Raw genomic sequence first — 114,499 nt, 5'->3', positions numbered from 1 at the left:
AGGACGACAATAAGTCCCCAGAAGACCATATAGGCGCGAGTCCATTTTTGAATTTTTGGATGAAACAGGGCTGCCGCCAAAACCGCAGGATAGGCGATGATCGGCCAGTTGGCCTCAACCAGCGCGCGGAAGGAGGTCAGGAAAAAGAAGATCAAGGGCCCCCATCCGAAGTAATGAAGCCAGCGCAAGTCTTTGGGAACTTTGGCACGCAGAGCAGCCCAGAACACCAATGGGAACAAGATTAAGATCTGCCCCAGAATATAAGAAAGTGTCCACTCCGGGTTGTAAGAGGTTTTCTCCAGACCGTGTTTGATTTGAAATTCAAACGAAGCAAAACCGTTGAGCGCATTCCAAACAATGACGGGTGACGAGAACAGCAAGCCCGTCACAATGGTCAGAAGGACACCGGACGGGCGGACCTCTTTCCAGCGTTTTTCAAAGGTCAGATAAGCAAGCAGGCAGGGAACGAAAAGGACAATATGGTATTTCGCGCAAAAGCCCAGTCCCAGCGCAATCCCCAGTCCCAAATAACTGCCCAGGTTTTTCTTTTCAAGAGAGTGAACTGTCAAAAGCAAAGCCAGTGACCAGAAGGTCATCACCGGCAGATCCGGAGTCACAATCAAAGAACCGAATCCCAACAAAGGAGAGAATAAAACCAGGTAGACCCAGATTTTGATCTTATCCCAAGGCAGCTTGTCCTTTAAGAGCACAATCCAAATGCCAATCAGGAGATGACCAAAAAGGACCGCCGGCCAGCGCACAGCGTGCAGGAAGGGCTCTAGAAAGTGCCCCAAGTAGAACAGCCATGAGACCAGAGGCGGGTGATCGAAATAGCTGAGTTGTGGCCTTTGAGACCATACCCAGTAATAAGCTTCGTCAGCACTGAGTGGAATCAATGCTGACAAAACAAGTTTCACGGCAAGACTGATCCACCAGATACGCAGAAGTTCTTTCAAGGCTTAGTAACTCAACTTAATGGGTTTACCCAGGTCTCCGGGGATGCCGATTTCTTTTCCATTCAGGATCAGATTCACGGCGCCACCGTTGGAGAAATTGATCTTCAGGCCGCTTTTGCTTTTGAACGTGTGAACCTGTTCAGCGGATAGGCGGATCTTCTGAGGTTTGCCGTTGGGTGCGGAGTATTCAATTTCAACTGAATCCAAAGCTTCCACAATCAACTCCACAGGTTTGCCAGCTTCCGGTTTCGGAGTCGGAGTCGGAGTTGGTGTCGGTGTGGGCGTGGGTGACGCTACCGGAGTTGGAGACGGTGTTACCGTCGGGGTCGGTGTTGGAGTGGGACTTGGTTTCGCTGGGGTCGTCACAGCCGGTGTCGCCGACGGTGTTGGGGTTGGTACGGACGCCGGAATAGTCGCCTGCGGTGCTGCCGTCAGATTGGACAGCGGACTTGGTGCGGCAGTCGGTTCGACCTGAGTCAAAGTGCCTTCAACGGGATTTTCGACCACCACGGGAGTGGCACCTTCCATTGTTTGTGCAACTTCAGAGCTTGGAACTTCAGCTTCTTTGGAATACTTGTCGATCATCTTTTTGGTAAAGATGATCAGACCCACCAGGACAATGCCCAGACCGATAATGATGTAGGTCTTGGTGTTTTTGTTTTCACGCAAAGACTGCATGCCGTGAGAAGAGCTGGTTTCCGGGGGAGGTGTCGCTCTGCGAATAGGAGTGACCGTGGCTTCGACAGCAGGGGCGGATTCTCGCGTTTCAGATTCAGCCGTGGCAGTTTCGGAAACAGCTGTTGGGGCTCCTTTGGCGTCTTCAGTCGGTCGGATGTAAGGTTTCGGCTTGGTGGAACCCATTTCCTCGTAGAAAACCTCCAGCACTTTATCAGTATCCAGGTGCAGGAAGTTTGCATAACTCTGAACAAAGCCGCGCAGGAAGGTCTTGGCTGGAAGTTGGCGGTCGTCACCCTCTTCGATGGCCTTTAAAACTTTACTGCTGATTTTCAAAGAAAGACCGATTTCGTGAAGAGAGAGGCCTTTTTCCTCGCGGGCTTTCTTTAGAAGTTCGCCGGTTTTTTTCATTAGTGTCCCTTTCGAATCAAGCTGAGCATTCCCTTGGCCTTATCGCGATATGTACCGGTGGGATAATATTTTATCAATTCCTCAAAGCGCGCGATGGACTTGGATTTGTCCCCCAGGCGATAGTACGCCAGAGCGCTGTAGTAATGAGGTTCGTCATACAAACTTTTCTGACAGAAGCCGATCGCGCGATCCAGCGCCTCAGCAGCACGACCATAGTCCTTCTCTTCAAACAAAGTGCGCCCGTAGTAAGTATTGGCAACACAATCATCGGTCTGTGTTTGCAGGACCTTGGAGAACGCATCGCGGGAGGCTTTGAACTCTTTTTGATTGAACTTCAACAACCCCAGATTGATGTACGCCTTCTCGGGGCTTCCATAGGTCAGATCGTTGATAACCGCACGAATCTCTTTTTCCGCGTCCGCATATTTTCCGGCTTCGATCAGAACGCGCCCCAGATTGTTTCGCGCATCGGAATAGCGCGGCTCCATTCTCAGGGCTTCGCGCAGATGCTTTTCTGCCAGATCATAGCGTTCGCGATAGAAGTAGACCTGTCCCAGGTTGTTCTGAATGGCCGGATTTTGGGGATCAAGTTCTTCGGCCTTCAGAAGCTCCTGCAGGGCGAAAGGATAGTTGCCACTTTCGATGTGGGCAGCCCCTAAACGGAGATGAAGTTCAGCCTTTTGTTTATCCTGTGATCTGCTGCTGGCGCAACCGAGCAGTGAAAGAGCACATAGAGCGAGAATCCATTTACGCATGTTAAAAAGGTATCACTCAAGGCTTAAGAGTCAACCCTGAGTTCCGCAATAGTTTCGACGTGATCCGTCTGCGGGAACATCTCAAAGGCCTGCACTCGGTCAAGCTTATAGGAAAGCCCCAGCTTCTGCGCATGCGCAAAGAACCAGTTAAGATCACGCGCCAGGGACACCGGATGACAACTGATGTAGATAATTTTTCGGGGCTGTGCTGCCGCAAGAGTCTGCATCGTATATTCACTGGCTCCGGCCCGGGGAGGATCGAGCAGGACCAGGTCCTCTTTGCCGATGGCAGCCCGGCGCATGTAGGTTTCCACGTCGGACATGAAATAGGTCATGCGCTTGTCTTGAATTCTGGAGCGGGCTCTTTCCACCAGCTTGGGATTAAGCTCCACACCGATAATCTCGGCGTCAGCGTATTTTTGTGCCAATGGGAAGGTGAAGTTCCCGGCACCCGCATAGAGGTCGAACACTTTTTTATAGGCATGATCCCCAGCCCAGTCCAAAGCCGTGCGTAGCAGATCCTCGTTCTGAAAACGATTCACCTGAGAAAAACCAATGCCGTCGTCCTCGTCCGTGATCAGGCCATAGCGAACCTCGCCATCTTCGGCAATGTACATCTCCAGACGCAGAAGATCCTTCGCGTTTTTGGCGGCGGCCCAGTTCTTGACCTCGGCAAAGCGACTGGTCAAGGTCTCTTCGGTGATCAGGCAATCCATGGTTTCCACGATCTGGTGCGAGTTGCGCGCAAAAAAACCAAAGCGGTTGTTTTTGAACTTGGGCTGAATGCGATTGCGATAGCGCAAAACACGCGGACTTGGCTGAAGGGGCAGATAATTGAATTCCAGTTCGCGGTTGAACTTTTTTAAAGTCTCAAAAACGATGGCTTCCTTCTGCCGGCGCTGTTCATCCTCGTGGAGATGCTGCCAGTTGCAACCGCCGCAGGTGTGTGCCACGGGACAAGGTGGTTCGCGGCGGGAAGGGCCCGGGGTCAGGACTTCCACAATACGGGCTTCCATAAAGTTCTTTTTGGCCAAAGTGACTTCAGCCAGAACCTCTTCATTGGGCGCTGCTTGAGGAACGAAGACGACCATGCCCTCGTGTCGAGCGACTCCAGCACCACCCATGGCAAGCTTTTCAATTTTCAATTTGATCTTGGAACCGAGAAGGGGAGCTTTCGCTCCCCTTTGGTTTGATTTTGCAGACATTAGATAAACCGCAATTTCAAATATGGAATCTGTGAACGATTAAACGTTGCAGATTTCGTGTTTTTCGAAGAACAAAGCCAATTCGCGAGCCGCGGACTCAACAGAGTCAGAACCGTGAACTGCGTTTTCACCAACGTTGTCACCGAACTTAGCGCGAACTGTGCCTGGGTTGGCTTTTTTAGGATCAGTTGCACCCATGATTTCGCGGTTTTTCAAAACTGCGTTTTCACCTTGAAGGCACATCAACATAACCGGGCCGGAAGTCATGAAAGAAACAAGCTCGCCGAAGAAAGGACGTGCGCTGTGTTCAGCGTAGAACTCTTCTGCTTTAGCTTTAGAAAGAACAGTGATTTTCGCAGCAGCGATTTTCAAACCGTTCGCTTCAAACATGCTCACGATATCGCCGATAGCGTTTTTCTTCATGGCATTTGGTTTAATGATAGAGAATGTTTGTTCGATAGACATGGTGTCTCCTTGTTTTAATGACAAACTGTTTTAGTAATTTCGAAGAACTTAGGAGTTTTAGCGAATTGAGTGACACATGTCCACTCTTGGTTTCCTTGATCGGCATCACTGACAATCAATTTTGTTTCCACGGCCAGATCGTGACCTTCGCTGGGCTTTGTGAAGTTTTGATAGGTGATCTCGTAAGTGCGGCCCGGTGTATTCCAAAGACTCAAAGTGAACTCGACATCTTCAGTAGTCATGATCTGGATCTCATCGACTCTTCCGGCAAAAGCCGTGCTGCTGGCCAGTAAGGCAAAGACCAATAATTTCTTCATGTTAGCACTCCTGGGAGGCCCTTAAATACGGCCCCGGATCGGCCACTGTCAATGGGAAATTGCCGCCAGGGGTCACATTCTACTCTATATTCGATCTGAGATATTCGATGGCCTGAAAATTACGCTCTTTAGAAGATAATTTTAAAACTAAAACCGATTCCGGATGGCAACCACCAGACGCCGTCTTTTTCACAGCGCCCTGTGGACTTGCCGGCGGTGCATTCATCTTTTGGAATGAAAAGGTCCATTTCGAAGCGGTTTTGACTATCCGAAGAAGGCACCATGTTCAGGTTATCCAGAATATTCAGGGACGACAAAGCATCGGATTCATCTTTTTGAGCGGAAGCCGAATGGGCTCGCGAGATACGAACACGGCGAACCAAACGTTCGGTCGCTTCACGGTCATTTTCATCAATGCTGGCATCTCTGCGCATCAGCAGGAAGGGAACAGACATGTTTGAAAAGCCCATGTCTCTGAGCATGGACAGGTCGGCCAAACGAACATGCGCCACACTCAATTGCCCGCGCTTCAGAGCCACACGAGTGTAATGATCACTTTCCCTTGCCGCCGGAAGAAGGAACAAAAGACCGGCCCGTCCACCGCGGACGAAGCCGACATTGGTGTCACGGACTGAGCGGGGTGCTTTGCGGGAAAGGTCAACCTCGGCCTGGAAGTCCCACTCCGTCGTGTCGAAAGTCATGACGATAACGCTGAGGTGATTTTCACCATCGGACGCGCAAATATCTTCTTTTAGAAACGGCACCAGAAGACTGACGTATTCTTTGGTGGTTTGGCAGGCTTTGTGGTCACGGGTGTCCACCGCCACCATTACACCGCGGGCATAACCTTCTGAAGGGTTGCTGAACGAGTGTGTCTCGGCTCTTGCAGTCAGGGCCGAGAAAAGAACACATAATTTCAGAAGCGTTTTGGCGTATTCCATTTGGAGGTTTTATCACATCTCGTTAGCTAAATGGGTTCTCATTGAATTCAAAATAAAATTTTCCAGGGTGTTCAATCCGTGAACATCTTAAAGAGAGCGCATGAACTTCAGTGCAAACTGCACGTTGGCATTGATGGCTTCGATCTCTTTCATTTGAACCGAGTTGATCAGGCTTTCCACATTCTTTTCCACTTCACTGTAGATATCTGAACCTTGAGACTGCTTGCTGGAGGAAACGCTCTGGATCTGCTCCCAGTCCTGCTCGGTGGGAAGTCCATATCCAGAGGCCCCTTTCAGGAAGGCCGCCGGTTGCGAGAACATGTCACTGATTTCAGTCAGCGCGGTCACGATTTCTTTCTGTCTTGTGGTAATCCCTTTTTTGGCGGCCTTCTTTTCTTCCGCCATCACCTGTGCAGTCAATTGCGCCTTGATATCCGCCTTTAAGAAGCGATGAGCACCGTTTTCAAGCAGAACGATCGCGGCAGCGGATTTTGTGCGGGTCTTGCCTTCCAATGAGCTGATGCGAGCATAAATCTGTGCGCGCTGAGCCGCAGGTAGCTTCAGGAACTCCTGGAAGTCCTTGTGCCCCAGCCTCAAAGACTGACGTAGAACATTAAAGCTCATTTCATAGCGATCCTTGTAGGAATCAAACAGATAGCCATTGTTGATGGCCTGAACGCGGTTGGAGAGCATGCGGTTGTCGGCGATTTTCAGTCTCAGCAATTCTTTTTGCAGACCCATCGGGGTCTTGATGCTGACCTCCATCAGACCAGGACGGAAGATGGAACCTTTCATCAGGTTCAAGGATTCCACAGCGCAGTTATTCGACGTGAAGTAGTACTTTCCGTCATACGACCAGTGGGTTTCAATCGTGCGAATAATAAACTGACGAATTTCATCACGAGTCAGATTGAGCGGAACGCTGTTAAGATCCCGCAACTCTGTTTTTGTGTATTCCTCGATCACCTGATTCATGGGCACCAGGAATAACCGGGATGGATAGTCGCCCGTCAGTCCTTTGAGCGTGTTGATCTGGATGCTGTTTACGAACGCGCGATAAGAAAGAACGATATGATCGTTGAGATCTTTCAGGCACTCCGGGCCTACGACTTTTCTTTCCGGGGAGCACATGACGATGCGGAACATGGAGTGACCCCAACCACTCATCATGGCTTCGCCCTCTCCGGCCAGCAGATAGTGAATTTGATAAATGCGGCTGGGATCAATGGTGCGTAGTGGACTGTTTTTCCCTTTGAAATCCGGGATGACGTAGTTCAAGGGCACCTGGCATCGGCTGTTCGGGAAAGGTGTGTGATTGAACTTTGTGCGGAACAGATGATACAGGGATGGGCGACGACAGGCATAGTCGGGGTCCATCAGGAAGTATTCCATATTCACGGGAAAAGATTCATAGGCACTGGTCAGCTCATAGATATCCGGACTGCGATGTTTCATCCAGGACTCATCGCTGTCGACGAATCCTGCGATCATGGTGAAGTAGGGGTTTTGCGAATAGCTGCGGTACATGTTTTCGTAAGCACGACATTCCGGACTGGTGCGCTGAGCGTGATCACGCTCCTTTTCTTCTTTGCACTGCTCGATCATGCGGGCTTCTTGGGCGTCGTGGACATTCAGGCGGTCATAGGCGTGAATGGTTTCGTGAATAACGGTGGCAAGAATCTCTCGATAGAAAGTCTGGTGGGTGCGATTCGTCGGGGTGGCATTCTTTTCCCCGCGCAGGATTTCGGGCACGGCCTTCAGATCAATCCGGATCGATCCCCAGGCTAATTTACCCAAGGCATGATCGCCATGTTCCTTAAGACTCTCAAAGCGGACCTCGACGGGCTTTTTGAAGGCCATCTTGATTGAAGCAGGCAGCAGGTCTTCTGCCTGTTGCAGAAGAATCTGGGCGTTCTTGCGGAACGCTTTGTCCGAGGGTCCTTTGCTCAGCACGTACTGAAATGCTTGAGCGTGACAAGACATGGTCAGTAAGGCGGCGATTATAAAACCTGTTTTCTTCATAAGCCTCTCGTTGGCAAAATGACTCTGGTTTTTCTAAAGATTCAACAGAGCTTTTCATTGCGACAATCGGACCAGGTTCTAGGCCCCCTAATTTCGTGTTGATGGCATAAAAGTGTCTAAATCTCATAACATAGGGCCTTGGTTGTCATCAGCAAAACTGACTCATTCTGAGACACTGCAAAGTGAAATAAAAAAGGGCCACCCCAGACGGGCAGCCCTTTCTTGAAAAGAGAGGAGGTAACAAATCAAAATTAAAAATTACATTTTCAAGATGCCTTCAGCGATCTCAAGATCAGAGGCCTGAAGTTTTGGATTTTCAGCGCGAATGGCTTCAAGAGCTTTTTGCAAAGAAACACCGCGGATAGCACCGTCAGAGGCGATCATTGTTGCTGCATCTTCTTTTGCTTCCAGGACCAGCTTCAATGTCTCACCAGAGATCGAAGCGGACGTCGCCACCACACCACCTGTTGTCATCAACGGGATTGCAAGGATGGAGTCAACAGTGGAAGTGACTGAAGCAGAGTAAACTTGAGAGATCTCTGTGGCCTGGGCAACTGTGGCAGACAACAACAATGCGATAATCAGGGACTTTTTCATGGAAACTCCTTTTGGGTTTTAGGCTTTATTTGCTGAGGACCCCTAATGCAGCAAAGGTGCCAAGGTGTTTCGACATGAGATTTCAGGCGGTTAAGTCAGAAGGAATCGAGGAGGTGCAGAGGAAGGGTGTTCAGACAGTTTTCAGGGACCGCCCAGAAACGGCCCCTGATTGAAAAGCCTCTCCGTTTTTACTGGGGGTGGGGGATATGCCAATGCCATCCAGTCGTATCAATATGAGACGAGTTAAGAAGCCCACAGCGTTGCAATATTTTGAGTTCAAAAGATTCTTGGTTGCTGTATCCATACCCCATTCTCTTTAGAACTTTGATTTTATTATTGATGCCCTCTGAGATGGCAGTGGTCAGGTTAGATTTAATATATGCCTGAATATTAAGCCTGTATTTTCGAATCTTCTGAGCAAATTGTTTGAACACTTTGATACCTGATTCTCGAACCAAGTAGTACCATTGCGCCAGAGATTTTCGGAAGTTTGGAAGTGTTTTTTCATCCAGAACTTTATGGAAATAATCAACGATCAACATTCCCGCATTGATGTTTGTATTGAGCATTTTTAATTTCCCAAGAAGGTTTTGTTCTTCGATGGACAAGTTGGGATTGCGTTCCATGAGGATAAATCTGCGCCCCCCTTCGAGCATCCCGGCTTGAAAGCTGTCATTTCTTTTTTTTGCCAGTCTAAACTCGTCTTTGCGGAGAGTATTAAATGTTTCATTAAGGTTCTGAACTAAATGAAATCTATCCACAGCAATCTCTGCATTAGGACATAGCTTGGAAACAGCTCTGAAATATCCAGCATTCATATCTAAGGCAAAATATATAATTTGGTCCCGAGTTTTCTTAGATAAAGTCTTGAGGCAATTTGCTAGAGCCATAGCATCTCGTCCGCCAGCTGTTGCAATGACTTTTGAGAGCTTAGAGCAGACAAGGCTGGTTATATATTGAGTGGTCCAGCGCTCAGAAAAGGGGCTATTCCTTTGAGTATTTACTATAGTTCTAAAGTGTACTTCGTCGGCACTCATGTGACTGACGTTGAGATCATCAGGGAGTTTGTAGAATTTCTTCATGTGCCTCATTCTCCACTGATCCAGATCCCACATGGTTTTGGAATTCGTGCGGAAATAGCGACTTGTAGCTTCGCAGGTAAGCTCTTCCATGAGAAGACCAGCAACCTCAGCCATAGCCAAAGTCATGTTTGAGAATTGAGGGTGAACTCCCTTCATAGGAGACATTCGAAGTTGCCCTGAACACATGTCGCAAACAGCGCGTAATCTACGATAGTGAACTATCACTTCTTTATAAGCCCCCAGAGGGGGAGCTTTTAGTTTGCGTATTCTGTAGTCTTTGACATTTTTTAAAGAAAATCCACAGCTCTCACAAACACAAGTATCTTTTTTTTGCTGCACCCATAATTCACATGTTAGAGTTGATTTGTCAGTTTTGAAAGACTGCAGTACAACGTCTTGCAGACCTATGGAATCAATGATGAGATCAGAGCAGTCCATCCTTGGAAGCCTCCATTAGTAAAAATTTTAGGGAGATTTTATCAATGAACTTTGAACTTGAAACAACACAGCGCACCGTATGGGAGCTTGCCGATCGAGTGGAGTTTTTAAATCGTATGCGGCCATTACTGAATATTAGTGATGCCGAGGCCGAAGAAATCAAAGAATTGCTTCAGGAAAGAGATTTTGACTACTTAGAGATCGCAGCTTATTTGGGCAAGCAAGAAGATCCAGATGCGGCCCTAGTTTTTAATGGGAAAAAAGATATTTACTGGGATATTTTTAACTCAAAAAAATCAAAAGAAATTATCAATAAGATAAGTGAATTAGCGCATCCTCTTACAAAGTTGTCCCACACAAGAGGCCTCACTCAAAGAGACTGGATGAAAAGACTTGAGGCGCTTGGTAGTTTTTAAAAGATTTAAGCGTCCCGGCAATCAAGGCCGAGGATCGAATCTTCGAAAAACAAAGGTCAGAATTACTTGCTCAAATCGAAGATCTGAGTTGCTAGCCTCTCACCCCCATTTAAAACGGGGAGCCGATTGAAAACTACAGAGTCTGCAGGAACTGGATTAAATTACGTTTATCCTCGGCCGTCAGGATTTCCTTTCCGTCTTTGATAAAGATATTGATGTCGTGACCGGCGTTGCTCATGCCGACACGGCGGGTGTCATAGAGATGCTCGCGGGTCTTCCAGGACTTCGGAGTCTTCGCTCCGACCGGATAACCTGCGCAGTCAAAGTCATAATCTGTTTCTGTGTTCAGTGCTTCGCCGGAATAGTAAGTGACCGGTCTTTGTGTGGCCGGAGTTAAGAGGGCGCAAAGATTCGGGATGGAGTTGTTGTGCATATAAGGCCAACGTGCCCAGATACCCACAAGAGGAGGAGGCACATAACCTTCTTGCGCCTTGATCACGATGCCGTTCTTTTTGGATATTGCCAGATCGTTGAGCTGCTCCAGCGACTTCATGCCCAGGCGACGATGTGGATCGGTCCCGACATTCACCACGGGTGTCTTTTCCTTGTAGTGAACAGCCACTGTTTTCAGACGCTCTGCCGAGGAAAGGACCAGGGCATAAGGTAGGTTCCAGGCTTTTTCGTAACGGCCGTGGCACTTGGCGCAGTTGTTGTTGAAGATCTGCTCGCCGGCTTTGGCACGGCCCAGATCAATTTTCTCTGCCGGGTAGAAATCTGTGATATGCGGAGCTTCGGAGGAAAACACGGCGGTCGTTAGCTCTTTGATGACTTCTTCGTTTTCAGTCAGCCACTGCTCCAACTCGTGCAAGTCTGCACCACGTCCGATCTCGTTCCAGATCAAATTCGTAAAAATGGGATTTCCACTCAGGACACTTCCGTCTGACAGCCAGCGGTTTTTATATTTCAGATTCCACCACACTGCGGGCTTGGAGTCCGCTGGTTTATCGTCAAGAAAAGCGTCTTCGCGTGGGAAGCGTTCATGCCATCCGCTAAAGCTGGCATAGGGGTCTTTGGCGCGACGGTTCAGGGACAGACTGACTTGAGCCAATGATGTGTCCAGGCCCAAGGCAATCGGTTGCTTCAGGGCCACGGCTTTGAGGCGGTCTTTTGCTTGCTCTAAAAGCTTTCGCTCCGCCGTGGTGGCCCCAGAGTAGGCCTGGAATAGATGCGGGTCCATCAAGGGCACGACTTTCTTGGCTTTGATGAAGAACTCGTTGGCCTTCGGGAATCGGTTTGTCATTCCCAGGACGGTTTTGCCGAATAGATTGGATGAATGGCAGGCAGCGCAGCTGAAAGTGAATCCCCGGGCGCCGTTTCTTTCAATCAACCCAAAACCCATCAACTCTTGGGGGCGAACGCCGTTGGGATAAGGTACAGCGTAAACGCCACGCTCGGTTTCTTTTGGGTATTCATGCAGGCCCAGATCTTTCAATACATCGTTGAAAGTTCTAAAGCCACTCAGACCTTTCATCAGACTCTGAATCCAATTTCTGAACGGGTTGCGGGAGTCCTCTTCAAGCAATCGGCGCACGGGTGCGTAGGGTGGCAACAGGCCGGTCACTGTGACGGGGTACACTTGCGCGTGAATCTTTCCTTGTGTTTGATAGTGGGCAAATTCTTCGGCTGACCAGGCATAAATATTTGCGCGTCCGGTGGAAGGAACGGGAGCTCCCGCGGACCAGTCCGGTTCCAGAGCCAGTGCAGAAAAGCCAAATACAACGGATGTGATAAAGAGGAAGAATTTAAGCATGCAAAGGACTTATCGTGCCGGGCAGGTCACTGACAATAATAATCTCTGCAATGAAAAGTCAGCGCGCATAGGTCCCGGCCCCAATCGTGGGTCTGAAAATATTTCCCGCATCAGCCGCCGGAGCGAAGAATCAGAACCGGAATCGGGGATAGCAAGCAGGCCTTTCTTGCCGTGCTTCCCAGAAAAGTGGTGAGCAAACGGTTGCGACTGTGTGTGCCCATCAGCAGAAGATCATAGCCGTAGCTGATTTCCTCCAACATGACCCAGAACGGCATGTTTGCTGGCAACATAAGGGGCCATCTTTTCAAAGCCGACCAGACCGGCAATAGAGGCGCAGTTTACGATGCTGCCACCTCCGGCCTTGGCCATATGAAACAGCTGATACTTCATACACAGCCAAACGCCCCGCAAGTTGGTGTTAAGTACGCCCTCCCAGTTCTCATCTGTGATATCTTCGAAGGCGCTTTCTTCGCCTTCGAGTCCGGCGTTATTAAAGGCGTACTGAACAGATCCGAATCGCTCCACTGCCGCGAAGAAGGCGGTATTCACCTCTAAATCAATACTGACGTCACAGGTGAAATGGGCGGCAGGGACATCCAGTGTTCGTTTGATAATGTCCACGGTTTCAGCGGCGTGCTGTTCATTGTAGTCCACGACAGCCACCGGAATGCCGGCTTGAGCATAGGCAATAGCTGTGGCGCGACCGATTCCAGACCCAGCACCAGTGATGAAGGCGGCTCCGTTTTTCATTTTTTTTGCTCCTGATCGAGGGGTGGTATTGTTGGCCCTTATGACAATCACGGGGGCTGGCGACTTTAAGATGATTCGGCGAGCGACGCTCCCTAAGAAAGCCCTGAGCATCATATTGCGGCCGTGAGTTCCCATGACGACCAGATCCGCCTCATCCAGCAGACCCCGCAAAGAGTCCTCCAGATGCGCTTCGCGATTCAGCAGTTTGAAGTTGATCTTCAGTCCGTTTTTTTCCCAGCGCTGCACTGTTCGTTGGAGATCGCGATAGGCATCATCACTCATCTGGCGGAACATCCTTTCCATATCAAAGGGGATGGCACCTGTTTGGTAGAAACTTTCTTTTATCTTCAGGACTTGCTCGCCAATACTGTGCACCACTTGTACGGAGGTCGGGACTTCCTTGGAAAAATTCATCAGAAATTTCTCAGCGCTGATACTAGAAGAGCTGAAATCTGTCAGAAACAGGACATTCAGTTCCTTCTTAAAATTGATGATACGATTTTTTCCTGGGCCACTGGACCCAGAACGAAAACCGGCAGTGAGGCGTTGCGAATCACCTCTTCGGCGACACTGCCCAGTAAAAGCTTTTTAAGGCCCTTTTTCCCCTGTGTCCCCATAATCAGCATTCGACAGTCGGGTGCACTCTTGGTGGCGGCCAGAATTTCCTCCGCTGGAATGCCGTATTTCAGATCGAGCTTGGCAGTGACTTTGCTCTTTTTCATGCGCTTCAGGACTTGGGAGCGAATGCCATCAAATTCGCGCATGACGAACTTTAGATTCTCTTTCTTGAACCAAGACGGTTTAAGATCAGCGACAAAGACGATCTCTAGGTTGAGCTTTAGTTTTTGCGCAAGTTGGATGGCATTATCCTGAAGAAGACGGGAGCGTTTTCTTCCCGTGGAGGTGTCTGCGGCAAGATCGTCAGCTAATATAAGATTGGGACCAGCCACAAGCTCCTCCTGAGCGGGGTGAATAACTGTTATCGTCCTCAGGTATTCTGGCCCCGGTGAAAGGCTGCGGCAAAATGAATCAGGTGAGTTTGTAGTCTTTCAAATAGGGAACTGTCGTCAGGCACGGGTTGATGTTTGGCATAGGCCCTAGGCTTGGGAGCCTTGAGTGGAATGACAATAAAAAACCCACGACATTTCTGCCGTGGGTTTGGAAGTAGGTCTATTTAATTTAGAACTACTTTTTCAGCATGGAAGCCATTGTGGTTCCCATGTCTGCCGGAGAGCGGGAGATCTTGCAACCAGCCGCCTCAAGCGCTTTGAACTTTGCTTCAGCTGTGCCTTTGCCGCCGCTGATGATCGCGCCGGCGTGACCCATGCGCTTACCCGCTGGAGCCGCAGCACCTGCGATGAACGCCGTGACAGGCTTTTTGAAGTGAGCTTTGATGTATTCAGCAGCTTCTTCTTCAGCCGTACCACCGATTTCACCGATCATGATAACGCCGTCTGTGTCTGGATCTTCATTGAACATTTTTAGAACGTCGATGAAGTTTGTGCCGTTCACTGGGTCACCACCGATACCCACGCAAGTGGACTGGCCGATACCAAGCGCGGTCAACTGACCAACAGCTTCGTAAGTCAAAGTTCCAGAGCGGGAAAGAACGCCGATACGACCTGGTTTGTGGATGTGACCAGGCATGATACCAATCTTGCACTCGCCCGGAGTGATAACGCCAGGGCAGTTTGGACCGATCAGGCGTGTGCGCTTGCCTTTCATGTATTCTTTCACCTTCACCATATCCAAAACAGGGATGCCTTCAGTGATACAGATCACAAGATCCAAATCAGCATCAACGGCTTCCATGATGGAATCAGCCGCAAATGGAGGTGGAACGAAAACCACAGAAGCATTGCAACCCGTGGCCGCTTTCGCTTCTTTCACAGTGTTGAACACCGGCAGACCGATGTGAGTTGTGCCACCTTTACCCGGAGTCACACCGCCCACCATTTTAGTTCCGTAAGCCAATGCCTGCTCAGAGTGGAAAGTCCCTTGAGCACCAGTGAAACCCTGGCAGATTACTTTCGTGTTTTTATTAATAAGAATTGCCATGTTTGCTTATCCTTTAATCGCAGCAACGATCTTTTGAGCTGCATCAGTCAAGTTGTCGGCTGGAGTGATGTTCAAGCCAGACTCTTTCAACATTTTCTTACCAAGTTCAACGTTTGTACCTTCAAGACGTACAACCAATGGAACTTTCAGGCCCAATTCTTTGGAAGCTGCGATCACACCTTCAGCGATGATGTCACATTTCATGATACCACCGAAAATGTTCACCAGGATTCCTTTTACGTTTGGATCCTTCAGGATGATTTTGAACGCCTCAGTCACTTTCTCTTTGTTAGCGCCACCGCCAACATCCAGGAAGTTTGCTGGTTCCGCACCGTGCAATTTGATGATGTCCAAAGTCGCCATCGCAAGACCTGCACCGTTCACAAGGCAGCCGATGTTGCCATCAAGCTTGATGAACGCCAGATCGAACTTGGAAGCTTCGATTTCAGAAGGCTCTTCTTCGTTCAGGTCACGCATTTCAACGATATCTGGATGACGGAACAAAGAGTTGGAGTCGAAGTTCATCTTCGCATCCAAAGCAAATACGTCACCTTCTTTTGTTACCACAAGAGGGTTGATCTCTGCGATAGAGCAGTCAGTTGCGATAAATGCGTTGTAAAGACCCTGGAAGAACTTCACAGCCTTGTTAACAAGGGAAGGGTCCATACCGATCTGGAAGGCCAATTCGCGGGCTTGGAACGGCATCAAACCCACTGTTGGGTTGATGTCGACCTTTTTGATCGCGTTAGGATTGTGTTCTGCCACTTCCTCGATGTCCATACCACCTTCAGAAGAAGCCATCATTGCGGCTCTGCCGGTGGCACGGTCAATCAGACACGCCACATAGTATTCTTTGGCGATGTTGCAACCTTGTTCGATGAAGACTTTTTGAACAACTTTACCCTCAGGACCGGTTTGGTGAGTCACCAAAGTCATGCCGATCATTTTTTTGGTGAATTCAGCCACTTCGTCCAAAGACTTCGCAACTTTAACACCGCCGCCTTTACCGCGACCACCAGCGTGGATCTGAGCTTTTACAACCCAAACGCTTCCGCCGATTTCTTTTGCTGCAGCCACAGCTTCTTCCGGAGAATGCGCCAGTTTCCCTTTCAGGGTGGCCACTCCGTATTTTCTCAAGACTTCCTTCGCCTGATACTCATGAATATTCATTTAGATTTTCCCTTTTTATAGTTTTAAAAAGAAGTCCAGTGCTGCCACCTGTGGTGACAGCACATCCTGCGCCGGAGCGCGATTACTGAACCGTTTTAAGAGCGGACACCAAAGTGCGAACTGCATCCACAGACTTTTTGAACTCTTCCTGTTCTGCAGGAGTCATTTCAAACTTGTGAACTTTTTCGATACCTTTGCCACCCACAGTTGCCAGAACGCCCACCATCAGGCCTTCGTTCACACCGAATTCACCAGTCAGCTCTACTGCAACTGGAAGAACACGTTTTTGGTCTTTCAGGATAGCTTCAGCCATTTCAACCGCACCGCGGGAAGGAGCATAGTAAGCAGAACCTGTTTTCAAGTGGCCGCCGATTTCAGCACCTGCTTGTTTTGTTCTTTGGACGATCGCCGCGATCTTGTCAGCAGGCAATAGCTCTGTCAGAGGAATGCCGGATACGGATGCATGACGAACAAGTGGCATCATCGCATCACCGTGGTTACCGATCACGATACCAGTAACGTCTTTAACGGATACACCCAGCTCTTCAGCTATGAAGGTGCGGAAACGAGCCGAATCCAAGCAGCCACCCATGCCGATAACACGCTCACGAGGGAAGCCCAGGATTTGTTTTGCGTAAACAGCCATAACGTCCATTGGGTTACAAACAACGATAACGAAAGAGTTCGGAGCGAATTTTTTAACGCCTTCGCAGACATCTTTAACGATTTTCGCGTTGATACCAACAAGCTCGTCACGGCTCATGCCTGGCTTGCGTGGCATACCTGCAGTGATGATGACAACGTCAGAGTCAGCGATATCTTCGTATTTGTTTGTTCCTTTGATGTTGGTGTCGAACATCTCGATAGCGGATGCTTGAGCCAAGTCCAAAGACTTCCCGATAGCAGCGCCTTCATTCACATCAAGAACTACAACATCTCCAAGTTCTTTTTGAGCTGCCCAGTGAGCAGTAGTTGAACCAACGAATCCCGCACCAATGACGGCGATCTTATTTCTTTTGTGTGCCATTGTAATCTCCTTCAGGCATCAGAGCTTGCAGGACAAGGACCCCGACGAAGTGGACTTCGCAAGTGCGGTCATTCCCCTACAAGCTCTTAAAATGAATAGAAAAAATAAAAACTTGCGTTCGATGACCCATTCAATATCAAATCGTATTTAGAGACAACAATTACCGCTCGGCGCAGAGGCGCTTGGAGAGAGAATCTGGACCGGAAATGAGCATCATCAGCCTGCAAGACGTCACAGTGAGCTTTGAAGACCACACGGTTCTGAAGTCGATCGACCTGGAAATTCCGGCGGGGGAGTCTTTCGTCATTGTGGGCCCCAGTGGGCAGGGTAAAACAACCCTGCTGAAAGTCATGGCAGGCCTTGTAACCCCTCAAAATGGCAGAGTTTTTGTTGAACAAAAGGAATGGATAACGCTGAGCAGAAAAGAACGTCTTGCGGTGTTAAAAAAGGTGGGCATTTTGTTCCAAAAAAATGCCCTGTTCGATTCTTTGACCTGTGTTCAGAACATCAGTTTTCCGCTGCGTGAAACCACCCAGCTTTCGGACTGGGAAATAACAAAAAAAGCAGAGTACTTCTTGGATGCTGTTGGCATTCCTCATGCTCGTGATTTGTACCCCGATGAAATCAGCGGTGGGATGCAAAAGCGCCTGGGTATTGCCAGAGCACTTGCTCTAGATCCAGAGATTATTTTTTATGATGATCCGACTGCGGGCCTGGATCCAATCACTTCACGCAAGATCATTGAGCTGATTTTGAAGTTGAAGAAAGAAAAAGGCTCCACCATTGTTGCGATCACCAACGACATGAATCGCGCATTCCAAATGGCAGATCGAATCGGTGTGGTTGTCGATCAGGAATTAATCATCACCGGAACTCCAGAACAGACAAAAAATCACGCCGATCCTCGTGTGCATCAGTTTGTCAGAGGTCTTCTGCAAGGTCCTCTGACCACTACAGCCTGATTCTTTCTAAAAGTTCAGAAACTGGACGTTGACGAAAGGCTCACATTGCCGGTTGACCCACTGTCTTGAGCCCATCTAACATGAGAAGGTGATTGAGTTCAAAAACCTCGTGAAAAGATTCGGTACAAGGACAGTGCTCAACGGATTAAATCTTCAGATCCGCGAGGGTGAAATCATCTTTATCCTGGGGACATCCGGGACAGGGAAGTCCGTACTTCTAAAGAACCTGGTGGGTCTTCTGACCCCTGATGAAGGCGAAATCTGGATCGACAACGAAGAGGTTTCCAAATTTTCAGAAGAGCAATATCTTCCCGTTCGTAAAAAATGCGGGATGGTCTTTCAGCATCCGGCCCTTTTTGACTCTTTAAGTGTCTATGAAAATGTGGCTTTTGGACTTCGTCGCCACTATCAACTTTCAGAAGAAGTCATTCGCGAGAAGGTGACCAAAGCCCTCCGTCTGGTGAACTTGCAGGGTGTTGAACAAAAGCGTCCAGCGCAAATCTCTTACGGAATGCAAAAGCGAGTCAGCCTGGCCAGAACCGTGGCGCTAGAGCCGCGGATTCTTCTTTTTGATGAACCGACCACTGGCCTTGATCCTGTCACAACCACGGCCGTAAATCAGTTGATCTTAGATCTGTCGCGTGAGCTGAAGACCACCTCTTTGGTGGTCAGCCATGACATGAACTGTGCTCTGGCAATTGCGGATCGAATCGTGGTCTTGGATAAGGGTTCGATTGTTGCTCTGGGAACACCTGAGGAACTTAAGAAATCAGAGCACCCCTTGGTAAAAGATTTTTTGGCCGAGGTGCTGGAAGCATGACAGCAGTAATATCCCTTTTGGATCAGATGGGTGGAACACTGATGTTCCTTCAGAAGATTCTGCGCACGATTTTCTTTAAGAAACTAAAAACCCACGAGATCTTTGAACAGATTTGGAAGGTCACTGTGGATAGCTTCCCAACCACAGCGATGGCGGGATTCTTTGTCGGCGCGATCATGACCGTTCAGTTTGGAATGCAACTTAAGGAATTCGGTGCTTTGGGATATCTGGGGGCTTTGGCCACCAGTGGAACCTTCCGCGAGATCGGTCCATTGTTGATCGCCTTCATGTTGAGCGGAAAAGTGGGAGCTTTTACGTCGGCAGAGCTGGGAACTATGAAAGTGACCGAGCAGATCGACGCCGTTCGCTGCTTAGGGGCCGATCCTTTGCAGGAAATCATCGTCCCGCGTTTTATCGGGATTATTGTTGCCAGCTTCTTCCTTCTGGCGGCCGGCCTGGCGATGTCCGTTTTTGGCGGCATTATGATGGGCGAGCTCTTCGCCGGTGTTAATTATGAAGAATATCTGCGCCATGTTCCTTTGATTGTCAGCCCAGTATCCATTCTTACCGGGCTGATAAAATGCGGTACTTTCGCCCTGGTTTTGGCGACTGTTTGCACTTATCAGGGCTATTCCACCACTGGTGGCGCGAAAGGGGTGGGTCGCTCTGTTGTTACCACCGCTGTCACAACCATGATCTGTATTGTGGTCATGGATTGGATGACCAGCTTCATTGGTGACATCATTCTGACAATGATACGAGGGTACAGACCATGATTGCATTGATTGCAGAGACAATGACCGGTCTATTGACCCCGCCGTTTCGAAGAAAAGAGTTTTTCCAGCAGCTTTACTTTGTCGGCAACAAAAGCCTTGTGATTGTGGTTTTTTGTGTGTGTTTTGCCGCAGTCGTGACCATTCTGGAGTCTTCTTTCCATATGAAAATGGTCATTCAAAATGACTCGATGGTTCCGGGCTTCGCAGCTTTACTGATTCTGCGTGAGCTGGGAGCCATCGTCAGCGCTCTGCTCTTGAGCTCCCGTGTGGGGGCGGGATATGCCTCTGAAGTCGGATCAATGCAGATCACCGAACAAATTGATGCCCTGAAAATGTTGGGGATTGATCCAATCAACTATCTGGTGGTCCCACGTTTTCTGGCCTGTGTTCTGGGCGGAATGATGATAACGATTGTGGCCAATATGGCCTGTATTTTCTCTGCCATGGCAGTCAGTCAGCTTTATCTGGGCTACACACCCTCCATGTTTCTGACATCCATGCAAAGATTCGTGGATTTCAAGGATCTGATTTTTGCGATTATAAAAGGGGCTTGCTTCGGCGGAGTGATTCCACTGGTGGCCTGCTATTTCGGATTCCGATGTCAGCAAGGTGCCGAAGGTGTCGGAAGAGCGACGACAAACACGGTGGTCGTGTCTTCTGTTGCGATCATTGTGATTGATTTTATTTTGTCCTATACTTTTAGTTATCTTTATTAGGGGAACGTATGAAGGTTGAAACCAAGGTCGGTTTGTTGGCACTCGTCTCAGTTGTATTGATTGTGGTCTTTGCCTATTTCATGGGATTCATTTCACCGTTCTCCAACACCAAAGAACTTAATGTCATGTACAACTATGCGGGGGGGATTGAAGAAGGATCTCCGGTGCGGGTCATGGGTATTAAAGTGGGCAAGGTGAAATCCATCACTTTCGATCCGGGATACAAATCCGCGGACGGTGAAGAGGTGAAATTGCGTCTGACCATCACCGTCGATAAAAAAGCCTGGACCAGCGTCCGGAAAGATTCCAAATTCTTCATCAATCTGGCCGGTGTCATTGGGGAAAAGTTTCTGGAAATCTCACCGGGCTCAGTGGATTCGGGTGAATTTTCTTCCGGAGACTATGTTCGCGGTGAAGATCCTCCACGAGTGGATCAGCTGATCTCTCAGGGGTATGGTTTGGCCGGAAAGATCATTGAACTTGTGGAAAAAAATGAAGGCTCTGTGACCAGTATGATCCAGCAACTGAATCAACTGACCACCAACTTCAACAAAACGCTGGTGCTCTTGGATAAAACGACCAAGAACAAAGAAATGGCAAGATTGCTTGATAACGCGATTAAAATCAGCGATGACGTGGCATATTTGACAGGAAAAATGAGATCGAAGAAGGCGGAAGAGACTTATGAACTGGTTCATAAGCTTCTTTTCAGGCTGGAGCCTCTGGATGGTCCCACCATCCGCAAGTTCTTGCAGCAAGAAGGTGTAAAAGCCCGAGTTTTCTAAGATCTCCGCATCAAAGGGAGGTCCTATGTTAAAAATATCTATCCGTAAAGTGGCTATGGCTGCCGTTTTCTTCGCGGCAACGCAGGCTCAAGCCGAAGTTTTTCTGGGCGCGGACTCCACCTCAATTAACACGAAAGCCCGATCGATCGAATCGGAATACGCTCAAGGCATGCGCGACGAGCGCCTCGGAAACACATTTGCCTCCACCCTTAGTATGCGCGACAAACTAAAAGTTGGTGCCGGCCTGTCTGTCGGGGGCGCCTTGGGAACTCTGGGGTTCAACATGGAGTTTAACATCGAAGACGCTGATGGGGCGTTGGCTGGTTTTGGAACGGGTCACGGTTACAACTCTTTCCAACTGGCTTGGAAACATGCTTTTGAAGGGGACTATTTGGCCCCTTATATGACGGCCGGATATTCGCGCTGGTACAACTCTAACGGAAGTACGTCCGCCGCCAAAGAATCCGGAATTCTGGACCGTGTTTTGACCACGGAAGAGAAAAGAACCGGCCGTTTTGGCACAGATTTTGTGAATGCAGCGTTTGGACTGCAATATAATCAGCTTTCCGGCGACTTCCGCGGGGTTTCAATCTTCGGAGAACTGATGGCCATGTATGAAGTGAAGAGATCTGTGTTGTTGCCAACAGGCGCCATAGGAGCCCTCTATTACTTCTAAGACGGTTGGTGAAAAGGGCCCAATCGACTGCGTTGTCGGGGCCTCTCCTTCACTTCGACGTGCTTGGAGCACGCCTCCGTTTCGGAGAAACCCCTCCGCCTTGCGCTTGAACCCTTTTGACCAACCTTGATTCTCGGGTTGGTCTTTTTGTTTCTGGCTCTCGCTTCGCGAGTCGCGGGCGCTGCTTGCTTTGCAAGTCGCTTCTTGGGGAATCTTTTGTTTTTTTCTTTTGAATTAAGAACGGATTTTTCCTTTTCAGGAAAAATATTATCGACCGGAGAATGGCTCTGGTGGCGGGTTTCAGGGCATAAAAAAACCCCAGAGTTGCCTCTGGGGTTTAGTTTTTAGAACTAAAAACTAGTTCCTAAGAAAAACTACTTTGCAGCTTTCTTAGTAGCTTTCTTAGCTACTTTTTTTGTAGCTTTTTTAGCTACTTTTTTAGTAGTAGTTTTTTTAACTGCTTTTTTTGTAGCTTTTTTAGCTGCTTTCTTTGCCATGTGCTCCTCCTAGGATGCAAACGTTGTTGTTGTTTCTTAACTTACAAAACTGTACTTGCTTTAAGTTTTCCCAATTCGACCACTGACGTCAACAAAAAATTTACCTTGCATATTTTTTGCGAGCATTCGGGTTCTTGGAGGTGCCCTTTGCTCATCGTTTTTTCGATTTCGCTGTTCGGACATGCGCTCGTTAACCGAATACTTTCATCAGTGGCGCGGGAATTTGCATTCTCTCAACACTGGGTTCGATCTTTTTCGATCATGAACTTGGTTGTGATCTGCTTTTTCATCGCGTGTGTTGCCTCAACACCCACCTTGCTCTGGCTTTTCATCGGCATTCTTTGGATAACTTTAAAGTTTTTTCCCAAGATTTTGCGTTTTTTCCTGATTCGACGACTGCAAAGTGCGCTGATTCCGCTGCTTGACTGTGTGATTCTGGGTTTGCAAACGGGAAAATCTTTCCGCTCATCGCTTCATGCGGGCATCGAATCGCAAACCGGTTGGGTGCGTTTGCAGCTGTTGGAGGTTTTTGAATCGCTACAGCAATCCGATGAAGTCATCGGCGTGAAATCCGCTCTGCTCAAAGGTTTCCAGTCCGAGCTTCGGGATATTGATCGCTCGCAAAGCCGCTGTTTGGATCAGGTCAAAGCACTTCGCCGGCACTACAAGATGCTTGAAGATTTTCGACGTAGGTCCGGACAAGTCAGTCAGCAGATCAAGATGCAGGCGATAATTGTCACCGCCCTTTACCTCGCGCTTTTTGTCTTTGTGATTGCGCAGTTTGGATTTCAAAAACACAAAACTCTGCTGCTCGGCTCCACATTTGTGTTCGTAGCGGGCTTATTTTCCATTTTTTATATCGGTCGGAGGATGCAATGGAAGGTGTAGCGCCCCCTTTAAAGCTTTTGTTGGACGTAAAACGCGCGGTGGAACGAGGTCAATCCGTGCGTCAGGGTGTTTTGAGTTATCTAAAAAACGAAAAAGACGATTTAACCCCGGTCGTCGCGCAATGGTTGGCGCTTTTACAACAAGGACAAGACACCAAAGAGTGCCTAATGCAGCTTTCATCGCTGTACCGACGCAGTTTATTGCAGATTTTGGAGCGTGGGCTGCGGGGCGAGGCCATTTATAGCGTGCTTTTGCAGCTCGAAACAGAGTTGGTGGAGGCCTGCCAGGAGGAAATATCAAATAAAGTTGCACGGTTGCCGTTTATTCTGCTGATTCCTTTATTGCTCTTTCAGTTTCCGGCCTTCCTGATGCTCCTTTTTGGTCCGCTTCTTCAAAATTTTTTTCACTCTTTGGGAGGGGGGTGATAGAGTGCCCTTTGTTGGAGGATTCCTATGGCTCAGGCTGACAAAAAGCAAGCTGCCCTTGAAAAACTGGTGGATGAGTTGATGAAAGATCAACCCAGTCGTCAGCTCGTCAAACAGCTCACAACCGAGCTTGGAATGCCTTATTCCTTGGACCCGATGACTCAAATCAATACGGTTCTGCAGTCTATGAACACAGTCTATCTTCGCTCCAACAGAAGAAGAGACTTAGAAAGATAGTTCTCATGTCACAAATTTATGGTTCGATTCTGGAAGCGATCGGTAACACCCCGATGGTACGTCTAAATAACGTTACTAAGGGCTCTAAGCACACCTTCTTTGCGAAAGTGGAATACTTCAATCCCGGCGGCAGCATCAAAGACCGCGTGGCTGTGGCGATGATCGAGGAAGCTGAAAAGCGCGGTCAATTAAAGCCCGGCGGCACCATTGTTGAAGCCACTTCCGGGAACACTGGGGTGGGCCTGGCTTTGGCCGCATCTGTAAAAGGTTATAAGTGCATTTTTGTGATGCCGGAAAAAATGAGCGAAGAAAAAAGAGCTATTTTGCGTGCCTATGGCGCCAAAGTTGTCATCACACCGATGGTTGAGCCGGAAGATCCTCTCAGCCACTATTCCGTATCAAAAAAGATCGCTGAGGAAACTCCAGGGGCCTTCTTGGTGAATCAATACCACAATCCTGACAACCCTGAGCGTCACTATCGCACCACAGGTCCAGAAATCTGGAAGCAGATGGATGGAAAAGTGGACGTGATTGTCGGGGGAGCGGGGACTGGTGGAACTCTTTCTGGTATCACTCGCTACTTGAAAGAAATGAATCCACAGGTCAAAGCGATCTGTGCCGATCCGATCGGAAGCATCCTTTATGATCTGTACTACCATAAAAAGATCGTTGATCCACCGGGCTCTTATAAAGTGGAAGGCGTTGGTGAGGACATGCTCCCTGACAACGTTCACTTGGATATCTATGACGGCTTTGAACGCGTTTCTGATCCCGAGGCCTTTGCGATGACCCGCCGTTTGGTGGCTGAAGAAGGTTTGCTAGTGGGGCCTTCCAGTGCATTGGCATTGGTGGGTGCGATGAAAGCGGCTGAAAAGCTGGAAAAACCTTCCAACATCGTTGTGATCTTCCCAGATAGCGGCCGCGCTTACCTGAGCAAGGCCTTCAATGACAAATGGATGGTGGAAAATGAATTCCTGACTGCGGCTGAGACGAAAGATGTCTTTAACCGCGTAGTCACTGCACAAGAAGCTTTGGCAGATCTTAAAAAGTAATAGACAGGTGATGATATGAAAAAAGTAACGGAAAATTTGGGTTTCTCAACACGTGCGATTCATGCTGGACAAGCTCCGGATCCATCCACGGGCGCAATTATGACGCCGGTTTATTTGACCTCGACTTACGTACAAGAATCTCCGGGTGTGCATAAGGGCTGGGAATATTCCCGCACGCACAATCCTACTCGTCACGCTTATGAAAGCTGCATGGCAAGTCTTGAAGGTGGGAAACACGGTTTTGCGTTTTCTTCCGGATGTGCTGCAACAACCACGGTTTTGCACCTTCTTAAAGGTGGCGATCATGTGGTTGCGATGGATGATATGTACGGCGGCACCTTCCGTTTGTTCGATAAAATCCTAAAGCATGACGGCATTGAGTTTTCTTTCGTGGATTTGACGAAGGTTGAAAACTTTGAAAAAGCCGTAAAGCCAAACACGAAGCTTGTATGGCTGGAAACGCCGACCAATCCGACTTTGAAGCTGGTGGATATCAAAAAAATCGCAGCCATCGCCAAAGCCAAAGGCATTTTGGTTGCCGTGGACAACACGTTCATGAGCCCCTACTTCCAAAGACCTTTGGAGCTGGGTGCAGATATCGTGGTTCATTCTGCGACGAAATACATCGGCGGCCACAGTGACACTGTTGGCGGCATGGTCGTTGTATCCCGCGCGGATCTGGCAGAAAGAATGGCGTTCTTGAGCAATGGTATCGGTGCGACTCAAGGGGCGTTTGATTCCTTCATGTTCCTGAGAAGTTTGAAAACTTTGCCACTTCGTATGAAGGCCCATCAGGAAAATGCCATGGCGATTGCGAAATTTTTGGAATCTCATCCAAAAGTGGACAAAGTCATCTATCCAGGTCTGGAAAGCCATCCTCAGCATGCTTTGGCGAAAGAACAAATGCATGGTTTCGGTGGGATGATCACGTTCTACATCAAGGGCGGCCTGGATTCGGCTCGTAAGTTCCTGGAAAACGTGAATGTCTTTTCATTGGCTGAGAGTTTGGGAGGGGTTGAGTCCCTGATCGAGCACCCGGCGATTATGACGCACGCCTCCGTTCCGCCTGAAAACCGCAAGGCTTTGGGGATCGATGATTCCCTGATCCGCCTTTCTGTGGGTGTAGAGGATCTGAACGACCTGATTGCCGACCTTAAAACTGCTTTTGATAAGGCTTAACTGTTGACATGCAGGGGGCCAATGGATAAACCTTTGGTCTCTTTGAACGCATAAGTTCCAGTGGCTTGGTAGCTCAGTTGGTAGAGCAGAGGACTGAAAATCCTTGTGTCGGCGGTTCAATTCCGTCTCAAGCCACCATTTTTCTTCAAAAGTTCAAAGCAACTAAACCCGCTTCATCAGCGGGTTTTTTCGTTTCTGGCCACCTTAAGAGCGGATGAACTATTTCTTCGAAATAAACGGATGATCTTTTAAGTAAAATCGCAGCGGCCACCGGGCGGCTTCGCCGGCATAATCCACACCAATGCGCGGACGGGATACGATGGATTTTGATGAAACCTTGAAAGCATCCTCGCTTACATAAAGGGGAGAACTTTTCTTCCACAGCTTCACACCGTCTTCTTTGCGATCTATTCCATAGAACTTACAAAGCTTTCCGGGACCGTTGGTTTTGATGTCCTTCTTTTTCACATCTGGCAAAGCGGGCAAAGGTTGAACGGCGCGAATTAAAACCGCTTCGGGATGTTCGTGAGTCCGTGTGACGAAGTTCAGGCAATAGTACATCCCATAGATCATGTAGATATAGGCATGTCCTCCGTCCAGATACATCGAGCGGGTTCGCTCGGTGCGACGGTCCCCGAAAGTGTGGCAGGCCGGATCCTCAACACCCAGATAGGCCTCCGTTTCAATAATGCGCGCACTTTGAATTCCATTGTCGGTGCGAATGTTCAGCACTTTCCCCAGGAGCGATTGGGCCACCGATGTTGTGTCTTCAAAATAGAACTCTTGGGGCAGAATCATGATGTGCGGCAGATGAAGCTGACCTGGCGTCCGGATTTTTCTTTGTCGCGACGGTACGAATGGAATTCGTTGTTGGTGACGGTGTCGATATGCAGATCAAAAAGACGGTCCATGGATATGCCTTCTTGTTCTAGCTGCTGGCGCACGATCAGATTCAAATCCACCAGGGACTTGCCATTTTCCAAAGGCGAAAAATAGCCGCCTCGTTCCTGGGGGCTGAGCGGTCCCAGGCTTGTCAGGATCTGATCGCGAACGTCGTTGCCGACTTCAAAGCTGTTTTTTTGAATGTGCGGACCGATGATCACGTCCAATTCAGAAGCTACAGCCCCTTTCTCAACCAGCATTCGCACGGTCTTGGGCACGATTCTGTTGGCAACTCCGCGCCATCCCGCATGGGCTCCGGCGATCAATCCGGTCGTGTGATGATAGAAAAGAACCGGAACACAGTCGGCCGTGATCACACACAGAGCCAGATCTTTGGTCGTGCTAAAGTGAGAATCTGCAATGACCTGATAGTCCTGAGAATTGTCGGGACTTTCCACCACCGCATCGCTGTGGATTTGCTTTAAACGAACGGTGCGAAATTGAGGATAGGCTTTCTGGATGTCGGCGTAGGAGGCCGAGGCATTCCCGAACAAAGCGGTGATGTACGGTGTGCGCAGTTCATAACCCAAAGGAGTTTGCTTTAGATTCATACCAACCCCCATTTCTTTAGCAGGATTTGAATTTCTTCCGGCCAGTCTTTTTGAAAGAACATTCTTTCACTCGTGCGAGGGTGAGTGAAGCCCAATTCGGCTGCATGAAGCAGGAAGCGGGAAAGCTGTCGGACATCTTCCTGGGATCCGCGTGCTTCGATGCTTTTGATTTTTCGGTCAGCACCATAAAGGATGTCTCCGGCAATGGGCAGTCCGCTTTCAGACATATGCACGCGAATTTGATGGGTGCGACCGGTTTCAAGTTTCAGCTTCATATAGCTGAAACCGCCTTTTCTTTGCAGAACATCATAATGGGTGACCGCCCATTTTCCGATGTCAGGAGCGTCTTCCTGACTGGTGATCGGTTTCCGATCTTCTCCCAGTACAGAAGCATATCTTTTGCGATCCACGGGGTGGCGAGCCAGGAAGCTTTTGACGGTCCCACTCAAAGTGCGGGCCGTTCCAAGGCAGACGGCATAATAAATTCTGTGTGTGCTGCGCTCTTTGAATTGAGAGGTCAAAGATTCATGGGCCTTGTCGTTTTTGGCGATGACAATCACACCACTGGTTTCTTTGTCCAGGCGGTGAACAATGCCGGGACGTTCTTCGCCAAACTTCATGGAAAGATCATCGGTGTGAGCAATCAACGCATTCACCAAAGTGTCATGCGCATGACCGGCTGCCGGGTGTACCACCAGCCCAGCGGGTTTGTTGATGACGATCAGATCTTCATCTTCAAAAAGGACATCCAGCTTCAGATCATAGGGCTGAAGCTCTGTCGGTTCTGGTTCGGGAAGTTGAATTTCAATCAGATCGTTTTCTTTAACCGCAACAGAAGCTTTGGCTGGTTTGCCATTGAGTAAAACCGCGGAGGATTCCAAAAGATGAGCCGCGCGAGAGCGAGTGCCCACCTCTTCAATAAGGGCCATGGCTTTATCAAGGCGCAGCCCATTCATCTCTGCGGTGGCAGTGACTTGAATGGTCGTCGTGGGAGTCTTATTTTCCAAGATTGTTTTTAAAGCTCTTCATGTAAGAGTCCGCGACTTTTTTATCATCCAGACCCAGGGCTTTGGCAATTTGTACCACATAACCGCGCACAAATACGATGGCGGGCAGATTACCGGCATCCATATTCTCAATGGCAGTGACGTAGTAGGAATTGATCTTTGTGATCTCACTCATTTTGGCGACAGAGATTTGCTTGTATTCACGAACCTTCTTAAGGAATTCGCCATCCCACTCTGTGCGGGCCGCGACTTCTTTTTCGAAAGCTTCATTTTTCTGATAGGCCGGAGTACTCTTTTCAGCTTTGGCTTCAGGGAAAACCTGTTTGCTGGCTTCCAGGATGGAGGCATAAGTCAGATCATTCAAAGAGGATCTGCCGCTCAAAAGACGCTGATCATAAATTGTTCGCAGGATTTTATTGCCCAGAACCTGATAGGCTTCCTCGATCACCACAAGAAGCTCACGCGCCTCTTGTTCAGAGAAAATAGTGTAGATCGCAGGATTGTCGCCAGAATAAGTGGCACGAGCACGCTCATACGCCGTCGTCACCTCGTGTTGAGGAGCGTTGGCCGTTAGCTCTAGAACTTCGTAATAGTTGTATCGAGACGTCGCTTGCATCGTAGCTATTATACTACGGCGCGAAGCTCCTCGGGTGCAATAAGTTGTTTGCAGGTTGCCAAAAATTGTCCTGCAAGCGGAGTGAATGGTTGGGCCACAAGAACGTGTTCTCTTACACGCACTGACTGCCACACTGCATTGTCGTAATCGATGGCGCCTGCGTAGTCGATTCCCAAATCATAGTATTTGTTACAAACGCTTTTCATCGAAAAGCCAAGTTCTTCATTGGCCTGATTGCGGGAAGAGTTCACGATCAAGCGAACTGGCGTGGAGGAAAGCGCCTCAAAGAAATCATAGTGAATACCCGAGGCATCCTTCAGATAAGAGCGGAAGGAGAACGGTTTTGCCAGGGTTCTTTGACGGTGGTTACGCAAAGTGGAAATCATGTTGCCATAGGCATCCGGAGTCGCGTTGGCTTTCAAAGAGTGGCAAACGAAGGACTCGATAAAACGATAGGTTTTTTCAATACTGGTGGGTTCCGGAGTTGTGATCAGGAATTTTTCGTCAGCAGCCTTGAAGAGCTCCAGGTGAGCCTCCAAAGCGCCCGCGCCCATGTCGACAATGACATAATCCGCGCGCAGATTTTTCAGTTCTGGAATCAGATTCTGAATTTGATTGTAGGAAAAGTCTGTCGGAGTCCAGGAATCCCAGAAACCCTGAACATAAGAAAGATGCGGGAACGGAGTCGGGATCACCAGCTCTTGCAGGGTTTTGGCACCTTCAAAGTAATGACGAATATTCATGTGGGAGGGTTGCAGCCCCAACACGGTGTGAACGTTGGAACCACTCAGATCCAGATCCACAATCGCTACGGAATGTCCAAGTTTGGACAGCGTGATGCCCAGGCTAGTTGAAACAAAAGTTTTTCCCACTCCGCCTTTACCAGAGGCGACAACCCATAGCTTTGTGTCTTGTTCTTTGTTTGTGCGAGAAGTTTTAAAGTCCAATACAGCCTGATCCATGGATGCATCCTCTTTTTGCTATTTCAGTGGGGTGATAAGAATCCCTTTTTTAGTCTCTTCGGCTTCAGACGCGCGAATATAAAGAGGAATAAAAGATTTCCAGTCCAAAGTTTGACCGCTTTGCGCTCTTTTTTCAGCCATCAAGCCCAGAGTGGAAGCCAGCGGATAGTCTGGAATATCAGAATTTCTGTGCATCAGGCTGCGCAGAGGTTCAGGAAAGTATTCGTTGTAAGCTTCCCAGCCATCACCGACCACCAGCACCTCTTGACGGATATGCTGGGACAGATCACGAACGGGGATCGCCGCCGGACCTTGCAGGTAGCGGGGCTCTGGACCTGTCATGTCGAATAAACCCAGATACACCATGTTTTTGTAGGCATTGATAATCGAAAGAACCGGTTTTTCAGATCCGCGGGCCCTTTCCGCAAGCAGCACCAGGGAATCAATCGTCACCATGGGTTTACTGAAACTGTAGGCAAAGGTTTTTCCGGCATTGGCAGCCACACGAATGCCAGTGAAGCTGCCCGGTCCCTGCCCCACAGCAAAGACGTCGATGTCTTCCAGGCGAAGTCCGGCTTTGTTCAGACAGTGTTCGGTGAAGGGGCTGATAATTTCGCTATGGGTTTTCTGGCGCAGAGTGGTTTCCTCTGCAATCACTTTTCCATCAACAATAACCGCAACACCGCCGACGGCGGTGCTGGTTTCCATAGCTAGTATTTTCATAGGCCCAGTAAACGTGTGAAGTCGTTAAACAGAGCAAATATCATAAGACTCATCAGGATGGCCAGACCCACTTGCTGTGCAATCTCCATTTTTCTAAGACTTAAAGGGGCTCCTTTGACCAGTTCGATCACATAGAACACCAAGTGACCGCCATCCAGCACCGGAACCGGAAGCAAGTTCAGAATGAACAGATTCACAGAGATAATGGCCATCATCTGCAGGAACTGTGTGATGCCGATTTTGAAGGTTTCGCTTGCTGCCTGACCGATAGAGATCACGCCGCCGATATTTTTCGGCGAGATCTTGGCCTGGAACAGACGCACGAAGCTCATCACCGTCATGACAGAGACTTCCCAAGTTTTCTCTGTGCCGCGAATCAAGGCATCAATTGGATTGGACGAGCGCAGAGTCATCAGTTCCGGCATGGCGATATTGGCAATCGGAGAGATCCCGATCGTATAACGCTTTTCTTCGGCACCTGCAGCGGTCATCTGTTTTGTCATCTTCGGAGTGATTTCCAGGTCGATGGTTTTTCCATCACGAACCACAGAGAGTGCGACCGGCTTTTGTCCATCAAAGGACTTGATGTTGTTCAGGACATCTTCCCACTTTTGCAAAGTGACCTGATTGATCTTCACCAAACGGTCGCCCGGGCGAAGACCCGCGGCCTGAGCCGGAGAGCCTTCAAGAACACGCGCCAGATACAGTTCCGAGCTTTCAAGGCCCAGGTTCTGTAAAGAGAAGGACTTGAGGGACGCCGACGGGGCCATGGTGATTGTGATGGTTTTTGCCGTCTTGTCGCCTTCGCGCTGACCCAGGACTTCCAGGGTCAAAGGCTCTTGTGTGTTCAGTTTAGCCAGTGTGGAGTCCAGCTGTCTCCAGTAAGACACCTTCACACCGTTGATGCTGGTAATGCTGTCACCCGTGCGCAGACCCAAAGCATGCAGGGGAGACGAGGCAAAAACACCCACCGTTGTACCGGCAGAGTAAGGGGAGATCCCTTCCACGTTGGCGATATAGTCGAAGCTGGAAAGCACATTGGGATTCGGTTCAGGTTTTGCGGTGACGGAAATCACTGCGGATTCGCCGGTAATTTCACGCTTCACATCGACATCCAGATGCAGGTCGTGACTTTCTTTCAGGCTCAGTGCGCGTTGAACGTCTTCCCAGGTGGTGATGGGTTTCTGATTGATGGTAACGATTTGATCCCCAGAGCGGAAGCCCGCCGTGTAAGCCGGGGAGTTCACCGCCACATCACCCAGGACCGGAGTCTTTGCGTCTTCGCCGATCAAAGCCACGACAAAGAAGACCAAAATTGCAAAGAAGAAGTTCATTAGGGGGCCGGCCAGAACAATGGCAATACGCTGCCACACATTTTTGTGTGTGAAAGAAACTTTCTTGTCTTCTTCGGAGATGCCTTCACCGTTTTGTTCGCCGAACATCTTTACGTACCCACCCAGTGGAATCAGGGAAAGGGCGTAAGTAGTGTCACCGCGCTTGTAAGTCAGAAGTTTTTTACCAAAACCCAGACTGAAAACTTCAACGCGAACACCGCACCAGCGTGCGACCAGGAAGTGACCTAACTCGTGAACAAAAATAAGGATTCCGAGAAGGATGACAAAGGGAACGATTGCGGAAAGGCCTGATTGTAAGAATGAGAAAATATCCATTCACCCATTGTAAAGGGAGGCCGGGAATAAGGGGTAGAAAATTAAGGGTTTTCCTCCCTGCGGCTCGACGTTTCTCTTAGGACAAAAGATGAGAGAGAATCAGAACTCCGGCCAAAACAACAGGACTTGCGAACAGGACACCGTCGACTCGATCCAAGACACCGCCATGGCCTGGCATGATCTTGCCGGAATCCTTAACGTCGGCCACACGTTTCAACAGGGATTCGAAGAAGTCTCCGAATTGACCGACGAAACCGGACAGACCGCCTAAAACCAGGAACATGGGAAGTTGGTGTTCCGGGAACAGGAACAACCAACAAATCAGACCCGCGAAGACCGAACCGAAAATGCCGCCAATAGAGCCCTGCCAGGATTTTTTAGGGGAAACAGACGGCATGATTTTGGTTTTGCCAAATAGCACACCAAAAACGTAAGCCATCGTATCGCCAGCAAAGACTACTGCGAGCAGGAAGATAAACCAGGAAAGACCATAGGCCTGATCCAACAAGCGAAAGGCAAATGAAGGCAAAAGCCCCATGTAGAACAAGCCCAAGGCGGATTTGGCTTGGAAAGACGCCATAAGCTCCAGATTGCCTTCTTTGTGTGACGTCAGAAGAACAGCAATGATCATTGCGATAGTGGAAATCGCATAGATGATGGACCCCGTGCTGAGGGATGTGATGGAGGCGGCAAAAACCAAGACGGTCATCGCCATAAAAAGAATTTTCAGTAAGACAGACTTTTCACGATGGAAAAGGATGTTTGTCAGCTCCCAAGTGCCCACCACGACGACAAAGCCAACGGCGATCTTCAGACCGTTGATTCCCAACGAAACATAAAGTCCGGTGATGATGGCCAGGGCGATAAGGGCTGAGACGGCTCTAGTTAGAAAGCTTTTCCACGTTGTCATTTGCTGAGACCTTGCCGAAACGGCGTTGTCTCATTGCGAAGGCCTGCAAGGCTTCGTCAAGGTGAGACTCGGTGAAGTTAGGCCACAGAGTTTCGGTAAAATAAAACTCTGAGTAGGCAGCTTGCCACAATAGGAAGTTCGAAAGTCGTTGTTCGCCACTGGTGCGAATAATGAGATCCGGATCCGGAGTGGGGAAAGTGCTCAGGGATGAATTGATCATGGATTCGTCGATGTCTGCGGGAGAAAGCTCTCCGGCAGCGACTTTTTCCGCCAAATCGCGAACAGCCTGAGTGATTTCCTGGCGAGAGCCATAGCTCAAGGCAAAGACCAGATTTAAACCTGTGCATTGAGCTGTGGCTTCGATGGATTTTTCGATGGCATTGGCAACATCCAGAGGAATGCGGGACAGATCCCCGATCACCGAGAAGCGGATGTTTTCTTTGACCAGATTTTCAGTTTCACGTTTCAGATAGCGGCGCAGGATCAGCATCAGCAGGCTGACTTCTTCCTGTGGACGGAACCAGTTTTCGGTGCTGAAAGCGTAAAGGGTCAGATTTTTGATCCCACGGCGCGAGCACGCCGTGATGATCTTCTTGGCAACGCGAGTGCCCTTGATGTGGCCGAACGTGCGCGGACGACGCTTGAGCTGAGCCCAGCGCCCGTTTCCGTCCATAATAATAGCAACATGTTTTGGCAAACTCACGTCGGGTCCTGAGGATTAGATCGTCAAGATCGCTTTTTCTTTTTCTTCAGCAACCTGATCGACTTTTTTGATGAAATCGTCAGTCACTTTTTGGATGTCTGCTTCGGCTTTTTTGCCTTCGTCTTCGCTGACAGCCTTATCTTTTTGAAGTTTTTTAACTTCATCGTTGGCATCACGACGAGCCATACGAACAGCCACGCGTGCTTCTTCAGCGATCTTTTTAACTTGTTTCGCCAGGTCTTTACGGCGCTCTTCAGTCAAATCAGGAACTTTCAAGCGGATCACTTTACCGTCGTTCATAGGGGCCATGCCCAACTCAGACTTGATGATAGCTTGTTCGATATCTTTAAGAATAGCCACTTCCCAAGGTGCAATCAGGAAGGATTTTGCATCTGGAGTGGAAATAGATGCCACCTGAGATAGTGGGGATGGAGTTCCGTAGTAATTTACACGGATACCGTCCAACATGGAAACCTGAGCACGGCCTGTGCGAACCTTTTTTAGTTCTTCAGACAAAGCATTCAGAGTCTTTTCCATTTTTGCTTGTGCGTTCTTTTTAACATCAGCGATTGCCATAGTTGTCTCCTTAATCCGTTTTCACGTCTTGTGGGCGCGATTAATGTACCAGTGTACCGATGGTTTCGCCCTGAACCGCCTTCAGAATATTTCCAGGCTGAGTCAGGTCAAAGGTGATAATAGGAAGTTTGTTGTCCATGCACATGCTGATGGCCGTGGAGTCCATCACCTGAAGTCCGCGGTTGAGCACGTCGATGTAGCTGATCTTGTCGAATTTCTTCGCGTCAGCGTGTTTGGCAGGGTCTTTGTCATAGATGCCGTCCACTTTGGTCGCCTTCATGATCACTTGAGCGTTAATCTCCATGGCACGAAGGGAAGCCGCTGTATCAGTAGTGAAGAATGGATTTCCGGTGCCTGCACCGAAGATCACGATACGACCTTTTTCAAGGTGGCGGATGGCTTTACGACGAATATAAGGTTCCGCGATCTCAGCCATTTCGATGGCAGTTTGAACGCGGGTAGGAACGCCTTGTTTTTCCAAAGCGTCCTGAAGAGCCAGGGCATTGATACATGTCGCAAGCATACCCATATAGTCGGCACTTGCGCGATCCATGCCCTCTGCAGAAGCGGCAACACCGCGATAGATGTTACCGCCACCGATTACCAGACCGATTTGAACGCCTGCTCTGTAAGCCTCTGCCACGTCCTGCGCAATCTGTGTGATCGTCGCAGTGCTGATACCAGTCCCTTGCTTTCCAGCCAGGGCCTCACCACTTAGTTTTAGCAAAATACGCTTATAAACAGGCTCTTTCAAACTAGTGTCCTTTCATCTGAGCAGCAACTTCAGCTGCGAAGTCGTTGACCTTTTTCTCGATACCAGCGCCCAATTCGAAACGTACGAAACGCTTCACGGACACCTCAGCACCAACTTCTTTGCCAACTTCTTTAGCCAAGTCAGAAACTTTCAAGTCTGGGTTTTTAACGAATGGTTGGTCAACCAAGCAGTTTTCAGCCAAGAACTTGCGGATTTGACCTTCAACGATCTTTTCGATCATTTCTGGTTTTTTGCCGGACTCAAGATTTTTTGCAGTCAGGATCTCTTTTTCTTTAGCTACAACATCAGCTGGGATTTCAGCAGAAGAAATAGCCATTGGGTTCATCGCAGCGATGTGCAAAGCAACGTCTTGAGCGAAAGTTTTCAACGCAGGATTGTTTGTCGCTTCTGGTTTGGAAGCGGCAACTTCGATCATAACGCCGATTTTGCCTTCACCGTGGATGTAAGTGTGAACCACTGTGTTTGCAGAAGCTACGTACTTCTCGAAACGACGGATAACGATGTTTTCACCGATAGTCGCGATAGCTTCTTTCAACATGTCGCCAACTTTTTTAGTTGGGTTTTTGTGGAAAGCTTGCTCCAGGATGTCGCCAGCAGCGTTAACTGCGTTCAACATATGGTGAGCAACATCAAGAACCAAACCTTTGAAGCCTTCGTTACGAGCAACGAAGTCAGTTTCAGAGTTGATTTCAAGAATAACTGCTGTGTTACCAACTGTTTGAGCGAAGACAGTACCTTCAGCAGCAACACGGTCAGCTTTTTTAGCAGCAGAAGAAAGACCTTTTACGCGCAACCATTCAACAGCGGCATCGAAATCGCCCGCAGTTGCCTCAAGCGCCTTTTTGCAATCCATCATACCTGCGCTGGTTTTTTCTCTAAGTTCTTTAACAAGAGTAGCGGAAATAGACATTAGGAAGACTCCTTAGTTTTTTTGTCTCCCGTTGGCCGGGAACAACAAGATAAATTAAGTTTTAATACGTAAAGGACAAAAGAAAGGGTGGCTGGGCCACCCTTCTTTGCGATGTCTGTAGATTACTCTGCAGACTCGTCAGTTGACTGACCTTGTTCAAGCTCAGCTTGGATCTCAACTTCTTCTGCTGTACCAGCAGCAACAAGTTTACGAGCCTTAGTGGCTTTAACAACCGCTGGACCAGCAGCTTTTTTAGGAGCTTCTTTAGCACCAGCTTTTGCAGCGCCACGGCGCTTAGGAGCTTCTTCTTTGCCTTCTGCTTTTGCTTCTTTAGCTACGTCAGACTGTTTGTCAGTCATAGTGCGAAGTTTACCTTCCCACTCTTTAGCGCCTTCAAGGTAAGCATCAGCGATCAAGTTAGCGAACAACTTGATAGAGCGGATCGCATCGTCGTTTCCTGGGATTGCGTGCTCGATAGACTCTGGATCAGAGTTTGTATCAGCGATACCAACTACAGGGATACCAAGACGTTTTGCTTCAGCAACTGCGATGTGTTCTTTTGGAAGATCCACTACGAACATTGCAGAAGGCATTTCTTTCATGTCGCGGATACCAGCCAAGAACTCAGTCAGGCGAAGGTATTCTTTTTCAAGCTTCGCGCGCTCTTTCTTAGTAAGGTAGTTGAATTCACCTTTTTCTTTCATGGTGTCGATTTTGCGAAGACGATCGATAGAAGACTTGATCGTTTCGAAGTTCGTCATCATGCCACCCAACCAACGTTTAGTAACGTGGTACTGACCGCATTTTGCTGCAGCTTCTTGGATTGGTTCGATCGCTTGTTTTTTAGTTCCAACGAAGATCAAACGACCACCGTTAGCAGCGATTTCTTTTACGAACTCAGCAGCTTTGTTAGCGCGTACAACAGTCTTTTGCAGGTCGATAATATGGATACCGCCGCGAGCTGTGTAAACGTAAGGTTTCATTTTTGGGTTCCAACGCTGTGTTTGATGTCCGAAGTGGACGCCAGCGTCTAGCATTTCTTTCATGGTCACTTGTGCCATGGTAGTACTTCCTTTCTGGTTAAAACGTCCCCGCAGGTAGAGCCAGCTTCTTTTGTTCGCCGGAAGACCCCCTTTTTCAGTACTTGGGGGACCAGTTAATGCCTGTGGGTGCTTATTGTTGGACTCTCGGGATATCACAGGGCGCCATTGACCGCAAGCAGTCTTTCAAGAACCTTTTTGAGACACTTTCATTACAACTCCCAGGACTCATCAAATATTGTTTAGATACGGCGAGTCGCGGCCGATAAGTTACCTAATCAATCCCTAATGAAGAACGTGTATGGTGGGAAATGAAACAGTCAGAAGGTGAGCGCAATCACCCTGAAGTGCAAAAGATCTTTGATCAGCAGTCTCGGGAAATCCATATTCGAGTGGACCGGGGTTTTAAAATACTTCTTTTAATTCAATGGCTTGTGGCAATCGTGGTGGGTATTTTGGTGACTCCCTCGACGTGGGTCGGGTCCTTTAGTGGGGCCGTCGAAAACGCTCTGGTGGGGCTGGTTTTCGGGGGGCTGTTCAGTTTGCCGGCCATTTATTGTGTCCACGTCTTTGCTGGGGAAAGGTTCACCCGTTATTTGGTGGCCGCCTCACAGATGTGTTTCTCGATCCTCTTTATTTATCTGGCCGGGGGGAGGATCGAGTCCCACTTCCACGTGTTTGTTTCCCTGGCGGCTTTGGCCTTTTATAAAGATGTCGGGGTCCTGGGCTGGGCCTCCTTTATCGTGATTGCCGATCACATTTTACGCGGCCACCTTCTGCCGATGTCTTTGTATGGACAGGAAGAGCATGCTCAGTGGCGCTGGATTGAGCACAGCTTGTGGATCCTGCTTGAAGATATCATCCTTATAATCGGTATTGAACGTCTTCGATTCGAGTTGCAGGAAATGGCCTATTCAAAGTTTCAGCTGATGAAGGCCCGCGAAGAGGCGCTGCAACTGTCCTCCATCAAATCCAGCTTTCTTAGTAACATGAGCCATGAAATTCGCACACCCTTGAACAGCATCATTGGTTTTGCCGACATTCTCAGGGATACGCCGCTGGACGAAGAACAGCAGGGGTATGTTGGCACCATTCATCGCTGCTCGGATTCGCTTTTGCATTTGCTCAACGATGTTCTGGATATTTCGAAAATTGAAAACGGGCTTTTGCAGATTGATCGCCATCGTTTTGATATCAAGGAACTCCACAAGGATATCCACAGAATATTTGCGGTGAAATGTCAGGAAAAAGGACTGCAGCTGCAGGTCCATGTTGATGAAACCATACCGTCTTTTGCTCTGGGGGATTCTCATCGTCTCCGTCAGATTTTGATGAATCTGGTGGGAAATGCCGTGAAGTTCACCGACAAGGGCTCTATTCACGTCAGCTTGCACCGCGATCCGCTTGTGGAATCTCGCTATCATTGGGCAATTCGTGACACGGGCCGGGGGATTAAAAAGGAAAACTTAAACAAGCTCTTCCGAAGCTTTGTACAGGAGGATGCCACGGTGTCGCGGACCCACGGGGGCACGGGACTGGGGCTGATGATTTGTAAAAATCTGGTCGAGCTGATGGGAGGGAACATCGTGGTGGACAGTAAGGTCGGCGAAGGCACGGTCTTTTCCTTCACACTTCCTTTGGATGAGGCATAAAAAAAGCCCGAAGTTGTCTTCGGGCTTTTGATTGGTGTGAAATTACCTTAGAGAACGGCTTCAGTCATCGGTTCTTCGACGGGAGCCGGAGAGTCCTCTGTAGCTTCTACATTGAAGCCCAGGGAAGCCACGATCATCTCAGCCTGCAACAAAGAGCCGATCAGATTTTTCTGGTCATTGACCGTGGAAGAGGCGATCCACAGGTTTTCCAGTTCCGGCATTGTCATGTTTGCGCTCAGCTTGATGTCGCCATTGCCAGCGATGATCGGAGCGACAAAGATTCTTTCCAGCTTCAGGTTGTCCAGAGCCTCGGGATAAGCGCGTTTGATCTGGCGTTTGATCTTCTTAAGGGCCATGCCGACAACTTCACTGTCTTCGGTAACTTCCTGTTCGATGAAAGTCATCCATTGAGAGGCCTGAAGAGTTTCCCCTTCAATTTCCACCGGAGCGTGGAATTTACCCACGCAAGGGCCGATTTCATCCTGGGTTGTGCCGTTGAGAACGTGCATCGCTGTTGAGTCCGTCACCGGTTTGGCATGACAGATATCCAAACACAATGCTGTCCAGTAAGTGTTCTTTGCCAGTTTTGTGCGGGCGCGGATCGAGATCGCATCTTCAGGCAGAAGCAGGGCCAAATCCTTCACTGTGCCAGCAAAGATGAAGTTCTGTGCGTGCAAGGTTTTAGAACCGTTGATAGTCACATGTGTAACACGCTCGCCTTCCTGGTGGAACTTGGTCACATAAGAGCGAGGCAGGAAGTCGCCTTTGAACTTTTCAAAAAGCATCTGCGTCCACTGGAATGGTTCTACCGCCAAATTCAGTCTTTTGGCGCCAGTGAAATAACTGAACTCTTCATAGAAAGCTGGTGGCGTGTCGCCAAAGCCCAGGAAGGTTTTGAAGTTTCCACCTTCGTAAGTGATCGGGGATTCTTCAGAGGCGTCCTGAACGACTTCAACGTTGATCAGATTTGATAAAAAGCGCATCGCTTTTTCAGCGGAAACGGAATCAGGAACAAAACGAAGTCCGTTATTCATCGGACCGGTCGGGAAGTTCACCTTCCTGTTGACCCCAAAAGGAACGTCCGCGGCTTCAATAAGCGCGATGTTTTTGGTTTCACGGCTAAGTGCCGCTGCGATGCTAAGTCCTGTAAGTCCACTGCCAATAATTGCGTAATCGTAGATATGAGCCATGACTTAACCTTCCTCAAAAGGAAGACTCTTTGCAAGCGGCAAACAGACGAAATCTTAGCTAACGCATTTGATCAAAACGCGGAGAGCGGCTCTGACTGAGGGTTTGAGCCAGGCATGCTTATCGAGTAGGCACGCAATATGAGGAGAGTGCCGATAGTAGGTGGCAATAAATTTTCTGCCCCAGATGTGATTACGCAATTTCATGTCACGGAAAGCCCGTAGAGCCATGACTTCGCTAGAGCGCGAGTCTTCAAAGGCCGCCGTTGCGATAAAGCAACGAGGACGTTCTTTGTCGGACATTTTCAGGAACTGTTTGACGATATGGGGGTTCTTGGCCGTTTTCTGGAACGACTCGGCTTTGCGGATAATGTCCGGGTAGATCGGCGTGAACTGAATGAACATGGAAAGCTGCTTGGCCGCTTTCATCATGCGATCCTGATACTTTTCGTGTGTATCGTAAATTCGCATCAGATCCCAATACACCGAAGCCACCACGGTCAGTTCGGTGGTGCGTGCGCTTTCTTTGAAAGCCTCGGGTTTCAGAATTTCACCTTTTTTGATGTCAAAAACGATATCCAGGATTTTCAGATATTTCTCATAGGAAATCGCAGCCTCAGAATACAGTTTCTGAGTCATGCACATGCGAGCTTTTTTTATCAGCATCACGCGGCTTTTCCACAACTGAAGACGATGCTGTTCGCGGGCGCGTTCCTGCTGCATCAACACACCACCACTGCTGGTGGCGACCGTGCGCTTTAAATCCGAGATGCAGCCCGCACAAACCTGTGGAGGCAAATTGCTTTCGCCAGCGGCCTGAAGCTTGGAAATAAGCTCCGGATCCACCGGGTGCAATTCAGTAACTTGTATTCCGCAGCGAGGGCATTGAATCATTCTTCGGTCCTTAACCTATGATTTTAGGTTAAGCTGCGGTCTTAAAGCAAACTCATTGGATCAATATCGATTAATATTTTGACTCCGGATGGAACCCACTCCTGGTCCCCCAGCAACTGTCTTGAAAAGGGATTGGCGGCTGCGGGCTGAGTGCTTTTAATAAGCAGATGGTATCGGAACTGACCTCGCAATTTAGAAAGGGCGGCTTCGGCCGGACCCAGGACTTCAATAGCGCCATACTGTTGTGGGAACTGGGCTTTAAGAGCATGAGCTCTTCTGGCTAAAAGTCGGGCCGTTTCTTCTACAATTCCCAGTTTAGTTCCTTGAATTCGGAAGCTCACCAAGCGTCCCATGGGTGGATAATTCAGAGCACTGCGAATTTCCAGTTCGTGAGCGGCAAAGCCCTCGAAGTCATGAGCTTTGGCAAAAGTGATGCTGTCATGTTCAGTGTTGAAGGTCTGAATGATCACAAGCCCCGGGCTTTCGCCTTCTTTCACGTGTCGTCCAGAGCGACCGCTCATCTGAGTGATCAGTTGAAAGCTTCTTTCGGTGGCACGGAAATCCGGAAGGTTGAAGCCCACATCGGCCAGCACCAGTCCCACCAGTTTCAATTTTGGAAAATCAAGACCCTTGGCGATCATCTGCGTTCCGACCAGAATATCGATTTCACCGGTTTCCATTTTGCCAATCAGATCTTCCAGATCCGCACGACTTTGAATTTCATCGCGATCGGCACGAGCAATGGTTTTCCCTGGGAACAACCGGGTCAGATCCGTTTCCAGAAGTTCGGTGCCCAGGCCAATGGCCTCCAGTTGTCCTTCGTGGCAATCCGGACATTTGGTTTTGAAGTTTTCGTGATAATCACAATAGTGGCAAATCAGGTGCGAATGCGCATGCAACGTCAAAGAAATATCGCAGTTTGGACACTCCCGCGTGTGACCGCAGGAAGGGCACACCACCATCTGCGCAATCCCGCGGCGATTCAGAAACAAAGCGGCCTGATCTCCTCGCGCCAGAACTTCCTGCATGCGCTCGTAAAGTGTAGGGCTCAGCCAGAAAGGCAAATGCGAATATTTGGTGATAAGCTTTTGCTTTTCCTCGTCGTCATCTTTGAGCCGGCGCAAGTCAATAACTTCAATATCAGGTAGCGCGCGGTTGGCCACCCGTCGGGTCAGGCGATGCAGATGATACTTTCCGTCGATGGCATTTTTCCAGGTTTCTAGGCTGGGGGTCGCTGACCCCAGCACCACCGGACAGTTCATCAGTTTGCCCAGCATCACGGCGGCATCACGGCCGTTGTATTTCAGTTTTTCATCTTGTTTGAAGCTGGGTTCGTGTTCCTCATCAACAATAATCAGACCCAGATTGTCGATCGGACAGAAAAGGGCAGAGCGGGCTCCGATGAGAATGGATTTGCGTCCCTCGACAATGTCCCACCATTGGTTGGTGCGTTCACGGTCGGTCAGCTGCGAGTGAAGTGCGGCAATCTTGTCGCCAAAGCGACGGGCAAAGCGTTGGATCAGTTGCGGCGTCAGGGAAATCTCAGGCACCAGCACAACGCCGCGTTTGCCTTCGGCCAGAACTTTATCCAGCAGGCGCAGGTAAACTTCGGTCTTTCCAGATCCGGTCACACCAAAAAGCAGATGAGTGGAAAACTGCGAGTGTTGAGCGATGCTTTCAAAACAGGATTTTTGTTCCGGCGTCAGGTCCAATGCCGAATCGGCTTCCAGCTGGGGAATGACCGGCGGGCGCTTGGACTGCCGCTGCTTTTCAGATTTTCTTAAGGGCGGGAACGCGGATTGAAAAACTTGTCCCACAGGATGAAGATAATACTGTGCCAGCCACTCCAGCCATTTCACATAGGGCTCTGGCAGTGGGGTGTATTCCTCAACGATGGAATCTACAGCTTTGACTTCAAATTCAGGAACTTCCGCTGTGGGTCCCAGCACAAGGCCATGGACTTTGCGCCCACCGCGCCCCAGCGGGACCGTGACCAGTTGCCCTCGTTGCAAGGGCAGGTCCGAACTGTAGGTCAGAGCCTCTGGAAGAGGAGCGTCGGCAGCCACTCTCCACAGTTGAGTCGAACTCATCTAAACCTCTTGTAGAACTCCGTGATCACGTCTTTGGCTGGTAGATCCGCGATGCCATCCCATTTCAGATTCGTATCCAAAGACGATGGCTGGAACAAGGCCACGGCCGTTTGGGGGCGCGCCGAAGCGCTGATCAGACGAATGGTCACAGTGTTGTTGCCCCAGCGGATCGTGCGCGAGCGAGGATAAGAAAGTCCACGGGCAAAATTATTATAATTGTTCGCACTCATTTCCACCTGCGAAGGCAGGCGTAATTTTCGCACAACAAATTCATCCTGCTGAATCCAGATGCCTGGCGATCCTGCTTCCTGTTCCACAGGGGTCGGAGCACCCAGAGCATAGTTCACCACGCCACCAGTGCGAGAGAGGCGAACCCAGTGCTCAGGTTCATGTTTGATTTCATTGGCTGTCTTCGGCAGGGGCTTTTTGTGGAAAGCATTTGTCGGGACGATTTTAAAGTGCGCCAAAGCATTGGCGAAGATTTCGGGATTTCTCATGTTCAAGAATCGCTCCAGGAACTCTTCAGGAAGCTTTTCACCTTTTCTTTGGCCGTCCACCATGCTCCATTTTTGGCCGCCATTATAAAGGAACTGGAGCTTGAAGGAGCTTTGCAGGTCTTTGCCTCCTGTGACAGTCAGACGCATGGTGCGATCGCTGTCCACCAGCCAGGTTTCTTTGACCATGACCGTTTCTTCGCCGCTGGTGAACTGCACTTCTTGTTCAATCGCATAGATCCCAGATCCCGCATTTTCGCTTGTTTTCTGCAAGATCGTGCGAGTGGGCAGAATATAAGCCACAGCCAAGGCCGGACAAAGCACAGAGAGGGCTAAGGTGACAGCGATCTTTTTCATAAAAACCCCTTATTGCAGGCGACCTGCAAGTTTGACAAGGTAAGATGTCAGTTCTTGTTTCAGTTCCGGATTCTGCAATGCCAGTTCGATGTTGGCTTGCAAATATCCAAGCTTGTCACCGGCATCATAGCGCTGAGCCGAAAAGGTCATGGCGTTCAGACCATGTTGAGCGCAAAGCACTTTCATGCTGTCGGTGAGTTGAATTTCACCGTTCAAAGTGGGCTTGGCATTTTTCAGAATATCCATAATGGCGTTGTCAAAGACATAGCGACCCGGCAAAGCCCAACGGCTGTTGGTTTCGTGCGGTTTTGGTTTTTCCACCAAGGACGTTACCTTGAAGAAGCCCGTGGACTTTTCCTCAACCTCGGCGATTCCGTACTTGGAAACATCTTTGTCTTCTACCTTCATCACCGAAATCGTGGAAGTGGCAGTCTCTTCAAAAGAACTGACCAGTTGAGAAGTGACGTTGGCTTCACCGTGGAAGCCCATGGTGATTTCATCGCCCAGCAAAACGGCAAATGGATCTTTGCCGACGATCGGAAGTCCGCAAAGAACAGCATGCCCCAGGCCCATGGCCTGCTTTTGGCGGATGCTGATGATATTGGCGGAATCACGGATGCGAGTCACACGCTCCAGAAGTTTTTCTTTGCCATCTTTGGCCAGTTTGTCTTCCAGTTCATACGAGGTATCAAAAAAGTCTTCAATGGCATGTTTGCCTCGACCGGCAATCAGGATGATGTCTTCAATTCCGGCGTGAACCGCTTCTTCCACGACGTACAAAATGATCGGCGCGTCCACGATGGTCAGCATTTCTTTAGGCACGGTCTTGGTGGCTGGGAGGAAACGTGTTCCCAGGCCTGCCGCAGGGATGATGGCTTTTTTTACTTTTTGCATAGCTAATAAAATCTCAAACGTTTCATTTTAAGACAAGCCCTAACGAGGCCTGTCTCAATATGAAAAAAGCTGCGGTTTTGCGCAAATCTGCCGAAAAGATTGTTAGTCTAGTATTTAGGGGAGTTTCCATGAAAGTGCGTTTTAAAAAGACAACCTGGCGTGCGGCGGGAGGAATTCTTGCCTCCTTCGTACTGATAGTGTCCTTTCAAAACTGCGGCAAGGCAGGTTTCGACTCTGATCTAGGCAGTGAAGCGGATGTAGGGTTGTCTGACGCAGAGCTGGCGGCCAAGTATGGGGCCACAGACGGGGCGAAAGTTGCGGCTATTCCCTTCGCTTTTGAGGCTGGTTTTGACACGATCACCTATAACTCCTGTGCCGACACTCATCTCCGCAATAATCCGGCGTTCTTCACACTGAAGGCCGGGGCCCATTCCTCGGGTGGAATCAAACTTAAGAATGAGTTCTTTGATTATACGGATTCCAATTTCAAACCTGTTTATCCTGAAACCAGCCTGACTGAAAATCAGTACAAAGATTATCTGGCAGACTCGCCAGCCAACAACGGGGCCGTGGCCACCGTGGCTATTCGTGACAGAGGCAATCTTGCCAATGTTTATACGGCCACAGGGAAGTTGACCCTTTGGACAGATGTGATCCCGCTTGTGGCGCCGCTGACAGATTCTTTGGTCATGGATGCGTTTGCGCAAAAAGGGGTGACGGCGAATTATTTCCCGTTCTCGCCTGAATCACGCGTGATGGAAGCCACCATGAACATGAATTCCAGCGAAACTTTGGCGGAGGCCTATCGTCAGCAATTTATGACTTCGGCGGTGATGAGTCTGACCTACATGGTGAATAACGGTGAAATTCACGAGGTGCGAGCGCCAAGTTCTGCTCTGCCGGTGAAAACAGCTTATGGTAAGGGTTATTCATTTGTGTTCTCGCAGGCTCCGGCCGCAGGTGCCGCTTCAAACAACCCGGCAAATGTCCTGGCCTCTGTGAGTGAGTACGATTTGCAGTCGCCGACGCAGATTACAAAATCCTGGAACTGCACTCGCAAGTACCGTGTCGTGAGAAAGGAAGATGTGGCAGCTCAGTGTCCTGTCCAGAGCTATAGCGATATCGCGGGAAATGCCACTTACGTTCGCGAGATGGAAATTGCCCGTCGTCATTTGCGCTCAGACCAATGGGATGTGAATGTGCAGTATGGCTGCGTGGTTCCTCGCACAGGTGTGTCCTGTTATAAAGAGGAATCGGTGAATGGTGCGCCGGTTGTGGAGTATGATCTTACGAAATCCTGTTTCCGTGAAAACGGAAACTATCCTGCGGGCGCAACGCCAAACAGTCGTTGCATGCATTTTGTGACAATCTGCACCCGCGATTAGTTTTTGGCGACACGTTCTTCCAGCATCGATTCCATGTGTGAAGGGTAAGATTTAATGTATTTGATAGGGTCGACCATTCGGCCCTTTTTCTTTACTGCAAAATGCAGGTGAGGTCGCGTGCAATAACCCGTGCATCCCACTTCGCCAATGCGTTCGCCTGCAGAAACTCTCAGACCCTGACGAATTCTTTTGTCGATACGATGAAGGTGGTTGTAGGCGGTCTCCATGCCATTGCTATGCAAAAGCACGATGTAATTGCCGGCGGCATGATTGCGTCCGTAGCGGACCACGGTGCCTTTTCGAGGGGCATAGACGGGTTCGCCCACGGGCAGTTCAAAATCAATTCCCAGATGTGGTTGCAGGCGCTTGGTGATCGGATGAACGCGGTTGGGTTTAAAGCGGCTGGCGATCTTGATGTAATCCACCGGGGCATAGAATGGCTTTTCTTCCAGTAAGTCAGAGGCGGCAAAGAAAACACCACCACCTTTGGAATTACGCACGAACTTTTTCTGAACAGGCGTTCCATTGATGGTCAGGGAAGTCTTTAAAACTTCTCCGTATTTAATAAACTGTCCGGCATCGTGAAGCTTTTCTACCTCCAGCCAGAATGAGGCGCCACGGCTGACGGCGCGGGGGGCGATATCAAAGGCGTAGGCATCCAAAAAACGTGTCGCCACCCAGTTGCTGTTGATCTTTGCCAGGATACTTCCCAGAACCGAGCCATAGATTTTTCCTTCGACCCGGGCGTAGCTGATTTTGTATGTCGGATTGTAGGGCAGGGCCTGCACCTTTCCGGATTGCTTGATAATGCGGAAAGCGTCAGATGTTTGAGAGTCGAACATACGAAGTTCGATATTTCTTCCGGAACCGCGCACCAGATAGCGCGTGTCCAGAGTCAAAAACAGACTGCGCAGTTTTGAGTTGGAGGCGATGACAGACTCGCGTTCACTTTGAGTAAATCCGTGTTGGCGCATGATGGAGATAAGATTGTCGCCAAGACGCACAGGCTTTGCAGTAAAAGTGTTGGCTCCGGCGTTCGCCGATTGATAGGATGTGAATGCCAATACAAACGCACTCACGATGCTTGCGAGGTGAAAATTCATGATGCCCCATCCTTTGAGCTTTATTAAACTTCCTGTTTTCTTCTGCATTTATCTTATCGTGAACACGGCAGCAGCCCAAGTTTATAATTCCTCTATTTCCGCTGCGACCGGCGGAACTGGACGTGCGGCGGTGGAAGCGGGGGATGCAGCGTTTTTAAATCCGGGAACTTTGGTGCACTTAAAAGGTCGTCAGCTTTTCTCTTCGTTTGCAGAAAATCAGTTTGCCGTGGCATTGAGTGATAACACTCAAGACAGCATGCTGCCGGCGGCGTTGGGATTTGTGCAGAAAAAATCCGATGTATCGTTGGGGCGACTTGAAGAAAGTGATCTGACTTTGAGTCTGGCAGAATTTGCCACGGACCAGTGGGCGATGGGTATTACAGGTCATCATCGCGAACAGAAGCTTCCGAACCAGTCTTACCGTCAGACGAACGCGGATATCGGATTAGTCTATACACCGCAGTCTCATATTGGATGGGGTTTGGTGGCGTACAATGTTTTTGGTGAAGATACGGCGGCTCCGAAAGAGCTGCGCCGAAAAACCTCTGTAGGGGCGGGTTTTAATTATATCTATAAAGGGACCGTCAGGATGCGCGCGGATGCCACTTCCGAATCCGAATTCATGACCGGCCTGGAGACTTACGTGAATAGATTTGTTATCAGCCGCCTCGGTTATATGAATAATACCAAGGATTCCAGGGAGTTAATTACGGCTGGCTTGGGCTTTAAAGGCCCTAGATTCGCTTTGAACTATGCCTATGAAGGAAATCCTCGGGAGTCTGGGGATTACCGGCATTCAGTTGACTTGGGGATTCCATTTTGATAACTAACTCATTCCGTTAAAACCTAGGGGAATAAAATGGCATCTAAAACACAAAAGACTGAGTATATTCGCGAAAGAAAAAAAGCGACTAGCGGTAAAAAGCGTAAAGCTGCTGCTCGCACTAAAGGCACTACAAAATCTGCAAAAGTTCTTTTCAAAGACTAATTGCCTTAAGATTTTAAGTACTTAGACAAAAAGAAAGCCCATGGAGACGTCCCTGGGCTTTTTTATTTTATTCTCATGATTTGGATCCGTGATTAACGGCTCCCCACGTTTCGACGCAACAAGCCACCGTCTTCCATTGCTCCACCTTTTAAGTCCCAGCGGAAGGGAAGCTCGACCCAGCCTTCCTGACCAGGATAGAAGCGCCATTTTTTCAGGGCAGCCAGAGTTTTAGAATCCAGATTTCTGAATCCCGTAGACTGCATCATGCGGAACTTCTGGGGATATCCTTCTTTGGTGATATAGGCATAAAACACCACGGCACCCTGGTCGCCGCGCAGGCGTTCCTGGCGATCATAGCGGGGGCGAGGGTTGCCCGGCATCTGACGAAGCTGATCCAGGCTGCGCACTCCAGAAGGTTCTCCGGCCAGAGCGGTGCCCTGACCTGGGGAGCCCGAGTTTCCGGCGCCAGCGCCTTTACCCATGCCCCGTCCGTTACCTTCTCCACCCAAGCCTGCTCTTTTGGCAGCGGCGTCTCTGGCGGCTTTTTCTTTGGCGGCTGCAGCGGCCAAGGCGGCCGCACGTTCATTGGCCAATGCTGAAGAGATGACTTTGGCATTTCTTTGGCGCATTTCATTTTGCATGGCTGCAAGCTTTTCAGCTTCGGCCTGATTGTCGGCCTCCAGGGCGCTTAAGCTTTCATCCTGTTCAGCAGCCATCGCGGCAGCCAGGGCCTCCATGGAGCGTCTTTCATTTTCCACGGCGGCACCCTGAGCACTGTCGATGTTGTCGAAGTCTTCATTGAAGTCCGCATTCATATTAGATGCGACAGCGTGTTTGGCCAAAGCTCCTTCATCCAGTTCTGGGGCTTCGATGTCATCAATGGTCATTGGAACAGCTTTGAATTCTGTTTTAGGGGCAATGCTGCGACCACCTTTTGCGGCCACGGCCTGAGCTTTGGCAGAGGCTTTTGCTGCCTTGGCTGGAGCCGTCTTCACAGCTTTGTTGGCAGCGGTTTTGGCAGCCGCTTTGGGTTTGGCAATCACGACATCGCTGGGGCTTCCGGCGTCTTCCAGTTTTTCTACCTGGGGAGTGTCAGCAGCGACAGGCAGACCACCTTGAGTAGGGGGAACGCGGGCTCCGCGAGGAGCAAGTCTGGGTGTGGGCACATCTTCGATTTCAATCGTGATGGTTTCAGTTTTGACCTCTTCCACCAATGGAACACTGATCATGGCAACAACCAGCACGATAGCCGCGTGCAAGGTGGCGGACAAAGTCATGAAGCGAGAGGTTTTGCTTTGTTCGGGTTCTCTGTGAGCCAGAAGAAACGCATCGTAGTCGATGGCCGATTGAGCGGCAGAACTCTTCTGGGAAGAATTCGCGAAATCAGCTTTGGGCATTTGAAAGTCAAAGAGACTCATTTGATCGTCATTCTTGGACTTGTCATTTTCGAGGTTGAAACCCATAGAAACTCCTAGTGCTATCCAAGGATGCACTATCAATTCCCGGGCCATGTAAAAAAGCCCCTGCGTGCATTTCACAAGCAGGGGCCGGGTATAAATTTCAGGGGTGTTAGGGCGATTGTCAGCCCTTACGGTCTTTCTTCTTTTTGTGGGTTAAGCCGGTTGGTTATAAAGCCAACTTAATGCGTATTTAGAGTTCAAGTACCCGCACTTTTGCATGATTTTTAAAGCAAAGTAGCTCATGTCTTTGTAGCCATATGCCACCCATTTTAAGGTTTTTATAGCTCGATTTATGCCCTCCGACACCCCAGAAGTTAGACGATGAACAAAGTACGCCGTAAATTCGGGTCTATCTAGAAGGCTCCAAAAGTACTTAGCTAAATACTTTGCTCCAATCATTTCGCTCCACTCATAGCACAAAGTAAGTTCATTCATGGCATCATCTGGAGTTCCACAAATATCGAACATCCTGTGAAAGCGCTCTTTGATCATCTCAAGCTGCCCAACAATTCTATTTTCTCCCATGACCTTCATAATGAGCTCCCTATCATGCGTTGATCTGTTATTCGCTTTGGTGATGTAAAGGTATTTATACTTTCCGCTGAGATAGCCGTGGTCGGAGATCTTTTGTGTTTTAGTCCAGACCTCTCTTCGCTCTTGGTTCAGAGTCTCGTTGAAAGACTGAACTAAGTGAAAACGATCCCAAACAATATCTGCAGTTGGGCAGTACTGCCGGACACTCTCAGCATAGCCACGATGTTGATCGCAGGTGACGACTTTGATGCGTTGACAGGCCTCTGGGCCGATCATTTCAAAGAAGGTGTCCAGAGCTTCTTTGCGTCTGGAAGTACTGACCCAGATTACTTTGTGAGTTCGGTGATCAATTATCACAGTTAAAAACAGATCATCTCGACCTTCCCCCTCTTTGAGTTGGGCAGTACCGCGAGCGTAAACTTCGTCAACAGAGATATGAGTGACTTCGGGAATGGAGTATCCCTGCAGCAGCCTCTGTAAAATATGTTTGTCGACTTTATAGCAGGCCATTTTATCGACAGATTCAAGTTTTGAGACTTGTAAGACCGTTGTAACCTCAGAAAGGCGACTGATCCACCAAGCTAGTTCCATCGTGATATGTGGGCTTGTGGGGCAAAGAAAGTCAATCCACTCACTGCGAACTTTTTTACAGTTATGGCACTCTCGTTTTTCTCGAAAAAATCCTACAGAGACAGTCCACCCGAATGCTCTAAGATGTTTCGCAGAAACCCAGTATCGATCATGCATGGCCCCAAGTTCTTCTCCACAGACATTGCAAAGTCGTTTCCGCGAGGTTTCAGACTCTAAAATTAGCTCCATGTGTTGTCGGAAACGAAATTCTTTGATGTCTTTAACAGAAAATCCTTGAAAGGATCTGAAACAATGAGGAATGTACATCTGAAGCCTCGGCTCTTTCTGTTGTCATATTGATATTGCGTAGTAACAAAATCAAAACAGACAAATGCACAGAAAGCAGGGGCTTTTTTATTTTAGCGCGTAGGCTGTGGGTAAGTGCCTTTAAAAAGGGATCTCCGGCAGGCAGGATGCCTGCGCCCGCCTACTGGCGGGCAAGAAGCCGGCTGAGCCCGGATGGCGTATCCCGTTTAAAGGGACTTATCCACAGCCGACCCACTTATTTTAGAAAGATCCCAGCCCTTATTCAGGCAGCAATCCGTCGGGGATCTGGCCGGCGGCAATGGCTGCGGCGATCTTTAAGTGGTCGGCATGGCCTACGATTTTGATCGCCTCATTCAATGGCATTGGATCCGGATGCGGGATCTTGGCTTTTTTGAAGTCCATAATGCGGCGATAGCTTTGTTCCAGGTCTTCTTTGTGCAGACTTCCTTGGGCCACAGCCTCCAGAATTGCGTCATAAGCCTGCGGTGGAACCTCGGGATCATTGCAGTACAAAAGCAAATCCACACCGGCTTTGAGCGCGCGGACGGGCACTTCCTCAATGCCATAATGTTTGGTCATCGCCTTCATACCAAGGTCATCGGTGATGATCAGGCCGCGATAACGCATTTCTTCGCGGATCATTTTTCTAACAAATGTTTCTGACAGTGTCACGGGCCATTCCGGATCAATCTTCGGGAACTTGATGTGAGAGGTCATCACCATGTCGACGCGCGATTTGAAGGTTTTTTTGAAAGGAATCAGTTCGCACGACTCCAAACGAGCCAGATCGGCATTTTCCACAGGAAGGTCCTCGTGGCTGTCCACCAAGGTGTTGCCGTGGCCCGGGAAGTGTTTAGCACACGTGATGACTTCAGCTTTGATGTATCCACGAACAAGGGCCGAGGCATGTTTTGCCACCATTTCCGGATCGGAGCTGATAGAGCGATCCCCGATCACGGTGTTGCCCGGATTGGTGAAGATGTCCACGCAAGGGGCGAAATCCAGGTTGATACCCACGGCTTTCATTTCCAAGCCCATGCGATTGGCGAAGTGGAAGGACACTGTGGGGGCATCCAGCTCACCCAAGCGGCGCAATGGGGGCCAGACCGTGAAAGGAGCTTTCAGACGATGAACGCGACCGCCTTCCATGTCGATACCAATAAACAGAGGCGCCTTGTCCACCTGCTTGTGACGCAAAGACTGGATTTCTGAGCAAAGTTCGTGGACTTGCTTGGGGTCAGCGACATTGCGGCCGAACAGACAGACCCCCCCGATGTTGTGCTCTACAATGAATTTCTTTTCGTCGGCAGTCAGAGCGTGTCCGGATACGCCGATAAACATATGCTGACCAATGATGTGGCTGATACTCATGAACTAATTCCCTTTGTCTTCTGTCTTTTGCGGTTGGCCTTTCAGCAGAATGCCTTGGCCGGGAGGAACGCCAATCTGCTTCGTCGGTGCGGGCGCATTGGCTTCATTTGCTTTTAGTTTTCTTTGGCGGGAAACGACATTGCTGTCGCCCTCAGGAACTTTTCCGAAAAGTGTTTTTAAGATCGCGGCGCTATAGGGGACTGTGCCGATGGCTTCAGAAGGTGTTGCCACCAATTCAGTCACGATTCCCTGCCCCATGGCATTCGTTCCCAGAACCTCACCACGTTCGTTGACATAGCTGAGGAACTTGATGTCTTTGAATGTGTTAAGGATCTTGAAGGCTTTAAATCCGTTGTAGGTTTCTTCTTTTCCCACCAAGGCCTGGCCTTTGTATATGGCCGCGTCCTCTTCTGCAATGGCCTGGTATTCATAGTTGGTTTCAGACTTCAGTCCTTCTTTGGACTTCAGCATCAGGTAAACCAAAAATGTGGAAAGAAAGGTGCCTTTGGGAATCTTCTTTTCAATGCGGGAAACTTTGCCATTGCTCTTTACAACGGCACTCAGATTGCCGTTTTTGAATTTTGCATCGATCAGTTTGGAATCTTTGCCTGCCAGGGACGTGTATTCGTAAGAAATCGGAGTCAGTTCGGCATCGGCATAGGCTTTGAGGCTTTCGGTGGTTTCGCTGGGACCCTTGCCGGTTTTCAGAAGATAAGTGGAAATGAACTGTTTTTTCTTCTGGTCAAATTCATAGCGGCTGATGACGTAACCAATGTGTTCTTCGCCGGAAAGGACCTTGGCGTATCCTTCAAAAAGAACATCCCCACGGGCCGTTCCCGCGTAGACCATGGCAAACAGAAGTGTAAGGCATATTCTTAGGACCATTGTCGAGTTTCCTTCTTAGAACTATGGATAAAAGTCTGTCATCTCACTATAGAACAAGTCAAAGTTTTCGAGGTCGAGTTATTGCCACAACCGGCAACCTACGCGACAATGTTGAGACACAGATGTTTAATGCACGAAGTACTTTTATTCAGAATCTTAACAACAGGCGCGGTCAGATCGCCCTGTTCGTTGCATTGATCTTCCAGATTCTTTTCCTGTTTTTTGCAATGGTGATCAATGTCGGACTTCTTGTGCATCACAAAGTCAACTTGCAGAACTCTGTCGATCTTGCGGCCTACTATGGAGCCATGAGACAGGCCGAGAATATGAACGCGATAGCACACATTAATTATCAAATTCGCCAAAGCTGGAAGTTGCTGGCATGGCGCTATCGCATGCTTGGCAGTGCGGGGGAGTGGGAGCGGCATCCTTTCAAAAAACCTCTGAAGGCAATTCAAGGCCCGACGGATGATATTGTCAGCACTTCGGATTCTGTGTCTCGAAATCTTCAGGAAGCACCTGCGTTTTGTATTACCTATATTCCCTTTAAGCCGATGCCTCCTGGAGAGAATACCTGTCGTTATATGGCTTCGTACACAAAGGTCATGTTGTGGCAGGATGTCCCGGTGATTGCATTCCACCAGGCGTTTTCCAAAAGTATCAGCAATGCCAGTGACGTGATGAGAAGCAGCGCCACAGAACGTTGTCGGGTGTTTGGTTCTTATAACTACTTCATGTTGGGAAAATTCATAGTCAGCTTCAATCTGGATCAGCGCGATCGTATGAATATGATTGCCAGCTTGTCCCGCGCTTCAAGTATGGCCAAGGATGACTTTTATGATCTGGACGGGCAGAAAGCCAGCGTCGGTATTGAGAATACGTTCCTTAATAATCTGACCCCACCGAACAAGGCCGGGAATCCAAAAATGCAGGTCTTCAACTCTTTGGGAACAGATGCTTGCAATGCCTCGGGTCAGGCGCCAGATCAGCCGGCGAAATGGCTCAGTGCTGTTCGCATCTATCCGGGATTCAGATACACCGATACCCAGTGCGATGGTTACAATATCAAGACCGATCCTAAAGAGCTGACCGGTCATGCTTCCAGCTTTCCTTACCATCTGGACAGTGTGAATGCTCTTAAGGGTCCTATTACAGAGCTTGCGAATTTTATCGGCTATCGTAGCAATTTGAATGACAACTACAATTTCTCTATTGGAGTTGAGAAGAATCCATGGTGCATGGCCTATGTGGGCGTGTCCGCCACAACTTCCCCGAAAATTCCTTTCTCTCCGTTTGGCACGATCACTTTGAAAGCCAGAGCGTTCTATAAACCCTTCGGTGGCAGAATCGGTCCTTGGTACAATCAAAACTGGAACCGCGGCTCTGGCTTCTCTGAAGGTGGTCCAAAAACAGACCCTCTTCTTCCACCGCGTGTTACGGACACATCTTTGCTTTCCTCTATCAGCACCGATACGGCGAACAATGCCATCCGGGCGGCAAACTTCAGTCGCTTCCCGGGCGATAAGTATGGTTTAAAGACTTTCAGAATGCTGGCTTACTATGGCGAAGCCATTTACAAGTTAGATCCGAAGTGGTCCTCGGATCCGAATCCATACGGTGGTAACAGCATCTATGAAGGCGACAGCGCTCCGAACTTTGCCCATTGGGATCATATTCCCAACAGAATTAATGAAATCGGTGATCTGCTGTCCTGGGATTCCGTGCGTGATGTTCCTTCCGCGATGAGGAACCTTGAAACTGCCGCGATCCTGCCGGACTTGTTTGATATGACCTACTATTCGATCGAGCCGGATTTCTATAACAACTACTATAAGAAGATTAAAAATGGATACTTGAAGGGACCAGGGTCGACGTTTACCGGAAGCTTCCGTCCGGATCTGGGTTATCACAAGGACTACAAAAGAGGCACTTACAATTTCGAAGAGTACAATATCGTAAGTCAATTCAACGTGCTGAAGGAACCAGGCTTTATTGTTCCCGTGAAGGATAAGTTTACCTTTATGTCCATGGATTGGATGAATGTCCTGACGGGCTGGGCTCCGAAGGGATTGTTGGACTATTCTTTGGATACGTCCAAGTTTGGTAAGTGCGCGGCACCTGTTCTTGCGGATAGTTCTGGTGGCGTGGTCCCAACAACGGGAAATTGCGTCGTGGGTGGCAGTACGGGTTACGCGGTTAAAATGGTTTCTTCCAACTACTTGCGATCACAGGATCTGAAGCTTGGGGGAGAAAACACCGGCGGTGGTCCGTTGTTAAATCCTCCACCTGATGACAGCGAGTTCTAAGATAAATGCATCTGATTGTCTCAGTCTGAGACGTTCGCCAAAAACTTAAGATTCTACGACTTTTGTCCGAAAAGAGGACATAGGGGAGTTTTATGAAAAACGGGATGTTATCCATTTTTTTATCTGTGCTTATTGGAGTAACCCCATCATTTAGTTCTGCAAACGAAGCCAACGCTGCTTTTGATTCCGAACTAAAAAAGGAAAAAGATTTCCTGAACGAAATGCCCACCAATGCAGATACTAATACCAAGTCTGAAGCGGCACCCGGCAAGGGCCCTGGAGCGAAAGGCGATGATGATGAAGCCAATAAGGGCCTTGACGATGTGTATACCAATATTCGCACTGGCCTTGAGCAGGTTTTAAACGCATATAAGACAATTTCTGGAAACATGCCAGGTGTGACAATTGTTACGCCTGGATATCAAGAAATCGTCAACTACGGACACAAGTATGTAGACAATCGCGATAACTGTATTTCTCGGCAGGGTAAAGCAGCGATGGCGTGTCTTGAAAATTATAGTGAGGACCTGCAAACGGGTATCGCCTCTATAAATATGCTTCTTTCCACAATAGGCTCTGCGGCCGTCAATGATACATGTAGCACTTTTTCAAAAGCAATGGACGTTGCAAAAGGTGCTATGACTGCCTACACATCTGCGTGTGGTGTTATGAAGGCGGGTTGCGGCTGGTCGTGCGTTCAAACTCGCGGCGGGCTTGAAGGGTTGACTAAAGGTCTTAAGGCCTCAGAGGCAGGCACTTCTTGTAAACCCGTTGTACCTCCAAATCATCCTCAATATGCTCAGTTTCAAGCGGCATGTAGTACTTTTATATCCGAATATGGAGCCGGGTTGAAAACTCTAGCTGCTAACATTCCAAAAGATCTGAATGCAAAAGATAAAAAAGCGGTAGCTGGTAAAGCGGCAATTTGTACAGGCAAGTATGCAATGCTGTTGGCATCAGCCGGGACGGGAATTCTTTCTTTAGCCAACTCACTTAAGCAAGGTAAAGACTGTAAAGACAACACAGATGGTACCGGAACACCAGTGGCTGCTGCAGCCAAAGACAAGTGTGAAGACCCAGCAAATGCTCAGCTTCCAGAGTGTATCTGTAAAGCAAATCCAAGAACTCCAGGTTGTGCGAACTCCTATCAGAAAGCCAACGAAAGTGGTGATTCCCGTCTGACGGCTTCGGGTGCGGATGTCAATCCTGCGGCTCTTGGTGGAAAAGACGGCCTTGGTGGACTGGGGCTTGGTGGTGACGGCAGTACTTTGGGTGAAAACGGTGCCGGCGGTGGTTCTGACTCTGGCGGAATTGGTGCACCCATGGGTGGTGGCGGCGGCTTGAGCGGCTTCGGTGGCTCGGGTGGCGGCGGAGGCGGCGGCAAAGAAGAGGCTGCCAAAAAAGGTCTGAACACAGACATTCTTTCTGGTTCCGGCGGTGGTGGCGGAGGCGGTGGCTTTGGTGGCTACCGAGGTGCTGCTTCTGATTCTAAATACCGTGCGTATCTGCCCGGTGGCGCCAAAGACCCAGCACAAGGCTTGGCGGGTCAGCAGGCTTGGACAAAAGAAGTCACCGGTCAAGGTGGTAAGTCCAATTGGGAAAAAGTCAGAGAACGCTATCGTGATAACAAGAACACGCTCTTGAATAACTAAAGGAGACTGCTGTGAAAAAGAACTGCATTAAATATATTTGCGCAGCCTCTTTGGTTTTTGCCCCTGTGGTTGGATACACGGCTGATGCCACAACCACGAAAAAAGAATCCGGAGATAAAGGTGTGGAGTCCGGCGCCAGCAAGAGTCCCTCGGGGCCTTCGGTGAATGATTCCGCGGATAAGACGTCTGATTCCAACTCGATGGGACAGGCGATGTCGTATCTGACGGGCGGGATGTTCTTGACGATGGGATATCAGGATATCAAAACAGGAACACAATGTTCTCCTAGTCCTTGTTCTGCCCTTATTGCCAAAGGTGTCTTTGAGGTGATGTTGGGGATGTTGTCCATGGCGCAGGGTGGTGCTCACGGCAAAGCTGCCGGCCAGGCCAGTGGTACTGGATTTAATACCGATGGTTTTGGGAATTTGCCTGGAAGTTCCAGCAATGAGCCCTATGGCTTGGATGACCCAAACAACCCCTTGAATAAAGACCCTCAGTTTGCAGCGATCAAAGGAAATATCTCCAAGCTTGAGCAAATGGGTGTTTTGGATTCCAAGACAGGGACCGCAAAGGTGGGTGACAAAACCTACAAGATGTCTGACTTTGCCTCTAAAGAATCAATGGCTGCGGCGGGAATTCCCCCAGGTGCGATTGCGGGCTTGATGGAGCTTTCAAGTCAGATGGAAAAAAAGGCCAAAGAAAAATATGACAAACTTAAGCTTGGCGCCATGACTGCTGCTAACGGCTACGATGAAGGTGGCGGCGGGGGTGGTGGCGGATTCAGCGCAGGCCTGGGCTCTTCTGATGACATGGGATCATCTTCCGGCTCGGGCGGCAGTGGATTGGGAGGCTCTGGTGCTTTCAATCGCGATCCAGCCAACCTGGCGGGTATGCAAAAAAATTATAACGGCGAACCCATCGGAGTTGCTGCCGACAGTATCTTCCTGATGATGACTCGAAGATACAAAGTCAAAGAAAGCCAGGAATCCTTCTTTACGGATGCAGAATTAGCCCTGCAGAAGTAGAAACAAAAAAAGCCGAGTTAAGGAACTCGGCTTTTTCTTTTCTAATATAAAAGATATTTCTTTCTTTCCTTAACCCAAGACTTTTCATCTTTAGCCAGGGCCAAATCAAGATCCTTTGGAGTCGCCTTGGGATTTTCGATCCAGTCTTTCAAAGCGGGGCCACCGTTGATCACATCAAAGGCCAGACGGTCCTTGACATATTCATACGCGAAATCGCGATAGATCGGATATTTCGGATGCATTTCGCGGATCACTTTCAACATCAAGGCGGTCAGGCGGAAGGGCTTGAACTGATCATGCTTGTAGCTGATGCCATCGGTATGGAACTGGAAACCGTGACAAAGCTTGCCGACATGTTTGTGGAAGGTCGGTTCAAAGAAACATTCACGCAATGTCACACCTTTCATCCACTGCGGGGCCTTCTTTTTCATCCGTACCAGCACTTCGTGGAAGTCGATATCTGAGGCTCCGATAATTTCCAATGCACGGGTGGTGCCGCGAGCTTCGGACAAAGTGGTGCCTTCGATCAGCACAGTCCCCGAGTAGGCGCGAGCCATGTTGAGGGAAGCCGCATTTGGGGATGGATTCACCCATGGACGCTTTAGATCCCAGCCAAAGCCAGGGCCCTTGTCCGGAGAGTAGCCTTTCATTTTTACGATCTGCAGATCCAGATCCAGTTGATAGAAGTCAGCAAAGTACAACGCCAGCTCACCAACGGTCAGACCGTGGCGCATCGGAATCGGAGCGGCCCCGACAAAAGATTCCCAGCCAGGCAGCATCCGGAAGCCTTCCACAGGACGGCCTGCAGGATTGGGGCGATCCAGAACAATCACGGTTTTGCCAAGCTTTGCACATTCTTCCATCATATAAAGCAAAGTCGTGATGAAAGTGTAAATACGACAACCCAGATCCTGAAGATCAAACAAAACAACATCGAAGTGGGACATCATTTCGGCTGTGGGTCTGCGCACTTCACCATATAAACTGAAAACAGGAATCTTATGGACGGGATCAATAAAGTCCGGGCTTTCAATCATATTGTCCTGTTTGTCGCCACGAACACCGTGCTGAGGCCCGAAGGCACAGGAAAGTTTGATCTTTTTTGAAAGCAAATCCAGACTGTGCTGCAAACTTTCATCCACACTGGCAGGGTGACAAACCAAGCCGACGCGTTTTCCCTTCAGACTTTTAAGCATTTTTGCATTGCTAAGAAGAACTTCAAGACCAAGTTTCATTTGATATCCTTGTTAAAGAAAAATTGTATTAGAGGCTTTGGTCCCCGCAGGAACACGAACATATTTGCCAACCACAACGTTGGTCAGCTCGCAACCCTCTTCGACAATGGCGCCGGGGCCTGCACAGAAAACGCCTTGAATAGAGGAAGTTTTCACCTGGGCAGTGCTGGCAACTAGAGTCAAAGATGAAACGGTCCGGGTCGCTGTGGTTCTTTCCGTGGAATATCTTTTCAGCGCCAGCTGCAGAGCTTTCTTCTGATAAGACTCTTCACCCGTGAGAAACTCCAGACACGCCTTGGTGGCCTCCATAAAGTCCTGGGGATTGCCGGTTTCAAACCAGGTCCCTTCAAAAGGCACAGCTTCAACCGAGTGACCTTGGGAAATTGCAACAGTCACCGCATCATAGAGAATGTTGGATTCAACATTTGCCGGGATATATTCCAGAATTTTTTCATCCAGAATCTGGACGCCAACAAAATGCCAGGCGCGCACGGATCCTGGAATAGGGGTTTTGCCAAATCCCAGAACCTTATTGTTCGCATCCACCCAAACGCCACCAAACTTGGTGCCGACATCGGGATGATCTTTGACGATCAAGGTCGCGATATTTTTTTGGGAGTTGTGACGAGCAAAGGCCCTCTGTAGTACATCTTCTTCTTTTGGAAGGATGACTTCGTCAGCATTCATTAACAGAAAGGCCCCGCCGCCTCTGAAATGGGAAGCCGCCTTGCCCAGTCCCCCGCCATTGCCCAGAATAAACCCTTCTTCGTCAGAAAAGATTACAGATTGCGCTTTGATCGGCAGAGTGTGGAAAAGATCGTGGATTCCCTGTGGCAGGTGGAATGTGTTTACCACCAGTTTGTTGATCTCTAAATCCCCCAGAAAATTCAAAACATGAGCGGCCAGGGGAATGGTCAGAAATGGAATGGCGGGCTTGGGCAGAATGGAAGTGTAGGGGCGAAGTCTTGTGCCTTCGCCCGCCGCCAGTAACATGACGTTCATAGTGTTTCGTACTTTCTTTCCAAGGCGCCGGAATCAATCAGCACATCGGCAAAGACTTTGTATTCCGGGAACTCGTTGATAGCCTTAAGAACACGTCGAAGGGTTCCGGAAAGATACTTCAGGTAGCGGCGATCCTGTCTGAGGTGATAGAAGCTTGCAAAACTTCCGCAGGCTTTGAAGCAGCGCTGAATGGATTGCAGTTCATAGATATGATCAAACTGTTCGCGTGAGAAATCTTTCGGAAGATATTCTTTGGAACGATCCAGATAGTAGTTGATCAGAGTCTTTGCCATCGAATCATTCATATCGACATACGAGTCGCGCATCAGACTGACCAGATCATACTGAATCGGTCCCAGACGGGCATCCTGGAAGTCGATAACACTCATTTGATCCAGTTTAATCATCAAATTGCGGGAGTGATAATCGCGGTGAGCGATGCGTTTGGGTTCTTTATCCAGGCGGCTGGAAATATCCACAAAGATATCGGTGATTTCTTTGTTCAGAGATTCACCAAATGGAAACTTTAAAACGCCGGAAAGCAGATTGTCTTTGCCGTAGTTCATCTCCCAAAGGAACTTTTCAGTGTTGAACTCTATTTTGAAGGCCGTGCAGTCTGATTTGTCCAATGTGGCCGGATGATGGATCTTTACGATCTCATCAATGGCCATCTGATAAAACTCCAAAGAAGCTTCCTGACTTTGACTTTCCCAGAACTTTCTTTCCAGGGTCAGGTCCCCTAGATCTTCCAGAAGAACCAGGCCTTCTTGTGGGGACATGGCAACAACCGTGGGCACATGCACGCCATTCTTTGCAAAGTGATTGAGAACGCTCAGGAAGGGATAGTTGTTGGGATCAAACGGTTCCCAGCGCATCAGAACCCAGGATTGATGATCCTGAACGACGCGATAGTAGCGACGATTGGAGGCATCACCGGCAAGGGAAAACACCTTGTAGTTATCGGATTTCAGGGCTTGCGTCAGAAAAGGAACTAAAAATTCATCATGAGTGACCATGAGAAAAATTCTCACAGACACTCACGGTATTTTCAAGGAATAAACTCCGTCGCAATTAAGCGTTCGTAGGAGAGTCTTTCAGGAAGAAAAGCTCCAACACCTCTTTCAGGCCTTGAGCGGTCAAGGGTGCGCGATCCACTTCGAAGCAGTTGACAGAAAGTTCGTCCACAAGCTTTGGGTCCAGAGACGAAACAGAGCCAAGTTCGTCCAGATTCTTCAGAGAACTGGTCACAATCAAAGGTTCATCGGCCAGGTGATCTTCGCTGATGTATTCCATCAGCAGCTCTTGTTCGGAAGGGTTCAGATTTTCAACATTTTCCACAAAGATCGTCATGCCCCCCAGGCGGGCAATGTCCATGGAAGAATGCAGCTGACCTTTGATGTCGTTAAAAGGGACGAAAGCCCAACGGCCAGTCAGTTCATGCAGTTGCAACGCGACCTTCTTGTTGTTGTTTTCAGAGCGACCTTCAAAATGAATCAGGTGAGAAACCAGTTCGTTGGCTGGACTTTCGGTCAGTGCCGGAGAGTCCTCGTTAAGAATGTCATCAATAGAGGGCAGTGATTCACCAAAGAGTCGGACATTTTCCAGATTCGGCTGGACCTTGTTGAGCTCTTCAAGATTGGCTTCTTTTTGATCCAGATACCATTTGTACATAGCGGGCTCTAGGACCATTCTTACCAACTGAGCCACTCCAGAGCGCTTCTCACTATTGAGATCATCTGCGGATGGCACCACAGCTGTTCCTAAGAAGTTCCCATTCACCCGAATAGGAATATGAAGATCACGCCCCCGCGTGAATACCTCGTCAGCGTCTGAAATGTCAGACAGATCCATCAATTGACGAATCTGTAAACCCTTCCCATAGCGGTTGGCCAGAATCTGCTTTAGTCTTTCTACAAAAGAGCTATCCAATGTTGTCTGCATAAAACCACGTACCCCTTACACAGAGCCCTTTAATACAAGACCAATGCCAACAGCAGGCTGTTAGGGAAAAATCGTATAGTTTCAGCAACTTGGAGGGTGAAACAAATAAAAAATGGGCTTTATGAATTCCTCATAAAGCCCACTAAGTTTCGATCATTTAGGTAATTTATTTAGGGTCGGTGCCCTTTTTAGCGCGCCAGTTTACGCTTATCCAGGCCGTATTTTTCGACCTTCATGATAAGACCGGCACGGCTGATACCCAGTTCTTTTGCCAGCTTGGATTTGTTCCAGCCTGTGCGGCGCAGACCCTCACGGATCATTTCGCGTTCCAGGTCTTCCAACGCATCCTTCAGCTTACCCTGCAGGCGGGAACCTTGAACTTTGTTCTTTTCCCCAGCTTCCAGAACTTTTGGAGAAAGAAGTTCCGCCATCAGTTTTGTCTCGTCACCGGAAAGAACACAGAGTCTTTCGATTTCATTTTGCAGCTCACGAACGTTACCTGGCCATGGATAATCATAAAGCTTTTCCAAAGCACGTTTTGTGATCTGACGTTTTGGTCCGCCTTGTTGGTCGTGAATTTTGTTCAGGAAGAAGTCCACAAGGAATGGAATGTCTTCTTTTCTTTCACGCAGAGGTGGAACGCGGATGTTGATAACATTCAGGCGATAGTACAAGTCTTCACGGAATGTGCCTTGTTCAACCATCTCTTTCAGGTTTCTGTTCGTCGCCGCCACGATGCGCACGTCCACTTTTCGGGACTCTGTCGCACCCACAGGCATGAAGGTGCCCTCTTGAAGAACACGCAGAAGCTTAACCTGCATCTGTGGGGAGGTGTCCCCGATTTCATCCAGGAAGAAAGTTCCTTTGTCGGCCATTTCGAAAAGACCTTTTTTGTCTTTCAGAGCACCCGTGAAGGAGCCTTTAACGTGACCGAACAATTCAGATTCCAACAGATTGTCATTGAAAGCAGAACAGTTCTGAATAACGAATGGTTTGTCTTTGCGGTGAGAGTTGTAGTGAATTGATTTTGCGATCAATTCCTTACCGGTACCGTTTTCACCTTGAACCAAAACCGTGGAATCCGCACCCTTGATTTTATCAAGCAAAGCATACAGGGACTGCATTGGTTTGGATTTACCGATCATGTTGTCGTACTTGAAGCGGTTGCCCAGCTCTTTGTTCAACTCTTTGATGCGGTCTTCGCGGGAAGAAATTTCCAGGTGAAGAGTCACGATTTCCTGAGCCACCAACTCACACAGTTCGTTGAAGTGTGCGCGCTCCTGGTCATCCAGGAATTTGAGTTTACCCAGACATTTTTCGATCACTTCACCCGACAGGCCGAAGGCTGCAAGGCGCTCGCGGATTTCTGTCAGACGGGAAGTGTAGTTGGAATCACGGAAGAAGCCCATCGCCACAACCGTACCAACACAGTCGTTGTCGATCATGATTGGGAAGACACCCACATCAAAACCAACCATATCCCACTTGCGCAGGCTGAATCTGTTCTGGGAAGTACGAAGATCATCCAGGGATTTGGTCACAAGTTCTGCAATACTTGCCTGGCCAGCTTCTTTTCGTACAAGAGCTGTGATTGCAGGATTGTTAAAGGTGACTTTATCAGAGTCATAACCTTTCAACATTCCACGCTCATCCGTGAAAACCACGTCAATGTTCCACCACGCGCTGAGAATCTGTTTGAGCTTGTTGATGACATGTATATGTTCAAACTCATCCCAATTAATCATAAGTATCGTCCTTTCAGTGACTGTCAAAAGTATCGATACTTTTATCGTCAAGAAATTAGACGAACTTTAGGGTGACTGTCTAAAGACCGAGCAAACCTGGACCTTGGGCTGGAAGAAGTGTCTCAGGTTAAGACTTATATTCCGGTGGAATGTGCATATCATTGCCATCGCGAAGCGAATGATAGGTCGGGGACATGATCTCGACTTTGGCTTCGTTAAAGCAGTCTTGTAAATTTTTGCGAAGATCGGAATAGATATCGTCGAACTTGTTCGCAAGGCGGGTGTAGACGTTGAGTTCGTATTCCACATAAGAATTACCCAGATCGGTCTGGAAGATAAATGGTTTGGGGTCTTTCATCACACCTTCGGTTCGGGCCGCGGCGTCCAGCATCAGCTGATGAACTTGTCGCCAGTTGACGTCATATCCAATAGTGATGCGTGGATTCAGAATAAGTCCTTGCGAGTCCGCTACGGCACTGTAGTTCATGATATGGCTGCTGAGAATGTTGGAGTTCGGAATCGTGATATCCACATTTTTGATGGTGCGAATGCGTGTGACCAGCAGGTTCTTTTCTACAACATCACCGACTGTTGCACCGACTTTCACGCGGTCCCCGATCTTAAAAGGTCGCATGTAGGTGATAACCAATCCCGCCACCATGTTTGAAATAGCAGAACTTGATCCAAGGGAAATCAACAGCCCCAGAAAGACTGAAACCCCTTGGAAGGCTGGCGAACTCGAGCCTGGCAGGTGGGGGAAGATGATGATCAAGGTGAAGGCGAAGACCAGAAGTCGGACCAGTTTGTATGTCGGTTTGGCCCATTCAGCATGGAAGCCTTCGATTTTAAGATATCCGCTTTCGATTCGCTGGAAGAACATGCGGATGACTTTCAGAATATAGCGCATCACCAGGACGATAATGACGATATAGAAAGCCTTGGGAATATAATCCAGAATGGTCTTTAAAACCTCGCGCAAAGGCGTCAGGATATAATGAAGCATATTTTCGGACAGGTAGCGGGTTTCCGGGAAGAAAGCCAAAACCAAAGAGAAATAGAAATAAAGTACCAGTAACGTCGCCACCACGCGAAGGGCTTTCAGAAGGCCACAGATGCCCGACACCATTGCCTGTGCAGTGATGATTTCAAAATTGTGAAATTTTAGAGGGCGGATGCGACCATCACGAAGAGCCATGACTTTTAGTTGCAACCAGGGGAAGAGCCATCCCATCAGGGACAGGGCCACAATCATAATAACTGTGGCAATGCCGGCATTAAGAAAAGCGGTGCTAAGTTCTGATTCAAATAAAGTAGGCATACTTTATTTAGATCATAGAATTAAGTGTGTTGTAAACTGTGGAAGCGGAAGTATTCGCCCTCTTGGTTCAGCAGGCTTTGATGATTTCCAATCTCCACGATGTTTCCGTCTTTCAGAACAACGATCTTGTCCGCCTTTTGAATGGTGGACAGTCTGTGAGCAATGACAATCGCTGTACGACCTTCCATCAGGTGATCAATGCCCTTTTGAACCTCGATCTCGCTGGCAGTGTCCAAAGCACTGGTGGCTTCGTCCAGAATCAGAATTGGTGCGTCTTTGAACATCGCCCGTGCGATACTGATGCGCTGTTTTTCGCCACCTGAAAGAAGATTTCCGCGATCACCCACACGTGTCTGATAGCCGTTCGGAGTTTTCATGATAAATTCATGGGCATTGGCCAGTTTGGCCATTCTTGGAATATCTTCCGGGGACCGATCAAAGTTGCCAGCCTGGATATTCTTTTCGATCGTATCGCTAAACAAGAAAACATCCTGAGTAACCAGTGCAACATTACGACGTAGGTCTTTCAGGTTGATATCCAGAATATTCGTGTTGTCGATCAGAATTTCTCCGCTAGAGGCATCAAAGAATCTTTCCAGTAGATTGACGATGGTGGATTTTCCACTGCCGCTGGCTCCAACCAACGCTATGACTTCACCGCGTTTGATCTCAAGGTTGATTCCTTTTAGGATCATTTCTTTGCCGTAGCCAAACTTCACATCTTTATAAACAAGCTTTTCCCACTGAGAAGGGAAAGGTTTGTTCGCCTGACTTTCCGGAACCTCCTGATCGGATTCAATGATACTGAATACGCGCTCAGAAGCGATGACCACCTGCTGAATACGCAGATAGGATTCCTGAAACTTCTTGATAGGCTGGTTGATCATCAATAACGAGGTGATAAAGCCCACAAAGGTTCCCGGTGTCGCGCGACCTTGGGAAACTTCATATGTGGAATATAAAAGAACGGACATGAAGATCGCAGAAGCCAAAAGCTCGGTGACAGGTCCCATGGCCTCTGTGCGTGCGTGCACCAGTTTGCGTGCAGCCAGATACTCTTTGGATTCATCCGTCAGGCGGTCGGCCATGACTTTTTCAAGGTTGAAGGACTGAATGATACGAACCCCATCCAGACTTTCTTTGATCGTAGAGGTCATTTTCTCCAGCACCTGTTGCCCCATCGGGACATACTTGCGCAAGCTGCGGGAAATGTTCTTCAAGAAGGCCCCAATGACCGGAACCAAGAGCAGAATGGCCAGGGTCAGCTTCCAGTCAATTCGCAGTAAGTTGTAAATAAGTGCCACAAAAAGCAGAGGATGCAGGAAGATATCTGCCACCATGCGCAGACCATCTTGAATAACATTGATGTCATTCAGGATACGGCTGATCAAACCACCAGAGCCGGTGGTGAAGTTGTTATGGAAGGAAAGATTCAGACGCATGAACTTCTGTTGCAGTTTCTGACGAATACCCTGGACCACGCATTCAGCCACATAGTTCATCAGATAGATATGGAAATAACGTCCCACGGCGGCCGCCAGGGATAGACCCAGAGCATAGGGAACCAGACGCATCACCTGGTTGAACTCGGCTCCGGCCAGATTGTCAAAAAGGGGTTTGATCATGTAGGCCAGCTGGCTATAGGCCGCGGCATGAATAACTCCGGCAACTGCGACGATGAAGATAAGTCTTTTGTGAGGTTTCAGTTCGCCAAGAATTTTCTTAATTTGTGCTACTAACATCTATGTTTTTCCAGTTTTATGAGCTCTTGTGGCTTTCAACGTATCGTTTGAGGTATTGGCCCGTCAGACTCTTTTTCACCTTCATGATGTCGTCTGGAGTGCCCGTTGCCACGATGTTTCCGCCCTTTTTACCCGCTTCGGGGCCGAGGTCAATAATATAATCTGACCCGCGGATCACGTCCAAATTATGCTCTACGACCACGACGCTGCCGCCGGTTTCAATCAGTTTGCTCAAAACCTTCATAAGCAGCTCGACTTCGCGGAAGTGCAGACCCGTAGTCGGTTCATCAAGAATGTACAAAGTGGACTTCTGTTGGACTTGAGACAGCTCCTTAGCGATCTTAAGACGCTGAGATTCCCCACCACTCAAAGAGCTCGCCGGTTGTCCCAGCTGCAGATAATCCAAGCCGACCTCTTTTAGAACGCTTAAAGGCTTGCGAATGTTCGGATGCGCCACAAAGAAATTCATGGCTTCGTTCACGGTCATGGAAAGAATTTCGTGGATATTCTTGTTTTTGTACTGAATTTCCAGAATCTCCGGACGGTACTTTTTACCATCACAGACATCGCAGGGGATAACCACATTATCCATGAACATCATGTCGATTTCTTCATAGCCCGTACCCTTACATGCCGGGCAACGACCGCCGTCCACGTTCAAACTGAATGTGCCTGCGGTATAACCACGACTTTGAGCTTCTTGCGTTGTTGCCATGATGGAACGGATGGCATCAAAGGCTTTCAGATATGTGATCGGTGAACTGCGTGCCGATTTACCAATCGGCGATTGGTCAATCAACAAAACGTTTTTGATGTTCTCCACGCCATCCAGGCCGGAATATTCCTGTGACGGCAGGTACTCAATGTCCAAAGCCCGCGCCAAGGCGGGATACAGAGTTTTAGAGATCAAAGTGGATTTTCCAGAGCCGCTGACACCAGTGACCGTGACCAGTCGATTCAAAGGAATCACCACATCCAGATTTTTCAGGTTGTGACCCTTGGCGCCTTTCAGTTCGATCTTCACTTTGTAGTTATCGACATCCACTGGACGAACCGCCCTCAGTGGTTGAGCGCCTTTGGAGGGCTTCAAATAAGGAACCGTGTTGGATTTTGCAAAATTATAGAACTTCTCTGTCGGTCCGGAATAAACGACCTCACCACCCAGATAACCTGATCCCGGGCCCATTTCGATGATGTTTTCGCTGGCTTTGATAACGTCGTGATCATGTTCGACGATCACAAGGGTATTTCCCAGGTCTTTGAGGTCTTTTAAAATGGAAATCAGGCGATCGTTGTCACGCGGATGCAGGCCTACTGTGGGCTCGTCCAGCACATACAAGGCTTGTGACAGGCCCATGCCCAGTTGATTCGCTAAAATGAGTCGCTGATATTCTCCGCCGGAAAGTGTGCGGGTTTCACGTCCCAAGGAAAGATAGTGAACCCCTACGCGCATCAGGAATTCCAGGCGCGAGCGAATTTGCTTCAGAACTTCCCCGGCAACCTCCTGCTGATAAGCAGTCACCTCCAGTTTTTGGAAGAAGGCATTGAGGTCCTCAATGGTCATATTGGAAAGTTCATTGATGTTCGCATTGGAAATCAAAACGTGATTGGCTTCCGAACGCAGTCTGGCACCTTTGCAGGTGGGGCATTGGAACGGACTGCGGAAGCGGGAAATAAAGACGCGAACGTGCATCTTGTATTTGATTTGATCCAGATACTCGAACAAACCGCGCACCCCGAAGAAGTCCTTGTTTCCATTCCAGATCACGTCGCGGTGATCTTTGGGAAGATCTTTCCACGGAGTGTGCGGATCAATCTTGGCCTTCTTGCAATAAGCCAGAAGTTGTTTCTTCTCATGTGCTGCGCTTGGCATCCAGAACGGGCTCAGGGCCCCTTGTGCCAAACTTAAGGAAGGATTCGGGATCACTTTTTCTTCGTCAATATCCAGAATGTTCCCGAAGCCCTTACAGGTTTGGCAGGCTCCGATTGGAGAATTAAAGCTAAAAAGTTTGGAGCTGAGTGGTGGCGGAGTGTAGCCACATACCGGACAGGAGGCCTCTTCACTGACTTGCAGACGTTGCCCATCCGTGGCCAGGATTGTGGCTCTGCGGGTAATCAGATTCGTATTGTATTTGATACTGGCATCATAGGCTTGAGTCAAAGAATCGGCGATTCGACCTCGTTCGTCTTCATTGAAGCTCATACGGTCGATCACCAGATAGAATGTTTCCTTTGGCAGGCCTTTTTTGATGGCAGCGGCATCGCCGATTTCCACGACGGTACCCATTTCTTCAGTCGTTGTCCCGCTGGGTGAGCTTGGGACTGGAGCATCTTCAGCTTCAATCTTTTTAGATGCCTTCTTGGCAACTTTCTTTTTTCCGGCCGCTTTGGTCGTTGAGGCTTTCTTAGGCGACTCTGTGACCTTGGGAATATAAATACGGAGATAACCGTCCTGCAGAAGCAGCGAATGAAGTTTTTTGCCTTCTGCCACACGCCCTTCCGCATTAATCTCGACCATCAGATAACCGCGCTTTCCGGCAAATGTTTTCAAAACTTTGTCGGTAGCTTCAGTGACACTTTCTTTTTCAGTCGGGCAGTGGTGAGTGGGGCAATAGGACTTGCCGATCTTTTCGTAAAGCAGGCGAAGGTAATCAATGATCTCTGTCGTTGTGCCCACGGTGGAGCGGGAGCTTTTCACCGTGTTCTTCTGCTCGATGGAAATGGCCGGGGGGATGTTGTTGATCCCCTCGATATCCGGCTTGGGGGCTTTATTCAAAAACTGTCGGGCATAGTTCGACATGCTTTCGATAAAGCGACGCTGTCCTTCGGCGAAAAGTGTTTCGAAGGCCAGGGAAGACTTCCCGGAACCACTGGGGCCACAGATGACTGTCATGGAACCGACAGGAATCTTGACCTCAATGTTCTTCAGATTGTTTTGTTTCACCCCCCAGAGGTGAATATCCTTCATTCAGAGAAATCCTGTTTGTAAAAGTCAGTGGCTTCTTCAGCCTTGTTGGAGGCAGCTGTTGGCTCAGTGCCCTCGACGAATGCCTGACGAATAATTTTTTTAGTAGCGGCCGAAGCCAACTTGCCAGTTTCGCTATCGATATTAGCAAACACAATACCGTCGGGCACGGGGAAAGTCATCTGAGGAAGTCCTTCGTGAGCCGCTTTCATGTAGTCAACCCAGATCGGCAAAGCAGAGCGTCCGCCAACCTCACCCTTGCCAAGACTCTTTTCTTTGTCAAAGCCCACCCAGACACCTGTTGAAATCTGAGGACTGTATCCGATAAACCACGCGTCAAAGTAGTTGTTGGTGGAACCGGTTTTACCAGCGACCTCGCGACCGACGGCGCGAGCCCGACCACCTGTACCGCCGGCATCTTCAACAACGCCTTTTAACAGAGTCGTCATCACATAAGCCGTGGAAGGTCGAATTAGTTGATCCGGGTCCTGGAAGAAGATGCTGTCATCCAACTTGGCTTTCTTTGGATCTTTTTGCGCGTCCTCTTCTTTGTTCCCGGCGTTCAGTGACTCTAGGTAGTTTTTGCGGCGCTCTTCGAAAGCGTCATCGATGGATTTGATTTCCTTTTCAAATCGGGCATCCAGCGAAACAGTTTTTAGCAAAGTTTTTCCGTTGGCATCATCCACTCTGTGAATCAGCATCGGAGACAGTCTTTTCCCCAAGCGACCAAATTCAGAAAACACCTTCGTCATCTCATACAAGGTCACGCTGCTGGAGCCCAAAGCCAACGTAAAGTCCGGATTCAGCGGGCTGTAGATGCCCAGTCTTCTTGCGTACTCCGTCGCCCAAGGAACTCCAACATCCTCGATGATCTTAACAGTCGGGATATTGAGGGATTTAACCAGCGCATTGCGGAACAAAATGTCGCCACCGAAGCTCTTGGAGTGATTGGATGGCTTCCAAACTTTCAAGTCGCCCTGACCTTCGGCATCGTCGGTTGCTGAACCACCTTCTTCATAGACAATCGGTGCATCCATAACCGGAGTCGCCGGATTGTAGCCTTTTTCCAAAGCCGCAGCATAGACGATGGCTTTAAACGCAGAGCCTGTTTGACGAGGGGCCTGGATGGCACGATTGAATTCACTTTTGGCAAAGTTAGAACCGCCAACCATCGCCAGGACATCCTGGCTTTGTTGGTCAAAGGAAATCAAAGCGCCCTCCACCAAGGGTTCCTGATCCAGCTCAAGTCCAACGAACTTGCTAAGATCCGGTGTGCCTGTGGTGACACCTTTCTTTTTGGAGTTCCCCTGCAAACGGGATGAAGAGAACTGATCGGCAACCACTTTTACAAGAATCACGTCCCCTTTTTTCAAGGCTTCGGAAGGCTTTTTGATAGAGGCTAAATCCCAGCGCTGGTCTGAATCCGGCCTGCGCGCCCAGGTCATCGTGTCGATATCAATCAGACCCATGGTTTCAGGCAGACGAACATAGACCAAACCTTGCGCATCGTCGATCTTCTCCACAACACCACTGACGGAGTCTTTCAGCTTGATGTACGGGGGCAGAAGAGGATGCTCTTTCATGTCCTGAGCCGTTTTCACTGGGACAATGTCAGCAAACTTTCCATCGGGCATGATAATGCGCTCGGGAGTGAAATCGGAGATCAGCTTTTTTTGGGTCTCTTTCAGGAACTCTTCGATGTCGCTGTTGTCAGAGATGTTTTTCACAGGACCACGATAGCCCTGACGCTTGTCCAATGATTTCAGACCTTCTTTAACAGCCTCTTGAGCCGCCTTTTGTTTGGTCAGATCAAGGCTTGTGTAGATGCGAAGGCCTTTATCCAGAACAAGGTCTTCACCCAGTTGAGCCACAAGCAGCTGGCGCACAGTCTCTAGATAGAACGGAGCGAACTCTTCGTAATTTTCCCGCACATAAACTTTGACGGGTTCTTGGATGGCAGCTTCAGCTTCGTCTTTGCTGACAAATCCCACATCCGCCATACGACGCAGAACGTAGATCTGTCGTTCTTTGGCGCGAAGGGGATTGCTGACCGGACTGTAGCGCGAAGGCGCCTGGGGAAGTCCCGCCAAGATTGCCATTTCTGAAAGGGTCAGTTTGGAAACGGGCTTGCGATAGTATGTCTGGGCAGCCTGCTCGACACCGTAGGCCCCTTGACCGAAGTAGATCTGATTCAGGTACAAGAACAGGATGTCTTCCTTGCTCAGGTTGCGTTCCATCTCCATGGCAAGCAGGATATCGCGCAACTTACGAGTCAGAGTTTTTTCTGAGGATAACAGCAGTGTTTTTGCCACCTGTTGAGTGATCGTCGATCCACCCTGCACTGATCTGCCGGCGCGAAGATTTGCCAAGGCCGCACGGAAGATAGCTTGAGGGTTGATCCCTTTATGCGAGAAGAACTGATCATCTTCCGCTGCCAGGAAGGCATTGATCAGATTCTTGGGAATCTTGTCGTAAGGGACGAGAGTTCTTCTTTCGCGGAAGAATTCGCCGATTTTTTTATTATTGCGATCATAGACCTGACTGACCAGCAACGGCTGATAGTCTTTAACTGTGATCAGTTGAGGCAGACCGGACTTTACTGATTGGATAATAAGATACGCACTGAGGATGCCAATAAGACCGAGGGCGACGAAGAATAGCAGGATCTTTTTTAACACTGTGGGGGGCTCCTTTAATAAGCCCCCATTCTAACAGTGTGAAAGGGTAGGGTCTAGGGACACTGGCCCGAAGGCTAGTTGCGCGTCCCTCGGGTTTTTTTGCTCTCGCGTGCGGATCTTTTTGTTTTTGCCGAGGCTAAAGAGCTTTCCAGGTTGCAGTCGGGGTCCGAGCTGGCGATCACGCCATTGATTTTGGCAAGTTCACCGGAAATTTCAGCCGAAGCTTCGTCGGCAGTGTATTCAGCGCTTTTCTTTGGCGCCGGCGAACTTTTCAGAGTCATCAGCTCGTTGGAGGCAGTTGTGAGGGCTTTTTGCAAACTGGCCTGGCGAGTTGCCAGAGCCTGAAGTCGAGTTTGAAGCTCCTGTTGTGCTGCCGTCATTTTTTGCTGTGTCAAAGTCATCAGGTCTGTGACCTTCTTTTCAGCGGCCGTTTTCTTCTTAGTAGTGGAATCCTTCATCTGCTGAAGTTGAGTGGCAGCCAGATTTAATGTGTCATTCAGTTCATCCATGCTGGATTCGGCAGAGCGTATTTTGTCGTCCAAAGCTTCAACTTCTGCCTGCGTGTCTTCACTAACCTTGATTCGTGCCTGTTGGAAACGGTTCATACATTTCTGGAAAGCATCCAGAGCGGCCGCCTTTTGAGCTTTGGCCTTGCTGATATGGTTCTTGCTGGAAGTACCACTCACATTGCCGTACTCTTTTGCGGCTTTCAGATACTCTCCGTTACAAGTGTATTTGCTGGTTTCAGCCGTCAGCTCCAGCATCTTTGTCGCTTTATTGCGCAATGCTGCTGTGCGAGCACTTCGCAGGGAAATCAGTTCACTGCCTTTGGCTCGGAGCTGCTCTTTATTGGAGTTCTGAGCTTGCTGGAAGCTTGCCAGTTGCTCACGCTCTTCCGCGTCCAGGTCTTCTTTGGTTTTTTCAAGTTCTTGTTGGGCGTCGGTCAAAGCCTGTTGAAGTTCAGCGATGTTTTCATTGAACTCTTTTTCAATATCCGCTTTTTCCTGACCCAAATCTGCAATATCTTTTTCTGTATCTTTAACTTCCTGATTCAGGCGCTTGATTTCATCATAGTAGTCGCGACCATTCATCTGAGGGCAGGTGGAGCCCAAATTGGAATTTACCGGAAGACCCAGAACTGTTCCGATGGCATCGGTGGTGCTGAACTCTTCATTCCCAATGGTTTCAGCACAGGATTCTGCCTTGGCCACACAGTTTGATGCGTTTCCCAATCCGGCTTTGCGGCAGGCCGTACCGATAGCTCTTTCCGCTTCGGCAATTTTATCCCGAGCGTTGTTGCACTCCTGCTTCTTCATTGTGTTTTCGTAGGCTTCGGGTGAAATTTGAACGGAAACCCCTGGAGCCGTCGGCTGAGCGTAAGAAACGACGGGAGTCACAAGGGAAGACACGCTTAGAAGATTGATGACTAATTTGACAGTTGATCTCTTTTTAGAGTTTGAAATCGTAATCATTTGATTTCCTCCCCGATGATGGTTACTCATGCAAGTGCAGTACCAATTATCGGCAGGGGCGACCAAAAGGTTTACGTCTCAAAATGAGAAAAGCCCGGCGGGAACCGGGCTTTGGTAAGTCTTAAGCAACAGCGCTTGTGCAGTTCGGGCACTTGCGGGCTTTGAGAGGAATCTGAGAGCAGCATTCCGGACATTCTTTCGTTGTGACCGGACCGGCTTCAGGAGCCTTTTGCATCTTATTGGCCGCTTTTACGATCAGGAAGATGGCAAAAGCCACGATCAGGAAGTCCAAAACGATATTTAAGAACAGTCCATAATTGATGGTCGCGACCCCGGCTTGCTTGGCGGCTTCAAGAGTTGCGTAGGTTTCGCCATTCAAAGCAACAAACAAGTTTGAAAAATCAACTTTTCCCAGTCCCAAACTCAAGACCGGAGTTAGGATGTCAGCAACGAAAGAAGACACGATCTTGCCGAAGGCGGCACCAATGATGATACCCACGGCCATGTCCAGGACATTGCCGCGCATGATAAACGTTTTGAACTCTTTAAACATGGTGGTTCCTTTCTTAGAACTTCGCAACAAGGTTCATTGTAGTCGTAGTTGTCGTGTACTTGCCACTTGCTGGCAATTCATTCTGATATTGTAATAGGTAAGCCAATTTCAGAGAGAAGACGGAGTTTAACATAATGTTCAAAGAAGCCTCTGTGTTGAACAAATATGCTTCAGGTTCAGTGAAGTTAGGCAGATATTCCGCCCAGTATTTGAAGGACAAAGTCTTATCCAGTGCTTTGTTGAACTCAGAGTACAAACGACCCATGTTGTCGTTAGCAACTGTTCCGGCTGTGGACAAGGTCTTTTGGTAACGATAACCGACCTCGAAGAACCAGTTCATGGCATCGCTCTTGATCAGGGAATACTTCAAACCAAGATCCGTCGAATCCCTTTGTACGTATCCGTTGAATACATCACTTTCAGCTTTTTGCCCCGCAAAGACGCCAAGATAATCTGTCAATTCACGTTCATAACGAGCCCCGGCTTCCCAGTTGCGCGCACTTTCAACACCATTAGAGTCCGTCTTCAAGTGACGGCCAAAAGCGGTGTACACATTTTTTTCGTCTGTATAGACAGCTTTCCCTTTGGCAGCGTAGCTCTGGGAGTCACTGTTGCCACTGACGACAACCGCACCTGCCTCTGCTTCACCGGTGAAAGGCTCTGCTGCCATAGCAGAGAAGGAACAAAGCAAAGCGAAAACACTTGCCGACAATGAGAACAATTTCATAGCAAAATCTCCTTTTATTTAGACAGGCTTTGACTCTAGATTTTTTTCGACCCTCATCCAAGAAAAATGTGGTGAGAAACACAGCAAAATCTGCTATTTTCTGTTCGAGGTTTGTGAAGGTGCAAAAGGGTTTTAATTCAGACATTACAGTGCGAGGGCAGAAGTACCACATTCAGACAGAGGATTGGGGAGTACAGAACCCCTATCTGGTCAGCAGAATTTTCTGCAACGGTGCGGTCCTGAAGACCATTAAGACACCTTACGACACCGTCTTGAAACTCGGGTCGACTCAGTCAGAAGAGGCCATCAAGTTGGCGTTACGACGCCAACACAGTACCGTCATCGATACATTGATGGCGGGAAGCATGCCGTAAAATCCCAAAAAACAGGATTTCTCTCTAAAACCTCGACTTGTGGCGAGTATTCATCAGCCCCCATCTTTCATAAGATGAAGGGATGATTGAATTCTCTCACGTCTATAAGACCTATCCTGGCCCTGTTCATGCCTTAAAAAATGTTGATCTGCGCATCGACAAGGGTGAGTTCGTATTTCTGACCGGGCCCAGCGGGGCGGGTAAAACCACATTGTTTAAAATGATCTCAGCTTACGATGTGGCGACCTCCGGTGACGTGAAAGTGGCCGGCCATGATCTGCTGACCATTCGGGATTCTCATATTCCGTTCTTCCGCCGAAAAATTGGTGTGATTTTCCAGGATTTCAAACTGCTGAAAGATCGTACCATCTTTGAAAATGTAGCCTTACCGCTGCAGGTTCGTGGCGACAAGGCTCCGGCGATCCAGCGTCGGGTGTATGAAGTGCTGGAACAAGTGGGTTTGGCTCACAAACACGATCAGTATCCCGATTTTGTGTCTGGTGGTGAGCAGCAGCGAACAGCCATTGCCCGCGCGATCATCCATCAACCGGGTGTTCTGATTGCCGATGAACCGACGGGAAACCTTGATCCCCGCTTAAGTGAAGAAATCATGGATCTTTTGGAGCGGGTTTGTTCGCAGGGAACGACCGTGTTTGTGGCAACCCATGACCACGAAATGGTCAAGCGCCGCAACAAGCGCACCTTGTTGCTTCAAGATGGAATGATCGTGGGGGACACCAAGTGAGACCTCCAAGAAAGAACTGGGCCTTGAAGCTTTCCACTCTGGTCGTTGTCACAGCTTGTTTTGTTGTGATGGGAGCGGCCCTGCTAATTTCACAAAATTTCCGCAGCATCCTGACTTTGTGGGGCGAAGACGTGCAGATGACTGTCTATCTGGCGCAGGATCTTTCCGATGCAGGGCGCGAGGATCTTCAGGCCCGACTGAAAGAGCATGAAGAAGTCGGGACGGTGACGTTCATTTCTCAGGAAAAAGCCCTGGGGGACTTTCGCTCTCAGATGGCCAGCTATGCTCCGGACATTTCCCAGGATGAAGAGCTGTTGCGTTTGATCCCGGCCAGTTTTCAGATTCAACTTAAGCCTTCCGTGGCCACCGCGGATCAGATGCCGGTGCTACAAAAAATTTCCGAACAGGTCCGGGGTCTTCAGGGTGTGGAAGAAGTCAGCTATGGGCAGGACTGGGTCGAAAAGTATGCGGCTTTGGTCAGCGCTATTGAAATTACTCTGCAGGCCCTGTGTGTGGTGATCCTGCTGGCGTCGTTGTTTGTCATGTCCAACGCCATCCGAGCCTCGGTTCAGTCACGCAAGGACGAAATCGTCGTACTGGAAATGATTGGCGCAACACCTTCGATGATTCGCAAACCGTTTATGATGGAAGGCGCCTTCCTGGGAGTGTCCTCTTCCGTTATCGCGATGGGGCTGTGCTTTGTTGTCTATGTCGGCATCAAAAATTTACTGACCACCAAACTGAGCTTCCTTCAACTGGGGCAACACATCCAATTCCTGGGGCCGGTGGTTCTGGTGGCTTTTATTCTTATGGGAACCGCTTTGGGAGCTTTGGGATCCTATCTGTGCGTGCGCCGAATTAATGACGGGTTTGCCGGAAGTCAGGGGACATAGTTTGATGTGGTGGCGAGTTCTTTTGGCATTGAGTCTTATGTTGTCTGCGGGTGCGAAAGCATCGACGGACGTGGACAGTCTTGCCAAGGACTTTGAGGCCACCAAAAAAAAGCTTGAAGCCGAAGAAATCAAACAGCGTCAGGTTCTGTCGGCTTTGTATCAGTTAAATAAGAAAATCAAAAAAATCGTGACGGAAAAAGGGGAGCTTTCCCAACAGCGTGCTTTTCTGGAGGTCGGTGTGCGCAATCTGACCGCGAAGGTTGAAGAGCTGGATCAGAAATCCAAACAACAGCGCCTGTTGCTCGCCGAACGTCTGCGCGCGATGTACAAGTTAGGTGGACCTTCGATTGCGCGTTTTCTTTTCTCCTCCTCCAGCTCCGTTTCTTTGGAACGGAATTTAAAAATTCTGGGTGTGGTGGCTGCACGTGATCTGGAGCTGATTAAAAACTACACCAAAGACCTTAAGGATCTGGAATCAAAAAGGAAAAGTCTGGCGCAGAAGCTGGAAGGGTTGAAGTCGGTGGAACTGAAGATCGCCAATCAGGAAAAGGCTTTGCGCAAAGAGCAGGACCTGAAGAGCAAGCTTCTGGATGGAATTCGTAAGAACAAGATGTTTGCCATCAATAAGATCAACGGCCTTCGTGAAAAGTCCCTGCAGTTCAATATTGAGGATGCTGGACTTTTTGATCTGCTCTTCAAGCCGTCTTTTGCAGATCAAAAAGGGGCGTTGCCGGCTCCGCTTGAAGGGGTGGTAACTCACAAATTTGGACTTATGAAAGGCCAAGAACACCCCTATACTTTAACACACAAAGGTGTCTTCATCGCCGCAGCCAGGGGCAGCAATGTCAAAGCCGTGTTTGATGGAAAGATCTCATATGTGGGCGAAATTCCCGGTTTTGGAACAACGTTGATCGTGGATCATGGTGATCACTACTACAGCGTTTATTCCCATACTCAGGATGTGAAGGTGAATACCGGCGATGAAGTCACGGGTTCACAGATTCTGGCTCAGGTGGGCGAGGCTCCGATGGATGGCGCCTCTGGACTTTATTTTGAGATTAGACATTTTTCCGAACCCTACGACCCGCAACAGTGGATGAAAGGACTCTAACACTATGCAATCACTTAAACGCTACTGGAAAACCTACATACTGGGCGGCGCCCTTCTGCTGGTTTTGTTCATCATGGCAGAAACAGGTTTCCAGGTTAGAGCCTTTGCGCAGGAAAGGTATGCGGATCTTCAGAACTTCAGTAAGGTTCTGAACCTGATTCAGCAGTACTATGTGGAAGAGGTTAACACCAAGAAGCTGGTTTACGGCGCCATCAAAGGAATGTTGCGCGAGTTGGATCCCCACACCAACTTTATGCCACCAGACATGTTCAAAGACTTTGAAACTGAAACCAGCGGAGAGTTTGGTGGTCTCGGAATTGAGATCTCGATTCAAAACGGCATCTTGACGATTATTTCACCGATTGAGGACGCTCCGGCGTGGGAGGCGGGAATCAAGGCGGGGGATAAAGTTGTGGGTATCGACGGCACCAGCACCAAGGGCATGAGCCTGGTGGAGGCGTCCCAGATGATGCGTGGAAAAAAAGGCAGCAAAATCATTCTGCGCGTGGTTCGTGATGGCGAAGATAAACCACGGGATATCACGGTGGTTCGTGGCAGCGTGAAAATCAAGTCTGTGAAGTACACTGATTTGGGTGATGGGTTTGCTTATGTGAAAATCACAAGCTTCATTGAAAACACAGCCAAGGATCTGCAAAAGGTTGTTGAAAATCACATGAAGAACAATAAAAACCAAATGTCTGGTTTGCTTATTGATATGAGAAGAAACCCAGGTGGTTTGTTGGATCAGGCGATCAAAGTCAGTGACATGTTCCTGAAAGAAGGAACCATCGTCAGCACCATCGGTCGTAACAAGAATGACAAGGAAATTGCGACAGCCACTAAAAAAGGACAATTCACCAACTTCCCGATTGTGATCTTGGTCAATGAATACACGGCCAGTGCCAGCGAGATTGTGTCCGGTGCTTTGCAGGACAACAAACGTGCTTTGATTGTCGGTCAAAGAACATTCGGCAAAGGCTCTGTGCAGTCCGTGATCAAACTGGGCGATGGCAGTGGTTTGAAATTGACTGTGGCCCGCTACTACACACCAAGCGGAGTTTCGATCCAGGCGGAAGGTATTCATCCTGATATCGAAATCGAAGATGTGGATACAGAAGCGTTTTCAAAGGCGATCGTGAAATCCGTGACCACGCGTGAGGGCGACATCGCAGGACACCTGAAGGGTGATCGCGAGAAAGCCGCGGAAAAACTTGACGTAAAACAAGGCGCCGAGGAGGGTGCGTTAGCTTGGTGGAAAGACGTGGGATCAAAAAAAGAAGATAAGCTTTCGCCACGCGACAAACTGTTCAAGACAGACTATCAGGCATATCAAGCATTTAGCTATCTTAAGGCTTGGGACACGCTGAAAGCTTTGACGCGCTAGTTATTGATTAAGGAATTTAGAGGCCCTACTCTACCGCAACAAGCAAGGCAGAGGGGGCCTTTCATGTTTAAAAAGACTAAGTTTATCATAGCCTTAGGCATGTTCGTGGGCTCAGTTTCTCAGGCTCAGCATGTTGGATTTGAAAAAGGCAACTCTCTCACAGTGACTCCCATTCAAGGACAAGTTCGAGTGATGTGCGGTGGATTCAACGGCAGTGGATCTGCAGTTTACACTTGCCGAGATCTTGTGATGTCACCAAACGCTTATGACTATTTCGTGGGTCCTCGCGATGGCCGAGCCACGAAGGTTGAACTGACAGCCGTTCATCAAGATGGCTCCAGTCGCAGCAAGACCGAAAGCTATTCAGGCTCTCGCGGTCGCAGCGAAGATGCTTTTAATCTGTGGATTTCAACTTTGTTCCAAAAGCCTCTGCTTGAAAATGGAACGAACAAGATCAGCTATCGTTTATTGGGAAGCAATGCTGTATATGCTGAAGGCACCTTCACAGCGGTCGTCAATAAAAGCGTTCCCAAAGAATGTCCGGCGACGACTTATCAGTCCACCGATATCAACGACTGCAGCTCTCAGTATTCCGTCTGCCAACGCTACTTCCGCGAGTTTAACAACTGCCAATAAGGTCACTTGTCTGATTTTAAGAGGCAATGGACAGGCTGACGGCGTTTCGGCCGTTTTTCTTGACGTGATAGAGCGCCTCATCGGCCTGGTGAATCAGGCCGTCTATATTTCCGTTCCAGTCTGTTCCTGAAATGCAGGCCACTCCAGCACTGACTGTCACGCGCAAACCCGGCGCAAGATCCGACATATCACAATTTAAGATCTCCATGCGAATGCGTTCGGCAACATCCTGACCTGCGGCCGGATTGGTAAAGGGCAGAACTGCCAAAAACTCTTCGCCACCGACTCGTCCAATCATATCTCCGCGGCGCAGACTCTTGGAGCCCAGCTTCGCCACTCGTTTGATCACCTCATCACCGATGGCATGCCCATAAGTGTCGTTGATCTTCTTGAAGTGATCGATGTCGAAAATAATCACGGCCAAAGAATTTTTCTGGCGGCGGCAGTTGCTTAAAGACTGTTCTGCGAAATCCAGGATATGGCGTCGGTTGGGGATGCGAGTCAGCTCATCTGTCAAAGCCAGTTCACGCATACGACGAGCCGTGCGAATCTGACGAATCGTGAAAAGAGCCGTTAATCCCAGAAGCAAACTTGTCAGAATAAGAATCACCAGCTGAGCTTCGTTTTTGGCCTTCAGCATGCGGTTGTCTTCTTCCTTTTTGCTCAGATCGAACTTGAAGTTCAACTGGCGCAACTGTTCGTCGGCTTTGATCTTGTGAAGGCGGTCCGATTGCTTCTTAAAATCCAAAAGGGAAAGATAGGCTTCTTTCCACATGCCGGTTCCTTCAAAGAGGCGGGCTTCTTCTTCGCGGATCTCCATGGCAAGCTGAACGGATGAAGGTTCTTGGTTAAAAGAAGCCGCTTTCTTCAGGTTCTCCAGGGCCAGTTTGTTGTTGCCAAGTTTCAGATGTGCTCGTCCCAGTTCCAGATAGGACTGGGCCAAGGACTTCGGAAGATTCATGTCTTGCAACGTGTGAATGGCGCTTTGCAAGTGGCCAAGGGCTTTGGCCGGCTGATTCATATTGTTGTAAAGCGAACCCAGTGCGCGTTCCACGACGGCCTGACTTTTTACGTTCCCCAGGGTTTTGTGAATGCTCAAGGACTCTTGCAGATGGCTCAGAGCTGACTTGTAGTCACCCAGATCTTCATAGCGGCGACCCATATTGCTCAGGACCACTGCGATGTTGCGCTGTTTGTTCAGTGAGCGGTTCCTTTCCAGAACTTCTTCAAAGTATTCCAGCGCCTTTTTGTTTTCACCCATACGTCCATACAGGACCGCGATGGAATTTAAAGTGATGCGCTCCATGTTGGTATTTTTTTGCGCGACAAACAGGTCTCGTGCTGTCAGAAGACTTTTCAGGCTTTGTGAAAATTGATTTTGATAGGACAGCAGTTGTCCCAGATTCAGCAGTGCTTTGGCTTCCACCTCGGGCAGCTTTTCAAGCTGACTGACTTCCAGGACATTCATCAGTCCTTCCAAGGCAGTTCTGGATTCACCCATGGTTTCCAGGGCGGCATAGTGACAAAGTTCGATTTTCAGACGCAAGTCTGCGTTCAGGCTTTCGGCCCCTGCATACTTTCGGGTGATCTTGAGGGCTTCGGTCGGATCATTGTTGTCCACCAGCAGCTCGCACTTCAGCAGATCCTTTTCAAGATGAAGGCGGGTTTCTGTCACAGGGATGGTGGATTCGATCTTTTGGATCATTTCAAAAGCTTTGCGTGGATCGGCGCCCGCCAGTTCCTGAGCTTCTGACAAAAGTTCCTGCCCGGGTGACGAAGCAAGGGCAGAAGAGCCAAAGATTCCCAAAATGAGACATACAAGAATAGATCTGTGCATTGGGTGTTCTTTCGGTAAAAACATGCACAGACTAAAGTGAAACCTCTAAAGGGTGGCGCACCATTGCAAGGGTGGCAAGTCGGCATCACATTCTTCGTTCAGATATTGAATCAGGGCTTGAGTCATTTCGGGACTTTTGATGTCGTCCGGCTCGTGCACAAAGTAATAAACCCTTTGCAGACCGGCCTGGCTCCAGCGATTCAGTCTGCGCGCCCATTCCTGAGACCGGGTGTAGTCACTGGGATCCAGGTCGTTGCCAATGATCCGCAACATAGTAAAAGGGGCGCTGATTGAGGTGTGAGCCAGGTCGCGACGGCCCGCGACGTCGGTAATCACCAGTCCCAGTCCGCGATTCTGCAGGTACTGAGTCAATGCTGGCAGAATCTGTCGGTCCTTGAACCAGCTTGCATGGCGGAACTCCAGCGCGAGTTCAAATTCCTGAGGCCACTGCTGCAGAAAATAAAACAGCGTCGCCTTGCGGGAATAGTCAAAGTGCGGAGGGAACTGAACAAAACAAGGCCCACGATGTTCTTGCAGGCTTTCCACAAAACGCAGCCATTCTTTTAGAAGTGACTTGTCCAGCAGGCCCTGCTCGGAATGCGAAAGGCCCTGAAACACCTTCGGACAAAACTGAAAATTGGGGGTGACTTGTTCGCGCCATTTTACAACTTGTTCGTGGGACGGAATACGATAGTGGGATGTGTTCAGTTCAATGGTGTTGTAGTTCTGTGCGTAATAAGACAGGAAGTCAGCAGCTTTGGTTTTTTCCGGATAGATTTTGCCGATCCATTCTTTATGTCCCCAGGCCGGGGTGCCCAGAAGAAAACGTGTGGGCCCTTCAGTGCGGGGAAGCTTGTTCCAATAGGCCAGAGATGCACCATCATCCGGCGGCAAGGACCAGTCAACATTCGCGATGGAGGAAAGCTTTCCGAACTCCATAAGTAAATTCCGGGCAAAAAAAAGCCCGTCAGACAAAGGCCTGACGGGCCATGATCAATCAGAAACTAGTGGTTTTCTTCTTTCAAAGAACCCGCTGGAACTTCTTTCACTTTCACGGACTTGTTCAGGAAAGCGATCACTTTTTCTTCAGTCAGCATGTAAGTCAGGCGGGAAGCCTGCTCTGGACGACCGTAGAATTCTTTGATGCGAGACACTTCGATGCCTGTTTGTTGAGCGTACTCAGCAAACTTAGCTTCCAGGTCTTCTTTTTTGCAGAACAAATCGTGTTTCTTGGCGATAGCGTCCACAAGGAAGGAAGACTGGATCATTTCAGCAGCAGTCTTTTCGAAATCGCCATCCCATTTTTCAACGTAAGATGCGAAATCATCAGGACCCATGCCTTGTTCAGCCATGCGTTTTTTGAAGTCTTCAACCAAAGAAGCTTTTTGTTCTTTCATCAAAGACGGTGGAACCTCAACTGGGTTTTCTTTCACAAGAGTTTTCAAAAGACGGTTTTTGAAAGCGTCTTCAACGCGTTTGGTTTCAGTTTGTTCAAGATCTTCCTGGATGGATTTTTTCAAAGCATCAAGGTCAGAAGGGCCGCCCAAAGAAGCGATGAATTCGTTTGTCAGCTCAGGCAAAACTTTTGTTTTGATCTGGTTCAAAGTCACTTTGAACTCTACTGGTTTACCAGCAAGCTCTGCAGAGTGGTATGGATCCGGGAACTTCAAAGAAAGAGTTTTTGTTTCACCCTTCTTCATGCCCACGATGCCGTCTTCGAAGCCTTCGATGAACTGGTTGGCACCCAACTCAAGGTTGTGGTCAGTGCCGGAACCGTTTTCAAGTGGCGCGCCACCCATGAAACCTTCAAAGTTGATAACTGCAACATCGCCTTTTTTGGCAGCGCGGTCTTCAGCAACAACTTCGAAAGTTGCGCGGGACGCACGGATGTTTTCAAGAACTTGTTCGACTTTCTTAGGATCGAATTCGATTTTTTCTTTTTCAACTTCCAGACCTTCGTATTTTTTCAAAACGATTTCCGGGCGAACATCGAAAGCAGCAGAGAAAGAGAAGTCTTTGTTCTCTGTTGGATCTGCGAATTCAAATTCAGGATAGCTGATAGGCTCAAGCTTGTGTTCGTTCAAAGCTTCAGAGTAGTGCTTTTGGATCAAGTCTTGAACAACGTCTTGTTTCACGCGGTCAGCGTAAAGACTTTTGATTGTTGCCAATGGAGCTTTACCTTTGCGGAAGCCTTTGATTGTTACTTCTTTTTGGATGCCATTGAAGATCTTTTGGAAAGCAGATTGAACAGTCGCTGCAGGAACTTCGATGTTCAACTTTCTAGAAAGATTAGAGACCTTTTCTACGTTTGATTTCATGTCTATTTCTCCTAAGTTACGCCGACGCGTTATAAACTGGTGGATAGTAGAAGACAGGCCGACTTTAGGCAACCGTAATGCTGTGCGTAATGCCTATAAATCAGAGGTCAGAGACACTCTTAGAACCTATGAAGCAAGAGATTCACTTTGTGACAGGAAAAGGGGGCGTGGGGAAGTCCATTTTGGCGGCGGCCCTGGCCTTAAAACTCAGTCAGGAGGGGAAAAAGACCCTTCTTGTTGAGCTGGGCGACCAGAGTTTTTTCAAAGATTTTTTCAGCGTACCCCAGGTCGGTTTTCAGCCCACCTCGATCCGCCCGAATCTGTCTTTGGCTCTTTGGACGGGCGAGGCCTGTCTGCAAGAGTATGCAAGGCACTTCATCAAGGTTGAAAGTCTGGCAAAACTTTTCTTTGAAAACGCCGTCATGCGAGCCTTCATCAACGTGGCGCCGGCCCTTCCCGAGCTGGCGATCCTGGGCAAAGTGACCAGTGGTCCCCGCAAACACGGGCCGCCTTTGCCATTTGACTGTGTTGTGGTTGATGCTTTTGCCACCGGGCATTTCATTGCTTTGTTGGAAGCCCCCAAAGGGATGGCCGAGGCTGTGCAGTTTGGTCCGATGGGAGAGCAAAGCCGCAGTATCGACGCCCATCTGCGCAATCCTGAGATTTGCAAATACCATGTTGTGACCTTACCGGAAGAACTTCCTTTGAAAGAAGCCGACGAGTTGATTTCGCGACTGAAAGCAGAATTTTCCATTGCTCCGGAATTGATACTGAACAAAATGATGGAGACCTCGGTTTCCGAAGGCGAGCTGCAGGCTGTGCAAAATGAGGGCGGAGATCTGGCGAAGTTTGCGGAATATCTTGAAAGCCATATTCAACGTCAAAAGCAGATGTGGTCAGCAGCTGAAAAAATGGGAGTTCATCTGACCAGGGTGCCTTTGTACTTTGAAAATCAGCCGTGGGTTCTGGTGGAAAAAGTGGCGGGAAATCTTCGATGATATCACTTTTTGAAAACACAAAAGTTCTGGTGTGCGTGGGCAGTGGCGGTGTCGGAAAAACCACGGTGGCCGCGTCTTTGGCGGTGCTGGCGGCGCAAGAGGGCAAACGTGTCCTGGTTCTGACCATTGATCCGGCCAAGCGTTTGGCGCAGACCCTGGGTATTGAGGGCAGCAAAGATATCACCCGTGTGCCGGGACAAAGCTTCAAAGGGGAGCTGTTTGCCTCGGTCATAGATCACAAGAAGACCTTCGATGACTTCGTCGCCCGGGCGGCGCGAAAGACCGAAGCAGCTCAGAAGATCTTTAATAACAGCCTGTACAAGCAGCTTTCCACCAACCTGAGTGGCTCCCAGGAATTCACGGCTTTGGAGAAACTTTATTCCTGTTACGAATCCGGTGAATTCGATCTGATCATCCTGGATACGCCACCAACCAAGCACGCTATTGACTTCCTGAATGCCCCGCAAAAACTGTCAGCCTTGTTTAATGAAGGGGTGGCCAAGTGGTTCCGTGATCCCGAGGGGAAAAAGGGTGGATTCTTCGGCCATCTGTTGCAGTCCGGGACGCGACAGGTTTTGAAGGTCCTGGAATCTTTGACGGGCTCGAACTTCATTCGCGAGTTGGGTGACTTCTTTGTCAACATCGAGCAATGGCAGGAAAAACTTCTGGGCCGCACCGTGGATGTGCACCGTATGCTGGTGGCGCCCACGACTCAGTTTTGCCTGGTGACGTCGTTTGATCAGGCCAAGTTAAAGGAAGCCGAGTATTTCTCCAAGGAAATCAAAAAAGGTGGATACCATCTGGGAACTGTTGTTTTAAACCGCATCTTCCCTTACTGGCTGGACCTCAGCACGGCTCAGGATCCCGGAAAAGAACACGAAGACCTTGTGAAGTTGTATTCCCAGATGCGCTCCTACTACAATCAAAGGGATCAGCTTTATCGCCAGTTTGAAGCAGGCATGAAGGGTGATGCACGAGTGTTTCGCATTCCAGACCTGGTTAAGGACATTTCCGATCTTTCGGGACTGGAAGAGCTGGGGGCCCTGATTGTCGAAGGAGAAAAGAAAGCATGAAGAATCTTTTGCCAGTGGCGGTGTTTTTGCTTTCCGGATGTTCCTTGCTGCAACGCCAACCAGACAATACAAGTCAGGTTCAGGCGCAGGAGCAGGCTCAGCTCGTCAATGCGGAAAAAGCTTTGGCGGCAGGCAGTTTTGATCAGTCGGTGATTTTGTTTAAGGAATTCCAGGGGCTTCATCCTCAATCACAATATTTGCAGGCATCTCGACTGGGGGAAGCCCAATCCCTGGCGGGGCAGGGGAAGTGGCACGAAGCCTTGGATTTGTATCGTGATATCGCTGTCAAAACACGCATCTATCAGCCAGAGATTGCAGCTCAGGCCATTTACCGAATGTCTTTTGCTTATGAAGCCCTGGGGGATGACGCTAAAACAGTGGCGTCCTTGCTGGATGCAAAAAATCTGGGGCGCTATCTGCCTTTGGAAACGGCCCTTGCTGAAATTCCTGCGCGTTTGGCGATTGTCTATGGTCGACAAGATCGTGAAACTGAGGCCGTGGCCTACTTAAACGAAGCCGAGCACGGAATCGCTAAGGTTCAGGCGGAAAAAGGCACTGAACTTCCGAAAGACTGGCTGGTAAAAACGTATGTGCAAATGGGTGGTGTTTCCACCAATCAACTTTCAGCGGACAACTTTGCGGCCTTCATCCGTGGGCAGAAGTTGGTGCAGGTGTACTTACTTCGAGCTCTTCGTCTGGGGGACAGTGTCTGGTCCGCCCGCGCACTGAAGACCTTGATGGAAACCTATCGTGATCTTTACACGCAAGTGGAAGCGCAAACCGAATCCCGTCAGCTTCAGTCCCACTTTGGTGCCGAGCTGCTGGGTTTGATGGAGCGCGCAGAGCTTTACAGACCCCTCAGCGGTCAGAGTATGAACTCTTATGAATCTGAGTTCTTTGCATATCTCTTAGAGGTCCGAAAGAAAACTGAATTGCTTATTTACAACGCCGGTGAAACGATGGGTCTGACAGAGGAGTCCCAGCGTTTGCACAGTCTGAAAAGGGCCGGGCGAGTCAAAGTCGACGTGCTCTTGCCTGAGGAGAAGAAGTCCACTATACCTCTTCCCCTTAAAGTGGTTCCCTCGGAAGATCCTAATTTATAATTTCTGTTATTGCTGTACGAAGGAGATACTATGGCGAAACTGATTCTACACCAACAAACACTCGCCAATATGAATGAGATTTGCGCTTGGTTTGCTTCCAAGACCGCGAACATGTCCTATCCCATCTATTCCAGCTACGATATCCGCGATTCGGGATACAAGATTTCCAACGTGGATGCCAATATTTTCCCGGCAGGATTTAACAATATCTGTCCGACCGACAAGGAATCTGCGGTGGCATTGGTTGAAAAGTACATCACCAAGCACTATGGCGCCGGAATCAAAAATATCATGCTGGTGACAGAAGAACACACCAACAATGCCTTTTACTGGGAAAACGTCCACACCATTCGCAATTTGATCGAATCCACGGGTCGTACGGTCAAGGTGGCCATTCCACGTGAACTGCCAGAGCCGTTGAAGCTGACCAGCTCTGCCGGGAACGAAGTGATTGTTCATTCCGCCTTGAAAGACGGTGAACTGCTGAAGTCCTTTACGCCGGATCTGATCATCAGCAACAATGACTTCTCTGAGGCCTATGAAGAATGGGCGCCCACCATGAGCGAATTCCCCATGAATCCGCCGCGAGAACTGGGTTGGTATCAAAGAAAGAAAAGCACCTACTTTAAGTACTACAATCAGCTGGCCAGCGAGTTCGCCGAAGTGGCCAAGATTGATCCGTTCCTGCTGCGGGTAGAAACTGAACTGTTTGAACATTTCGACATCGGCGACGAGGGCAGTCGCAATGCCTTGGCGGAAAAAGTGGATCAGATGCTTCATCGTCTGCGCGAAGAATACAAAAAGCGCGGCATCACACAGGAGCCGTTCGTCTTTGTGAAAAACAATGCGGGCACCTATGGTTTGGCCGTGATTCGAGTGGGTTCCGGCGAGGAAGTGAAGTCCTGGTCCTACAAGTCCCGCAAAAAAATGAAAGCGGCCAAAGGCGGTCGCGACGTCGAGGAAGTGATCATTCAGGAAGGCATCCCTTCAATTGTGCAAGCAGACGGAGCCAGTGCCGAGCCTGTCATCTACATGCTTGGCTGTGAACTAGCCGGGGGCTTCCTGCGCACACATGCAGAGAAAAGCTCGACCGAAAGCTTAAACAGTCCCGGTGCGGTTTATAAGCGCTTGTGTGTGTCAGATCTGGCCATCAATACGCCGGGCTGTCCTCAGGAAAACGTTTATGGCTGGACAGCGAAACTGGGGCTGTTGGCCATCGCAATGGAGGCCCAGGAAATGGGTGCCGTTTTCAAAGGTTATACACCTGTTGGCTGTGGCAAATAGCTGTTCATTCAGAAAAGAAAAAAGGCCCGTCTTTCAAAGAGCGGGCCTTATTTATTAGTAGCAAGCTGGCAGATGGGATTGGATGTTTCCAGCCGTATCCAGCGAAAGTAGCAGTGACGGGGCATCGTTGACAGTTCGATAGAAGATCACATTCTGAGTCTTCTCATCCCGGCAGGGGTGGCCTCCCAAATCCAGTGCGATCAGATTTAACTCGCTGTCAAAGTAGTAACTGCTCCAGTACGGAGTCTCCTGAAGAATGCTGGAATGAACGATGTAAGTCGTCCCTTTGTACTTCAGGCTGTGGCCCGACTGAGGCAACTGGTCACTAATGTAATCCGGCCGTTCCTGTTGGTCGAAGGTCCACCGACTTCCTGAAATTCGATGGAGGCCTTCATCATCAGTGATTAAGGTGGAAGGCAGTCCACACAATTTGGTGTCAAAGTCCTTGTGTACATTCAGGCGGCGTAAGGTGCCATTGTCGTCCAGCTGGACATAACCTAAAGCTGGCAGATCTGTGGAGTGGCAGTTATAGCTGATGTGTTTGCGAATAAACATCTGCTGCGCTGCCAAGGTGCCTTCGATCACATGGCCGGCTTCGTTCAGTGTGACGGGGATATTCAACCAACCTTTTTTCGAGGACTCATAGCCGATGGCAAACTTCAGGTTCTGGCTGGTGTAGCTGGTGAAGTGAAGTTCTTGAATCAACGAGATGTATTCAGGCAGCGTCAGGCCTGCGAGTAAGTTCGTATGAAGAACCAGGTTGAAGACGCGGATTCTTTCAGACGCGGGTTCTTGGGTAACGCTATTCATGAACTCGCGGTAAATGATCTCGTGAACGATCAGCGCGGCCTGGTTGTCCGAATCCAGCTGATTCCACAGATTCTGGTTAATCATGTAGCGTTTGCTGTTCAGGATCGATGGATTTCTTTGGAATACCACCTGCTCCAGCTGGCAGTTGTTTGGAATGATGACCATGCCCAGATCGGGTGTCTGGTTCAGGGCGGCGTCGTGCACCCACTGCACTTCGTTGAAGAAAGCCAAGGCCCAGGATTTGTATTGGGAGGCACGTGCTTTATCATGTGATTCCAAGCGGGCAATGATATCCAAAGCTTTGGACTGTGTGTGGGACTGAGAGGAAAACTGAATTTCGCCCAACTGTCGAGTTTCGTTTTCGTGCAGATCAAGAACCACAGGTTTTTTGCCAACACAGGCCAGGACAAAGCCGGCATTGCCGCGATCATACCAATTGTTGGCCTGAGCGCAGAGGGCGCCAAATACAGTCGCAACAACAAGAAGCAGATTTATACGTTTCATTTTCTAACCTTTGTTACAGGCACAAGTTGAACATTCAGATTGTAAACATCGGTCTTAGGTCCCTGGGTCAAAAGGGTCGCCATTTTCCTGCGGAAGTTTTTGATCAGACGTTTTGCTTCCGGAATCTTTTTTCGATTCATGGGGAAGGTGATGGATGTGATGTCCCGGTATTCCAAAGGAATGCGGTCCATGGAATCCAGAACCTGCACCAGTGTTTGCTTGTGAGAGCGGCGCAAAGACTCGGAAGGAATGTTGTTGGTGGTTTCCAGTTGTTTGTGAGTGACAAGGAATTTACCACCTGACACTTCCAGCAAACCCACGCGGCAAAGACGTTCAATGGCAGCATGAGCCACTTCGACGGGGATATTCAGACGATCGGCAATCCATTCAGCATTTGGCTGGAATGTTTTCACCGGCACCAGAGCCAGGATGGCGAAGTGATACCAGTCACTGATGACAGCGAATTCATCTTCTCGCAGTTGTACTTCCGGCTGCAGTGTTTTGATTTTACGCTTGTCGAACTCGATAAGGCCCTTAAGGTGTTCAAACTCTGAATCGGGCAACCCGAGTCCTTTGATGATCTGCTTGCCGATGGACATAGTCATGATGCGGCGGCCATTGATGTAGTCGCTCAGGCGGCTGGAGGGGATACCTAAAATTCGGGCAAATTGAGCATTGGTGAGTTCCGGCGCGGTGTTGCGTCGTCTCTGGTATTCGTTCAATAAGAACTCGGATGTCTTGTTCATTTGAGGGTATATCGCTTATGCCTTCCGGGGGTGTCAAAGGCCAAATGGGTGCCCTCAAACCAGAGAGGCATTCGCATTGGTAATTACCAACTTTTCACGCGAAAAAGCATTGCCGCCTTGAAAAGGACGAAAATATTTCACGCAGAATGGCGGCTTTTGGACTGGATTTAGGTAGGGAAAGTGGGCTCGGAAAAGTGTCAGAAAGGGTGTTTTTCGCGACCAAAATCCAGCAAAAAAACAAAATAGAATGTGCCCAAAAATCACCATGATATCCTAATCAAAAGGACACTTTTAATTATGAGAAAAATCTTAGGTGGGGCCGGGCTTTTTGCGTTTTGTTTTCTGGCAGGCTATGGCTTGTTAAAGTCCAATACAGATGAACTTCAAATCAATCGTGATCCCGCAGCCGTGAGGAATAGTTTTGATTTCTCTCACCTCAGTGGGGAAAAGCTTCAAGAGGCGGTGAAACAAAGACTGTTAACCGGTTTGGAAATCAAGAAGAACGCACAAGGGGCAGGCATTGCCTTGGGTCACTTTGTGTATGTCGATGAGCGCGGCAGCAAAAAGCTGGCTTGTCAGGAATTTCAAAAGGTCTTCCTGAACTTCGAGGCTGAAGGTGTTTCTATTGGTGGCGACAAACCGCAAATGGAAGTGGAAGGTCGATGTGATTTCTCTGAAGATATGTCCCGGATCAATGCTTTGTATGTGCCGGTGGCCCGTATCCTTGGGGAGCGTCCCGGCGATGGAGAATTCCAATTCAACGAGGGTCCCAAAGTGACAGTTCGTTTTACCAATCTTCCCGATGACTGGCCTCGCACTTGGTTGTTGAAGTCCGTGAAGTTGGTCAATGAAAGCGCTTCCGAGGCGTTGGTCGTTGAAGGTCCCGAGGTTGCCCAAACTCTGGGGCATCCGGTCGTCTTTAGCTGGTAATATAAAATTAGAATCGTTTGGTTAAAAAAATCCCCCATGCTGAAACAGCCTGGGGGATTTTTGTTTTTAGCTCAGGTGAGACTAAGTGTACTGCTTCGCAATTTCAACGAAAGTACGAATCATCGCACCGGAAGCCCCTTTTTTAGGGCAATAAGGCAAACGGTTGCCTACAGCCCAGCCAGTGCCCGCGATATCGAAGTGCGCCCAAGGAATGCCTTCGCCCACGAACTGCTCAAGGAAGGCGGCTGCCGTTGCAGAACCTGCGCCTTTACCGGAAGAGATGTTGGAAAGGTCTGCATAGGTGCCCTTCATGTCTTTTACGTGGAAGTCCGTCAAAGGCATGTTCCAAACCCATTCACCGGATTGAACAGCGGCTTTTTCAACTTTCGTTTTCAAAGCAGAGTTGCGAGTGAAGTAACCAGTGTGAGTGTTACCCAAAGCAATCACCATGGCGCCTGTCAAAGTGGCAGCATCGACGATCACTTGTGGCTCAAGCTCAGTAGCGTAAGAAAGAGCATCCGCCAGGATCAAACGACCTTCCGCATCGGTGTTGTTCACTTCGAATGTTTTGCCATTGCGAGCAGTGTGAACGTCGCCTGGTTTTGTCGCAGAACCGTTGATCAGATTTTCAGTGGATGCCACAAGGCCTACGGCGTTGATTTTCAATTTCAATTTTGCGATCGCAAGCAGGGTGCCGATAACGTTCGCGCCTCCGCACATGTCGAACTTCATTTCTTCCATGCCAGCGCCTGGCTTGATAGAAATACCACCGCAGTCAAAGGTCAGACCTTTACCCACGAAGCACACTGGCTTTTTGGAAGCCGCAGCCCCTTTGTATTCCATGATGATGAAGCGAGGCTCTTGATCAGAGCCGTTGGAAACGCCCAGAAGGCCGCCCATTTTTTCTTTTTTAATACGAGCTTTGTCCCAAACAGTCACTTTCAGATTGGCAATGCCTTTGGCACCTTCAACTGCAGAGTCTGCCAGGATCGTCGGAGTCATCAAATTGCCTGGCATATCACCCAAGCGGCGGGAGAAATTCACCACAGAGCCCAGGATTGTGCCTTCGTTGAAAGCAGCTTTGACGGCTTTGTCGTTACCCAATTTGGAAGCAACATGCACGTTGATTTCTTTAGTGTCTTTTTTGCCGGACATCAATTCGTTGAAAACGTAGGAAGTCAGGATCAGACCTTCTGCGGTTGCTTTTGCAAAGTCAGCAGCGTCTTTTTTGCCGGAAGCAATGCCATCGAAATGAACAGCGGCTTCAGTCACGTTCAAACCTTTGATTGCTTCATAAGCAGAAGCCATGGATTGGCGAACGGATTCGTGAGTGATTTCATTTTCTTTGCCAAGACCCACCACGATGATGTGGCGGAAGCCCTTGAAGCTGAATTCACGGAAAACAACCGCTTCTTGGTGTTTGCCTGTGATTGTTTTTTCTTCCAAAGATGGAAGCAAAGCTTTGTGAAGCTCAGAATGAGTCACTTTTGCGAGCTTGTCTTTTTGAGAAGAAGACTTGGAAAACACGACCAAAGCCGGGCAGGTCAATGTGTCGATGTCTTTGTTGAGCAAGTTGAAAGCCATAAAAACCCCTTAAAATTATTCGGTTTTGTTGTGCGTTACTAGATGTAGCACAGCAGTTTTAAGGGTCAAAGGCTTTTTGATAAAGTCCTGCGCCAGTATTCCGATAGGTAGCACAGAATGACACCTCAATCACAACCACAGGAGACAGCAGTGGCACTCATTCCTTACGTCATCGAGCAAACCTCAAAGGGTGAAAGATCCTATGACATCTACTCCCGACTACTTAAAGACCGTATCGTGATTCTGGGTACGGCAGTGACAGACGAGGTGGCCAACGCTATCATCGCACAGTTCCTGTTCCTGGAAGTGGACAACCCTGAAAAGCCGATCCATTTGTATATCAACTCCCCCGGGGGCAGCGTGTCTGCGGGCCTGGCGATCTACGACATTATGCAGTTCGTAAAATGTGACGTGGCGACCTACTGTATGGGGATGGCTGCGAGCATGGGTTCGTTGTTGCTGACGGCGGGAACAAAGGGCATGCGTTACAGCCTGCCGAACACTCGCATCATGATCCACCAACCATTGTTGTCCGGTGGCGGTTTGTCCGGTCAGGTCACTGATATCGAAATCCACGCGAAAGAACTGGTTAAGACAAAAGAGAAATTGACTCGTATCTATGAGACACACACTGGCAAAGATTACGAGACCTTGAGAGCAGCTATGGAACGCGATAACTTCATGGATCCATATCAGGCGAAGGAATTCGGTTTGCTTGACCATGTGGTTGAATCCCGTAAGGCAAAAAAAGGATAAGAGCAGATGACGACGAAAGATACCAACGGTGCTTTGAGATGCAGTTTCTGTGGCAAGGGCCAAAAAGAGGTCAAGAAATTGATCGCCGGTCCTGGCGTCTATATCTGCGACGAGTGTATTGATCTTTGCAATGACATCATTGACGAGGAAAAGGAAAGAGAGACGGCGGTCAAGGGGACCTTCAAAGTTCCAAAACCAGCCGATATCAAAACTTACCTTGATGACTATGTGATCGGTCAGACACAGGCCAAGAAAACTCTGGCGGTAGCGGTTCACAATCACTACAAGCGTGTGAACGCGATGGCTCAGGGTAAAAAGTCCACTGACGTTGAAATGCAAAAATCCAACATTCTTCTGATTGGTCCGACAGGTTCCGGTAAGACATTGTTGGCTCAGACAATTGCCAAGGTTTTGAATGTGCCATTTGCGATGGCCGATGCGACGACTTTGACGGAAGCCGGTTATGTCGGTGAAGACGTTGAAAACGTGGTGTTGAACCTGCTTCAGGCTTCTGACTATGACGTGGAAAAAGCGCAAAAAGGCGTGATCTACGTGGACGAGATCGACAAGATCTCCAGAAAGTCTGAAAACCCATCCATCACACGTGACGTGAGTGGTGAGGGTGTGCAGCAGGCGTTGCTGAAAATCCTCGAGGGCACCGTGGCGAATCTGCCTCCAAAGGGCGGCCGTAAACATCCTCAGCAGGAATTCATCCAGGTGGATACGACGAACATCCTTTTCATCGTGGGTGGGGCGTTCGTAGGCTTGGATAAGATCATCGAACAAAGAACGACGAACAAAACCATGGGTATCGCGGCGGACATCCGCACGTCCGAAGAAGTGGAAAAGAGCGCCAATCTGCTTTCCAAAGTGGAGCCGGATGACCTTTCCAAGTTCGGTTTGATCCCGGAGTTCATCGGTCGTTTGCCGGCGATTGCGGTTCTGGCCCCATTGGATGAAGAAGCTTTGCTCGACATCCTGGTGCGTCCTAAGAATGCGATCATCAAGCAATACCAGAAGCTGTTCAGCTATGAAGGTGTTGAGTTGAAGTTCACGGACAAAGCTTTGCGTGCAGTGGCTCAGATGGCTCTGAAACGTAAAACCGGTGCCCGTGGTCTGCGTGGTGTGATCGAAACAGCGATGCTGGATGTGATGTACGACATTCCTTCCAAAACAAATGTGAAGGAAGTGGTCATCGATGAAAACGTGATTAACGAAGGCGCTCAGCCGATGCTTGTCTATAAAACGGATGAGGAAATTCAGGCTGAAGAGGAAGCAAAAAAGAAAAGCTCTGCATAGGACAGAGCTTTTTGGAAGAAAAGAAATTCAGAAGCCTCAGGGGAACCTGGGGCTTTTTTTATTGTTCGGAAAGATTCAGATCCTGGCGCACAGCTTCGCCCAGTCGGTGAAAGTCCACGGGTTTGCTCAGGAAGCGGGTGGCCCCCAAAGATTCGGCTTTAGTGCGGAACTCAGAGGACTCATAGGCGCTGACCATGTAAAAGGGCATCTGCAAGTGCATTCCATGAACCTCTTTGAGGAGCTCAAAGCCATCCATGCCGGGCATATTGATGTCGGAAAGAATCAGATCCACTTGCTGATTTGCAGGGTTTTTAAGGTAATCCAGACAATCCTGTGCGTTCAGGAACGATACCAGGTTCAATTCACCCCAATGGGCGAACAACTTTTTGAACTTCAGCTTGTAAAGCAGATGTGTGTCTGCCTCATCGTCGACTATCACAATATGGATCATGAATTCGGTCTCTCGTGTATAAGGGGCAGGGACATGATAAATTCTGTCCATTGCCCGAACTCGCTGTTGTATTTTAAAGTGCCGCCGTGTTTCTGGGCAATATTAAACGCAACAGTCAGTCCGAGTCCAGCCCCTTCACCGGCCGATTTTGTCGTTAGGAAAGGATCAAAGATTTTTTCACCCAAAATTGTCGGGATCCCCACACCATTGTCGCGGATGATGATTTCAACAGAATCACCGCGGACGACTGTGGACAATATGAGTTCCGGCTCAAAGTTCTTATTGCTGCGAACTTTCTTTTCCAAGGCATGAATAGAGTTGTCGATAATGTTGGAAAGCGCCCGCAGCAGGGATGCCGTATAGACCGGCACGTGAATGGATTCACCCAGGCGGTAGGTGACCTTTGGGGGCACATAGCTGGATCCCAGTGATCGAGTCGTGATTGTATCCTGATAGGCTTTCTTGACGACTTCGTTCAGATCCGCCGTTTCCAGTACATCACTGTCATAACCCGAAAGAATTTGCATCGAGCGCACGATCTGATCGATGCGTTGGCTGTGTTTTAGGATCACACGGCTGATCTCTCTGATTTCTTCCAGATTTTCAGAGTCCGTCAGAAGTTCGGAGAAGTTCAAAACAAAGTTCAGGGGGTTGCGAATCTCGTGTGCCACGCTGGCCGTCAGGCTTCCCAACGAGGCCAGGCGCTCCTGGGCGACCAAAGTGGCCTGCATGCGCTTGATCTGCAGCATGGCCTTTTCAAGGCTTTCATTCTTGGTCGTCAACTGGCGGGTTCTTTCCGCCACTTTTTGTTCCAAGGCCTGATTCAAACTTTCAAGTTTTTGATTGGCCTCTAATAGCTCAGATCGGAACAGATTGATGGATTCGACCAAAACATCCAGCTCATCCTGTCCTTTGTGCGGTCGGCGTTTCAGCTCCAGATCTTTGGCGTCACGCCCACGATTCTCACTCAAGTATCCGGCAATATGCTGGATATGAACGACCAGAATGCGGTTGAAGATGAAGTACAGGAACAATACCACGACCGCGGTTTTAGCAGCCTGACGAACGAAGATCCAAATCGCTTCCTGGAAGTATTTTTCACGCAGGCTTTTGACGTCCAACTCGACATCCAACGCACCCAGAACCTCGTTGGTGTTTTTGTGATAGATATCAAAGCGTTTGTGACTTTCTTCGGTCGGATCAGATTTCCCAGTTTCATAGATGGTTTTATTGTCAGCCACCAGACGCAGATAACTTACACCTTGAAGGCGACCCAGACCATCGAGCTGAATTTCGAGAAGTCTAGTGTCATATGACCACAGATGCTCGGCCATGGAATCAAGGTAAGAGTTCTTGATGATGGTAAAATTGTTCTGCAACTTATCAAAATCTCTTTGATAGTCCATGATAAGTTGGAATGCGGTAAGAATCAGTGTCGCAAACGAGCTGACCGCCCAAGTCGCTATAAGGAGCTTGAGGGAAAGCGAGTTGGTGCTTAACCATCTTTTGCTGTCTCTGGGTGTCACATAGCACTTATCGAACCAAATGGACTAAAAGGGTATCAAAATGTTGGGCCCTGGAATTACAATTAGGAAAGATTCTCAATTTCCAACACTTATTAGAATAATTATCGGTTAGCATTAGGTGTGCTTAAGATGCCTATTTTAAGGGCAAATTGGACTCGCTGCCAGGACCAGAAGTCATTTTTTCTGCAATATATTTACTTCCCAGCAATCATACACATCGTTAGACTGAGTATAAGAATTTGCTCATGGTTTGAGATGGATCTTTTAACCGATGCAGATTTGGTTCGGTTCTAAGTAGGAGCGAGCCTGCTCGTTAACCCACAGGGAGGGAGAGGATATGAGCGAGGGAAAAGTACAACAACTACCACTTTTGCCCCTAAGAGACCTCATCATTTTTCCGCATATGATGATGCCTTTGTTTGTCGGTCGTGAAAAGAGCATCAACGCTCTTGAAGAGGCGATGAGCAAACAAACCGACATCGTTTTGGCCGCTCAAAAAGACGCCAAAACCAATAATCCCGAACCCAAAGACATCTTTGCTATCGGTACTGTTGGAACGATCATCCAATTACTTCGTTTGCCAGATGGAACTGTGAAAGTTCTGGTGGAAGGCAAACGTCGCGTAAAGATTAAGAATTTCGTAAACAACGACAACTTCTTCACAGTGGCTGTTGAGGCCCTTGATGAAGATCCTACGAATATCGTTGAAGCGCAGGCCTTGGTTCGCTCCGTCAAGGGAACGTTCGAGACCTACGTGAAACTGAACAAGCGTATCCCGCCAGAGATTTTGATGCGTGTTTCCACCATCGAAAATCCGGGTGAGCTTGCGGATATCATCGTCGCTCAATTGAATCTGAAACTGGAAGACAAGCAAACTGTATTGGAGATCATAGATCCTTCCAAACGTCTGGAACACCTTCTGAACCTGATGACGGGCGAGATCGAAATCCTTGAAGTGGAAAAGAAGATCCGCACGCGCGTGAAGAAACAGATGGAGCGCTCTCAGAAAGAGTACTATCTGAATGAACAAATGCAGGCGATCCAGAAGGAACTTGGCGAAAAAGACGACTACCAGGCAGAGCTTCAAGATCTTGAGATCAAAACCAAGAACAAGAAGATGAGCCAGGAAGCCAAAGACAAGGTCATGAAAGAGATTAAAAAGCTCAAAATGATGTCACCGATGTCTGCGGAAGCGACTGTGGTTCGCAACTACATCGACTGGGTTCTGTCTTTGCCATGGGCTGATTACACAGAAGAAAAACATGACATCAAAAATGCTCAGCGCATTCTTGATGAAGACCACTGGGGTCTGGAAAAAGTCAAAGACCGTATCTTGGAATACCTGGCAGTCTTGTCCATCTCCAAAGATATGAAAGGGCCTATCTTGTGCCTTGCGGGTCCTCCAGGGGTGGGTAAAACTTCCTTGGCTAGATCCATCGCGGAATCTTTGAATCGTCCGTTTGCGCGTATCTCTTTGGGTGGCGTGCGTGACGAAGCGGAAATTCGCGGTCACAGAAAAACCTACGTAGGTGCGATGCCAGGTAAAATCCTGCAAGCCCTGCGCAAAGTGGACAAAGGTAATCCACTGGTTCTTCTGGATGAAATTGACAAAATGGCCAATGACTTCCGAGGTGACCCGGCGGCGGCGATGCTTGAGGTTTTGGACCCAGAGCAGAACAGCAATTTCCAGGATCACTACCTGGAGCTTGAATATGACCTTTCTAAAGTGATGTTTATCGCGACAGCGAACTCCTTGCACACGATTCCAAGACCTCTTTTGGATCGTATGGAGATCATCAATCTTGAAGGTTATATCGAGCAGGAGAAATTCCACATTGCGAAGAACTATCTGGTTCCGAAGCAGTTGGAAAACCACGGCTTGAAAGACTACAAAGTCACCATCAAGGATGACACCATCCGCGATGTGATCCGCTACTACACTCGTGAAGCGGGCGTTCGTAACCTGGAAAGACAGTTTGCAAACGTGGCTCGTAAAGTCGCCAAAGACATCGTGATGAACGAAACTTTGGAAACATTCAAAGCCGAAGCTAAAACAGATAAAAAAGCTGTGGCAGCCAAAAAAGGCGCTAAAGGAGCGAAGACATCCACGAAGAAGAACGAAGGTTATGTGGTTACTCCGCAGAAACTGGTCGAGCTTCTGGGTCCGCACAAGTACAAGTTCGGTATGATCGAGACTGAAAACGAAATCGGTCTGACGAACGGTATGGCTTGGACGGAAGTGGGCGGTGACCTTCTGGCTGTCGAGGTGAGCGTGGTGCCTGGTAAAGGCAAGTTCACTGTGACGGGTCAGCTGGGTGACGTGATGAAAGAATCCTGTGCGGCGGCGATGAGCTATGTTCGATCCAGAGGTCCTTTGTTCGGTTTGGACAAAGAATACTTCTCGAACATCGACGTGCACATCCACTTGCCAGAGGGTGCAGTTCCTAAGGACGGTCCTTCTGCAGGTATCGCACTGACGACTTCCATCGTGTCAGCGATCATGAAAGTCCCTGTGAAGCGCACGGTGGCGATGACGGGTGAAGTTTCATTGCGTGGACGTGTGATGGCCATCGGTGGTCTGAAAGAGAAGATCCTTGCTGCTCACCGCGGTGGCATCAAGCTGATCATCTGCCCTAAGGAGAACGAAAAAGATCTGAAGGACATCCCTAAGGATGTCATGAAGGATCTGAAAGTGATCCTGGTGGACCATGTGGATCAGGTTCTGATCAATGCTCTGGACATCAAGTCTCCAAAAGAATTGTTCAAGATTCAAAAGGAGCGCGAGTTCGGAATCAAAGCTCAGTACACGGGTCAGTCGGTACACCACCACTAAGAGTGGTTGGAAATTAAAGATTGAAAGTTTGACGAGATTCGAATGCAAAAGGGCCGGTAGAAATATCGGCCCTTTGCTTTTGAAGTGACTGTAGGTTTAGCGTTTGTCGATCAGGTCGCGCAGGTCTTTGGCGTTGATGTTGCGTTTGCAGTACAGGGATTTAGCGTTTTTGTAGCCTTGATAATCAACGGCATTGCGGCTGGTGTAGGGGACAGAGCCGTATTCCTGCAAAGAGGTCATGCCGCGCCGATATTGGACGGTTTGAATGTCGCGATAGTTGCTGTCTAATACCGAGAGAATAAATCCATCGCCGTCCCTTTTCATATCCACCACCAGCCAGGCGTGGGCCATGATGCCTTCGATTTGCAGCATTTGATAGGCCACCCGACCGCTGCGCACTTCGCTGTAAAGATTGTTCATCATGCTTTCAAGCTGCTGGGCCGGCACGGAATGCTTCCCTGTGACTCCACGAACCCAACCAAACAGAATGCCACCATCGACGATTTGGCCGGCGTTCAGCTCAGTCTGAATTTGATCTCGGTGAACGGCAGAAAACTCTTCCAGATTTCTAAACCCTGGGATATCAACCACACCCCGGTTGGCAGAAATGTCCTTGATAATCTGAAGGGCTTCCGAGCGTGTGGGGCGAGGCAGCTCCGGGCGATAGATTGCCAGATACGTGGCGTTTCGTGTGAACATCGAGTGCCACCAGCACACGCCCTGACCGCCGATGCCCCCTTGATTTACAAAGGCCAGATGATTCTCTGTCTTCATCAAAAGGTCTTTATAGTCTTGGCTGTTCATCGCACAGTATTCTTTTTTGGAGGTGGGCGCTTCTTTGGCCTCCGTTGGGGAAGTCCAAAGACTGGAAACAGTGAGAATGGCAGATGTGATACGTGCGATATTCTGTAATCTCATGGAACACTCCTTACTAGTTGAATTCGGCTGTGTAGGGAGCAAATCAGATGCCGTCATAAAAATGAAAAAGCCCTCACTCTGTTTGAGGAGGGCTTTGCAGGGCTGTCGATATTCTGGTCAGGGACTATTTAGGCCGGGTCACACAGCGGAAGCCGATGTTGTTCATTTTCAGATTCCACGACGCTGGGGCTTGCAGATCATCAGCCGTGATGTCGCCGATGTTCGCGGCAAAGATGCCCGTCACTCCTTTGGAGTGGATGCAGACGGCGCCTCCACGAATGACTTTTCCGGTGCTGCCCCCGAACAGATTCCCCATGTAGGTGTCTTTCTTTCCGGCGTCGGTCATGCCGGTGAAATCAAAGAGCTGCTGGGAGCCAGGTTTTACGTCCCAATTGTTGTTGTGATACCGACGGCCGTAGTGGCTGGAAAGATCCGGCGTGTACGAGCTTCCATAGATCGTGTCACTGACCCATTCCCAGGCATTGCCACCGAAATCCCAGATGATCGCGCCGCTATTTAGGACAAACGTTCTGCGCTCTTCGCCTTTTTTCTTGCCGGTGCCATCGTAAGGATTGGTGACGTCCTTGACTTCAACTGGCTCGGTCCAGCCGGAGTAGAATCCTGTGTAAAGTGTGTTGTTCTTTTTGTGATCGACCCAGTTTTCTGCGTTGTCATAGATTTCCAGGGCCGCCGCATTCCACTCGGCATTGGTAGGCAAGCGGTAATCGGCTCCTAAAGCAGCACAAGCTTCTTGTGCGGTGGCTTTGTTTGCCAACCAGGGCTTTCCGGCGGCTTGGGAAACGGCTTTGCCAGAGACCTTTTTCATCTCAAACTTCGCGATACAATAGGCCTCTGTTTTTACGACGGAGTTGGCCGCAACTTTTTCATACCCATCTGGACAAACCCCAATGGGCTCTGGAGTTGGCTCTGGAGTTGGCTCTGGAGTTGGCTCTGGAGTTGGCTCTGGAGTTGGTGTCGGCGCCGGCTCCTCCGGTGTCGGAGCAGGAGCGGGCTCTTCCGGAACTGGCTGCGGAGTCGGCGTTGGACTTGGACTTGGAGCAGGCTCTTCGGGTGTAGGTGTTGGAGCCGGAGTAGGAGCCGGTGTCGGCGCTGGTGCTGGTTCTTCCGGCGTGGGTGGAGTAGGTCCTGGCTCTTCTGGCGCGGGAACAGGTTGTGGTGGCGCTGGAATCGGTGCTGGCGTTGGTTCTTCGGGCATAGGAGTAGGAGTCGGTTCTTCCGGCGCAGGAGCAGGAGCAGGAGCAGGCTGTTCCGGAGTTGGCTCCGGACTAGGTGACTCTGTCGGTGGTGTTGTTTGGGGAGGGTTTTCCGAGGACTGATTGTCTGGCGAGGTTTTCTTTCCCGAAGAAGACTGGGAGCAAGAAGCTAAGAATGTCGTTAAAGCCAGGCAAAGCAAACACACGCGCAGTTTCGGCATTTCGGAGTCCTCACAAGTTGTGGTTTTATATAATCTTCACTGATTTTTGACCTACTTTGGAAAATTCCTTATGTTAAAAGTAAGAACTCGTCTTTGGGCCTCGTTTGTTATAACCCAACCCAGTCATTGGCCGAGAACCAGCTAGGAAGAAAGTATGAGAGAAAATTCGCAAGATCCGGCCCCGCCGATTGAAGTTTCAAAAGATGATCTGAGTGATGCGGCTTTGCGTGGGGTGATCGAAAACTTCATTCAGCGTGAGGGCACGGACTACGGAGTGAATGAGGTGGCCCATGAAACCAAGGTGCAACAGCTGCAAAAGCAGATTGAAAAAGGCCATGTCCGCATTGTTTTTGATCCCAATACAGAATCTGTCACGCTGATGACCGAACAAGAATGGAAGCGCTTCCAGAAGGCCGGAAAACCGCTCTCCTAGCGTTTTTTTCGTCTCTCACACCGCAGAATAATCACTTTGTGTTGCGGGCGCTCATTACATTCCTGAAATCAATTCTCAGTATGCCTATTTTGTGAGCAACCGTCCGCGTCTTGCATTGACGTATTCCTGACAATCTGTAAAAACCTGTCCCCTGCGAGTAATTTGTTTTTTGTTTTGGAGTTTTAGGAACTTATGAACCCAACTGATCGTGCTTTCGAGCTCGGCAAGCTTTATTACGACCGAGGAGAGTTCACGCCTGCCGTGGACAATCTTCAGGAAGCGACAAAAGCTTTCTTTGCCGAGAAGAATTTCTCTCAATACTTGAAGTGCATCAATCTGCTTCTGCGCATCTATGCTGAGCGCGAGCAATTTGAAGAAATCAACCTGGCCAAAGAAAAGCTTCAGGATCTGGTTCTTAAAGAGGGCTTTGAGCTTAATTCCAAAACCTACTACACACTCGCAGTTTGTGCTTCCTACAAAGGCCAGATCGACACCGCTATGGACTATCTCCAAAAGGCCCTGGCGATCGCTCTTGCATCCGACAACAAAGAAGATATCTGTCACGCGATTTTTGGTTTGGCGATGTGCTATTCACATCCGTCTTCTGCGCGCTATTCCGATGCTTTGAAAGAGATCTACAATCTTCAGGTCTTCTTCCAGGTTTACCAGATGCCGGATCTTCAGGCGTCTTCTTTGTTCCTGAATGCCGACATCTTGAAGCAGATGAAAAAGTATGACGAAGCCATCGAGGTTTTGTGGAAGGCTTACGACATCGTTCGTGAGACTCGCAACGTGGTTATGTCCAACTACCTGATGGGTGCCTTGGCCGACACGTACTTTGAAATCGGCGACAAGGACATGGCTCGCACATACATCACTTTGGCGCAAAGATCTGTTGATGGTGAAAACCACAAACGTCTGGCACGCATGGTGAAAAATCTTGCCGAAAAAATCGGCGGCGAGACTCAAACTAATTTTGACCTCATATTTGATGAGGCCAATCACTCGGTTATCGAGAAGAAACTGGGTCGAATTGACTTCAAAAACCAGTTTATCCTTTTGGATTTGCTGCGTTTGTTCGTACAAAATCAGGGGCAGATCTATTCCAAGGAATTCTTGGTTGAGAATGTGTGGAAGCAGCCGTATGATCCTGCCATCCACGACAATAAGATTTACGTAACCATCAAACGTCTGCGTAAGCTGATTGAACCGGATTATGAAAAGCCTAAGTATATCTTTAGAGCCAAAAATGGATATTACATGAATAAAGCGGCTCGAGTTCATTTCGAGCACTAGGGGGGATTCATGTTGAGCAAAATTTTGATCGCAACTTTGGTGACTTTATCCAGCATGGCTTACTCTGTAGGGGCTCATGCCAAAGTCGAAGAACATATCATGCCAGCCAGTGACGACCGTTGGGTTCCATGGCCGTTCCACTTGGCGCAGCCATTCCCATGGCAAGACATCCAGGGCATCTGGAAAGTCGAGCAAGGGGACTACGTTTCCTACTTCGCCTTGAAGGTGGTTCGTCAGAAGTCCACGGGTGTTCGTCAGCTTCAGGTGAAGCAGTTTGACGGTGAAACCTGCAAAGTCCTGGCGACAGGGGTGGGCCATGAGAATCATTTGAAGGTTTTGGCGCAAATGACCAGCAAGGGTGGGGCTATTTACCGCGTTCAAATGACGGCCATCAGCCAAAAAGATTCCCCGGTACCGCCGCTGCAGGGCATGCCTATGGACGAAGTTATGGTCCTTTCCATCGGCACTTTGGAGCGTGGGGGTACGGATGAAATGGTTCACATGCAAACTGTGAAGATTTCAGCCACCTTGAGCCAAAAAATCTGCTTCGAGGACATAAAAAAATAGCATTTTATTAAAAAAGATATTGCTTAAGGGGCGGACCATTGCTAGAAATGGTCCTCTCAAGACGATAGGGAATTAGCTCAGTTGGTAGAGCGCCACCCTTACAAGGTGGATGTCGTCGGTTCGAATCCGGCATTCCCTACCAATTTTCAAGCTGTTCGAACCAGCGTCATAAAAAAAGTTCGGTTTTAAATTTAAAATTTCGGATGTCTTCGGGTTCCCGTGAAAAACAGGGAGGGCCGAGGTGCGTCTTTTTTCTGGCGCGGCTGCGTTTAGAGCGCCGTTAAAGGTATCCGGAGCCACCGACGGCAACATACGGGAGCCTGCGATCGCAAGCTCCCGTTTATAGTACTTTTCCCCAACATAAAAATAAATCTCAACCTCATCGGTCTTCACAACAATTTTGTGAACCATCTTTTGAATGATCGTGGTTTTCACCACTGGGTCATTTTCATTCTCCAATAAATCCACAATCACAGCCTTAAACTGATTAAAATCAGCCATTCCAACCGCAACATTTTCCCGTTCGTTATTTCGTTTTAGTTCACTGACCTCTTTTTCCAAGCCATCCTTTTGCACTGAAAGCCGCTCCATTTGATCAAAGACATGCTTTGGGTTCACGGACTTTGGCAATAACCCCAAACGCTCTGACAAGGCATCAAGCTGCATATTGATTTCATAGATCTTGTTTTGCTTTCGTTCGATGTCCTGCTTTGGTGTGTTGATTTCGCTCTGGGCTTGGGCCTCCAGTAAAATCTCAGTGAAAAATTCTGGAACCAACAAAAAATCTTTCACAGCTTTCCAAACAAGTGGCTCTAGCTTTTCAGCCAAAACCCTCTGCGGATCACAGCGCTTTGATTTCTGATCGGTTACATTTTCAATCTTAGCAGTCCACGCATGGTCATAATAAGCAATCTTTCCACCGTTACCGTGGGCCGATTTTCCGGACATGCGATGGCCACATTGACAAAAAAGTGATCCAGAAAGCAAATACGGCCATCTTTTGGGCGATGCCTTTTTTCTGGATTTATTTTTCTTCAATATTTCACCGACGCGTTTAAAAATTTCTTCATTAACAATAGGTTCCCACTGGGCTTTGACCGATTGCTCTTTGCCATTTTCTTTATAAACTCTAACGCCAATATAAACGGGGTTGGTAAGCATCTTATAAAGTGTTTCAAGCATCACAACACCAGTTCTGGGTTGTCCGCCGCCTTCCTTGCGACGAACAAGATGAACTTTCTTTTTATTCAGAGTTTTTGTGGCAGACGACAAAGTCCCTTCAGACAAAAATGTTTTAAAAATTTCTCTGACTGTTTCGGCTTCAGCTGGAACCACTTCAAGCCTGCCATCACGATTACCGCTGACTTTATAACCCAGTGGCACACTGCCGCCGTTATAAAGGCCGCGTTTGGCTCTGGATAAAAAGTTCGCCGAAATCCTTTCGCCAATTTGCTTTCGCTCAAATTGCGCTAGATTCGCCATTAAAAACATTGAAAACGATCCCACAGCAGTTGACGAATCAAATTGGTCTTTTAATGAATAAATCTGACATTCCAATTGATCGAGCATTTCAACCAAGTTTGCAAAATCTCTTATGGATCTTGTTAACCGTGATAATTCAGTGATGAGGATCATGTTGATTTTTTTACTGCGAACATCATCCATCATTCTTTGAAATGCAGGTCTATTCGTGTCCTTCGCAGAAATCCCCGCATCGCAATAAAACTCAACTATTTCGCCGAATGACTCAAATGTTCCGTTTCACTTAGTTTGACCGGGTTCGTTTCAGATACTTTGACCACCTGATTTTTGAGGGTTTATTGGTCTTTCTACTCGCTGTCAATATCGTTGAAAGTTATTCGTCCCTTCATGCGGTGACTGGGGCCTTCAAAAATGCAAATATGGGCATTCTCGAACATCCTGTCGATGGCAGCACTTGCCAGGATCGGATCGGTAAAAACTTGTGGCCATTCTTCAACGTCGCGGTTGCTGGTTAAGATCATAGCCGAATTGTGCTTGCGTCGATCAAATAAATCGAAGATCTCCTCACTCACGTCTCGTGGCATTGTTACGACGCCCCAGTCATCCAAGATCCATAGCTTTGATGTTAGAATTTGTTTGAATAAAACATCGAGCTTATTGTTCTCGCGCGCTTTACGGATCTTTGTCCCAAGTCTTTTTACACTCGTACAAAAAACACTGTGACCAGCCTGCGCAGCGCTCATCCCAAGAGCAATCGCAAGATGACTCTTGCCCGTGCCGGGACTTCCCAAAAACAATGCAATTTCGTTGTTCTCGATAAACTTTAAATCTTTCAGATCCTCGATTTTTTCGCGCGGGAGTTTTTTATTGAAATCCCAATTGAACTGCTCAAAGCTTCTTCGCTCTGGGAACTCCGCTTTCTTAATCCTTTTTTCTACGGCGTTATCTGCCCTTGCATCTAATTCCGTGGATAGAAGCTCACTGAGCCACTTAAGATCCTGGCTGCGTTTTCCTTTTTGAACTAAACCCTCGATCTCTGCGGATGCCGCGGGCATTCGTAACTGCTTTAACTGATCGCGTATCACATCTATTGTCATAACTGTCTTTCCTTTCAGTGGGCCTGGTTGCTATGAACCAGACGTAAATGGTTTTTATACTCACTCATGTCGCGCGCAAACTTACCTCCCACCGTCTGCGCGGATAAAACCTCCTCATGACGAGGAGCTTTGGGTTTTGGCTTTGCCATAATATTCAATAGTTGATGAACTGTTTTTAAATTTACCTGTGATAACTCCAGCGCTGAAAGGCAGGCCTTGTCGATGTCGGCATTGCTGTACTTCTTGTTCAGCGTCAGAAGACCCCATACGCTGCGTGTATCAACAAAACCTTCGCCTCGAGCCAAAATAATTCCTACAAAGCGCTCAACATTGACGCCGATAATTTTTGCTTGCTTCAGATAGTGACCATGATCTTGAAGAGTCTTCTCCCAAGACTCCTTGTAATGATCTTTACAGGCTTTACTTGTGAATTTATCTTGGATGCGCTCGTAAACTTCTAACAGTCGACCGTTGCAGTAGATACTTACTTGAACTGAATTACCAATCACCAAAGCTATTTCGCCTTTGAGTCTTGTGTCTACTCGGTAGTACTTGTTTGCAAAGCGAACATAACCATCAGACCTCACTGTTGAGCGAGTGATGGTTTCCACTTCGTAGCGTAATAAAGGAAGAGGCTTTAACAACGAGGCTTCATCGTTAAGAAACACATCCAAAGGTTTTTGTAGGTGAGTCCCGTGCTTTCTCTCATTGGCGATACTCATCTTTTTATTCATGTGTGACTGTGCGCCGCTCAGTGAATATTGGGACTTATCGTAGGATTCAAAAAGGCGACGCTTCATTGGAACCATTCGCTCCACTTTGCCTTTTTTCTCTGGAGAATAAGGCGGCAATGCCTCGACAACGAACCCGTAGTGCGAGGCCAGTCTTTCAAAGGCCGGGTTCAACGTCGGCTCGTGCTTTGATGCCTCATGAACAAAGACTTTGGGATTATCAGAAGTCACTTTACGAGGGACTCCGCCAAGTTCCTCAAACATGCTTATTAAAACTTCGGCAGTTGTTTCAAAGTCGAGTTTCTCTACAACTCGGGCCATCTCGTAACGAGAATGCCCAAGAACGCCAACGAAAATCCAAATTGTTTTTTTCTTTTTTGTGACAGGATCGACGACGTCAAAGAGCTTTCCCCAGTCCACCTGCAGACATTCCCCCGGTGAGTGAACAAGCTCCATCACATTGCGCGCAGGTGCGGATCGCATAAGTTTGTGGCGGTGAATGTAGCGGTAGAAGTTAGATCGCGGGACAGAGAGCGGAAGCTCTTCAAAAATACTTTGCGGACTCCAGCCAAGTTCAATGCGCTCCTTGATCCATTCGCGCTTGGGATCTAAGATGGCATCCGTTTCAATGGCCTTCTCGCTGCGACCATCGCGCAGCGGAAACAGCGCCTCTGGGTAAGGTGGGATTTCTTTTGAGGTTTTGCAGTAGATTTTCTTCTCTGGGTTTGCGACGGCTACATAGCCATGCTCTATCGCCTGGTCGCGGATTTTTATGACGTAACCTTTGCCTTTACCAGTTGATTTAGTCAGTGCGGTGAGTGAGTGTCCTTCGCGAAGGCCTTCGACGATTTTTCGGTCCACTGTGATTTTCTCCAAGTCCTTTTTTCTGAGTTTCCGCATGCGTATTCCTTGCTGTAGTCTGGTTGTTAAACCAGCAGCTTAGCGCATGGGATCAGATGGAGAAAATGTGCTGAAAACGTAAGCAATTGCCCGGTCAAATTAGGTGGGATTTACTTCCCCCAAAGCCGGTCCACTTACGTGGGATTTGCCCCCCTTGAAACCGGTCAAACTACGTGGGATTGGACAGACTCAAACGAGTTTTTGTGTTTTACAAATTCCCGCAATCGGTGTTCTTGTGATTTAATCGACCCCTCCGGATTTTCCGCCTGCTCCTCAGTTGAAACCCGAACATAGATCCCGATTTTATAACCAGTGTGGTTTTTAATTTGTTTTTTCATTTAAGCACCTACCTTTTTAGTTGTGGATTTATCCAACCCAGAAACACTTAAAGCTGTAGGTTCAGTGGAATTTAAAGAGCCAGTGGTTTTTACACCACTGGCTTGCTGGCGAAGTCTTTTATATAAAACTTCGCCCATTTCAGCAAGTAATTGCTCGAAGCGTTCTGAACTGACCTTTTGCTTTTTGGTTAGGATTGATTTTGGCTGCCAGTTTTTAGGCTTTGCCATAAACGACCTCCTAATACGGATTTATAAAGTCTTGCGGGCTCTTGTTGCTTTGTTCATTCGGTTCGATGATTGGCTCGGTTGATTTCGAATTGCTTTGATTGCCTGCTGCAATTTCAGTTGCGGCCGAAACATTTTCTGATTCAGCAACCAATTCAATTTTTTCAGGAACAAGCACGGGCCGATCAATGGCATCACTGATTTTTTGATCCATTTCATTGAGCTGCGACCGAATTGCCTTTTCATGGGCTAACAATTGATTTTTAACCTCACGGACAAAACTTATATAATTGTTATCAAACGTTTCCTGCATCGCAGTTCCACGTCTGACCATTTTATAATATCGGTACGAGAAGTAAATGGCGGCAAAAACAATTCCGCTGATTCCAGCGATCATCAGAACAATTTTTAAAAATTCAACCGCCACCAGAAAGAATTCATGCAGCATGAATTTGAACACATAAAATGCTCTGTAAAGATGTTCCATGATCTTTGTAATCATCTTCACACAAAGACCAACAAAGATAATAACAGCTAGGATTCCACCAATAGCCATGATGTTTTGATTATCGTTTTTCATAAATATATTCCCCCTTAACCCGTAGGGTGTTAAAGAATTTTTGTTTCATCGCAAGACTTAGAAGGTGTTGATATTTGTGGACTTTTCGTCGATTTTAAAAAAATCTCTCGATTTGAATTTTGCCCAAGACTTGCTGCCGATTTGCCTAGGCTTTGCATAGCGTTTTCATAGACTTTGCAAATACTATGACCCTTGAATTTACCGTGAATGATTTTGGTATTCCAAAAATCTTTTTTGAAATCATCCAAACGAATAAACTGAAAGTCCGCAAAATCTTTTTGAACGTAACTGCTCTTGTAGAACTGGCTGATCTTATCATACATCCAGTCATTACGAACTAGCCAAAAGACAAAGTGTATGTCATGCAGGTTTCCATAATACCGAAACGTCGTCCCGTATCGGTCAGCGTCCTTCAGGTTCAAGTCCACCTCGATGCCAAAGCTGATCTGTTTCAATCCAAATGATAATGTCGTTATGCCATCAGGCACATGGCCTTCATCCCGAACATAGTCCTTTGGAAAATTTGATCTCCGCAGCGATGACAGCATCTGCTCGGTGAAAAACACTTTATCCCAATTGCTTTGCCACAGCTCGCCTAGCTGTAGGCATGTCGCAAAGTAGTCATGGGCTGGCGCATGGGGTTTGTAGCGATATTCAACAATATCATCGCGGTCCATCAGCACCACTTCAAAGCCAAGGCTGGTTAGTGCAAAGACTTCGTGATCCAGGTATTTGCCACGAGGAAGGCTTTGAATGTATTTTTCTTTTTGCAATTGGCGAATCGCCTTATACGCCCACCACGGCGATTTTTTCGCGTACCCAACTTGAACCAGCATGGCAAAATTGGCCACCTTCCAGGTCCACAAAAAATCAAGAACCAGGATGTCGTATATGCTGAGTTTACGGTTTGATGTGCGTTTGAACTTTCTTTTGATAAAAGAAGTCCTTTTCGAATTTCTTCGACTCATAAAATTTCCTTTCCTTTTTCTAAAGGTAAAACGTTTGTGTCTGTTGAATTAAAAAGTGATCCTGACTGGGAACATTTGTGGCCGCAGAATCATGAGACTTTTTATTTGGCTCTAAAATTTGAGCCATTAAGTTTGGTTGAAAGACAAAAGTCTTTCTATGTTGGATTTGAATGTGCGATCAGCTCACGCCCGATGAGCTTCAGTTTTTATGGGCAAAAACCTCCTTTGGTTTTAGGGTTAAAAAATGGCGACGCGTCTGAATTCAAATGCAAAAAGTCACGAAGAAAAAAATAAATATTTTTTCCTGTGACTGAGCGAAATCCCATTCTTAGAGTGGTTTCGGTTTTGAATTTCGTGTCTATTTTAAATTAGGAGACTTGGTACTGATGCAAACTGTGAATTTCAAAATTTTGATACACGTTTGACTTCTGTATGCAGAATAGACTGAAAATCAGCACCCCGCAAAATCTAAATTTGAAATTGAAAAGATTACAGGTTTCTTGAATCTCAAAACTTCGAATCCTTTCATAGTATGTCGGGCGTATAGTATTGCCCTCTATAAGGTGCTGGGTGGTCGCCTCAAATCAAATTAAACGGACAAATGGACCAATTGTTTTTTGCACCACTCAAAATATGTTGGATGCTTGTGAACCCTGCGTAATACGCGCTATTGACGAAGAGCCCGAGCATGTGCCAATGGCGTGGGCGGAGCTTTTCCCGCAGCGACTAAATGCAGAGCCATCGACAAATAACTTCGCGGATCAAGGTCATTCTTTTTACAAGATTCAATTACAGTGAAAAGTGTGGCGGCGGTATCTGCGCCAGCGTGATTTCCAGATCCGTAATAATTCTTTCTTCCGACTACAGCATGACGGATCGTACGTTCGGCCTCATTGTTTGAAAGAGGAATACGGTTATCATTTAAGAACAACATAAATCCGGCCCACCTTTCTGTGAGATACTCTATAGCCTTTCTTTTCTGACTGCCAGGGCGTGAATTTGAGTACTCTCCTATGAGATTTTTATGAAGACCCTCGGTAATCAACTGACTTTTCTCTTTTCGTAGCCGCAAAAGGTCTTCAAAAGAGGAAGCCTCTCTTTCAATTTCAAATAATCGATCAATATCATCTAAGATTGGTTTTACTGTTGGATCGTGGTCTTCAATTTTTATAAATTCTCTGCGTGCATGTGCCCAACAGAATGCTTGGGGAATTTCTAATTTCGCTAGTATGTTGTATCCAACATAACCATCAGTAACGACAGGTCCACTGTATCCACTCAAAAAATCCTTAACAACTTGTCCTGATCTGGTGGGCTTAAAACAATAATGACTACCGTAACGATTGCTTACCACCCACATGTAGCCATCTTTTTCAGTCTTATCTTGGATTTTCCAAGGGGTTTCATCCAGGTGTAAGGCAAGATCGCTTGATTTCAATTCTTTGAGAATTTCAGCTTGTACAGGTTCAAGACTAGCAGCTGCAAGTCCAGACAATCTTGAGAGAGTACTATTTTGGATCCCTTTTAAACCCAGCGATTCCATTTCTCGGGTCTGTCTTTCTAAGGGCATGTGGCTGATATATTTATCAGCCACAACACTGATAACAAAGTCAGTTGAATAGTTCATTCCTGGCAATAGGCCCGAAGGGCCATTGGCAGTGATAATAACTTCTTTATCTGAGTCTGGAATGAACTTTGGATCCAGTTTATATTTATACTTCTTGTGGATTTCTTTGACATAGGATCTTTCAATGATTTGTATTTGAAAAGATTCATCATAAAGACCCGTATTTTTCCACATTGATGGATGTGGATTGTCGATACCACGAAGTTTTGCTTCTTCATTAAGTTCGTCATCTGAAAGATGGTGCGCAACTTCGCAGCTAGGTAAACCTGACCATTTATTTTTCTTTTGCTCTTCACGTGACACTTCAGCAGGGAACGCCGCTTGGCTGAATAACATAGCCTCGGTTTGGCTTTTGTCACGAGGACGATCTGTGGCTTCAGCTCGTTTTTCAGTGGATTTACCAAAAATACTTCTACGGAGCAGCTTTATACGCTCATCTAGGTTGAATTTAGACTGCAGGCTAAGCGCTTGCTCCTCTTGAAGTTTGGCAACTAATAGTTTTTGCTGTGCAATGAACTCGAGAGCTTGCGACAGAAGTGCCTGCAATATGCGGGGATCTTTTTCGCTTTCAATAATTTTTCGAGTTCTTTCATCCATCAGCCGGGAGTTTGTAAAAACCCTTGCGGAAGATCAACAGCTTCCCTTTGCGTCACTGGGATTTG

Annotated in this window: 106 protein-coding genes, 2 tRNA genes and 1 pseudogene (2 of these 109 only partly in view); 38 read left to right on the top strand and 71 right to left on the bottom strand. The window is 48.6% G+C overall.

The window, feature by feature from the left end:
• From ACZ5ZV_RS19980 to ACZ5ZV_RS19935, 10 genes are all read right to left on the bottom strand, one after another.
• Window positions 1–956, bottom strand: partial view of an ArnT family glycosyltransferase gene (locus ACZ5ZV_RS19980; protein ID WP_464119014.1) — the 5' portion only. The gene continues 361 nt to the left of window position 1, outside the view; 956 of the gene's 1,317 nt are visible here — the first part of the coding sequence; the start codon lies at window positions 954–956; the stop codon falls past the left edge of the window.
• A 3-nt stretch (window positions 957–959) separates the two neighbouring features.
• Window positions 960–2,042: a helix-turn-helix domain-containing protein gene (locus tag ACZ5ZV_RS19975; protein WP_464119013.1), complete on the bottom strand. Its 1,083-nt coding sequence runs from the start codon at window positions 2,040–2,042 to the stop codon at window positions 960–962.
• Window positions 2,042–2,797, bottom strand: a complete 756-nt coding sequence (locus ACZ5ZV_RS19970) for a tetratricopeptide repeat protein (protein ID WP_464119011.1) — start codon at window positions 2,795–2,797, stop codon at window positions 2,042–2,044. Before ACZ5ZV_RS19970 ends, ACZ5ZV_RS19975 begins: the two co-directional genes overlap by 1 nt.
• Before the next feature lie 23 nt (window positions 2,798–2,820).
• Window positions 2,821–4,002 (bottom strand): class I SAM-dependent RNA methyltransferase, encoded by a 1,182-nt coding sequence (locus ACZ5ZV_RS19965; protein ID WP_464119009.1) that lies wholly within the window; start codon window positions 4,000–4,002, stop codon window positions 2,821–2,823.
• 39 nt (window positions 4,003–4,041) lie between these two features.
• On the bottom strand, window positions 4,042–4,467 hold the full coding sequence (ndk, locus tag ACZ5ZV_RS19960) for a nucleoside-diphosphate kinase (protein ID WP_464119007.1): 426 nt from the start codon (window positions 4,465–4,467) through the stop codon (window positions 4,042–4,044).
• Window positions 4,468–4,481: 14 nt separating this feature from the next.
• Entirely contained in the window at window positions 4,482–4,784 is a 303-nt protein-coding gene (locus tag ACZ5ZV_RS19955) for a hypothetical protein (RefSeq protein WP_464119005.1), read from the bottom strand.
• 128 nt (window positions 4,785–4,912) lie between these two features.
• A complete protein-coding gene (locus ACZ5ZV_RS19950) occupies window positions 4,913–5,725 on the bottom strand; it encodes a hypothetical protein (protein ID WP_464119003.1) in 813 nt (270 codons plus the stop codon).
• A gap of 87 nt (window positions 5,726–5,812) precedes the next feature.
• Complete coding sequence (locus ACZ5ZV_RS19945; protein WP_464119001.1) at window positions 5,813–7,747, bottom strand: DUF7844 domain-containing protein; 1,935 nt, start codon at window positions 7,745–7,747, stop codon at window positions 5,813–5,815.
• A gap of 258 nt (window positions 7,748–8,005) precedes the next feature.
• Window positions 8,006–8,344, bottom strand: coding sequence for a DUF2388 domain-containing protein (locus tag ACZ5ZV_RS19940; RefSeq protein ID WP_464118999.1), 339 nt, complete (start codon window positions 8,342–8,344; stop codon window positions 8,006–8,008).
• A gap of 188 nt (window positions 8,345–8,532) precedes the next feature.
• Window positions 8,533–9,864, bottom strand: coding sequence for an ISL3 family transposase (locus ACZ5ZV_RS19935; RefSeq protein ID WP_464117094.1), 1,332 nt, complete (start codon window positions 9,862–9,864; stop codon window positions 8,533–8,535).
• A 44-nt stretch (window positions 9,865–9,908) separates the two neighbouring features.
• Here ACZ5ZV_RS19935 and ACZ5ZV_RS19930 point away from each other — a divergent pair, with 44 nt between their 5' ends.
• A complete protein-coding gene (locus ACZ5ZV_RS19930; RefSeq protein WP_464117095.1) occupies window positions 9,909–10,280 on the top strand; it encodes a hypothetical protein in 372 nt (123 codons plus the stop codon).
• 133 nt (window positions 10,281–10,413) lie between these two features.
• Here ACZ5ZV_RS19930 and ACZ5ZV_RS19925 read toward each other — a convergent pair whose 3' ends face one another.
• From ACZ5ZV_RS19925 to mdh, 7 genes are all read right to left on the bottom strand, one after another.
• The gene (locus tag ACZ5ZV_RS19925; protein WP_464118997.1) at window positions 10,414–12,090 is read right to left on the bottom strand and encodes a c-type cytochrome; all 1,677 of its coding nucleotides are present in this window, start codon (window positions 12,088–12,090) and stop codon (window positions 10,414–10,416) included.
• A 110-nt stretch (window positions 12,091–12,200) separates the two neighbouring features.
• Window positions 12,201–12,350 (bottom strand): universal stress protein, encoded by a 150-nt coding sequence (locus tag ACZ5ZV_RS19920; RefSeq protein ID WP_464118996.1) that lies wholly within the window; start codon window positions 12,348–12,350, stop codon window positions 12,201–12,203.
• Window positions 12,322–13,299 carry an SDR family NAD(P)-dependent oxidoreductase gene (locus ACZ5ZV_RS19915; protein ID WP_464121435.1) on the bottom strand — a complete coding sequence of 326 codons (978 nt, stop codon included), beginning with the start codon at window positions 13,297–13,299 and terminating at the stop codon, window positions 12,322–12,324. Before ACZ5ZV_RS19915 ends, ACZ5ZV_RS19920 begins: the two co-directional genes overlap by 29 nt.
• Window positions 13,300–13,310: 11 nt before the next feature.
• A complete protein-coding gene (locus ACZ5ZV_RS19910; protein WP_464118995.1) occupies window positions 13,311–13,790 on the bottom strand; it encodes a universal stress protein in 480 nt (159 codons plus the stop codon).
• Window positions 13,791–14,025: 235 nt separating this feature from the next.
• Window positions 14,026–14,898 (bottom strand): succinate--CoA ligase subunit alpha, encoded by an 873-nt coding sequence (gene sucD / locus ACZ5ZV_RS19905; protein WP_464118993.1) that lies wholly within the window; start codon window positions 14,896–14,898, stop codon window positions 14,026–14,028.
• A 6-nt stretch (window positions 14,899–14,904) separates the two neighbouring features.
• Window positions 14,905–16,068: an ADP-forming succinate--CoA ligase subunit beta gene (gene sucC / locus ACZ5ZV_RS19900; RefSeq protein ID WP_464118991.1), complete on the bottom strand. Its 1,164-nt coding sequence runs from the start codon at window positions 16,066–16,068 to the stop codon at window positions 14,905–14,907.
• Between the two features lie 82 nt (window positions 16,069–16,150).
• Window positions 16,151–17,095 (bottom strand): malate dehydrogenase, encoded by a 945-nt coding sequence (gene mdh, locus ACZ5ZV_RS19895; RefSeq protein ID WP_464118989.1) that lies wholly within the window; start codon window positions 17,093–17,095, stop codon window positions 16,151–16,153.
• A 206-nt stretch (window positions 17,096–17,301) separates the two neighbouring features.
• Between mdh and ACZ5ZV_RS19890 the strand changes: the two genes are divergently transcribed.
• The 6 genes from ACZ5ZV_RS19890 (at window position 17,302) to ACZ5ZV_RS19865 (ending at window position 21,830) form a co-directional block, all read left to right on the top strand.
• Complete coding sequence (locus ACZ5ZV_RS19890; RefSeq protein ID WP_464118987.1) at window positions 17,302–18,057, top strand: ABC transporter ATP-binding protein; 756 nt, start codon at window positions 17,302–17,304, stop codon at window positions 18,055–18,057.
• Between the two features lie 133 nt (window positions 18,058–18,190).
• Entirely contained in the window at window positions 18,191–18,877 is a 687-nt protein-coding gene (locus ACZ5ZV_RS19885; RefSeq protein ID WP_464118983.1) for an ABC transporter ATP-binding protein, read from the top strand.
• On the top strand, window positions 18,874–19,653 hold the full coding sequence (locus ACZ5ZV_RS19880; RefSeq protein ID WP_464118981.1) for an MlaE family ABC transporter permease: 780 nt from the start codon (window positions 18,874–18,876) through the stop codon (window positions 19,651–19,653). Before ACZ5ZV_RS19885 ends, ACZ5ZV_RS19880 begins: the two co-directional genes overlap by 4 nt.
• Window positions 19,650–20,369 carry an MlaE family ABC transporter permease gene (locus tag ACZ5ZV_RS19875; RefSeq protein ID WP_464118979.1) on the top strand — a complete coding sequence of 240 codons (720 nt, stop codon included), beginning with the start codon at window positions 19,650–19,652 and terminating at the stop codon, window positions 20,367–20,369. The genes ACZ5ZV_RS19880 and ACZ5ZV_RS19875 overlap by 4 nt, the downstream gene beginning before the upstream one ends.
• An 8-nt stretch (window positions 20,370–20,377) precedes the next feature.
• A complete protein-coding gene (locus tag ACZ5ZV_RS19870; RefSeq protein WP_464118977.1) occupies window positions 20,378–21,154 on the top strand; it encodes an MlaD family protein in 777 nt (258 codons plus the stop codon).
• A 25-nt stretch (window positions 21,155–21,179) separates the two neighbouring features.
• Window positions 21,180–21,830, top strand: a complete 651-nt coding sequence (locus ACZ5ZV_RS19865; protein ID WP_464118975.1) for a hypothetical protein — start codon at window positions 21,180–21,182, stop codon at window positions 21,828–21,830.
• A gap of 374 nt (window positions 21,831–22,204) precedes the next feature.
• On the opposite strand, the gene ACZ5ZV_RS19860 is transcribed toward ACZ5ZV_RS19865, so the two are convergent.
• Window positions 22,205–22,327, bottom strand: coding sequence for a hypothetical protein (locus ACZ5ZV_RS19860; RefSeq protein WP_464118973.1), 123 nt, complete (start codon window positions 22,325–22,327; stop codon window positions 22,205–22,207).
• 105 nt (window positions 22,328–22,432) lie between these two features.
• Here ACZ5ZV_RS19860 and ACZ5ZV_RS19855 point away from each other — a divergent pair, with 105 nt between their 5' ends.
• From ACZ5ZV_RS19855 to ACZ5ZV_RS19830, 6 genes are all read left to right on the top strand, one after another.
• The gene (locus ACZ5ZV_RS19855; RefSeq protein ID WP_464118971.1) at window positions 22,433–23,215 is read left to right on the top strand and encodes a hypothetical protein; all 783 of its coding nucleotides are present in this window, start codon (window positions 22,433–22,435) and stop codon (window positions 23,213–23,215) included.
• Window positions 23,203–23,640, top strand: coding sequence for a hypothetical protein (locus ACZ5ZV_RS19850; protein ID WP_464118969.1), 438 nt, complete (start codon window positions 23,203–23,205; stop codon window positions 23,638–23,640). The genes ACZ5ZV_RS19855 and ACZ5ZV_RS19850 overlap by 13 nt, the downstream gene beginning before the upstream one ends.
• Window positions 23,641–23,667: 27 nt before the next feature.
• Window positions 23,668–23,877: a hypothetical protein gene (locus tag ACZ5ZV_RS19845; RefSeq protein ID WP_262555249.1), complete on the top strand. Its 210-nt coding sequence runs from the start codon at window positions 23,668–23,670 to the stop codon at window positions 23,875–23,877.
• Between the two features lie 5 nt (window positions 23,878–23,882).
• On the top strand, window positions 23,883–24,929 hold the full coding sequence (locus ACZ5ZV_RS19840; RefSeq protein WP_464118967.1) for a PLP-dependent cysteine synthase family protein: 1,047 nt from the start codon (window positions 23,883–23,885) through the stop codon (window positions 24,927–24,929).
• A 15-nt stretch (window positions 24,930–24,944) separates the two neighbouring features.
• Window positions 24,945–26,108, top strand: coding sequence for a cystathionine gamma-synthase (locus tag ACZ5ZV_RS19835; RefSeq protein WP_464118965.1), 1,164 nt, complete (start codon window positions 24,945–24,947; stop codon window positions 26,106–26,108).
• A gap of 62 nt (window positions 26,109–26,170) precedes the next feature.
• Window positions 26,171–26,246 (top strand) — tRNA-Phe (locus ACZ5ZV_RS19830).
• 81 nt (window positions 26,247–26,327) lie between these two features.
• Here the strand turns inward: ACZ5ZV_RS19830 and ACZ5ZV_RS19825 are convergent.
• The 13 genes from ACZ5ZV_RS19825 to rpsB form a co-directional block, all read right to left on the bottom strand.
• Window positions 26,328–26,906: a DNA-3-methyladenine glycosylase gene (locus tag ACZ5ZV_RS19825; RefSeq protein WP_464118963.1), complete on the bottom strand. Its 579-nt coding sequence runs from the start codon at window positions 26,904–26,906 to the stop codon at window positions 26,328–26,330.
• Complete coding sequence (pgeF, locus tag ACZ5ZV_RS19820) at window positions 26,903–27,601, bottom strand: peptidoglycan editing factor PgeF (protein WP_464118961.1); 699 nt, start codon at window positions 27,599–27,601, stop codon at window positions 26,903–26,905. Before pgeF ends, ACZ5ZV_RS19825 begins: the two co-directional genes overlap by 4 nt.
• Window positions 27,598–28,608: an RluA family pseudouridine synthase gene (locus ACZ5ZV_RS19815; RefSeq protein WP_464118959.1), complete on the bottom strand. Its 1,011-nt coding sequence runs from the start codon at window positions 28,606–28,608 to the stop codon at window positions 27,598–27,600. The genes pgeF and ACZ5ZV_RS19815 overlap by 4 nt, the downstream gene beginning before the upstream one ends.
• Window positions 28,598–29,224: a helix-turn-helix domain-containing protein gene (locus tag ACZ5ZV_RS19810; RefSeq protein ID WP_464118957.1), complete on the bottom strand. Its 627-nt coding sequence runs from the start codon at window positions 29,222–29,224 to the stop codon at window positions 28,598–28,600. Before ACZ5ZV_RS19810 ends, ACZ5ZV_RS19815 begins: the two co-directional genes overlap by 11 nt.
• A gap of 8 nt (window positions 29,225–29,232) precedes the next feature.
• Window positions 29,233–30,186, bottom strand: a complete 954-nt coding sequence (locus ACZ5ZV_RS19805) for a P-loop NTPase (RefSeq protein ID WP_464118955.1) — start codon at window positions 30,184–30,186, stop codon at window positions 29,233–29,235.
• Window positions 30,187–30,204: 18 nt separating this feature from the next.
• Entirely contained in the window at window positions 30,205–30,909 is a 705-nt protein-coding gene (tsaB, locus tag ACZ5ZV_RS19800) for a tRNA (adenosine(37)-N6)-threonylcarbamoyltransferase complex dimerization subunit type 1 TsaB (protein WP_464118953.1), read from the bottom strand.
• Complete coding sequence (gene rseP / locus ACZ5ZV_RS19795; RefSeq protein ID WP_464118951.1) at window positions 30,906–32,579, bottom strand: RIP metalloprotease RseP; 1,674 nt, start codon at window positions 32,577–32,579, stop codon at window positions 30,906–30,908. Before rseP ends, tsaB begins: the two co-directional genes overlap by 4 nt.
• A 76-nt stretch (window positions 32,580–32,655) precedes the next feature.
• Window positions 32,656–33,489, bottom strand: a complete 834-nt coding sequence (locus tag ACZ5ZV_RS19790; RefSeq protein WP_464118949.1) for a phosphatidate cytidylyltransferase — start codon at window positions 33,487–33,489, stop codon at window positions 32,656–32,658.
• Entirely contained in the window at window positions 33,461–34,192 is a 732-nt protein-coding gene (locus tag ACZ5ZV_RS19785; RefSeq protein WP_464118947.1) for an isoprenyl transferase, read from the bottom strand. The genes ACZ5ZV_RS19790 and ACZ5ZV_RS19785 overlap by 29 nt, the downstream gene beginning before the upstream one ends.
• A 15-nt stretch (window positions 34,193–34,207) precedes the next feature.
• A complete protein-coding gene (gene frr, locus ACZ5ZV_RS19780; protein ID WP_464118945.1) occupies window positions 34,208–34,768 on the bottom strand; it encodes a ribosome recycling factor in 561 nt (186 codons plus the stop codon).
• Between the two features lie 40 nt (window positions 34,769–34,808).
• The gene (gene pyrH, locus ACZ5ZV_RS19775) at window positions 34,809–35,522 is read right to left on the bottom strand and encodes a UMP kinase (RefSeq protein ID WP_464118943.1); all 714 of its coding nucleotides are present in this window, start codon (window positions 35,520–35,522) and stop codon (window positions 34,809–34,811) included.
• 1 nt (window position 35,523) lies between these two features.
• Window positions 35,524–36,453, bottom strand: a complete 930-nt coding sequence (gene tsf / locus ACZ5ZV_RS19770) for a translation elongation factor Ts (protein WP_464118941.1) — start codon at window positions 36,451–36,453, stop codon at window positions 35,524–35,526.
• A gap of 122 nt (window positions 36,454–36,575) precedes the next feature.
• Entirely contained in the window at window positions 36,576–37,514 is a 939-nt protein-coding gene (gene rpsB / locus ACZ5ZV_RS19765; RefSeq protein WP_464118939.1) for a 30S ribosomal protein S2, read from the bottom strand.
• Between the two features lie 290 nt (window positions 37,515–37,804).
• On the opposite strand from rpsB, the gene ACZ5ZV_RS19760 reads away from it, so the two are divergent.
• A complete protein-coding gene (locus ACZ5ZV_RS19760; RefSeq protein ID WP_464118937.1) occupies window positions 37,805–39,145 on the top strand; it encodes a sensor histidine kinase in 1,341 nt (446 codons plus the stop codon).
• A 47-nt stretch (window positions 39,146–39,192) separates the two neighbouring features.
• Here ACZ5ZV_RS19760 and ACZ5ZV_RS19755 read toward each other — a convergent pair whose 3' ends face one another.
• The 5 genes from ACZ5ZV_RS19755 to galU are packed head-to-tail and all read right to left on the bottom strand — an operon-like array spanning window position 39,193 to window position 45,061.
• Entirely contained in the window at window positions 39,193–40,335 is a 1,143-nt protein-coding gene (locus ACZ5ZV_RS19755; protein WP_464118935.1) for an NAD(P)-binding protein, read from the bottom strand.
• A gap of 54 nt (window positions 40,336–40,389) precedes the next feature.
• Complete coding sequence (locus tag ACZ5ZV_RS19750) at window positions 40,390–41,226, bottom strand: CFI-box-CTERM domain-containing protein (RefSeq protein WP_464118933.1); 837 nt, start codon at window positions 41,224–41,226, stop codon at window positions 40,390–40,392.
• 41 nt (window positions 41,227–41,267) lie between these two features.
• The gene (priA, locus tag ACZ5ZV_RS19745; RefSeq protein WP_464118931.1) at window positions 41,268–43,316 is read right to left on the bottom strand and encodes a replication restart helicase PriA; all 2,049 of its coding nucleotides are present in this window, start codon (window positions 43,314–43,316) and stop codon (window positions 41,268–41,270) included.
• Window positions 43,313–44,167 carry a hypothetical protein gene (locus tag ACZ5ZV_RS19740; protein WP_464118930.1) on the bottom strand — a complete coding sequence of 285 codons (855 nt, stop codon included), beginning with the start codon at window positions 44,165–44,167 and terminating at the stop codon, window positions 43,313–43,315. The genes priA and ACZ5ZV_RS19740 overlap by 4 nt, the downstream gene beginning before the upstream one ends.
• A 9-nt stretch (window positions 44,168–44,176) precedes the next feature.
• Window positions 44,177–45,061 (bottom strand): UTP--glucose-1-phosphate uridylyltransferase GalU, encoded by an 885-nt coding sequence (galU, locus tag ACZ5ZV_RS19735; protein WP_464118928.1) that lies wholly within the window; start codon window positions 45,059–45,061, stop codon window positions 44,177–44,179.
• Window positions 45,062–45,189: 128 nt separating this feature from the next.
• On the opposite strand from galU, the gene ACZ5ZV_RS19730 reads away from it, so the two are divergent.
• The gene (locus tag ACZ5ZV_RS19730) at window positions 45,190–46,446 is read left to right on the top strand and encodes a hypothetical protein (RefSeq protein WP_464118926.1); all 1,257 of its coding nucleotides are present in this window, start codon (window positions 45,190–45,192) and stop codon (window positions 46,444–46,446) included.
• Here ACZ5ZV_RS19730 and ACZ5ZV_RS19725 read toward each other — a convergent pair.
• A complete protein-coding gene (locus ACZ5ZV_RS19725) occupies window positions 46,443–47,549 on the bottom strand; it encodes a peptidoglycan DD-metalloendopeptidase family protein (RefSeq protein ID WP_464118924.1) in 1,107 nt (368 codons plus the stop codon). The two genes, ACZ5ZV_RS19730 and ACZ5ZV_RS19725, sit on opposite strands and share 4 nt — an antisense overlap.
• On the opposite strand from ACZ5ZV_RS19725, the gene ACZ5ZV_RS19720 reads away from it, so the two are divergent.
• Both ACZ5ZV_RS19720 and ACZ5ZV_RS19715 read left to right on the top strand, forming a co-directional pair.
• Window positions 47,548–48,372, top strand: a complete 825-nt coding sequence (locus ACZ5ZV_RS19720) for a PorV/PorQ family protein (protein ID WP_464118922.1) — start codon at window positions 47,548–47,550, stop codon at window positions 48,370–48,372. The genes ACZ5ZV_RS19725 and ACZ5ZV_RS19720 overlap by 2 nt on opposite strands.
• 36 nt (window positions 48,373–48,408) lie before the next feature.
• Window positions 48,409–48,537, top strand: a complete 129-nt coding sequence (locus ACZ5ZV_RS19715) for a hypothetical protein (protein ID WP_464118920.1) — start codon at window positions 48,409–48,411, stop codon at window positions 48,535–48,537.
• A 92-nt stretch (window positions 48,538–48,629) separates the two neighbouring features.
• Here ACZ5ZV_RS19715 and ACZ5ZV_RS19710 read toward each other — a convergent pair whose 3' ends face one another.
• The 4 genes from ACZ5ZV_RS19710 to ACZ5ZV_RS19695 form a co-directional block, all read right to left on the bottom strand.
• Window positions 48,630–50,000 (bottom strand): energy transducer TonB, encoded by a 1,371-nt coding sequence (locus ACZ5ZV_RS19710; RefSeq protein WP_464118918.1) that lies wholly within the window; start codon window positions 49,998–50,000, stop codon window positions 48,630–48,632.
• Between the two features lie 150 nt (window positions 50,001–50,150).
• Window positions 50,151–51,350, bottom strand: coding sequence for an ISL3 family transposase (locus tag ACZ5ZV_RS19705; protein WP_464117007.1), 1,200 nt, complete (start codon window positions 51,348–51,350; stop codon window positions 50,151–50,153).
• A 336-nt stretch (window positions 51,351–51,686) separates the two neighbouring features.
• Window positions 51,687–52,799 carry a beta-N-acetylhexosaminidase gene (nagZ, locus tag ACZ5ZV_RS19700; protein WP_464118916.1) on the bottom strand — a complete coding sequence of 371 codons (1,113 nt, stop codon included), beginning with the start codon at window positions 52,797–52,799 and terminating at the stop codon, window positions 51,687–51,689.
• Between the two features lie 3 nt (window positions 52,800–52,802).
• Window positions 52,803–53,684: a hypothetical protein gene (locus tag ACZ5ZV_RS19695; RefSeq protein ID WP_464118914.1), complete on the bottom strand. Its 882-nt coding sequence runs from the start codon at window positions 53,682–53,684 to the stop codon at window positions 52,803–52,805.
• Window positions 53,685–53,806: 122 nt separating this feature from the next.
• On the opposite strand from ACZ5ZV_RS19695, the gene ACZ5ZV_RS19690 reads away from it, so the two are divergent.
• From ACZ5ZV_RS19690 to ACZ5ZV_RS19680, 3 genes are all read left to right on the top strand, one after another.
• Window positions 53,807–55,990, top strand: a complete 2,184-nt coding sequence (locus ACZ5ZV_RS19690) for a Tad domain-containing protein (RefSeq protein WP_464118912.1) — start codon at window positions 53,807–53,809, stop codon at window positions 55,988–55,990.
• A gap of 92 nt (window positions 55,991–56,082) precedes the next feature.
• A complete protein-coding gene (locus tag ACZ5ZV_RS19685; protein ID WP_464118910.1) occupies window positions 56,083–57,642 on the top strand; it encodes a hypothetical protein in 1,560 nt (519 codons plus the stop codon).
• Window positions 57,643–57,653: 11 nt separating this feature from the next.
• Complete coding sequence (locus ACZ5ZV_RS19680) at window positions 57,654–58,667, top strand: hypothetical protein (protein ID WP_464118908.1); 1,014 nt, start codon at window positions 57,654–57,656, stop codon at window positions 58,665–58,667.
• Between the two features lie 41 nt (window positions 58,668–58,708).
• Here the strand turns inward: ACZ5ZV_RS19680 and ACZ5ZV_RS19675 are convergent, their stop codons facing one another.
• The 12 genes from ACZ5ZV_RS19675 to ACZ5ZV_RS19620 all read right to left on the bottom strand — a co-directional run bounded on the left by ACZ5ZV_RS19675 (window position 58,709) and on the right by ACZ5ZV_RS19620 (window position 76,045).
• Entirely contained in the window at window positions 58,709–59,902 is a 1,194-nt protein-coding gene (locus tag ACZ5ZV_RS19675; RefSeq protein ID WP_464118906.1) for an exo-beta-N-acetylmuramidase NamZ family protein, read from the bottom strand.
• A 12-nt stretch (window positions 59,903–59,914) separates the two neighbouring features.
• Window positions 59,915–60,904 carry a sugar phosphate nucleotidyltransferase gene (locus ACZ5ZV_RS19670; RefSeq protein ID WP_464118904.1) on the bottom strand — a complete coding sequence of 330 codons (990 nt, stop codon included), beginning with the start codon at window positions 60,902–60,904 and terminating at the stop codon, window positions 59,915–59,917.
• Window positions 60,901–61,935, bottom strand: a complete 1,035-nt coding sequence (locus tag ACZ5ZV_RS19665) for an aminoglycoside phosphotransferase family protein (protein ID WP_464118902.1) — start codon at window positions 61,933–61,935, stop codon at window positions 60,901–60,903. The genes ACZ5ZV_RS19670 and ACZ5ZV_RS19665 overlap by 4 nt, the downstream gene beginning before the upstream one ends.
• 40 nt (window positions 61,936–61,975) lie before the next feature.
• Window positions 61,976–62,845 (bottom strand): P-loop NTPase family protein, encoded by an 870-nt coding sequence (locus tag ACZ5ZV_RS19660; RefSeq protein ID WP_464118900.1) that lies wholly within the window; start codon window positions 62,843–62,845, stop codon window positions 61,976–61,978.
• 188 nt (window positions 62,846–63,033) lie between these two features.
• The gene (locus ACZ5ZV_RS19655) at window positions 63,034–64,590 is read right to left on the bottom strand and encodes a sigma-54 interaction domain-containing protein (RefSeq protein WP_464118898.1); all 1,557 of its coding nucleotides are present in this window, start codon (window positions 64,588–64,590) and stop codon (window positions 63,034–63,036) included.
• 127 nt (window positions 64,591–64,717) lie between these two features.
• On the bottom strand, window positions 64,718–65,908 hold the full coding sequence (locus ACZ5ZV_RS19650; protein ID WP_464118896.1) for a mechanosensitive ion channel family protein: 1,191 nt from the start codon (window positions 65,906–65,908) through the stop codon (window positions 64,718–64,720).
• Window positions 65,909–65,928: 20 nt separating this feature from the next.
• Complete coding sequence (locus ACZ5ZV_RS19645; protein ID WP_464118894.1) at window positions 65,929–67,650, bottom strand: ABC transporter ATP-binding protein; 1,722 nt, start codon at window positions 67,648–67,650, stop codon at window positions 65,929–65,931.
• A gap of 16 nt (window positions 67,651–67,666) precedes the next feature.
• Window positions 67,667–70,618 (bottom strand): excinuclease ABC subunit UvrA, encoded by a 2,952-nt coding sequence (gene uvrA / locus ACZ5ZV_RS19640; RefSeq protein ID WP_464118893.1) that lies wholly within the window; start codon window positions 70,616–70,618, stop codon window positions 67,667–67,669.
• Entirely contained in the window at window positions 70,615–73,293 is a 2,679-nt protein-coding gene (locus ACZ5ZV_RS19635; RefSeq protein WP_464118891.1) for a penicillin-binding protein 1A, read from the bottom strand. Before ACZ5ZV_RS19635 ends, uvrA begins: the two co-directional genes overlap by 4 nt.
• A 74-nt stretch (window positions 73,294–73,367) precedes the next feature.
• Complete coding sequence (locus ACZ5ZV_RS19630) at window positions 73,368–74,765, bottom strand: hypothetical protein (protein WP_464118890.1); 1,398 nt, start codon at window positions 74,763–74,765, stop codon at window positions 73,368–73,370.
• Window positions 74,766–74,886: 121 nt separating this feature from the next.
• Window positions 74,887–75,318 (bottom strand): large conductance mechanosensitive channel protein MscL, encoded by a 432-nt coding sequence (gene mscL / locus ACZ5ZV_RS19625; RefSeq protein WP_464118889.1) that lies wholly within the window; start codon window positions 75,316–75,318, stop codon window positions 74,887–74,889.
• A 13-nt stretch (window positions 75,319–75,331) separates the two neighbouring features.
• Window positions 75,332–76,045: a DUF481 domain-containing protein gene (locus tag ACZ5ZV_RS19620; RefSeq protein ID WP_464118888.1), complete on the bottom strand. Its 714-nt coding sequence runs from the start codon at window positions 76,043–76,045 to the stop codon at window positions 75,332–75,334.
• A 119-nt stretch (window positions 76,046–76,164) separates the two neighbouring features.
• Between ACZ5ZV_RS19620 and ACZ5ZV_RS19615 the strand changes: the two genes are divergently transcribed.
• The 6 genes from ACZ5ZV_RS19615 to ACZ5ZV_RS19590 all read left to right on the top strand — a co-directional run bounded on the left by ACZ5ZV_RS19615 (window position 76,165) and on the right by ACZ5ZV_RS19590 (window position 81,188).
• Window positions 76,165–76,419 (top strand): hypothetical protein, encoded by a 255-nt coding sequence (locus tag ACZ5ZV_RS19615; RefSeq protein ID WP_464118887.1) that lies wholly within the window; start codon window positions 76,165–76,167, stop codon window positions 76,417–76,419.
• A gap of 82 nt (window positions 76,420–76,501) precedes the next feature.
• The gene (gene ftsE, locus ACZ5ZV_RS19610) at window positions 76,502–77,164 is read left to right on the top strand and encodes a cell division ATP-binding protein FtsE (protein WP_464118886.1); all 663 of its coding nucleotides are present in this window, start codon (window positions 76,502–76,504) and stop codon (window positions 77,162–77,164) included.
• Window positions 77,161–78,057 (top strand): cell division protein FtsX, encoded by an 897-nt coding sequence (locus ACZ5ZV_RS19605; RefSeq protein WP_464118885.1) that lies wholly within the window; start codon window positions 77,161–77,163, stop codon window positions 78,055–78,057. Before ftsE ends, ACZ5ZV_RS19605 begins: the two co-directional genes overlap by 4 nt.
• A gap of 4 nt (window positions 78,058–78,061) precedes the next feature.
• Window positions 78,062–79,168 (top strand): murein hydrolase activator EnvC family protein, encoded by a 1,107-nt coding sequence (locus tag ACZ5ZV_RS19600; protein ID WP_464121434.1) that lies wholly within the window; start codon window positions 78,062–78,064, stop codon window positions 79,166–79,168.
• Window positions 79,169–79,172: 4 nt separating this feature from the next.
• Window positions 79,173–80,552, top strand: a complete 1,380-nt coding sequence (locus ACZ5ZV_RS19595; RefSeq protein WP_464118884.1) for a S41 family peptidase — start codon at window positions 79,173–79,175, stop codon at window positions 80,550–80,552.
• A gap of 63 nt (window positions 80,553–80,615) precedes the next feature.
• Entirely contained in the window at window positions 80,616–81,188 is a 573-nt protein-coding gene (locus ACZ5ZV_RS19590; RefSeq protein WP_464118883.1) for a hypothetical protein, read from the top strand.
• A gap of 16 nt (window positions 81,189–81,204) precedes the next feature.
• Here the strand turns inward: ACZ5ZV_RS19590 and ACZ5ZV_RS19585 are convergent, their stop codons facing one another.
• The 3 genes from ACZ5ZV_RS19585 to tig form a co-directional block, all read right to left on the bottom strand.
• Complete coding sequence (locus tag ACZ5ZV_RS19585) at window positions 81,205–82,944, bottom strand: tetratricopeptide repeat-containing diguanylate cyclase (RefSeq protein ID WP_464118882.1); 1,740 nt, start codon at window positions 82,942–82,944, stop codon at window positions 81,205–81,207.
• Between the two features lie 126 nt (window positions 82,945–83,070).
• A complete protein-coding gene (locus tag ACZ5ZV_RS19580) occupies window positions 83,071–83,964 on the bottom strand; it encodes a DUF72 domain-containing protein (protein WP_464118881.1) in 894 nt (297 codons plus the stop codon).
• 65 nt (window positions 83,965–84,029) lie between these two features.
• A complete protein-coding gene (tig, locus tag ACZ5ZV_RS19575; RefSeq protein ID WP_464118880.1) occupies window positions 84,030–85,343 on the bottom strand; it encodes a trigger factor in 1,314 nt (437 codons plus the stop codon).
• Window positions 85,344–85,471: 128 nt separating this feature from the next.
• On the opposite strand from tig, the gene ACZ5ZV_RS19570 reads away from it, so the two are divergent.
• From ACZ5ZV_RS19570 to gshA, 4 genes are read left to right on the top strand one after another with little or no spacing between them, the layout of a single operon-like run.
• A complete protein-coding gene (locus ACZ5ZV_RS19570) occupies window positions 85,472–86,341 on the top strand; it encodes an ArsA-related P-loop ATPase (protein WP_464118879.1) in 870 nt (289 codons plus the stop codon).
• Window positions 86,338–87,414, top strand: a complete 1,077-nt coding sequence (locus ACZ5ZV_RS19565; protein WP_464118878.1) for an ArsA family ATPase — start codon at window positions 86,338–86,340, stop codon at window positions 87,412–87,414. The genes ACZ5ZV_RS19570 and ACZ5ZV_RS19565 overlap by 4 nt, the downstream gene beginning before the upstream one ends.
• A complete protein-coding gene (locus ACZ5ZV_RS19560; RefSeq protein WP_464118877.1) occupies window positions 87,411–88,517 on the top strand; it encodes a tetratricopeptide repeat protein in 1,107 nt (368 codons plus the stop codon). Before ACZ5ZV_RS19565 ends, ACZ5ZV_RS19560 begins: the two co-directional genes overlap by 4 nt.
• A gap of 30 nt (window positions 88,518–88,547) precedes the next feature.
• The gene (gene gshA, locus ACZ5ZV_RS19555; protein ID WP_464118876.1) at window positions 88,548–89,801 is read left to right on the top strand and encodes a glutamate--cysteine ligase; all 1,254 of its coding nucleotides are present in this window, start codon (window positions 88,548–88,550) and stop codon (window positions 89,799–89,801) included.
• Window positions 89,802–89,855: 54 nt separating this feature from the next.
• Here the strand turns inward: gshA and ACZ5ZV_RS19550 are convergent, their stop codons facing one another.
• Together ACZ5ZV_RS19550 and ACZ5ZV_RS19545 are read right to left on the bottom strand one after the other, a co-directional pair.
• A complete protein-coding gene (locus tag ACZ5ZV_RS19550) occupies window positions 89,856–91,115 on the bottom strand; it encodes a hypothetical protein (RefSeq protein WP_464118875.1) in 1,260 nt (419 codons plus the stop codon).
• Entirely contained in the window at window positions 91,112–91,861 is a 750-nt protein-coding gene (locus ACZ5ZV_RS19545) for a TIGR02147 family protein (RefSeq protein WP_464118874.1), read from the bottom strand. The genes ACZ5ZV_RS19550 and ACZ5ZV_RS19545 overlap by 4 nt, the downstream gene beginning before the upstream one ends.
• Before the next feature lie 297 nt (window positions 91,862–92,158).
• Between ACZ5ZV_RS19545 and ACZ5ZV_RS19540 the strand changes: the two genes are divergently transcribed.
• Entirely contained in the window at window positions 92,159–92,791 is a 633-nt protein-coding gene (locus tag ACZ5ZV_RS19540) for a hypothetical protein (protein WP_464118873.1), read from the top strand.
• A gap of 81 nt (window positions 92,792–92,872) precedes the next feature.
• Here ACZ5ZV_RS19540 and ACZ5ZV_RS19535 read toward each other — a convergent pair whose 3' ends face one another.
• Window positions 92,873–94,375, bottom strand: a complete 1,503-nt coding sequence (locus ACZ5ZV_RS19535; RefSeq protein WP_464118872.1) for a leucyl aminopeptidase — start codon at window positions 94,373–94,375, stop codon at window positions 92,873–92,875.
• A gap of 117 nt (window positions 94,376–94,492) precedes the next feature.
• On the opposite strand from ACZ5ZV_RS19535, the gene ACZ5ZV_RS19530 reads away from it, so the two are divergent.
• Both ACZ5ZV_RS19530 and clpX read left to right on the top strand, forming a co-directional pair.
• On the top strand, window positions 94,493–95,131 hold the full coding sequence (locus tag ACZ5ZV_RS19530) for an ATP-dependent Clp protease proteolytic subunit (RefSeq protein ID WP_464118871.1): 639 nt from the start codon (window positions 94,493–94,495) through the stop codon (window positions 95,129–95,131).
• Between the two features lie 6 nt (window positions 95,132–95,137).
• The gene (clpX, locus tag ACZ5ZV_RS19525; protein ID WP_464118870.1) at window positions 95,138–96,430 is read left to right on the top strand and encodes an ATP-dependent Clp protease ATP-binding subunit ClpX; all 1,293 of its coding nucleotides are present in this window, start codon (window positions 95,138–95,140) and stop codon (window positions 96,428–96,430) included.
• 58 nt (window positions 96,431–96,488) lie between these two features.
• Here clpX and ACZ5ZV_RS19520 read toward each other — a convergent pair whose 3' ends face one another.
• Together ACZ5ZV_RS19520 and ACZ5ZV_RS19515 are read right to left on the bottom strand one after the other, a co-directional pair.
• Complete coding sequence (locus ACZ5ZV_RS19520) at window positions 96,489–96,881, bottom strand: response regulator (protein ID WP_464118869.1); 393 nt, start codon at window positions 96,879–96,881, stop codon at window positions 96,489–96,491.
• A complete protein-coding gene (locus ACZ5ZV_RS19515; protein WP_464118868.1) occupies window positions 96,878–98,407 on the bottom strand; it encodes a sensor histidine kinase in 1,530 nt (509 codons plus the stop codon). The genes ACZ5ZV_RS19520 and ACZ5ZV_RS19515 overlap by 4 nt, the downstream gene beginning before the upstream one ends.
• A gap of 337 nt (window positions 98,408–98,744) precedes the next feature.
• On the opposite strand from ACZ5ZV_RS19515, the gene lon reads away from it, so the two are divergent.
• Window positions 98,745–101,240 carry an endopeptidase La gene (gene lon / locus ACZ5ZV_RS19510; protein ID WP_464118867.1) on the top strand — a complete coding sequence of 832 codons (2,496 nt, stop codon included), beginning with the start codon at window positions 98,745–98,747 and terminating at the stop codon, window positions 101,238–101,240.
• 96 nt (window positions 101,241–101,336) lie between these two features.
• Here lon and ACZ5ZV_RS19505 read toward each other — a convergent pair whose 3' ends face one another.
• On the bottom strand, window positions 101,337–102,158 hold the full coding sequence (locus tag ACZ5ZV_RS19505; protein ID WP_464118866.1) for a hypothetical protein: 822 nt from the start codon (window positions 102,156–102,158) through the stop codon (window positions 101,337–101,339).
• Between the two features lie 124 nt (window positions 102,159–102,282).
• Window positions 102,283–103,593, bottom strand: a complete 1,311-nt coding sequence (locus tag ACZ5ZV_RS19500; RefSeq protein WP_464118865.1) for an SUMF1/EgtB/PvdO family nonheme iron enzyme — start codon at window positions 103,591–103,593, stop codon at window positions 102,283–102,285.
• Window positions 103,594–103,747: 154 nt separating this feature from the next.
• On the opposite strand from ACZ5ZV_RS19500, the gene ACZ5ZV_RS19495 reads away from it, so the two are divergent.
• The 4 genes from ACZ5ZV_RS19495 to ACZ5ZV_RS19480 all read left to right on the top strand — a co-directional run bounded on the left by ACZ5ZV_RS19495 (window position 103,748) and on the right by ACZ5ZV_RS19480 (window position 106,031).
• Complete coding sequence (locus ACZ5ZV_RS19495) at window positions 103,748–104,026, top strand: YheU family protein (protein WP_464118864.1); 279 nt, start codon at window positions 103,748–103,750, stop codon at window positions 104,024–104,026.
• Window positions 104,027–104,218: 192 nt separating this feature from the next.
• Window positions 104,219–105,322, top strand: a complete 1,104-nt coding sequence (locus tag ACZ5ZV_RS19490; protein WP_464118863.1) for a winged helix-turn-helix domain-containing protein — start codon at window positions 104,219–104,221, stop codon at window positions 105,320–105,322.
• Between the two features lie 9 nt (window positions 105,323–105,331).
• The gene (locus tag ACZ5ZV_RS19485) at window positions 105,332–105,889 is read left to right on the top strand and encodes a hypothetical protein (RefSeq protein WP_464118862.1); all 558 of its coding nucleotides are present in this window, start codon (window positions 105,332–105,334) and stop codon (window positions 105,887–105,889) included.
• Window positions 105,890–105,955: 66 nt separating this feature from the next.
• Window positions 105,956–106,031: transfer RNA gene (locus ACZ5ZV_RS19480), tRNA-Val, on the top strand.
• 656 nt (window positions 106,032–106,687) lie between these two features.
• On the opposite strand, the pseudogene ACZ5ZV_RS19475 reads toward ACZ5ZV_RS19480, so the two are convergent.
• The 8 genes and pseudogenes from ACZ5ZV_RS19475 to tnpB all read right to left on the bottom strand — a co-directional run.
• Window positions 106,688–107,623: pseudogene (locus ACZ5ZV_RS19475) on the bottom strand (recombinase family protein); the annotation flags it as partial.
• A 95-nt stretch (window positions 107,624–107,718) separates the two neighbouring features.
• A complete protein-coding gene (gene istB / locus ACZ5ZV_RS19470; protein WP_464117240.1) occupies window positions 107,719–108,468 on the bottom strand; it encodes an IS21-like element helper ATPase IstB in 750 nt (249 codons plus the stop codon).
• A gap of 14 nt (window positions 108,469–108,482) precedes the next feature.
• Complete coding sequence (gene istA / locus ACZ5ZV_RS19465) at window positions 108,483–110,099, bottom strand: IS21 family transposase (RefSeq protein ID WP_464117241.1); 1,617 nt, start codon at window positions 110,097–110,099, stop codon at window positions 108,483–108,485.
• 338 nt (window positions 110,100–110,437) lie between these two features.
• Window positions 110,438–110,665: a hypothetical protein gene (locus ACZ5ZV_RS19460; protein WP_464118861.1), complete on the bottom strand. Its 228-nt coding sequence runs from the start codon at window positions 110,663–110,665 to the stop codon at window positions 110,438–110,440.
• A gap of 10 nt (window positions 110,666–110,675) precedes the next feature.
• Window positions 110,676–111,242, bottom strand: coding sequence for an MbeB family mobilization protein (locus ACZ5ZV_RS19455; RefSeq protein ID WP_464118860.1), 567 nt, complete (start codon window positions 111,240–111,242; stop codon window positions 110,676–110,678).
• Between the two features lie 29 nt (window positions 111,243–111,271).
• Complete coding sequence (locus ACZ5ZV_RS19450; RefSeq protein ID WP_464118859.1) at window positions 111,272–112,093, bottom strand: hypothetical protein; 822 nt, start codon at window positions 112,091–112,093, stop codon at window positions 111,272–111,274.
• 784 nt (window positions 112,094–112,877) lie between these two features.
• The gene (tnpC, locus tag ACZ5ZV_RS19445) at window positions 112,878–114,434 is read right to left on the bottom strand and encodes an IS66 family transposase (protein ID WP_464118795.1); all 1,557 of its coding nucleotides are present in this window, start codon (window positions 114,432–114,434) and stop codon (window positions 112,878–112,880) included.
• On the bottom strand, window positions 114,434–114,499 hold the final stretch of the coding sequence (tnpB, locus tag ACZ5ZV_RS19440; protein WP_464118794.1) for an IS66 family insertion sequence element accessory protein TnpB. It continues 348 nt past the right edge of the window; only the last 66 of its 414 coding nucleotides appear in the window; the start codon falls outside the window, past its right edge — the gene reads right to left on this strand; it ends in the stop codon at window positions 114,434–114,436. The genes tnpC and tnpB overlap by 1 nt, the downstream gene beginning before the upstream one ends.

Source organism: Bdellovibrio sp. HAGR004, from assembly GCF_055397015.1.
This window is presented reverse-complemented; position numbering and strand designations above follow the sequence as displayed.

Excerpts from the sequence above, each read along its gene's own strand:
- ACZ5ZV_RS19760 (WP_464118937.1), top strand. The coding sequence starts at position 37,805 with ATGAAACAGTCAGAAGGTGAGCGCAATCACCCTGAAGTGCAAAAGATC.
- sucD (WP_464118993.1), bottom strand. The coding sequence starts at position 14,898 with ATGGCAATTCTTATTAATAAAAACACGAAAGTAATCTGCCAGGGTTTC.
- ACZ5ZV_RS19880 (WP_464118981.1), top strand. The coding sequence starts at position 18,874 with ATGACAGCAGTAATATCCCTTTTGGATCAGATGGGTGGAACACTGATG.
- ACZ5ZV_RS19705 (WP_464117007.1), bottom strand. The coding sequence starts at position 51,350 with ATGGAGCTAATTTTAGAGTCTGAAACCTCGCGGAAACGACTTTGCAAT.
- ACZ5ZV_RS19715 (WP_464118920.1), top strand. The coding sequence starts at position 48,409 with ATGGCATCTAAAACACAAAAGACTGAGTATATTCGCGAAAGAAAAAAA.
- ACZ5ZV_RS19670 (WP_464118904.1), bottom strand. The coding sequence starts at position 60,904 with ATGAACGTCATGTTACTGGCGGCGGGCGAAGGCACAAGACTTCGCCCC.
- ACZ5ZV_RS19495 (WP_464118864.1), top strand. The coding sequence starts at position 103,748 with ATGAGAGAAAATTCGCAAGATCCGGCCCCGCCGATTGAAGTTTCAAAA.
- ACZ5ZV_RS19690 (WP_464118912.1), top strand. The coding sequence starts at position 53,807 with ATGTTTAATGCACGAAGTACTTTTATTCAGAATCTTAACAACAGGCGC.
- ACZ5ZV_RS19540 (WP_464118873.1), top strand. The coding sequence starts at position 92,159 with ATGAGAAAAATCTTAGGTGGGGCCGGGCTTTTTGCGTTTTGTTTTCTG.
- lon (WP_464118867.1), top strand. The coding sequence starts at position 98,745 with ATGAGCGAGGGAAAAGTACAACAACTACCACTTTTGCCCCTAAGAGAC.
- ACZ5ZV_RS19865 (WP_464118975.1), top strand. The coding sequence starts at position 21,180 with ATGTTAAAAATATCTATCCGTAAAGTGGCTATGGCTGCCGTTTTCTTC.
- tnpC (WP_464118795.1), bottom strand. The coding sequence starts at position 114,434 with ATGGATGAAAGAACTCGAAAAATTATTGAAAGCGAAAAAGATCCCCGC.
- ACZ5ZV_RS19825 (WP_464118963.1), bottom strand. The coding sequence starts at position 26,906 with ATGATTCTGCCCCAAGAGTTCTATTTTGAAGACACAACATCGGTGGCC.
- ACZ5ZV_RS19975 (WP_464119013.1), bottom strand. The coding sequence starts at position 2,042 with ATGAAAAAAACCGGCGAACTTCTAAAGAAAGCCCGCGAGGAAAAAGGC.
- tsf (WP_464118941.1), bottom strand. The coding sequence starts at position 36,453 with ATGTCTATTTCCGCTACTCTTGTTAAAGAACTTAGAGAAAAAACCAGC.
- ftsE (WP_464118886.1), top strand. The coding sequence starts at position 76,502 with ATGATTGAATTCTCTCACGTCTATAAGACCTATCCTGGCCCTGTTCAT.
- ACZ5ZV_RS19530 (WP_464118871.1), top strand. The coding sequence starts at position 94,493 with ATGACACCTCAATCACAACCACAGGAGACAGCAGTGGCACTCATTCCT.
- ACZ5ZV_RS19930 (WP_464117095.1), top strand. The coding sequence starts at position 9,909 with ATGAACTTTGAACTTGAAACAACACAGCGCACCGTATGGGAGCTTGCC.
- ACZ5ZV_RS19860 (WP_464118973.1), bottom strand. The coding sequence starts at position 22,327 with ATGGCAAAGAAAGCAGCTAAAAAAGCTACAAAAAAAGCAGTTAAAAAA.
- ACZ5ZV_RS19875 (WP_464118979.1), top strand. The coding sequence starts at position 19,650 with ATGATTGCATTGATTGCAGAGACAATGACCGGTCTATTGACCCCGCCG.
- ACZ5ZV_RS19580 (WP_464118881.1), bottom strand. The coding sequence starts at position 83,964 with ATGGAGTTCGGAAAGCTTTCCTCCATCGCGAATGTTGACTGGTCCTTG.
- ACZ5ZV_RS19565 (WP_464118878.1), top strand. The coding sequence starts at position 86,338 with ATGATATCACTTTTTGAAAACACAAAAGTTCTGGTGTGCGTGGGCAGT.
- ACZ5ZV_RS19935 (WP_464117094.1), bottom strand. The coding sequence starts at position 9,864 with ATGGACTGCTCTGATCTCATCATTGATTCCATAGGTCTGCAAGACGTT.
- ACZ5ZV_RS19965 (WP_464119009.1), bottom strand. The coding sequence starts at position 4,002 with ATGTCTGCAAAATCAAACCAAAGGGGAGCGAAAGCTCCCCTTCTCGGT.
- ACZ5ZV_RS19545 (WP_464118874.1), bottom strand. The coding sequence starts at position 91,861 with ATGAACAAGACATCCGAGTTCTTATTGAACGAATACCAGAGACGACGC.
- ACZ5ZV_RS19835 (WP_464118965.1), top strand. The coding sequence starts at position 24,945 with ATGAAAAAAGTAACGGAAAATTTGGGTTTCTCAACACGTGCGATTCAT.
- ACZ5ZV_RS19950 (WP_464119003.1), bottom strand. The coding sequence starts at position 5,725 with ATGGAATACGCCAAAACGCTTCTGAAATTATGTGTTCTTTTCTCGGCC.
- ACZ5ZV_RS19955 (WP_464119005.1), bottom strand. The coding sequence starts at position 4,784 with ATGAAGAAATTATTGGTCTTTGCCTTACTGGCCAGCAGCACGGCTTTT.
- ACZ5ZV_RS19645 (WP_464118894.1), bottom strand. The coding sequence starts at position 67,650 with ATGTTAGTAGCACAAATTAAGAAAATTCTTGGCGAACTGAAACCTCAC.
- ACZ5ZV_RS19740 (WP_464118930.1), bottom strand. The coding sequence starts at position 44,167 with ATGAAAAAGATCGCTGTCACCTTAGCCCTCTCTGTGCTTTGTCCGGCC.
- ACZ5ZV_RS19505 (WP_464118866.1), bottom strand. The coding sequence starts at position 102,158 with ATGAGATTACAGAATATCGCACGTATCACATCTGCCATTCTCACTGTT.
- ACZ5ZV_RS19710 (WP_464118918.1), bottom strand. The coding sequence starts at position 50,000 with ATGGGTTTCAACCTCGAAAATGACAAGTCCAAGAATGACGATCAAATG.
- ACZ5ZV_RS19630 (WP_464118890.1), bottom strand. The coding sequence starts at position 74,765 with ATGATTACGATTTCAAACTCTAAAAAGAGATCAACTGTCAAATTAGTC.
- ACZ5ZV_RS19455 (WP_464118860.1), bottom strand. The coding sequence starts at position 111,242 with ATGAAAAACGATAATCAAAACATCATGGCTATTGGTGGAATCCTAGCT.
- ACZ5ZV_RS19550 (WP_464118875.1), bottom strand. The coding sequence starts at position 91,115 with ATGAAACGTATAAATCTGCTTCTTGTTGTTGCGACTGTATTTGGCGCC.
- clpX (WP_464118870.1), top strand. The coding sequence starts at position 95,138 with ATGACGACGAAAGATACCAACGGTGCTTTGAGATGCAGTTTCTGTGGC.
- ACZ5ZV_RS19620 (WP_464118888.1), bottom strand. The coding sequence starts at position 76,045 with ATGAAATTGTTCTCATTGTCGGCAAGTGTTTTCGCTTTGCTTTGTTCC.
- uvrA (WP_464118893.1), bottom strand. The coding sequence starts at position 70,618 with ATGAAGGATATTCACCTCTGGGGGGTGAAACAAAACAATCTGAAGAAC.
- ACZ5ZV_RS19570 (WP_464118879.1), top strand. The coding sequence starts at position 85,472 with ATGAAGCAAGAGATTCACTTTGTGACAGGAAAAGGGGGCGTGGGGAAG.
- ACZ5ZV_RS19755 (WP_464118935.1), bottom strand. The coding sequence starts at position 40,335 with ATGGCTCATATCTACGATTACGCAATTATTGGCAGTGGACTTACAGGA.
- ACZ5ZV_RS19460 (WP_464118861.1), bottom strand. The coding sequence starts at position 110,665 with ATGGCAAAGCCTAAAAACTGGCAGCCAAAATCAATCCTAACCAAAAAG.
- sucC (WP_464118991.1), bottom strand. The coding sequence starts at position 16,068 with ATGAATATTCATGAGTATCAGGCGAAGGAAGTCTTGAGAAAATACGGA.
- mscL (WP_464118889.1), bottom strand. The coding sequence starts at position 75,318 with ATGTTTAAAGAGTTCAAAACGTTTATCATGCGCGGCAATGTCCTGGAC.
- ACZ5ZV_RS19720 (WP_464118922.1), top strand. The coding sequence starts at position 47,548 with ATGATGCCCCATCCTTTGAGCTTTATTAAACTTCCTGTTTTCTTCTGC.
- pgeF (WP_464118961.1), bottom strand. The coding sequence starts at position 27,601 with ATGAATCTAAAGCAAACTCCTTTGGGTTATGAACTGCGCACACCGTAC.
- ACZ5ZV_RS19695 (WP_464118914.1), bottom strand. The coding sequence starts at position 53,684 with ATGGTCCTAAGAATATGCCTTACACTTCTGTTTGCCATGGTCTACGCG.
- ndk (WP_464119007.1), bottom strand. The coding sequence starts at position 4,467 with ATGTCTATCGAACAAACATTCTCTATCATTAAACCAAATGCCATGAAG.
- ACZ5ZV_RS19970 (WP_464119011.1), bottom strand. The coding sequence starts at position 2,797 with ATGCGTAAATGGATTCTCGCTCTATGTGCTCTTTCACTGCTCGGTTGC.
- ACZ5ZV_RS19500 (WP_464118865.1), bottom strand. The coding sequence starts at position 103,593 with ATGCCGAAACTGCGCGTGTGTTTGCTTTGCCTGGCTTTAACGACATTC.
- ACZ5ZV_RS19730 (WP_464118926.1), top strand. The coding sequence starts at position 45,190 with ATGAAAGTGCGTTTTAAAAAGACAACCTGGCGTGCGGCGGGAGGAATT.
- tsaB (WP_464118953.1), bottom strand. The coding sequence starts at position 30,909 with ATGAAAATACTAGCTATGGAAACCAGCACCGCCGTCGGCGGTGTTGCG.
- priA (WP_464118931.1), bottom strand. The coding sequence starts at position 43,316 with ATGAGTTCGACTCAACTGTGGAGAGTGGCTGCCGACGCTCCTCTTCCA.
- ACZ5ZV_RS19945 (WP_464119001.1), bottom strand. The coding sequence starts at position 7,747 with ATGAAGAAAACAGGTTTTATAATCGCCGCCTTACTGACCATGTCTTGT.
- rpsB (WP_464118939.1), bottom strand. The coding sequence starts at position 37,514 with ATGGCACAAGTGACCATGAAAGAAATGCTAGACGCTGGCGTCCACTTC.
- ACZ5ZV_RS19595 (WP_464118884.1), top strand. The coding sequence starts at position 79,173 with ATGCAATCACTTAAACGCTACTGGAAAACCTACATACTGGGCGGCGCC.
- mdh (WP_464118989.1), bottom strand. The coding sequence starts at position 17,095 with ATGGCACACAAAAGAAATAAGATCGCCGTCATTGGTGCGGGATTCGTT.
- ACZ5ZV_RS19660 (WP_464118900.1), bottom strand. The coding sequence starts at position 62,845 with ATGCAGACAACATTGGATAGCTCTTTTGTAGAAAGACTAAAGCAGATT.
- gshA (WP_464118876.1), top strand. The coding sequence starts at position 88,548 with ATGGCGAAACTGATTCTACACCAACAAACACTCGCCAATATGAATGAG.
- ACZ5ZV_RS19790 (WP_464118949.1), bottom strand. The coding sequence starts at position 33,489 with ATGACAACGTGGAAAAGCTTTCTAACTAGAGCCGTCTCAGCCCTTATC.
- rseP (WP_464118951.1), bottom strand. The coding sequence starts at position 32,579 with ATGGATATTTTCTCATTCTTACAATCAGGCCTTTCCGCAATCGTTCCC.
- ACZ5ZV_RS19870 (WP_464118977.1), top strand. The coding sequence starts at position 20,378 with ATGAAGGTTGAAACCAAGGTCGGTTTGTTGGCACTCGTCTCAGTTGTA.
- ACZ5ZV_RS19560 (WP_464118877.1), top strand. The coding sequence starts at position 87,411 with ATGAAGAATCTTTTGCCAGTGGCGGTGTTTTTGCTTTCCGGATGTTCC.
- ACZ5ZV_RS19520 (WP_464118869.1), bottom strand. The coding sequence starts at position 96,881 with ATGATCCATATTGTGATAGTCGACGATGAGGCAGACACACATCTGCTT.
- ACZ5ZV_RS19810 (WP_464118957.1), bottom strand. The coding sequence starts at position 29,224 with ATGCAAGCGACGTCTCGATACAACTATTACGAAGTTCTAGAGCTAACG.
- ACZ5ZV_RS19655 (WP_464118898.1), bottom strand. The coding sequence starts at position 64,590 with ATGATTAATTGGGATGAGTTTGAACATATACATGTCATCAACAAGCTC.
- ACZ5ZV_RS19675 (WP_464118906.1), bottom strand. The coding sequence starts at position 59,902 with ATGAAACTTGGTCTTGAAGTTCTTCTTAGCAATGCAAAAATGCTTAAA.
- ACZ5ZV_RS19490 (WP_464118863.1), top strand. The coding sequence starts at position 104,219 with ATGAACCCAACTGATCGTGCTTTCGAGCTCGGCAAGCTTTATTACGAC.
- ACZ5ZV_RS19600 (WP_464121434.1), top strand. The coding sequence starts at position 78,062 with ATGTGGTGGCGAGTTCTTTTGGCATTGAGTCTTATGTTGTCTGCGGGT.
- ACZ5ZV_RS19805 (WP_464118955.1), bottom strand. The coding sequence starts at position 30,186 with ATGGATCAGGCTGTATTGGACTTTAAAACTTCTCGCACAAACAAAGAA.
- nagZ (WP_464118916.1), bottom strand. The coding sequence starts at position 52,799 with ATGAGTATCAGCCACATCATTGGTCAGCATATGTTTATCGGCGTATCC.
- ACZ5ZV_RS19535 (WP_464118872.1), bottom strand. The coding sequence starts at position 94,375 with ATGGCTTTCAACTTGCTCAACAAAGACATCGACACATTGACCTGCCCG.
- tig (WP_464118880.1), bottom strand. The coding sequence starts at position 85,343 with ATGAAATCAAACGTAGAAAAGGTCTCTAATCTTTCTAGAAAGTTGAAC.
- ACZ5ZV_RS19590 (WP_464118883.1), top strand. The coding sequence starts at position 80,616 with ATGTTTAAAAAGACTAAGTTTATCATAGCCTTAGGCATGTTCGTGGGC.
- ACZ5ZV_RS19925 (WP_464118997.1), bottom strand. The coding sequence starts at position 12,090 with ATGCTTAAATTCTTCCTCTTTATCACATCCGTTGTATTTGGCTTTTCT.
- ACZ5ZV_RS19650 (WP_464118896.1), bottom strand. The coding sequence starts at position 65,908 with ATGCCTACTTTATTTGAATCAGAACTTAGCACCGCTTTTCTTAATGCC.
- ACZ5ZV_RS19920 (WP_464118996.1), bottom strand. The coding sequence starts at position 12,350 with ATGTTGGAGGAAATCAGCTACGGCTATGATCTTCTGCTGATGGGCACA.
- ACZ5ZV_RS19840 (WP_464118967.1), top strand. The coding sequence starts at position 23,883 with ATGTCACAAATTTATGGTTCGATTCTGGAAGCGATCGGTAACACCCCG.
- galU (WP_464118928.1), bottom strand. The coding sequence starts at position 45,061 with ATGCAAAAAGTAAAAAAAGCCATCATCCCTGCGGCAGGCCTGGGAACA.
- frr (WP_464118945.1), bottom strand. The coding sequence starts at position 34,768 with ATGGCAATCGCTGATGTTAAAAAGAACGCACAAGCAAAAATGGAAAAG.
- istA (WP_464117241.1), bottom strand. The coding sequence starts at position 110,099 with ATGCGGAAACTCAGAAAAAAGGACTTGGAGAAAATCACAGTGGACCGA.
- ACZ5ZV_RS19685 (WP_464118910.1), top strand. The coding sequence starts at position 56,083 with ATGAAAAACGGGATGTTATCCATTTTTTTATCTGTGCTTATTGGAGTA.
- ACZ5ZV_RS19850 (WP_464118969.1), top strand. The coding sequence starts at position 23,203 with ATGGAAGGTGTAGCGCCCCCTTTAAAGCTTTTGTTGGACGTAAAACGC.
- ACZ5ZV_RS19725 (WP_464118924.1), bottom strand. The coding sequence starts at position 47,549 with ATGAATTTTCACCTCGCAAGCATCGTGAGTGCGTTTGTATTGGCATTC.
- istB (WP_464117240.1), bottom strand. The coding sequence starts at position 108,468 with ATGACAATAGATGTGATACGCGATCAGTTAAAGCAGTTACGAATGCCC.
- ACZ5ZV_RS19940 (WP_464118999.1), bottom strand. The coding sequence starts at position 8,344 with ATGAAAAAGTCCCTGATTATCGCATTGTTGTTGTCTGCCACAGTTGCC.
- ACZ5ZV_RS19485 (WP_464118862.1), top strand. The coding sequence starts at position 105,332 with ATGTTGAGCAAAATTTTGATCGCAACTTTGGTGACTTTATCCAGCATG.
- ACZ5ZV_RS19890 (WP_464118987.1), top strand. The coding sequence starts at position 17,302 with ATGAGCATCATCAGCCTGCAAGACGTCACAGTGAGCTTTGAAGACCAC.
- ACZ5ZV_RS19750 (WP_464118933.1), bottom strand. The coding sequence starts at position 41,226 with ATGATTCAATGCCCTCGCTGCGGAATACAAGTTACTGAATTGCACCCG.
- ACZ5ZV_RS19845 (WP_262555249.1), top strand. The coding sequence starts at position 23,668 with ATGGCTCAGGCTGACAAAAAGCAAGCTGCCCTTGAAAAACTGGTGGAT.